The following is a 112,566-nucleotide window of genomic DNA, read 5'->3' as shown; positions in this document are numbered from 1 at the left end:
CGGCCACGCCTTACAGCGCATTGGACGAGGCGGCGTGGGAGCGCGTGCTGCATTTCGTGGCGACGGGCGGCTATGCGCTCGAGGCCTATGACCGCTTTCGCCGGATCGCGCGCGACGGCGGCGGGGTGTGGCGGCTGTCCCATCCCGAACATGCGGCCCGGCACCGGCTCAACGCCGGAATCATCGTCGATGCGGAAATGATCGAGGTGCGTTTCCGCAACGGGCGCTCCGTCGGCAAGGTGGAGGAGCGCTTTGCCGCGTCCCTCTCTCCGGGAGACAGCTTCGCCTTCGCCGGGATGAGCCTGGAGGTGGAGCGGGTGAAGGACATGGAACTCATCGTCCGCGCCTCGGCCAAATCGGCGATGATCCCGTCCTACACCGGGCTGCGCCTGCCGCTCACTACCCATCTGGCGGAGCGGGTTCGCGCCTTGCTGGTCGATCGCGCCGGCTGGGGCCGCTTTCCCGACGATGTGCGCGAATGGCTGGAGATGCAGGATTGGCGCAGCAGGCTGCCGGGACCGGGCGAGCTGCTGGTGGAGAGTTTCCCGCACGAGCGCCATGCCTACAGCGTCTATTACACGTTCGAAGGCTGGAACGCGAACCAGTCGCTGGGGATGCTGATAACCCGCCGGATGGAGGAGCGCGGGCTGGCGCCGCTGGGCTTCATCGCCAATGATTATGCCCTGGCCGTGTGGGGCCTGGCCGAGGTGCCCGATCCCAGGCCCTTGCTGTCGCCCGACATCCTGGCCCATGAATTCGTCGACTGGGTGCAGGATTCATACCTGCTGCGCCGGGCGTTTCGCGAGGTCGCCGTCATTTCGGGCCTGATCGAGCGCCAGCAGCTGGGCAAGCGCAAGAGCGGGAAGCAGGTCACTTTCTCGACCGACCTGATCTACGACGTGCTCCGCAAATATGAGCCGGACCATTTGCTGATCGAAGCGGCCTGGGCCGATGCCCGCGCCCGGATGACCGATGTCGCGCGGCTCGGCGATCTGCTTGATCGGTCGGTCGATCAGCTGGTCCATGTCCGGCTGGAGCGGGTCAGCCCGCTCGCCGTGCCGGTGCTGGTGACGATCGGGCGGGAAAGCCTGCCTGCGGGCGCGGCCGAGGACGAGCTGCTGTGGGAAGCGGAGAGCCTGGCCGCCGCGGCGATGCGCCCCGACCTTCTGCCGTGAGCGCCTGTCGAGCCGAAGACGGAGGGAAACGTGCGGAAGGCGGATACGAAAAGGGGCGGATCGCTCCGCCCCTTGTTCTTGCGCCGGACGATCCGGCGAAATGTGCCGAACCCGGCTTATTGAGCGTTCGCCGCCTTGCCGAAGGCCGCATATTGCTCGTTACCGACGAAGCCGAACTTCGTGACGTTGGAGCCTTTGATGATATTCATCACGCGGGCGGAAAGGTCGTAGCTGGCGTCCGCTTCCGGCTGGAACTGCAGCTCGGGTTCGACCGGGAGAGCCATCGAATCCTTCAGCAGGGTAACGAGCTGTCCGGTGTTCACCGCTTCGCCGTTCCACAGAACCTTGTTGTCGCTGGTGAGGACAACCTTGTTCTTCACCGTATCGATTACGGCACTGTTGGGTGGATTCTGGCCCGACGGAAGGTCGATATCGACCGAGTGGGTTGCGACTGGAATGGTGATGATGAACATGATGAGGAGCACGAGCATGACGTCGATCAACGGCGTCGTGTTCATTTCCATCATCGGCTCGCCATCGTCACTGCCGCCTGACATTGCCATGAGAAGTTACTCCTGAACTAGTTCTTCAAATCCAACCGCGATCAGCCGTTGGGATCGACAGGGTTGGAGATGAAGCCGACGGTGGGATAGCCCGCCGCCTGGACATTGTAGATCGCACCCGCGACACAGCGCCAGGGCGCATTCACGTCCCCACGGATATGCACCTGCGGAATCTTGTCCGGATCTTTCATGATCGCTTCGATTCCGCCCTCACGCTTCACGATCGTGTCGAGCCGCTTGAAGGCCTGATCGTAAAGCTCCTGCGAGGTGACTGGAGTGACATTGTTGAAATATACGCGGCACTGCCCGTAACGCGAGGATCCCTGGTAACCCGGATCGCCGGCGCTCAATCCCTGCGCGTCCGTGGTCGTCACCGTCAGGAGCAGGTTCTCGACCTTGTCCTGGGATTCCTTGGACGCCAGGATCGGGATCTGCAGCTTCTCGATGGTCTGGATCGCCACCGGAACGGCGATAAGGAAGATGATCAGAAGCACCAGCATCACGTCCACGAGGGGCGTGGTGTTGATTTCTGACATCGGCTTTTCCTCGCCGCCGCCGCCCATCGAAATGGCCATGATCGTTTATCCTATCCTAAACTTCACTCTGGCGGCGGGGTGGACCCGCATGCCGGTTCCCGCCCCGCCAGTCTCAAATGTGCCTCAGGCCTTCGGGGCGGCAGTCGGCGCCGCCGGGCGAGCCGGAGCGGCAGCCGTCTTGGCGGCCGGACCCGTCACGGCAGGCTTGACCGCACCCTTGGAGGTGATGTTGGCCAGCACCTCGGTCGAGAAGCCGTTCAGCTCCGCGGCGATGCGCTTGTTGCGGCTCTGCAGCCAGTTGTAGGCAAGCACGGCCGGAACGGCGACGAGCAGACCCAGCGCGGTCATGATGAGAGCTTCACCGACCGGACCGGCGACCTTGTCGATCGAGGCGGAGCCGGCCAGACCGATGTTGATCAGGGCGCGGTAGATGCCGACGACGGTGCCGAACAGACCGATGAACGGCGCGGTGGCGCCCACGGTGGCGAGGAACGGCAGGCCGCCGGCCAGCTTGGCGTTGATCGCCGCTTCCGAGCGGGCGAGCGAGCCATGCATCCAGTCGTGCGCCTCGAGGCTGTCGGTCATCTTGGTGTGCTGCTCTTCAGCGGCCAGGGCGTCGTCGACGATCTGGCGATAGGCAGTGTTCTTGCCGAGCTTGGCGGCGCCGTCCTTGACGGTGTTGGCGCGCCAGAAATTGTTGCGGACATCGCGGCCCTGGCCGATGATCTTCTGCTGTTCGATGAACTTCGTGATCAGGATGTAGAACGATCCGAAGGACATGATGCCGAGAATCACGACAGTAGCATAGGCGATGAAGCCGCCCTGTTCGAGAGCTTCCTTGAAGCCGAACTTGTTCTGCGGGGCCGCTTCGGCGGCGGCAGCAAGAATGTCGATAAGCATGCGGGTATTCCTCTCAAGAAGAAGATGGGTATTGGTTAACTGATGGCGAACCCGCCCGACCTCGGATCGGGCGGGACCGCGACGAACAGATTACTTACTTCGGTATCTGCCACCGGACGGCGTTGGAATAGGTGCCGGTCGTCGGCTCCCCATCCCCGTCGGTAGCCGGGTTAAACCGCGCGCGCCGGGTCACCAGCTTGCAGGTCGCATCGTCGAGATCGGCGTGGCCGCTCGATCCGGTAATGCTGCAGCCTGTCACCCGGCCATCCGGACCGACGCTGACCTGGAAGCGGGCAACGCCTTCCCGATCTTCGCGCAGGGCGCGGGAAGGATAGTCGTCAGGGGTGGCCCAGCTACCGGGGTTGCCCTTCGGGGTGGCCGATTTCGGCTGCACCCGCGGCGGCGGCGGAGCCGCTGGCGGCGGCGGGGCCAGCACGATCGGAGCCGGGGGCGGCGGCGTTACCGTTGTTACGATCTCGGGCGGTTTCGTATTAATGCTGATCGGCGGCGGCGGCGCAACCGGCGGCGGCGGAACGTTCTTCTGTTCCGGCGGCGGCGGCGGCGGTTCCTCCGGCTTCTTTTCCTCCTCGATGTCGATCGTGGTCACGCGCTTGGCCACCTGCTTCACCGCTTCGAAGGCGAGGCCGGTAACAAGGGCATAACCGAGCGCGACATGCACAAGGGCAACGATGATCAGCGCGATAATACGGTTACCGCTCATCTGTTGGTCAGCGTAAGCCATTCAGTCGCATCACTCCATACCAGTCCCGGAAAGAGGCCGGGACACGCCTAGGGCAGGTTAAGAAAGACCCGCCCAGTGCGCTAGCTTGAAATTTCAACCCGGCGGAAATGACCAAATGGCCAATCCGACCCCTGGCAGGGCGCATCCGGGACCTCCGGGCTTAATCGCCCGTTTTTTTGGGGTCTTTAACGGCGAAGACAAAACAGCGCAAACGCTTTATCGGTTAACGTGCAATTCAAGCTCTTCCATCCAGCTTAGGATTTGCATGGCTTTGCGCTATGCTGGCTCGCGTCATCGACAGACCATTTGAGGATCCTGATGAATTTTCGAGTATTTCCGCGCCACATGATCCTTCTGGGCGGTTCGCTGTCCATTCTGGCGTTGTGCGGCGCGGCCCCGGCGCGGGCGCAAACGCCACCCGCCGCCGCCGTCTCGCCGGCGCTCACCTACGCCGATCTGGTGGATCTGGCCGAGCCGGCGAGCCTGGTGATCAAGGCCAAGATTCGCAAGCAGGCGACGGTCGAGGCCGAACGGTCCCCCGGCCTACGGCAGGGGCATGTCCGCCTCTATATCGTGGCCAGGGTCGAGCAGCCGGTGCGCGGCGTTGTTGCGAGTGATTCGCTGCGCTATCTGGCAGATGTTCCGATTGGTCAGAACGGCAAGGTTCCGAAGCTGACCGGGAGCCAGGTCATTCTCCTCGCCCGTCCGGTTCCCGGCAGGCCCGAGGAAATCCAGCTTGTCGCCCCGGACGCGCAATTGCCGGCCAACGGGGAACTGGAAACCCGGCTGCGCTCCGTGCTTCAGGAACTTTCCGCGCCCGATCGTCCGCCAAGCGTGAGCGGGGTGAGGGACATCCTCTCCGTCCCGGGCAATCTCGCGGGCGAATCGGAAACCCAGCTGTTCCTGAGGACCAGCGATCAGGACGTGGCCCTGATTTCGGTAATTCGCCGGCCGGGCGGCGATCCCACCTGGGGCGTTTCATGGGGCGAGCTGGTGGACGGCGTGACCGGCCCGCCGGTGCGGGAGACGCTGGCATGGTATCGCCTCGCCTGCTTCCTGCCGCCCCGGCTGCCGGCAAGGGCCAATCTGGGCGCCGATCAGGCATCCCGCGCCCTGGCCGAAGAGGATTACCGCCTGGTCAGGCGCGAACTGGGCGACTGCGGGCGCAGCAGGCTTTCACAACCTTAAGCGCTGCTCCGGGGCATTGCGCTATGGCCTTTCGGGGTTTCATGGCTTAGTGCGCCGCCGCGAAAGGGGGCATGAATGGCCGAACCGCTTCGTATTGCGCTGGCTGGGCTTGGGACCGTCGGCGCGGGCGTCATCCGCTTGCTGGAAGTCAATCGCGAACTGATCACGCGCCGGGCGGGGCGGGAGATTCGCGTCGTGGCGGTCAGCGCCCGCGATCGCACCAAGGACCGGGGCGTCGATCTTTCCGGCTTTGCCTGGGAAGACGACATGACCCGCATGGCCGCGCGCGCGGATGTCGATGTCGTGGTCGAGCTTGTCGGCGGATCGGATGGCCCGGCCCTGACCCTCGCCCGCAATGCCATCCGCGAAGGCAAGGCGCTGGTCACGGCGAACAAGGCGATGATCGCGCATCATGGGCTGTCGCTGGCCCAGGCGGCCGAGGAGGCGAGCGTTCCCCTGAAATTCGAGGCGGCGGTCGCGGGCGGCATCCCGGTCATCAAGGGGCTGCGCGAAGGCGCGGCGGCCAATGTGATCGAGCGCATCTACGGCATTCTCAACGGCACCTGCAATTACATCCTCTCCACCATGGAGGATACCGGCCGCGATTTCGCCGATGTGCTCGCGGAAGCGCAGGGGCTGGGCTACGCCGAAGCCGATCCGACCTTCGATATCGAAGGGACGGATGCGGCGCACAAGCTGGCGATCCTGGCGGCGATCGCCTTCGGCACCAAGCTCGATTTCGCGCATGTCGACACCACCGGCATCTCGGCCCTGCGCGCCGCGGACATCGCCCAGGCGGAAACGCTGGGCTATGTCATCCGCCTGATCGGCATGGCCGAACCGGATATCTCCGGCGATGGAACCGGCCTGTTCCAGCGGGTCCAGCCCTATCTCGTGCCCGAAGGCCATCCCCTGGCGCATGTGGACGGCGCGACCAATGCGGTGGTGGCGGAAGGCAATTTCGCCGGGCGGCTGCTGTTCCAGGGCGCGGGCGCGGGCGACGGGCCAACCGCGAGCGCGGTGGTGGCGGACCTTATCGATATCGCCCGGCTGTGGGAAAGCGAGGGGGAGATCGATCCGCCCTTCTCCATGCCGGTGGCGGACCTCAAGGCCTTGGCCCCCGCCGAATCGGGCCATCGCAGCGGCCGCCGCTACATCCGCTTCGCGGTGACGGATCGTCCGGGCGTGCTGGCCGAGATCACCGCCGCCATGCGCGATGCCGGCGTTTCGATCGAAAGCATGATCCAGAAGGGGCGGCAGGAGGAAGGCGGCGAGGTGCTGGTCGCCATCGTCACCCATGACGGCCCGGAAAGCTGCGTGACGGAGGCGCTCCGCCTGCTGGAAAATTCGCCCAGCCTCACGGCTTCTCCACTGGTCATGCAATTGCTTGCAACATAAAGGTGTTACATCGCCCCTGGGTGACGAACACCCAGGGGGCATTCCACAGCCAGCCGGATTAGGAACCTATGCCGCAACAGAAAGCCACGCCCGCCAGCCACGTCCTCGATCGCGTTCTTGTCCTGGAAATGGTCCGCGTGACCGAAGCGGCCGCGATCGCCGCATCGAAGCTGATCGGGCGCGGGGACGAGAAGGCGGCCGACGCCGCCGCGGTCGAAGCGATGCGCCGGGCGTTCGACGGGCTTTATATCGACGGCACCGTGGTGATCGGCGAGGGTGAGCGCGACGAGGCGCCGATGCTCTACATCGGCGAGAAGGTGGGCGGGGCGCCCGACAAGGGGCCGAAGATCGATATCGCGCTCGATCCTCTGGAAGGCACCACCATCACCGCCAAGGCGGGGCCGAATGCCCTGGCCGTGCTCGCCGCCGCCGAGGAAGGATGCCTGCTCAACGCGCCCGACGTCTATATGGACAAGCTGGCGGTCGGGCCGGGCTATCCCGAGGGCGTGATCGATCTTGATCGCAGCGTGCGGGAGAATGTGGAGGCGGTGGCCGCGGCCAAGGGCGTCGCCGCCGACGAGATCATCGTCTGCGTGCTCGACCGGCCGCGCCATGCCGAGCTGATCGCGGAGTTGCGCGAGATCGGCTGCGGCATCCAGCTCATTCCCGATGGCGATGTGGCGGGCGTCATCGCCACCACCGATCCGGACACCACCATCGACATGTATATGGGATCGGGCGGCGCGCCCGAAGGCGTGCTGGCCGCGGCGGCGCTGCGCTGCGTGGGCGGCCAGTTCAACGGCCGCCTTCTGTTCCGCAACGAGGATGAGCGCGCCCGCGCCCGCAAATGGGGCATCGAGGATCTCAACCGCGTCTACAAGCTGGAAGACCTCGCCAAGGGCGACTGCATCTTCGCGGCGACCGGCGTGACCGACGGTTCGCTGCTGGAGGGCGTCAAGCGCCTGAAGGGCGGCAGGATGACGACGGAAAGCGTGGTCATGCGCGCCAGTTCGGGGACGGTCCGCTGGGTGCGCGGGGAACATCGCCTCGATTGACACAGCATTGACACGCCGAAGCGGATAAATTCACCCGCCCGGGGCGCCGCCGGTTGCAATCGGCTTCCGCTCGATTAGAGCCGGAAGCCCGATTCCGATCGGCATGGCATCATCAAAAGCACAAGAAGGGGCATCTGCGCGATGAAGATAATGGCCGGCAATTCCAACTTGCCGCTCGCACGGGCTATCGCCGGTTATCTCGAGCTTCCGCTGACGGACGCGAGCGTGCGCCGCTTCGCCGACGAGGAAATCTTCGTGGAGATTCACGAGAACGTTCGCGGCGAGGATGTGTTTCTGGTGCAGTCCACCAGCTTTCCGGCGAACGATCACCTGATGGAGCTGCTGATCGGGATCGATGCGCTCAAGCGCGCCTCGGCCAAGCGGATCACGGCGGTCGTTCCCTATTTCGGCTATGCCCGGCAGGACCGCAAGCCAGGCCCCCGCACGCCGATCTCGGCCAAGCTGGTTGCCAATCTGATAACCACGGCGGGGGCGGACCGGGTGCTGGCTGTCGATCTGCACGCGGGCCAGATCCAGGGCTTCTTCGATATTCCGACCGACAATCTCTATGCCGCCCCGGCGATGGCCGCCGACATTCAGGCGCGTTACGGCGGGCAGGCGCTGACCGTGGTTTCGCCCGACGTGGGCGGCGTGGTGCGCGCGCGCGCCCTTGCCAAGCGGCTCGACAATGCACCGCTCGCCATTGTCGACAAGCGGCGGGAGCGTCCCGGCGAATCCGAGGTGATGAACATCATCGGCGACGTGAAGGGGCGGCATTGCATCCTGATCGACGATATCGTCGATTCGGGCGGCACCCTGTGCAACGCGGCGCAGGCCCTGCTCGATTCCGGGGCCACCAGCGTCGTTGCCTATATCACGCATGGCGTGCTGTCGGGCGGGGCGGTGCAGAAGGTGAACAATTCGGCGCTCAAGGAACTGGTGATTACCGACACCATTCTCGCCACCGATGCCGCCAAGGACAGCAGCCGCATAAGAATCCTCTCGATCGCCACGCTGATCGGGGAAGCGATCCGCCGCATCGCTGACGAAAGCTCGGTTTCGAGCCTGTTCGATTGAGGGGTGGCCGGGGTTTGAAGCTCGATTCCGACATTGCCCTGGCCCAGCGCCTGGCCGACGCGGCCGGGGAAGCGATCCGGCCATGGTTCCGGCAGGGCCTGGATACCGAACGGAAAGGCGACGCCACGCCGGTCACCATCGCCGACCGCGCGGCGGAAGAGGCGATGCGCGGGATTCTGGCGGCCGAGCGGCCGGATGATGGCATCATCGGCGAGGAGTTCGGCAGCCGCAACGTGGGGGCGAGTCGCCAGTGGGTGCTCGATCCGATCGACGGGACGGCCGGTTTCCTGGCGGGCCGCCCGATCTTCGGCACGCTGATCGCGCTGGTGGTCGATGGCTGGCCGGTGCTGGGCGTGATCGACCAGCCCATCCTGCGGGAGCGCTGGCTGGGCGTGACCGGCAGGGCCACCACGCTCAACGGCCAGGCCGCGCGCTGCCGCCCTTGCCCCAGCCTCGCCGATGCCACGCTCGCCACCACCGGGCCGCATTATTTCGACGATCACGATGGCGGCCATTTCATGGCGCTGGCCGCCCGCACCGATCATCGCCGGATGGTGATGGGCGGCGACTGCTACAACTACGCCATGCTGGCCAGCGGGCAGATCGATCTGGTCTGCGAGGCGGGCCTCAAGCTGCATGACTGGGCCGCGCTGGTCCCGGTCGTGGAAGGGGCCGGCGGCACGATGTGCGACTGGAACGGGGAACCGCTCCACGCTGCCTCCGATGGCCATGTGCTGGCGCTGGGCGATCCGGCCCGGCTCGAGGATGTGGTGGAGGCGCTGGCCTGCGGCCACTGACCACCGCGCAGGCTGGCCCCCGAGTTAGCCTCCGAGTTAGCCGTTCTGTCAGCCGCCGAGCCGGTCGAAATCCTCGGTGCCGGGCTTGCCGTCGAGCGCGCCCATTAGGGCCTGCATGATCGCCTTGTCGACTGTCTGCCCCGCCGCTTTGCGCGCCTCGTCGTCGCGCCACAGTTCGAGGAAGCGGTACTCGTTCGGCGCGGCCTGGCCGCGCAGGGTCAGGGTGCCTTGCGAACCGTCGGCCTGCGCCAGCGCCCCGGCCAGATCGCGCAGCGCGCCTTCGAGCTGGCCTTCCAGGCCTTGCGCCGCGGTGAGGGTATATGTCCTTGCGATTCCCATCGGGTCATCCTTTCTGTTGTGGGACTGCCCTTGCGCCTGGTGCGCCGCTTGGCAAGATCGCAGTCATGGCCGGGCATATTTTCCTTTACGGCACGATGCTGCCGCAGCTGGCGAGGGGGTGCTCCGCTCGTCTGGCCGCTTCCCTGGGGGAAGGGCGCGCGGCTACGGTTCGCGGGCTGCTCTACGCCGTTGTCTCCCCGCTCGGTTCCTTTCCGGTCCTGTTCGGTGCCGATCAGGGTATCGTTGCCGGGCAGGTTTACGAGATTCCGGGTGCGGCCGGGTGGCTGGAGGAGCTGGACCGCTACGAGAACTACGACCCCGCGAACGAGGGCGCGTCCGACTATCTGCGCCGCGAGGTGACGGCGACCCTGGCGGATGGCTCGGGCATCGCCGCCCAGGCCTATCTCGGGCGGGCATCGGCGACAGATGGCCTGCTGCCGATCCGGCATGGGGATTTCACGCGCTTCCTGGCGGAAACGGGGTTGCGACCCTACGAGGCGTGAAGCCCTTGCCTTTCCGGCGCTCCCGGCCTAAAGGCGCGCCCTTCACAGACACGTGATTCACGGTTTCTCGTGATTTCGACGGCTGGCCTGGCTGAAAGGGCTGCCAGGGCTGGTCGGACGTGTCCCTGATCGAGGAGACCAAAATGCCCAAGCTCAAGACCAAGAGCGGTGTGAAGAAGCGCTTCAAGCTCACCGCGACCGGCAAGGTGAAGCACGGCGTGGCCGGCAAGCGCCACCGCCTGATCAGCCATAACGGCAAGTATATCCGCCAGAACCGCGGGACCGACGTGATCTCCGACGCCGATGCGAAGGTGATCAAGAAGTGGGCCCCTTACGGCCTCAACTGAGACAGGAGTACTAGCCAATGCCCCGTATCAAACGCGGCGTGACAACACGCGCCAAGCACAAGCGGCTTCTGGATCAGGCCAAGGGTTATCGCGGCCGCCGCAAGAATACCATCCGCGTCGCCCGTCAGGCGGTCGAAAAGGCCGGCCAGTATGCCTATCGCGACCGCAAGGTGAAGAAGCGCAGCTTCCGCGCGCTCTGGATCCAGCGGATCAACGCCGCCGTTCGCGCCGAAGGCCTGACCTATTCGCAGTTCATCCATGGCGCGAAGCTTGCCGGGATCGAGCTTGACCGGAAGGTGATGGCGGATCTGGCGATGAACGAAGGCGGCGCCTTCACCGCGATCATTGCCCAGGCGAAGAAGGCGTTGCCCGCCTGACAAGCCTGAAAATTGCGAATCACGGAAAGCGCGGGCCCTGGTGTCCGCGCTTTTCTTTTTGGAATGCCACGGTTTCGGTGCGATTACATACTTGAAGAATCGGGGGAAGGGCGTCTTTAGGCCATGTTGAATGGTCGCAGACGGAACCTGAGAACGAAGCCTTGCAGCCGTCGAAGGCGCGGGCCGGGGCAGGGCTTCCCTAGGGGGCGGGGTCGCAAGTGCCGAGAAAACACTGTGACATCGATGTTCGTTTCTTCAGGCCTCCCCCTGAATACGATGGCTTGTTCGCAAGCTTCTATCGGGCTGAGATCGAGGTTCGGGACGGTGGACGGGTGGTCGATCATCTTCTGCCGGAATGGGGCAACGTCCGCCTGTTTCGCGGAGATATGCCCGATGCCGAGCTGTCCAATGGCTCGCGCCTGAGCAAGGCGTCGTTCGTGTGCACCGGCCCAAGCTCCATTCCTACTCGCTTTGAACTGGGAACGACGCGGATCTGGGGGATCGGCCTGTTTCCCCTGGGCTGGGCCAAATTCATCGGCTCGTCGGCGAATGAAGTGGCCAATCTCGTGGTCGATGGTGAGGCCCATGCCGCCTTTGGCGATTTTTCCGCGCTGTTTCGCGACCTTCTCGAGAATGAGCCGGATGACGAGGCGGAATATGCCCGGATCATGGCGTTCCTGCGGGAGAAGAATGCGCGGGTCGTTCCCGACGAGGAGCGCATTCGCGCGGTCCAGCTCGCCCTGGTGGACCCGGCCATCAGCACGGTTGCGGAATTCGCGGATCGAGCGGGACTGGGGCAACGCACGCTGGAGCGGGTCTGCGGGCGCTATTTCGGCTTCCCGCCCAGGCTGTTGCTGCGGCGCCAGCGCTTCATCCGCAGCCTTGTCGGCTTCATGCTGGAACCTTCGACCAACTGGACCCGGTCGATCGATGGCCTGTATCACGATCAGGCGCATTTCGTGCGGGATTTCCGTTCCTTCATGGGCATGACGCCCAGCGAATATGCCGCGCTCGACCATCCGGTGCTCGGCGCCTTCATGCAGGAGCGGGCCCGGATCTGGGGCGCGGCCGCGCAGACCCTGGACAATCCCGGGCCGCAGGCATCCTCCGGGCTTGCTTCGCCGAAATAAAACGCTAGCGGCCTTAGCCCATGGAAAAGCCTGAACAGAAAAAGACCGAGGCACTTGCCGCGATCGCGGCTGCGGAAACGCTGGACGCTCTGGAAGCGCAGCGGGTTGCGGCATTGGGCAAGCAAGGCTGGATCAGCGCTCTGCTGAAGACCCTGGGCGCGATGAGCCCGGAGGAACGGCAGGCGCAAGGCCCGAAGATCCACTCCCTGCGCGAGGAGGTGCAATCCGCGCTGGCGGATCGCAAGGCCGCGCTGGAGCAGGCCGCACTCGATGCGAGGCTTGCGGCAGAAACGCTGGACCTGTCGCTTCCCGCGCCGGAAAGTCCGCGCGGTTCGGTGCATCCCATCGGCCAGGTCATGGACGAACTGGCGGAAATCTTCGCCGATCTGGGCTTTTCCGTGGCGACAGGCCCGGAAATCGAGGACGACTGGCACAATTTCACGGCGCTCAACATGCCGGAAAGCCACCCTGCCCGGGCGATGCACGACACGTTCTACTTCCCCGATACGGCACCCAACGGGGGCAGAATGCTGCTCAGGACGCACACAAGCCCGGTTCAGGTGCGCACGATGAAGGCCCATGGCGCGCCGGTGCGGATCATCGCGCCGGGCCGGGTCTATCGTTCCGACAGCGACGCCACCCACACCCCGATGTTCCATCAGGTGGAAGGGCTGGTGATCGACAAGGGCATTCACCTCGGCCATCTCAAATGGACGCTGGAGACTTTCCTCAAGGCCTTCTTCGAGCGCGAGGACATCGTGCTGCGGCTGCGCCCGTCCTACTTCCCGTTCACCGAGCCTTCGGTCGAGGTCGATGTCGGCTTCGCCATAGAGAACGGCAGGCGGGTGCTGGGCGGCAGCGGCGATGCGCCCGGCCATGGCTGGATGGAGCTGCTCGGCAGCGGCATGGTCAACCGGCGGGTGATCGAAATGAGCGGCCTCGATCCCGATGTCTGGCAGGGCTTCGCTTTCGGCGTCGGCGTCGACCGGCTGGCCATGCTCAAATACGGGATGGACGATCTGCGCGCCTTCTTCGACGGCGACGTGCGCTGGCTGCGGCATTACGGCTTTTCCGCCTTCGATCAGCCCACGATCTCGGGCGGGATCGGGGCCACCGGCGGGGGAGCACGCGCATGAAGTTCTCGCTCTCCTGGCTGAAGGATTATCTCGAAACCGACGCGGATGCCGCGCGCATTTCCGCGACGCTGAACGCGATCGGCATCGAGGTGGAAGGGATCGAGGACCCGGCGGAGAAACTTGCCGGGTTCCGCGTCGCAAAGGTGCTCACCGCGCAGCAGCATCCCGATGCGGACAAGCTGCGGGTGCTCACCGTCGATACGGGTGACGGGCAGCCGCTGCAGGTGGTGTGCGGCGCGCCCAATGCCCGCGCCGGGCTGGTCGGCGTGCTGGGTTTGGCAGGAGCCGTGGTTCCGGCGAATGGCATGGTCCTGCGCAAGAGCGCGATCCGCGGCGTCGAATCCAACGGCATGATGTGCTCCAGCCGCGAGCTGGAGCTGGGCGACGACCATGCCGGGATCATCGAATTGCCGGAAGACGCGCCCATCGGCACGGCCTTTGCCGACTATCGCGGGGCGGACCCGGTGTTCGACGTGGCGATCACGCCCAACCGCCCGGATTGCATGGGGGTTTACGGCATCGCGCGCGATCTGGCGGCGGCGGGCCTCGGCGCGCTCAAGCCGCTCGAGATCCAGCCGGTCGCGGGCAGCTTCCCTTGCCCGGCCGAGGTTCGCACCGATGATCCGGAAGGCTGCCCGGCCTTCTACAGCCGCGTGATTCGCGGCGTGAAGAACGGCCCTTCGCCGGAATGGATGCAGCAGCGGCTGCACAGCGCGGGCCAGCGTCCGATTTCCGCGCTGGTGGATATCACCAACTACCTGATGCTTGGCCTCGGCCGCCCGGCCCATGCCTATGACCTCGCCAGGCTGACCGGCGCGGTCGTGGCGCGCCGCGCCAGGGATGGCGAGCAGGTGCTGGCGCTCAACGAGAAGACCTACACGCTCGACAGCGGAATGACGGTGATCGCGGACGATGCCGGGGTGCATGACATCGCCGGGATCATGGGCGGGGAGCATTCCGGCGTTTCGGAAGACACCACCGACGTGCTGCTGGAGATCGCCTATTTCGATCCGGAGCGGATCGGGGCGACCGGGCGCAAGCTGGGGTTGACATCGGATGCGCGAGGCCGGTTCGAGCGTGGAGTGGACCCGGCCTTCCTCGAAGGCGGGCTGGACCTGCTGACCCGGCTGATCCTCGACATCTGCGGCGGCGAGGCTTCCGAGCCGGTGCGCGCCGGCCAGCCGCCGGTTGCGGCCAAGGCGGTTTCCTATGACCCCGCGCTGGCCGAGACGCTGGGCGGGGTGGCCATCCCGGAGGACGAGCAGCGGCGCATCCTGGCGGCGCTGGGCTTCCAGGCTGGTGCCGATTGGCAGGTTTCCGTGCCAAGCTGGCGGCCCGATGTCGATGGCGCGCCGGATATCGTCGAGGAAGTGGTCCGCATCCATGGGCTGGACCGGATCGAGAGCGTGCCCTTGCCGCGCGTCGACGGGGTGGCCCGGCCGACCGCGACGCCGGAGCAGAAGGTGGAGCGCCGCCTGCGCCGCGCCGCCGCCGCGCGCGGGCTGAACGAGGCCGTTACCTGGTCCTTCCTGCCCGAAGCGGACGCCCTGCATTTTTCGGAAGGGAACGGGGCGCTCTGGGTGCTCGAAAACCCGATCAGCGAGGATATGAAGGCCATGCGCCCCTCGCTGCTGCCGGGCCTGATCGCGGCGGCCAAGCGCAATCTCGATCGCGGCGCATCCTCGGTGCGGCTGTTCGAACTGGGCCGACGCTATCTGCGCGCGGACTCCGGCGCGAGCGACGAGCGGCTGACGCTGGGCGTGGTGCTGGCGGGCGAGAAGACCGCGCGGAGCTGGGCTTCTGGCAAGGCCGCGCCGTTCGATGCGTTCGACGCCAAGGCCGAGGCGCTGGCCCTGCTGGCGGAGGCTGGCGCGCCGGTCGAGAACCTGCAGGTGATGGGCGAGGCGGGGCCGCAATTCCACCCCGGCCAGTCGGCCACGCTGCGGCTGGGGCCGAAGAACGTGCTGGCCCGGTTGGGAGCGCTGCATCCCGCCACGCTGGCTGCGTTCGACGTGGACGGGCCGGTTGTCGCGGTGGAGCTGTTCCTCGATGCGATCCCGGCGAAGAAAGGTGGCGGGGCATTCGCCCGCGCGGCTTATGCCCCGCCGGCCCTGCAGGCCGTGCTGCGCGATTTCGCCTTCCTCGTCCCGCTGGACCTGCCCGCCGGGGATTTGCTGCGAGCGGTGCGCGGCGCGGACAAGGCCAATATCGTGGACGCGCGCATCTTCGACGATTTCCGGGGGCAGGGCGTGCCGGAAGGCAGGAAGTCGCTCGCCATCGAGATCACGCTCCAGCCCGGCGAGAAGAGCTATGCCGACGCCGACCTCAAGGCAATTGCCGACAAGGTGGTGGGCGCCGCCGCCAAGCTGGGCGCGGAGCTTCGCGGGTAGCTCGACAGCCTGCAAGGAAACGGTCATGCTCGGCTGGCAGGCCGGGGTGGCTGTTTCCTGACAGGGTTGCATGTCCGAAGATTTGATCGCGATAAGTTCCGGCGCGCTCACCGCGCGGATCAATCCGCTCGGGGCCGAGCTATGGTCCCTGACCGACGCGCGCGGGCGGGACTATATGACCGATGCGGACCCGGCCTTCTGGACCGGACACGCGCCGCTGCTGTTCCCCATCGTGGGCGCGTTGAAGGACGGGCGCTATCGACTGGACGGGGCGGAATATGCGCTGCCCAAGCACGGCTTCGCCCGGCATTCGCGCTTCGCGGTGCTGGAGGCCGCATGTGATCGGGCGGTGTTCCGCCTTGCGGACAGCGAGCAGACGCGCGCGGCCTATCCCTTCGCCTTCACGCTCGACATGGCCTTTTCGGTAGAAGGGCTGACCCTGCGAATGGCGGCCACGGTTTCCAATCCGGGCGAACGGGAACTGCCGTTCAGCTTCGGCTATCATCCGGCCTTCGCCTGGCCCCTGCCGGGCGGCGCGGCCAAGGCGGAGCACCGGATTCTGTTCGAGCAGGAGGAGCCGGGCCCGATCCGGCGAATTGATCCGCAATCCGGCTTGCTCCTGCCCGACGTGCTGCCGACGCCGGTGCGGGGCAGGGAACTGGCCCTCGATCCCGGCCTGTTCGACGCGGATGCGCTGATCTGGGACAGCCTGCGCAGCCGCGCGCTCGGCTTCGGCGGGGCGGATGGCGCCAGCCTCGGCATCGCCTTCCCGGACACGCCGATGCTGGGCATCTGGCAGAAGCCGGGCGCGAATTATCTGTGCATCGAGCCGTGGCAGGGCATCGCCGATCCGGACGGCTATGCGGGGGAGTTCCGCGACAAGTCGGGCGTGGTGCTGCTTCCCCCCGGCGAAACGCGCAGCTTCCGCATGGACGTGAGCGTGCAGCCGCGCTAACCGCGCGCGCCATGAGCAATGCCCCCAATTCCAACCGGCGCACGTTCGCCATCATCTCTCACCCCGACGCGGGCAAGACCACGCTGACCGAGAAGCTGCTGCTGCAAGGCGGCGCGATCCATCTCGCGGGCGAGGTCAAGGCGCGGGGCGCGGCGCGGCGGGCCCGGTCCGACTGGATGAAGATCGAGCAGCAGCGCGGCATTTCCGTCACCTCGTCGGTGATGACCTTCGAGCGAGACGGAGTAACCTTCAACCTGCTCGACACGCCAGGGCACGAGGATTTCTCCGAAGACACCTATCGCACGCTGACTGCCGTCGATTCCGCGATCATGGTGATCGACGCGGCCAAGGGCATCGAGCCGCAGACCCGCAAGCTGTTCGAGGTCTGCCGCCTGCGCTCCGTGCCGATCATCACTTTCGTCAACAAGGTGGACCGCGAGGGGCGCAGCGCCTTCGAGACGCTGGACGAAGTGGCGGACGCGCTGGCGCTGGACGTCAGCCCCCAAAGCTGGCCGGTGGGGATGGGCGGCACCTTCCAGGGCGTGCTCGATTTCGCGACCGGCGCGGTCAGCCGCCCGGAAGGGGACAGCAGGGAATTTCTCGGCAAGCGGGATGCATCGCCGGACTTGCCGGATGATGTCGCTGAGGAAGCGGAGCTGGCGCAGGGCGGCTATCCGGCCTTCGATCTGGAAGCCTATCGGCATGGCGACCTGACCCCGGTCTATTTCGGTTCCGCGCTCAAGAATTTCGGGGTCAGCGAACTGATCGACGCCATTGCCCGCTTCGCGCCGCCGCCCCGCCCGCAGCCGAGCGCGGAAGGCGAGATCAGCCCGGACCTTAACGAAGTGACCGGCTTCATCTTCAAGGTGCAGGCCAATATGGACCCGCAGCACCGCGACCGGATCGCCTTCATGCGGATGGTGTCGGGCACCTTCAAGCGCGGCATGAAGCTGACGCCCTCAGGCCTCGGCAAGCCGATCGCGGTGCATTCGCCCATCCTGTTCTTCGCGCAGGACCGCGAGATTGCCGATACGGCGCAAGCGGGCGACATCATCGGCATCCCCAATCACGGCACGCTGCGGGTGGGCGATACGCTGTCGGAGAAGAATCAGGTCCGCTTCACCGGCCTGCCCAATTTCGCGCCGGAAATCCTGCGCCGGGTGGTGCTGAAGGACCCGACCAAGACCAAGCAGCTGCGCAAGGCGCTGGACGATCTTTCGGAAGAGGGCGTGATCCAGGTGTTCTATCCGGAGATCGGCAGCCAGTGGATCGTGGGCGTGGTGGGCCAGCTCCAGCTCGAAGTGCTGATTTCCCGGCTGGAAGCGGAATACAAGGTGGAGGCGGTGCTGGAGCCGGCGCCATTCGACACCGCGCGCTGGATCAGGGGCGGCGAGGCTGCGATGAAGGATTTCGAGCAGTTCAATCGCGCCAACCTCGCCCGGGACCGGGATGGCGATCTGGTGTTCCTGGCGAAGTCGGCCTGGGATGTCGGCTATCAGCAGGAACGCAATCCGGACCTCAGCTTCGGCGCGACCAAGGAGCGATAGGGCGATCTCGAAGCAAGTGGCATCGCTTGCTGGCTTGGAAATCGCGGAAAACAAGCAGATCCGGAGGCTCGCTTCAGTCCACCCAGTCGCGCGGCAGGAAGCGGGCCGCCCACAGCATCATCGCGCCAGCCACCAGATAGAGCGAGAGCACGGCCAGCATCGCATAGCGCAGCGAATCCTCGCCATGCGTTTCCCGCATCAGGTCGCTCAGCCAGCCGAGCACCGGCGTGCCCAGGCCGAAGCCGATGGCGTTGGCAAAGAACAGCACGCAGGCCGCGGCGGTGGCCCGATGGCGGGATGGCGCGAGGTGCTGCGCGGCCGTTAGCGCGGGCACGCTCCACAGATAGGAAAGCGCCTGCGGCACCAGCAGCCAGAGAAATGCCGTGACGATATTGCCGGAAAGAATGCCGATCGCGAACAGCGGCACGCTGGCCCACATCGCCAGCCCGGGTATCCAGCCGTAGGCGGCGCGGTTCCTGCGGCCGAAGCGGTCGCCTAGATAGCCGCCCAGCCACATGCCCACGCCGCCGCCGAACAGCACCAGCGCGGCGTAGACCGCGCCGCGATGGTAGAGATCGAGGCCGAAGCTGCGGCCGAGCACGCTCGGCAGCCAGAAATTCAGGCCATAGGTGCACATGGAGCCGATCCCGGTCGCGAGGCAGATCAGCCAGAAGCTGGCCTTCCCGCCCAGAGCCGAGAAGGATTCCCGCAGCGGCAGGGGCTCGCTCCGCGCGGCGGGAGAGGCGGGCGCGTCGCGCACCAGCAGGCGGAACGGGATGGTCAGGATCAGGCCTGCCACGCCCATGGTCAGGAAGGCGAGCCGCCAGTCGACCGAGGATGCGATCCATGCGCCGAAGAAGGCGCCTGCGGCCGAGCCGAGCGGAATGCCCATCATATAGATGCCGGTCGCCCGGGCGCGCTGTTCGGGCGGAAAGCTGTCGCTGATAAGGGCATAGCTCGGGGCGACCCCACCCGCTTCCCCGATGCCGACCCCGACCCGCGCCAGGAACATATGCCAGAAATTGGCGGCAAAGCCGCACAGACCCGTGAACCCGCTCCACACCGCCAGGCTGACGGTGATGACCAGCGACCTGCCGCGCCGGTCCGCGACCAGCGCGAGGGGGACGCCCATGGTGGAATAGAGCAGGGCGAAGGCCAGCCCGCCCAGCAGGCCCATCTGCGTGTCGTTGAGCGAAAGGTCCGCCTTGACCGGCTCGGCCAGGATCGAAAGCAGCAGCCGGTCTATATAGCTGAAGATATAGACGACCAGCAGCATCGCCAGCACGACATGGGGGCTGCGCGTTCCCGGCGGCTGGGGGATCGCGCTGTCGCGCCCGGCTTCCTGATCCAAGCATTGTCTCCCGCGGGCGGACCCGGAAATCGGAGCAAGCCCATTAACTTTTGCGGCAAGTCGCCATTATATGATCAGCTATGCAACTGAAATTCGCCAGCTACAACATCCGCAAGGCGATCGGGCTGGACCGTCGCCGCGATCCGGAACGGATCCTCGCCGTCCTGCACGAACTCGGCGCCGATGTCGTCGCCCTGCAGGAGGCGGATCGCCGGTTCGGCCGCAGGATCAGCGCCTTGCCCCGGCAGCTGGTGGAGGAGCATCACTGGCAGGTGGTGCCTCTGGCCGCGCGGCCCGACAGCATGGGCTGGCACGGCAATGCCCTGCTGGTCCGCAAGGGCATCGGGATCGTGGATGCCGCCCCGATCGCGCTGCCCACGCTGGAGCCGCGCGGAGCGGTGCGCGCGGATCTGGAGGTTGGGGGCAGGCGCCTGCGGGTGGTCGGGATGCATCTGGATCTGTCCGGCCTGCGCCGGCGCGATCAGCTCCGCACCATTCTGGCCGATCTCGACGCTTGCGATGGAGCCCATCCCACGGTGATGCTCGGCGATCTCAATGAGTGGTCGCAGCGCGGGGGCTGTCTGCGCGAGCTGGACGGCGGGTGGCAGGTGCTGGCCCCGGGCAAGAGCTTCCCGAGCCGCCAGCCGGTCGCCCAGCTCGACCGGATCGTGGCCTCCCCGGAATGGCGCTGCCATGACACCGGCGTCCATCACAGCGCCCTGTCGGCCCGGGGATCGGATCATCTTCCCGTCTGGGCCAGCCTCGGCTGGAAAGGCTGAACCTGCTTGCCCAAAAATTGTGCACGTGCACAAAAATCGGGCGCTGAATCGGCACGCCTTGCCGCCGATAGGAAGTTAATCGAACGTTAAAGCCCTGAAAACCGCATTTGGCACGCCTCTTGCGAGATCGACCCCAGCCGGTGCTCCTCCGGCAGGCTAGCAGGGGTCAACGATGAAATTCATCATTGCCATCATCAAACCGTTCAAGCTCGACGAGGTGCGCGAAGCTCTCGGCGCCATCGGCGTGGCGGGCATGACAGTATCGGAAGTCAAGGGCTTCGGCCGCCAGAAGGGCCAGACCGAGATTTACCGCGGCGCGGAATATTCCACGAATATGCTGCCCAAGGTGAAGGTTGAGATCGCGGCATCCGACGCGGTCGCGCCGCAGGTCGTGGAAACGATCCAGCAAGTGGCCAGCACGGATTCGATCGGGGACGGGAAGATCTTCGTTCTCGAGCTGGCATCCGTCACTCGCATCCGCACCGGCGAAACCGGGGACACCGCGCTTTGAGCGGCGCGTTCGACACGAGGGGTAACACTATGATTCGCAAGACACTCTGCGGCGTCGGCGCCCTGGGCGCTTCGATGTTCGCCGCCAGCGCCGCCTGGGCGCAAGAAGCGGCGGAGGCCGTCGCCGAAGCCGCCGCGCCGGTCGCCGCGCCCGCGGCGGAGGCGGCCGCCGCCGTTCCCAATCCGGGCAACAACGCCTTCATGTTCACCGCGACCGTCATCGTCATGATGATGATCCTGCCGGGCCTTGCCTTGTTCTACGGCGGCCTGACCCGCTCCAAGAACATGCTTTCCACCATGACCCAGATCGGCTCGGTCGCCGCGCTGGCCATGATCATCTGGGTGACGTGGGGCTATTCCACCGCCTTCGGCCCCGAAGGCAATTCGTTCTTCGCCTGGGGCAACGCGTTCCTCTCGCAGGTCACGCCGGATACCACCGCCGCGACCTTCTCCGACGAAGTGATCAGCGAATACATCTTTATCGCCTTCCAGATGACCTTCTCCGCGATCACCGCCGCCCTGGTCCTGGGCGGCACGGCCGAACGCATGAAGTTCTCGGCCGCGCTGGTGTTCGCCGCCGTCTGGCTGACGATCGTCTACTATCCGCTCGCGCACATGGTGTGGGCCGGTGGCGGCCTGATCTTCGAATGGGGCGCGCTGGACTTCGCCGGCGGCACCGTGGTCCACATCAACGCCGGTGTCTCCGCCCTGGTCGCCGCAATCATGCTCGGCAAGCGCAAGGGCTATCCGACCGAGCCGATGCCGCCGCACTCGCTGACGCTCACCATGGTCGGCACCGGCCTGCTGTGGGTGGGCTGGTTCGGCTTCAACGCCGGTTCGGAACTCGAAGCCGACGGCATTGCCGGGCTGGCGGTGGTCAACACCTTCGTCGCCACTGCCTCGGCCGCGCTGTTCTGGATGCTGACCGAGCGCTTCATGGGCCACAAGCCTTCGGCTCTGGGTTTCTGCTCGGGTGTGATCGCCGGTCTGGTCGCCATCACGCCGGCCGCGGGCAACTCCGGTCCGTTCGGCGCGATCGTGCTCGGCGCGATTGCCTCGGTCATCGCCTACTTCGCGGTCGCCAAGATCAAGCCGGCCCTCGGCTACGACGAATCGCTCGATGCTTTCGGCATCCACGCGATTGGCGGCATCATCGGCGCCATCGGCACCGGCATCGTCTACTCGCCCGCCCTCGGTGGGCCTGGCGGGGACGACTTCGTGATGGGCGCTCAGGTCGTGATCCAGATCAAGGCCGTTCTGGTGGCGATCGTCTGGGCTGCCGTCGGCACCGCGATCGCGATGTTCATCGCCAAGCTGCTCACCGGGCTGCGGGTCTCCACCGAAGTCGAAGTCGAAGGCCTCGACCTCGGCGAGCATGGAGAGCGCGCCTACAACTGACAAGCCTTCTTCAGTTTGGCGGGGTCGAGTTCCTCCTCTCTCCTCCCTCGATCCCGCCTCACCTCGTTCCTCCTGCGAACGTAACCTATCAGGCCGGAGCCAGCCGCTCCGGCCTTTTTTTCTGTCTGACGGCGGGGAAGCTCAGGCGATGCCGGGCGCGCTCAGCTCTCCGATCCCGGCCCGCAGCATTTCGCTATGGCGGGCATTGTCGAAAGGCATCAGCGCGAGCGCGTGTTCTATCGTCCGCGAGTTCGCCAGTCCCGGATGCTCCCGTGCATTCGCCGCCATCTCCCGATTTCCCTTGGCGAGATGGCAATTCATCGAGATCAGGGCGGGCAGTGTATAGCGCGATTGCAGCGACAGCGAGTTGGCCGCATGGCGCAGCGCCTCGTCATATTCGCCCGCGATATAGGCGGAGGTGGCCATCTGCCCGTAGATCCAGAACAGTTCCGGATCGAACGGCGAAAGCGCCTCTGCGGTCTTGAGCATCGGCATCGCCCGTTCCGGCTCTCCGCAGAGCAGATGCACCGCGCCAAGATTGGCATAGGCTGCGGCGCAGGCGGGATTGCTGGCGATCGCCCGCTCGAACAGATGCATCGCGGTGGCGAAATTGCCGGACCATTTCTGCAGGACCCCCAGGACCAGCAGGGGGCGCGGGTCGCCATGGTTGCGCGCCAGCGCGATTTCGCCCAGGCGGCGCGCCTCGTTCATGGCGCCGTTGCGGCGTTTCCACCAATAGCAGCGCAGGGCATGGATCGCTCCGAATATGTCCAGCTCGGGGCGATCTTCGCTGGCTCTCAGCCCGATCAGCAGCTTGTCGGCAAGCCCGATGTCCGCTGCCGAGAAGATGCGGCGCAGCAAGGCGCGCAGGCACTGCAGGGAGTGGCCGAGGCTGGCCGGGTCGGCGCCCGCTTCCATTATCTGCCCGGAACCGGCGATCGCATTCTCCAGCGCATTGACCGTGCGGCCCACTCTCAGGTTGAGATCCTTCTGCTGCAGGGGGAAGGCCACCGCGCCGGATTCGCTCCATATGATAGTGCGAGGTGGTAGCTCGATGCAGCTCATCGAGAGAATCGGGGTGCTGGCGGGCAATAATGAAAGTGAAAGACAATAGCGCGCGCCCGCGGAGGCTCCCTCCAGCCCGGCGATGCCGCTGGGCGATGGCGGGGCGATCACCCGCAGCCAGCCCAGCCGCGCCAGCCCGGCATTCATCTCCTGGGCGAACAATTGCAGGATTCCCGCATCCTCGCGCCTCATGCCGGGGTCGAAATGAGCCGCAACCATGATCGAGGGCGGCTGCCATGCGTCCGCCGCCTGCACATCGCTGCGCGGAGCAGCGGGAAAGGCCGCCCTTGGCGCGGGCGCCGCGGGGGGGGAATCGCCCTCATCCTCGTCATCGGAAATATCCTCGCCCGCATCGTCCGCGGTGATCTGGCTACGGGCATCGCGCAGCCATTCCTCGAAATCCTCTTCCCCGGCAATATCCAGCCCTTCCAGGAAATCCTCGTCGCTGGAGCTGACGGCCTTCGGGTCGTCGCGCACGTCGATCCAGATCTGGTCCAGATTGATCCTGACGGAGCGGTGATCGCTGATAAGTGGCACACAAGGCAGGGTTTTTCGCATGTTCGACAATTCGCGCCGCAGACTGTTCTGGGCCTGCTTGGTATCGCGCGAACCCCATAATTTCTGCTGCAGCCAGGCGCGGGATCGGATGCCGTCATTCGACAGGGCGAGCAATCCGAGCACGGCGATTGCCTTCTTGGAAGTCATTTCGACGCGCTTGCCCTGCGCGTCGATCAATCGTGGATGGCCCAAAAGATAGAGCTTCGGGACCTCATCCGAAATCGACCCTGTTTTAACCACCCCTGCCGCCTCCCTGTTGCTTTGCAGCATGGAAATTTCCCTAGAATCTAGGCCCCTGCGTGTCCCTCACGTAACAGGGGAGAATTTAACCAAGTGCAATCTTTGCGGGCTTTTTTCACGCCAGCGCGACGCTCTTATCACGCAACCTTCACGCTATGGCAAGTAGGGAACGGGTCGCTTGACGACGGGCGAAGTGCGTCGTCGGTGCCAGTATTCAGAACACCTGCCGGCCGTGCCGGCATTTATGGGGGTTACCTACATGAGATTGAAAACAACCCTGACACTTGGCGTTGCAAGTGCTGCGGTGGCTGTCAGCTTTGCGCAATCGGCGCAGGCTGCTTGCACCACTGCTGGTACGGTCGTGACCTGTGCTGCTCCGGGCGACACTGTCACTAACGCTGAGACCGAGCTGTCCTCGATTTCGGGCGGTCCTGACTCGGCTGCAACGTTCATCAATCAGGCCGGGTCGGTATTGACCGGTGGTTCGACCACCCTTGACCTTAACCCCGATAGTGATCTGAATCTCGCATACGCGTTCACCAACGCCGGCGATATCGGCACTGCGGTGACTGGCGTGGATGTCAGCTACGTTGCTGTCGATGATACCGTTGGCAACACCTTCACCTTTGCTAACACTGGTCAGATTTTCGGCAACTTCACGGTTTCGAACATCACGGGTGCGATCGGCGCTACCAACAGCGGGCTGATCACTGGCCAGCTTACGCTTGGCAATTCCAATACCGAAGGTGCGGTGACCATCACCAACACCGGCTCGGTCAACGGTGGCATTGTTGCCCAGTCCAACACTGGCAATGCATCGGTCACGACATCGGGTGACTCGGGTGTCGACGGCGCCTGGGCGGAAGTCGAGGCTCTGACCAATGGCGGCACGACGACCACGACTGGCCCGACGACGGTGGGTACTGTAACGACCTATTCGACCTCCACCACGGCAACCGGCGGCACCGCTACCGTGGCTGTTGAGGAAGGCGCGACGGTTGGTGACGTTACCGCGAACGGCCTTGCCGGCGCGACGGTGACGATCGACGGCTCCGTGGGTGACGATGACGAGGCGCACGATGTAACTGCGATCTCGTCCGGTGAGGATTACGCCTTCGAGTCGACGGAAGACGATCAGTCCCCTGCTTCCTACACTTATGATGAGGCGGGCTCTTACACTGCGGTCGGTGGCGATGCTTCGATCACCGTTTCGGAAGACGCCACGGTTTGGGGTGATGCAAGGGCGGAAGCCGATGGCAATGCCTCTGTGCAGAACGATGGCCTGATCGCGGGTGATGTCGATATTTTCGCCGAAGCCAGCGATTATGAATGGACCTATGGTGAAGATGCCACCCAGACCGTTTCCGGGACTGTAACTACCAGCACTTGGGGTGAGGACTATACCTCTACCACCACCGATGTTGGTGGCCTCGCAACGCTGACCAACACCGGCACGATCGGCGAAGAGGATAACACTGTCACGATCGAGGTCGATGGTCATGGTGGCGCGGTTATCGAGAACTCCGGCACGATCTACGGCGACATAGAGGCTGATGGCGAAGGTTACGTCAGCACTTCCAACTGGTCCTATACGCAAACCACCGTGGAGGATTCGGGCACGCTTGTTTCGCCTGACTCATACTCTTGGAGTTACGAACAAGGTGGCAGCCAAACCGCCATTGCGGCCGATGCCACGCTGACCAACACTGCGGATGGTCAGATCTTCGGCGATATCGAAATCGATGCGTCGAACGATGTTACGCTGACCAATGATGGTTCGATTGTCGGTGGTATCGATCTCGATGCTTCTGCCGAGGATTATTCCTACAATCGGGGTGAAGACTACAGCATCGCCACCGCGGGCAGCGTTCAGACTGAAACCTGGGGTGAGGATTACACCTCCACCAACACCACCCATGGCGGTGAAGCTGTCCTCGAAAACACTGGTACGATCGGTGATGAGGACACCGATGTGGTTGTCGAGCTTTATGGTGCGTCTGGCGCAAGCGTCGTCAATTCCGGTGACATCTATGGCGATCTGGACAATGCCGATGCGGACGTCTCCATCCGTGCTGGCGGCGTCACGATTGGTGAAGATGGTTCCTGGACCGAGACCGTTGTTACGGATACCACTGGCCCGACCGTTGTTTCGGGTTCTTGGGGTGAAGACACTTCCGTAACGGTGACGAATGTTGCTGCCGATGCTTCGATCCTGAACGAGGCGGATGGTCAGATCTTCGGTGACATCGAACTTGATGCCAACGGCAATGTGATCGTTGACAATCAGGGTTATATCGCGGGTGACATCTCTGGCGATGCCACTGGCACCGATCTTTCGTTCAACTACTCGGTAGCCTCGTCCTACAGTGCAACTGGTGAAGACTATAGCGGCGCTTTTGGTGAGGACTACACCTCCGTTGGCGGTACCGTATCGTTCGACAACAGCGGCCTGATTGGTGAAACCGACGAGAGCCATGTTTCGATCGATCTGCATGGTGATGCCGGCGCGACGGTTCTCAACACCGGTCGCATCAATGGCAATATCGTTGCATCGGCTGGCGGAGAAGATTCCTCCTATGCTTCGGAGTTCACCTACAACGCCACGCTCAATAGCGGGGACGTCACCACATCGGAGGCCAGCAGTCAGACAGCGTACTCGGGTTCCACGATTGCTGCTGACGTCGATTTCGATAACGATGCGGGTGCCCTCATCGTTGGCGATGTCGAACTGCAAGCGACTGGCAACATCACGGTCGACAATCCTGGCGCGGTGACGGGCTACATCAAGTCCTACACCAATGGCGCAGATTATGCGACATCCTCGTCGTTCGGTGAAGACTTCACGCTAGACCTTGGTGATGATGATGCTACCCAGCAGCTGATTCAGACGAGTGGCTTCAGCAACGAATACACCACTACCGGTGGCGATATCACTGGCGTCTATTCGGGTAGCGTTGGTTCGGTGCAGTTTGCTCCGCAGAACGCCGATTATGGCGATATCGTGCAGGATGCGGATGGCAACTCCTCTGCGGAAGTGACCGGTCTGGTTCTCGGCAGCTTCACGGGTAATGCCGGGGGTTACAGCCAGGGTGAAGATTTCACCTCGACGCGGACCAACACTTATGAGGCGGACGACAGCATCCTCACGGGTGATTACGTCCAGTCCTATAGCTCGGAATACTCCACTACGCTTGCGGACAGCACTCTTGCGGTCAATGGCGGTTCCATTGGCACCCACTTGGGTGAAGATACTCCGGAAGGAGTGAGCTTGACGGCGACTGGCGATGCACAATTGCTTGTCGGCAATGGCGGTTTGATTGCGGGCGATGCCTACCTCTCCGCGGGCACTGGAACTGCGGCCTCGGCAAGCACGTTGGATCTGACCGATACGCAGGCCTACGACACCGATGGCGCTCTTGTGTCACGTGAAGTGGCTTGGGAGGGCACCAGCACCTCCAACGGTTCGGAAAGCTCTGCCGATATCCAGATTGGCAATGGCGATGTCGGTGGCAACATCAACGCCTATTCGGGCGCTGGCGGTACCACCTTCGCATTGACCAACCAGGGTGAAGTCGGGGGCGGAGTATTCCTCTATTCGACTGCTGGCTATGAGTATGAATCGACGTGGACTGGCCTCTACACCGAAGATGCTGATGGCAATACCGCCCTTACGAGCAGCAATGAATGGACATCCTCCGACGTAAGCGGAGATGTCACTGCGGTCGTAAACGGGGTTATCGGCAACGGCCTTGATGGCGCGCAGGCTTATGGCTCCGTGCAATGGGCCGGAGGCGGTGAAGATGGCTTGTATCTGGAAAGCAATGGCGGAACGGCCAGTGCTACCGTTACCGGCCAGGTTCGGGGAGACATTGTCGTTGAATCGTCCGGTGAAGATTTCAGCGGCTACAGCGAGTTGGAATATACCGATGTTGGCAGCCTCTCGATCTCGCCGAACAATGTCAATTGGTCGGGAACTCTCATCAGTGAAACGTATGGCGAAGACTCGACCTGGACTGGCGGCACCGCCAATCTGGTGATCGATGCCGCGAATGATGCGACGCCGGTCAACTTTGGCGACATCTATGTCTCTGGCGTGTCCGGTGCCACTGCCACCATTGCTGCGGGCAGCAAGGTCGTGCAGCAGTATGGCTCGGGTAACGGATATGGTGACGTCTACGTTGGCAGCCTGTATTGGAACTTTAGTGATGACTACACCGGTGACCCGGTTGCCGGCTCCTCGACCTATAACTGGACCTATACGGCTACCGGCGGCCCGGCCACGTTGATCAACGATGGCGTCATCGGCTACGATGGCGGCACGGATCACAGCGGCAACGGCGTCTTCGTTGAAGTCGAAAGCATCACCGACACGACTGCTACCCTCACCAACAATGGTGCGATCTATGGCAGCGCTCTGGTCAACTCGCTGGCTGTGAATGAAAGCGGCACGACCACCGTCGTGAATGCTGGAGACACCACGGAAGTGGTCACGACCGTGATCGACTACACTCCGGTGGGTGGCACTGCGGTGCTGACCAACAACGGCCTCATCACTGGTTCTGCCGGGGCTTGGGCTGAGAATGGCACCATAACGAACGATGGTGCCATTCGGGGTGGTGCTTACCTCGGCGCCTCCGTGGACAACTACGAAACCACCACGATCGACACCTTCATTCAGTTGGGTGAAGAGGTTGTGACTGCCGAGAACGAGCCGTTCCTGCAGACCTACACCCTCGATCAGAACGTTCTGCTTGGCGGTGGTATCTCGGTTGGCGGGGCCTTTGGTCAAATCGACGATAGCGTGCAGACCAGCACGATCGACGCTACGATCAATCTGAACGATGGCTCGATCACTACCGGTACGATCGTAGGCGAATTTGACGAAGAGACGGGTGAGCGCTTCACCCAGACCGACGTCAACCTCAACGGTGGCGGTTACCTGGGTCTGACCTACGGCGAATCCGAAGGTTACGACTTCTTCGGTGAAGACGTCGACAACCCGCTCTGGGAAGACTTCGCTGCCGCTGATCCGCAGGTTGCCTTCTATGGGGATCTCGATACCTATCAGGCTCCTGCCAGCGTCATCGGCGTGGAAAACCTCACCAAGACTGGTGCCGGCACTTTCTACATCTATGGCTCGGCATATCAGCCTGCCACGCTCACCAATGAGTTTGCTGACTATACCTTCGATGTCGGAACCTTCGGCATCCGCGAGGGTGAAATCCAGTTGGCGGTCGCTGGTGGCGAGGATGCGGTCTTCGGTATCCGTGGCAACCTGGAGAATGACGCTACCCTCGTTCTGGGTCGTCGCGTCACCGCTCCGGACGCTCTCTTCGCGAGCAATGTGGTCAACCAGGGTCTCGATGCCATCGCTGGCCTGAACATCTACCAGTTGGGTGATTTTACCCAGTCGGAAACCGGCACGCTGGTGGTTGGTCAGATCCCGTCACTGATGCGCTACTACAACCCGACCGTTGGCACGGGCTACACCACCAACGAGCCGCTCGGTGTGGCTGGTGCGCTGGTGTCGCTTGGCTACTTCACCACTCCTGAGAATGCTCTTGGCAATCTCTTCGGTGAAGATTCCTACGCCTTCCAGACCAGCTTCGTGACACTCGACGGCGATCTGTCGCTCGATGGCACGGTGGAACTGGTTGGCCCGGGCGGCGGCATCTATCTGGATGGCGCAACCCAGGACATCTTCAGCGTTTCGGGTGACGTGGTCCTCGGTGCCGAAGTCGAAGGGGCGAACAACAACTTCGTGACCTTCGGTCTTGGGCAGCGTGAGGAAGGTGATCGCACGATCGTGTATATCGGTGCCAATCGCGCCGGCTATGAGACCGTTGGTCTCAATGAGAACGCGATCGCTGCCGGTGCAGCTCTGACCAACTCGGTGCCTTACGTGGTCAATCTCGTGACCAACGACGGTCCGTACAACAGCGTCGAGCAGTTCGGTCTGATCCAGGATATGGCGACCATCATCGCCGGCTTCGACTCGGTGCTGACGCGGGCTCAGGTTTCGCAGGCTCTGAACGAACTGGCTTCGGGCAACTTCTACGGCTCGCTCTCGGCGATCCGTACGACCGATCCGTTCGTGGATGTGGTGAGCAACCGCCGCATTCCGGAAGGCGCCACGGGCTTCAACTTCTGGCTGCAGCCCTCGGGTGACTTCTACCGCCTCGATGCCGACTATGCTGACGGCAAGAGCGGTGCGGTTGACCTCGATGCGGACAATTACGGTGGTTCGGTTGGCTTCGGCGTCGCTACCGGAAATGGTGAGATCGGCCTTGGCTTCGGCTACGGTCACATCGATGCCAGCTCCGACAAGCAGCCGGTCAGCGCGGATGGCGACACTTGGATGGTGGGTCTCTATGCCCGCCAGGCCTTCGGTCCCCTCACCGTCGCAGCCGACCTGGTCCATGGTTGGACCAAGTGGGATGCGGAACGCGCCCTGCCGACGCTGGCTCGCAGCACGACGGCTGAGTTCGACAGTAAGGAACTGCGTGGCGACCTTCGCGTCGAATACGCAATCCCGATGGGTGAGAACTCCTTCATCGCGCCGTATGGCCAGGTCGAATTCCGTCACGTCAAGTTCGACGGGTTCACGGAAGAAGGTGCTGGTTCGGTCAGCCTGATCGTCGACAAGTTCAGTAAGACGCTCTTCACCCCGACCCTCGGTGTGAAGTTCGGCACCGGCTTCAACGCTGGTGGCACCTGGCTCCGTCCGGAAGCCACGCTGTCCTATAGCTTCGGCGATTATCAGACCGACCGTAACGTGGCTTATCTTGGCAACCCGGACGAGGTCTTCCGCCTCCAGGGTGTTGATCCGGATGGCTTCTTCACCGGTACGCTGGGTCTCTTCGCTGATATCGGCTCCAACTCCGGTGCCTTTATCCGCGGTAGCTACTCGACGGGTGGTGACGGTGACGTGCTTGGTCTGAAGGCCGGTGTCGTGATTGGCTTCGGTAGCGCTGCTGCTCCGGTAGCCGCTCCCCCGCCCCCGCCCCCGCCGCCACCTCCCCCGCCGCCGCCGCCGGCTCCTGAGGTTGCGTGCAACAAGGGTCCGTACATCGTGTTCTTCGACTGGGATCGCTCCGACATCACGCCGGAAGCCGCGACCATCCTCGACAGCGCGGTGACCGCCTATGGCAATTGCGATGTGGTTCCGATCATGCTGGCCGGCTACACCGACCGTTCGGGCTCCACGCAGTACAACCTCGGCCTCTCGGCACGGCGTAACTCGTCGGTCCGCGATTACCTGACCGCTCGTGGCATTCCGGGCGACCGGATCACCAGCGAGGCCTTCGGTGAGGCCAACCCGCGGGTTCCGACCGCCGACGGCGTGCGCGAACTGCAGAACCGCCGGGTCGAGATCACCTACGGTCCGGGTTCGGGCTTGTAAGTTCTCGCCATCAGGCACAAACTCGGAAAGGGGCCGGAGCGATCCGGCCCCTTTTTCTATGGCAGGCTATGCAGTGCTTGATGCTGCTGCCCTTCCCGGTGGAAGGGCGGATGGCTCTGGCGTCTGGAGATATCAAGAGAGGGTGGGCGCTCGTTTAGACAGGCCCCATGCTCTCAGAATATGCTGACGCCCTTCGGCCATCCATCTTCGTATGTAGATAGAGGATAGCTCGAACGTCCTGCTGCTGGGGGCGACACCCGCCAACGTGCGGAGATTGCGTTGCAAAAGATGCCAGGAGAGCGCAGCAGCCTCTTGGAGATTATGGGGGCTGAGGCTCCCCATCGGGCTGTCCGCACTCTTGATCGCTGGACATCGTTGATCCGCGTTTGTCAGCCAAATGCGGTCGAGAGGATTGGATTTTCGTCTGCTAACCTGAGCCATCAGGAAGATGGCGAGATCGTTCAGCTTGCCTGATGATAAACCTCATCGATTGTTGGGCCGTAGCAGGGGGCAATGGCAGCCGGCAGGTTCACCCAGGGGCAAGCGCCAAAGAGGGCTGGCAAGTTCCTTATGGTTTGAGGTGCGGCTTCACCCGGATTTCGAGGGTTCAATGCGGCTATGCTGCCGAGGGAGAACGAATTAGGCTCGTTCCGGTTCTGGTTCAGCCGGAACGAGCCTGCTTTGCGTGCGATTTATTGGCGCGGTGGTTAAGGTCAGAACCTATTAATGGCGTGAGCCATGCTGGCGATTGGGCTGGATGAGATCCGAGACAGAGCAGCAATCCCGCGTCTCAGCAGTCTGGCGAACCCACTCGCTTAGCGGATGCATCCAACGGACCTGGCCGGAAGGGCGCAGGGCCAGAAGAGAGAGCCGAGAATAGTTGACAACCGATCGCCGCCGCCCTGCGTTTTCTGGCTCAAGCCATAGCCATGCAACTTGCAAATCCCGACTCTGACTATCCGCTGTGAGGAATGCGCACTCCCGCTCGATAAGGCCCGGGAGGCCCGCAAGGAACAGGGACAAGAGTTGAAAAGCGGCGGCTGAGACAAAGTTAGGACCGGGCGAGGAAGGCTACAGCCTTCCGCTGCCGCACCCGGCCTCAGTTCCTGGAGTTGTGCGCTCCGATTTCCTGCGCCAGCGATCTTCCTGCATGCTCCCTGTGTCAGCAACTGCAGGATCGGGAAATCAGGACCGCTTGCATACCAGGATGCAGGATTAGACCTGCTTTACGAGGGAAATTAGCCGCGGCTTGCCAGCATATCGAGCATGGGCCGGATCGGGCCCAGGTTATAGCCTGCGTTGGCGGCAAGTTGGGCCAGCTCATCCGGCGCCCGGCCCGACTTGGCCTGCGCCAAAGCCCAGAGAAGGGTGGAGCGCGTACCGGAACGGCAATAAGCCAGGACGGGTCCCTGCGCCGCTTTCAATGCGGCGACCATCGCGTCCACTTGCGGCTCGCTGAACCCGGCATGGGTGATGGGAATGGCGCAATATTCCATTCCCGCCGCGCGGGCGGCCGATTCGATTTCGGCGCCGGGTGTCTGATCCCCGGATTCACCTTCCGGGCGATTGTTGATGATGAGGCTTATGCCAAGTTCATGAGCTGTGGCCACATCCGGGGTGTCAATTTGCGGGCTTGCGAAGATTCCATCTTCCAGACGTCGAAAATCACTCATGCTTCAGCATCCACTTGTTGTTTTGCCAGCTTCTGGGCGCGTCGGTTCCGCCCAAGCATGTTGAGCAGTTCGACAGCCACCGAGAATGCCATGGCTGTGTAGATATAGCCCTTGGGGACATGGAAGCCGAAGCCGTCCGCGATGAGGACGAGCCCGATCATGACCAGGAAGGCCAGGGCCAGCATCACCAGGGTAGGATTCTTCTCGACAAACCGGGAAAGCGGATCGGCGGCGATCAGCATTATCCCGACCGTGACCACGACCGCCGCGACCATGATCGGAACCTCATTCGTCATCCCGACGGCAGTCAGAATCGAATCGATCGAGAAAACCAGATCAAGCGCGATGATTTGCACGATCGCGGCAGAGAAGCCGATCTGCACGGCGCTTTTCTTGGGGTCCAGCAATTCGCCGCTTGGGGGTTCCGGGTCGATATTGTGGTGAATTTCCTTGGTCGCCTTCCAGAGCAGGAAGAAACCGCCGGCCAGCAGAATCAGATCCCGTCCGGAAAAGGCGGTCTCGAAAGAAGGCGTGCCATGCTCGTTCGGCGCGCCGGAAAGCCCGAGATCGAACAACGGGGTCTGGAGCGTGACGATCCAGCCGATCAGCATGAGCAGCCCGATTCTCATGATCAGCGCAAGGCTCAGACCCAGCCTGCGTGCGAACTGCTGCTGGTGCGGCGGCAATTTGTTTGAAAGGATCGCGATGAAAATAAGGTTGTCGATGCCGAGAACGATCTCAAGCACGATGAGTGTCAACAAGGCAGCCCATGCGGCAGGATCGGTTAGCAGCGCCAATATATCCATCCCGCGTTCTGTGCCCAAATCGGACAGGTCTGGCAAGCCGGGACATCACCGCAATGCTTGATAGAGCCTGCGGTCGCGGGATGAGTGAAAGTATTCGCGTGCGGGTTGATTCTACGCTATGCTGACAAATGGATGAACAGAGGGCCTTGCGGTCGATATGCTTGCATGCCCTCTGGAGCTTGGCGCGATTCGTCCGCGTTGCCAGGTGTGATGAATGGGCGAAACGAAGGTACGTTCGGCTTTATGGGTTTTGATAGAGGGCGTCGCGGTCGGGGGCGCGACAAGCGCGATGGGTTCGGTGAAGAAGGTTTCGATCCCTTTATTGGCGGCGATCAATTTGGTGGAAATGACCGATTCGGCGGGCCGAGCCGCTTTGACAACAATGACCGGTTCGGCGGCGGCGGACGCGGCGGCTTCGGCGGTGGTCCGCGCGGCCCGGGTGCTGGCGGCGGCGGTGGTTTTCGCGGCATGCCCGCGCAAGTCGTGGGAACCGGCAAGGGCGTGGTGAAGTTCTTCAACGCCCAGAAGGGCTTCGGCTTCATCCAGCGTGACGATGGCGGCAGCGACGTATTCGTCCATATCAGCTCGGTCGAGCGCGCTGGCCTGGAAGGGCTGGCGGAAGGCCAGGAACTCGAGTTCAATCTGGTGGATCGCGGCGGCAAGGTATCCGCCGCGGATCTTCAGGTCGTCGGTGATGTCATTCCCGTGGAGGCCGCGGCTCGTCCGGCTGCCCCGCAGCGCGAGCTGACCGGCGAGAAGGCCACCGGGACCGTCAAGTTCTTCAACGGCACCAAGGGATTTGGCTTCATCACCCGGGATGACGGCCAGCCGGATGCATTCGTGCATATCAGCGCGGTCGAGCGGTCCGGCCTTCAAGGGCTGAATGAAGGCGATCGTCTGGAATTCGATCTCGAAGTTGACCGACGCGGCAAATATTCCGCAGTCAATCTCGTGCCGATCAGCGGATAGCTTTCATTACGGTGCGAGGTCGGATTTGACCGGCAAGCCGCACCGCCATAGACAAGCGGAAAATGGCGGTCCTTGCCGGGGCCGCCATTTCTCTTTCCCGATACTGTCCGATAAAGACCGGGCATTATGTTTTTCGGAGCCCAGACATGTCCATCACTCCGTTGATGCCAGTATATCCGCGTTGCGATGTGCGGCCGGTGCGCGGCGAGAATTGCCACCTGATCAGCGAGGACGGCCGCCGTTTTCTGGATTTTGCGAGCGGCATCGCGGTGAATATCCTGGGTCATTCGCATCCGGGGCTGATTGGCGCGATCCAGCGGCAGGCGGCCACGCTGATGCATGTCTCCAATCTCTATGGCAGCCCGCAAGGGGAAGCGCTGGCGCAGAGGCTGGTCGATCTGACCTTTGCGGATACGGTGTTCTTCACCAATTCGGGGGCGGAAGCGGTGGAGGCGTCGATCAAGACCGCCCGCGCCTATCACCAGAACGGCGGCGATCCGGAACGGTATGAGCTGATTACCTTCAACAACGCCTTTCATGGGCGGACGCTGGCGACGATAAGCGCGTCCAATCAGGAAAAGATGCATCACGGCTTCCTGCCGCTCCTGCCCGGTTTCAAATATGTCGAATTCGACGATCTGGAAGGCGCGAAGGCGGCAATGAGCCGGCATACCGCGGGCTTCCTGGTCGAGCCGATCCAGGGCGAGGGCGGCATTCGCGTGGCCTCTCAGGCCTTTCTGCAGGGATTGCGCGACCTGGCTGACGAACATGACCTGATGCTTGTTTTCGACGAGGTGCAGACGGGCGTGGCGCGGACCGGCACCTTCTATGCCTATGAGCAGTTCGGGATCGAACCGGACATACTGGCGACGGCGAAGGGCATTGGCGGCGGCTTCCCGCTTGGGGCTTGCCTGGCGACGGAAAAGGCCGCGCGCGGGATGACGGCCGGCACCCATGGTTCGACCTATGGCGGCAATCCGCTGGCGATGGCGGCGGGCAATGCCGTGCTCGATGTGGTTGCGAATGATGAATTCCTGCTCGCGGTCCGCGAGAAGGGCGAGCGGATTCGCGCGGGGCTGGAGCAATTCATCGGCAATTATCCGGAACTGTTCGAGCTGGTGCGCGGGCGCGGGTTGATGCTGGGCCTGAAAATGCGCAGCGAGAGCCGCCCCTTCGTGGTGCATCTGCGGGACAATCATGGCTTGCTGACCGTTGCGGCGGGGGACAACACGGTGCGCGTCCTGCCGCCGCTGATTGTCGGCGATGCGGAGATCGATGAGTTCTTTGACCGGCTTTCCGCCGGGGCCGCCAGCTACAAGGCGGAGGAGGCAGCCTGATGCTTCGGCATTTCACCGATCTTGTCGATGCGGGTGGCGATGCCATCGCCGCGATCCTCAACGATGCGATGGACCGGAAGGCGGCGCGGACTACCTGGCCGAAAGGCCGGGCCGATGCCGATGCTCCGCTGCAGGGGCGGGTTCTTGCCATGATCTTCGAGAAGAGCTCGACACGGACCCGCGTTTCCTTCGACATGGCGATGCGCCAGCTTGGCGGCAGTGCATTGATCATGGAATCCGGTTCGACCCAGCTGGGGCGCGGTGAAACCATTGCCGACACGGCGCGCGTGCTGTCCCGCATGGTCGACGCGATCATGATCCGGACGGACGATCACGCGAAGATCGAGGAAATGGCCCGCCACGCCACGGTTCCCGTGATCAATGGGCTGTCCGACCAGTCGCATCCCTGTCAGATCGTGGCGGATCTGCTGACCGTCATCGAGCAGGGCAAGGCGCTTCCGGGCCTGGAAGTCGCCTGGCTGGGCGACGGCAACAATGTGCTGCACTCCATCCTGGAGGCCGCCGGGCTGATGAAGTTCAATGTGCGCGTTGCGGTTCCGGACGGATATGAGCCCGATGCGCGCTTCGTCGGATTTGCACGGGAAAACGGCAGCCGCGTCACGCTCACGCGGGATGCGCGGGAAGCGGTGGCAGGGGCGGATATCGTCGTCACCGATACCTGGGTATCGATGGGGCAGGCCCATGCGGAAGAGAAGATCCGGGCCATGCTGCCGTATCAGGTCAATGCGGGGCTGATGGCCGCCGCCAGGCCCGATGCCCGCTTCCTGCACTGCCTTCCCGCGCATATCGGCGAGGAAGTGACCGCGGAGGTGTTCGAGGGCCCGCAATCGGTGGTTTTCGACGAGGCCGAGAATCGGATCCATGCCCAGAAATCGGTCCTGCTCTGGTGCTTCGGGCTGATCTGACCCCGGGCTGCTGACGGCCGCTCCTTAATTTCGCCATGCTGCGGCCCCATATTGCGGGCGATGATTGAAATGCAGAACGAAACCTTCGGCGACCGGATCCTCAACTTCACCCTTCCGGCCCGGAATGCCCGGGGCCGGCTGATCCGGCTCGACGAGACGCTGGACACGATATTATCCGCGCATGCCTATCCCCCGGTCATTCGCGATCTGCTGACCGAAGCATTGGTCGTCACCGCGCTGATCGGCAGCCTCCTCAAGGAGGATGACAGCCAGCTGACGATGCAGGCCCAGACGCAGGACGGCGTGGTCAAGCTGCTGGCTTGCGATTTCCGCAACGGAGAGTTGCGGGGCTATGTGCAGCATGACGAAGATCGCCTGGCAGAGCTTGGGGCAGAACCTTCGCTCGGGGAGCTTTTTGGCCAGGGCTATCTTGCGGTGACTTTCGATCTCGCGGCCACAGGCGAACGGTATCAGGGGGTCGTGCCGCTTGAAGGGCATTCGCTCGCGCAGGTGTGCGAAAGCTATTTCGAGCGTTCGGAGCAGGTGCCGACGCTGATCCGCATCGCGATCACCTCGGGGATGGCCGCGGGCCTTCTGGTGCAGCACCTGCCGGACGGCGAGGAAGGGCGCGAGCGCCTGCATGTGCGCATGGACCATCCGGAGTGGGAGCATGTGGCGATCATGGCGGAAAGCCTTGGCGCGGACGAGTTGCTGGATGCGCGCCTTCCGCTGGAGGATCTGCTCTGGCGGCTGTTCCACGAGGAACCGGAGATCCGGGTCGCGCCCGGCTTATCCGTGAATCGCGGATGCAGATGCTCCGTCATTCATTTCGAAAATGTCCTGTCCCGATTCCCGGCGGAGGAGCGCAAGGAAATGCGGGACGAGAATGGAATAATCCTGGTCGATTGCGCGTTTTGCTCGCGGCAGTTCGCAATACAGGATTAGCGACTCGTCGCTTAAAAAGAACGCTTTATCGTAAGCGTGAGAATGTGCTATGATGCAATCAATGCGCTTTTTGATTGGGTTTTCGAAGATGTTTCAAACCGCACGGTCCGGCTTGCGCGTGGCAGCCCTGTTCCTTGCCGGCTTGTTCATGACCATTCTCGCGCCGGCCCAGGCCCAGGCGCCGCAATTGGCGATGCTCGACAAGCTTGATCGGGGCGATTGGGAAATTCGCTTTCGCCCGGACAATGAGCGCCAGCGGATATGCCTGCGCGACGGCAGGCCGCTGATTCAGCTGCGCCATCCTTCGCAGGCCTGCAGCCGCTTTGTGGTGGAAGACACGGCCAGCCGGGTGACGGTTCATTATACCTGCCGTGGCCACGGCTATGGGCGAACCCAGATCTGGCGCGAGAACGGCAGCCTGGCCCAGATCGAGAGCCAGGGGATCGTCGATGGCCGCCCCTTCCAGTTCTCGGCGGAAGCCCGGCGGGTTGGCGCCTGTTCTTGAAAGGAACAGGGCGAAGGTCTAGCGCCTTCGCATGAGCACCGAACATCCGACAGGAACGCGGCCCGCGGTGGTTCTGCTGTCCGGCGGGCTGGATTCGATGGTGTCGGCGGCGATCGCGGCCGAGCAGGGATTTTCCATCAACGCCCTCACCATCGATTACAACCAGCGCCACAAGCGGGAAATCGATGCCGCGCGGGCGATTGCGCGGCGGCTCGGGGCGCAGCGGCATGTGACTCTCTCGCTCGATCTGAGCAAGTTTGGCGGTTCCGCGCTGACGGATGACATAGATGTTCCAAAGGATGGGGTCGGCCCGGATATTCCGGTGACCTATGTTCCCGCGCGCAACCTCGTGTTCCTGTCGCTCACCCTTGCATGGGCGGAGGCGATCGGTGCGCAGGACATCTTCATCGGCGTCAATGCGCTGGATTATTCCGGCTATCCGGATTGCCGGCCGGAATTCATCGCCAGTTTCGCGGAAACAGCGCGGCTCGCCACCAAGGCCGGGGCGGAAGGTTCTCCCTTCACGATTCACGCGCCGCTGCAGTTCATGAGCAAGGCGGATATCGCCCGCGAAGCCCGGCGGCTCGATCTCGATCCGGGCTTGAGCTGGTCATGCTACGATCCGCAACCGGATGGGGCCGCCTGCGGCGCCTGCGACAGCTGCCGGTTGCGGCGGGCAGGCTTTCGCGATGCGGGGATCGAGGACCCCACCCGCTATGCCGTCGACCTGCCTGGGCTCTAGGGATTTCAAGCGGCCCGAACGGGCCGCTTCGGATCAGGGGCGCGCCAGAACGCCGCAGGCGATGCGGCCGCCGCTGTTCCCGGCGGGATCGGTCTTGTAGTCGTCCGGCCCCGCATGCACGACCACGGCGGTGCCGTCGCTGTCGAACAGGACATTCAGCAACTGCTCCTTGGTTGAATGCAGCGCGACGCTGATGCTCCCCTTCCCGGATTCGTCCGCCGTGATATTGGGAAGATCGCCCAGATGGCTGCCGGCTGGGTTCTCCGTGCCATGCTGCTTCCCTTCGGGATTGAGATGCCCGCCGGCGGAAGTGAATGCGGGTGCTTCGCATTGTCCGACCGTGTGCAGGTGAATGCCGTGCAAGCCGGGAGAGACGCCAGTCACATCGGCGATCAACCGCACTCCCTGCCCATCGCTCACCACGCGGGCCGTTCCGGCCGGTTGCCCATCGGCAAGTTTCAGTTCCGTGGATGCAAGCGTTTCCGTCGCAGGCTGGGGCACTGTCGAACAGGCGGCGAGTGCGACAAAGGCGGGGGCAAGGGCCAGCAAGGCATGACGCTGCATGATTTTCTCCATCGGGTGACTGCAATACAAGACGCGAGAAAGCGAACGGTTCCCTATGCCTTCGCGGCGTTCACCCGTCAAATTGACCCAGAATGCGAGCGGCCTGCATGGCGGCGATCAGCGCGTCGATCGCCGCTCGCGCTTCCGTGTCGATGGTGCTTCCACCACTCGGCGAAGCGGGCGCCGATGGGGCGAGCCAGGCCCCGGCGAAACGCATCTCCTGATCCGCCGAGCGGTTGAATATCCGCATCCCCTCGCGCGGCGTGACGAACAGCCACACGCCCGCCTGGCGGCATGCGATCCGCCCCTCCTGCCCGCTCCATTCGCCCGTGGCAGGGCTGGAAACCAGCCAGCATTCGCCATCCAGCGGTGTTGCGGGCGGTGTCGCCGCCTCCCCTTCAATGGCGCAATGGAGCAGCGCGTCGGTGAGCGCATGGGCCTCGTTGACTGCGTGCTCCTTCTGGGACTGGCCGGAAAACAGCAGCGGCAAGCCAAAGCGGGGGCTGGACGATGTGAAACTCAATGGATCTGTCATTGCGGATGTCCTTGTCTGGATCGGGTCAGGGCAGAGTGGTCAGCAGCAGCGGGTCGGACAGGGCATGGGTGCCGATCTGCCTCACCCAGACAGCCGCGCTGGGGTACGCGGCGGCAAGGCTGGCCCATTCATCGGCATCGAAAACGATCCGCGATGTGGCCGCTTCCCACTGGACATGAGGCATTTCGACAGGACCGAGGCCGACCAGATAGCGCTCGGCTTCCTCGATCAGCGGCGTTTCGACCTGATCGCGCCATGGCCATGCGCCCCGCGCGCGGCGTATCCAGCCGAGCACGACATCGCCTGCATCCGTGGTCCGCTTTCGGGGATGAACCGGGCAGAGCGGACGCAGGGACAGCCCCGGGTTGGCGATGGCGGATATGACCAGGGCATGATCGCCCGGACCCTGGGCAGTGATGACGGCTCCGGCCGCATCGCCGACAATGTCCGGATCGAGCCTGCGCAAGCTGTCATCCAGCAGCATGAAGGGCGTGCCGGCGGGATGGCCGTTCATTGCCGCGGCTTCCGTGCCTGCGCGCCCGCGCAACAGGCCTTGCAAGCGCCACTGGCCGCCGCCCAGGGCTGTCGCGGATGCGAATTGAAGGATTTCCCCGCCGATCAGCGCGCGATTCGAGCCCGCAGCAATGGCGGCGGCATCCACGCTGGAAAGCGCGAAATCGGGCGAAACCAGCGCGACCGTCACTTCACCCTCGCGCTCCAGCAGCATCGCGGCGGAGGGGGCGAGCGGGCCGGTGATTTCGCCCATGATGGTTCGCCTGCGGCCGCTGCCGCGCAGGGGAACAAGCGTGCCCATCCGATCGACATCAAGCCCCGTACCCGGCCATCCGCCGTTGGCGGAGGAAACGCCGGCAGCGATGATCGGCTGGTCGGGGGACCCGGTTCCGTCCCATGGCAATTCGGATATCATGAGCCGGGTCGGGCTGGCCTGAAGGTCCGCCGGCGGATCGATCCGGCCCGGGTCCGACAGGGCCTGATGTGCGCCGCCATGGGGCAGCCGCAGCAATTCGAGTTCCACGCCTTCGCTCCGCCATTCCCACGAAACGATCCGCCAAAGCCCGGCCAGCCCGGGTGCCTGCACGACCTGCCCGGGGGCGAGGGCGGGATCGAGTTCGGCAATACGCCAGGCGACGGTTTCGCTTGCCCAACCCGCGCGTTCGGCCGCCGCATCGGCAAGGCTGCGCGCATCGCCGGCGGCGAGGGCGCCGGGAAAGTCGAGAACCTGTTCCCGGCCCGGTCCGCTACGCCCGCCTGCGCGCTGCATCCCCGCCAGATAGTCGCGCACCGGATCATAATAGCGCAGCGCGCGGGGCCGATCGTGATCGGACAGCGTCCTGCGAAACAGCGTGCCGCCGAGCGGCCCGAAACTTCCATCCGCCGTTGCGCTTGCCGGTTCCGGCAGAAGCGGAGGGTCGGGCGGAATGCGTTCGGCCGGCCCGATCGTCAGTGCTTCGCCGCCGGCATCGCAGGCCAGGGGGTAGATCGAATCGATCAGGGCCAGGGTGCTGCCGAGAGAGCCGCTTTCCCAGCTGAAGCCGGCAAGGCCCGGAAGCGGCATGTCGATTGCGGCGGAATCGATGAGATCGGCCAGCATCGGCTCGAGTTCCGATGCCTCTCGATCGGCAAGAATCTCGACGCTGAGGGAAGGAATCCGGTTGCCGAAAGTGCTCAGATCGAGATCCTCGAACACCGCATAGGCCAGGCCACGATGGGCCGGAGCCTCGCTCCCCAGGGCGGAGGCGAGCAGCGGATCGACCGGCTGGTCGCCGTGGCCGGAATATATTCGCAACGTGCCGCTGGCCTTCAGGTCGCCTTCCGCGCCGCGCAGCAGGTTGCCGTCCGCCCATATCCGTCCGATGCCGGCTATGGGTGCGCTCGACAGCGCGATGGCGAAGGACACGCTGTAGCGGTAGGTGGTCACCGAACCGTTGCTTTCCTCATGCTCGATCAGATTGGTGGACCAGATGATCGAGCCGGGCGCGCGTATTCTGCCGTAATGGCGCGGGATCGCCGAACCGTAGCTCGAGCTGGAGATTCGCAGATCGTCGAGGCGCGGACCCTTGCGGCCTGGGCCGCCCAGCAGGGCCGTATCGACCTGTCGCCCGATCAGCCCGCCGGCCAGGCCGCCCAGGGGGCCGCCAAGCGCGGCGCCCAGCGTCGTGAAAACGAGAGTTGCCATGATGTCCTCAGGGAAAGGGGGTTATGCGCCAATGGCGAAGCACGGGCGCCACCAGCGGACCGGGGGTGACGACCACCCGCCGCAATCCGGCATGGGCATGGATGAAGCGTCCGGGGCCGGCCGCGATGGAAAGATGGAACTGGGCCGCGCCCGGCCTGGTCAGGATGATGTCTCCGGGCTGGATCGGTCCAACCGCTTCGGCAAGCCCGGCCTCGTCCGCGAAGCGCAGGAGGCTCGCGATGCTCCGATTGCGAAGCCCGTAGCAGGCCGGGACGCGGACCGGGCGGCCGATCGCCGCGAGCGCCGCAAGGCACAGTCCGACGCAATCCAGCCCGGTTTCCGGATCGCGCCCGTGCAGCCGGAATGGCGCACCCGCCAGAGCTTCGGCCGCCTTCGCCAGCGCTGTTCCATCGCCGCTCATTGCGGGGGGACGCCATAGCGCGCCAGCAGGTCGTTGCCGGGCAGGAACGGTTCGCCCTGGAAATTGGCGGCGTTGCCGAAGCGGGTGGCGCAAGTGGCGATTCTCCGGTCGCAGCCTTCGCTCAACCTCGCCCGCGTGCCGGCAGTCAGGCTCGGGTCGAGCATCCTGTCGAGCATGATGCCGGCCCCGTCCGCCGCCATCACCCGCATCGCGATCCCTGCCTGCGGCCCATCGATCCAGCGCAGTTCGCCATGGGCCAGCAGCTGCGGATCGGGTCCGCCGGCAAATTCCACGCGGTTGGCGGCGAAGTCGATAGCGGCGACCTGCGCCTCACGGGTGAAGCGCCGCGCGGACAAGGCGCAGCCCGGCCCGCAAAACCCGGCACGGCAGGTAGGGCTGGTGTAGGGCACCGGGTCCACCGCCAGCGCGGACTTGGCCGAAAGCAGTTCGGCGGTGAAGCGGACATCTTCCCGCGAGATCGCGCCAATCGTTCCGCGATAGAGGATCGCCCGCTCCAGACTGATCCAGTCCACGATACCGATGCGCATTGTGGCGCCGTCGAAGCGCCCTGCCGCGAGGTCGGCGGTGGAGATCGCATCGTGGGTCAAGGCGCCTTCCACTTCCGCGCTGTCGGGTTCGAGATCGGCAATTCGCCGGATCGCGGAGGGCACCATGCCCGGCGCGGCGCGGTGCCGGACGCCATCGAACCAGAGGTCGCGATCATGGGCAGTGAAGCCCAGCGTCACCCCATCGCGGCGGTGAATGCGCCAGAAGGCCGCGAGCGTTTCCAGCTGCTCGCGATAGAATATCCGGCTCATACCGCCTCGCGAATTTCGATCAGGGGAACGCTCGGTGCTTCGCCCGCGCGGAAATTGGCGCCGGCGATGTCCAGCCGGTCCTCGGCGAAACGCACCGGCACATCGAACAGGAAGCCCGCCCGGATCACCGCGCCCGTGGTCGGAGCGCTGGCGAAGACTACGCGCCCGCCCGGTTCGAGGGTCCATCCGCCGGCTTCCACCCCATCTACGCTGATGGACACGGTGCCGGGCTGCGGGCGCGTTATGCGGCGCAGCTGCGGGTCCGGCTCTTCGCCATAGCGCTTCACCAGCTGGAAGCTGGCGGTCGCCCCGTCCCCGATGCCGAGCAGCTGATCGGCGCCGGTCGGCGGGGCCGTGCCGCCATTCGAGCTGAAGTCGAACGGATCGGTCAGGCGGAAGCCGCGCGCCGCCCCGCGCCTTGCCCGGAAGAAGGCGATCAGCACGCCCAGTTCTTCCTCGGAGCGGATGCCCGGCCCGACATCGAAGCGGAGCCTGGCGTCGGCCCACAGGCTGCCGCGGCGCTCATGGCCGGAGGCGGTGACTGCGACGGAGGTGGAAAATTCCGGGCAGACCGAGGCATCGCGCCCCAACGCCAGCGGATAGGGCACATCGTCGAAGGCTTGCATATCGTTGTCCTGAGAATATGCGAGGCGGGTGTAGCCATCGCGATTGACCTGGGGCAGCGCCCAGACGAAGCGCTGGCTCAAGCCGCGCGTTTGTGCTTCGTCCAGCGCGGCGTCGATCTTCGGCCAGTAGCTTTCGGCATTGTCCGCCAGCAGCACGAAGCCGGAGAAATAATCCTGGTTTTCGACCGGATAGCCGAGGCGATCCTGCACCCATTGATAGGCTGCCCGCCGCTGCGCTTCCGCCCCGCCGGTCAGCCAGTCGTAATCCTCCAGCTGCAGCCGGTCGAAGGCAGGCCAGGCCCAGCCGGGCGGCAGGTTGGCCCGGCGCAGCTCGGGCATGGCGGGATCGAGGATCGTCGGCGTGAAGGCCAGCAGTAGCACTTCGGCCGGGCCGGTGGCGGCGGCACGGATCGTCGCGGTCAGATCCGCCGTCGATTGGGCGAGCAGCGCGCCCGCCGCATCAAGCAGGGCCAGCTGGGCTGCGTCCAGCGGGGCCCGCATATCGGCGATTTCGGGCGGCTCGCCTTCACTGCCCAAGGCCAGGCGCGCGGCCTCGTCATAAAGGCAGATCCGCCCATCGGCGAAGGTCCACCACCATGGCTCCCCGATCTGGAACAGCACCGGCAATCCGGCCTCCTCCAGCAGGGCGACGAAATGGGCGGCGACGGCCCGCAGCCAGCTCATCGCCTCCGTATGGGCGGGCGAAAGCAAGGTGGATGGCGGCACCCAGCCGGTCAGGGCGGGGGCACCATCCACCGCGCGCTGCCGCCAGCCATCGGGGCAATGGTCGGCGAACAGCTCGTAGGAAAGCGATGCGATCGGCTGGTAGCCTTGCCGCGCGCATTCCGCGAAATAGGCCTGGTGCCACTGGCGGCCCGGATTGCAGAGCGTGCCCGCCGGATCGGCCAGCATCGCGCCTTCTTCCGCAACCAGCCGGAAGAAATGGCTCATCCCCACGTAATGAACGATCCGCCCGCGATAGCCGAGGCCGCGAATATTGCGCAGTATCCGCTCGGGGGTCAGATTGTAGCTGTCGTCATAGGCCGTGGCGATCTGGATGCCATGCGGCGGCAGCATCACGTCGCCCGCCTCGAGCATGGGCCGGTCGCCCTCGCAGGCGATGTTGGTCAGTTCGAGCCAGCCGTCCGCGCGTGTCTCCAGCGGCGTATCGTCTTCCGGCACGAAGCCCGGCGGCGCGAGCGAGATGAACATCCGGTCGATGTCGGCCGGGTGGACCTCGGTCGCGGAGGGATCGTCGGAGGACCAGCCGGAAGTCAGCGCGGAGAAGGGGATGGCGATCTGCGCATCCTCGGGCGTGCCCTGCGCGTAGTTCCACAGCCGCACATACCAGCGCGTCTCGCCCCCCGTGGCATTGCGCCCTTCGATGGTAAGGGCGGGGCCGTTCGGCGCATCGAGCGGCAGGATGCCGGAGGAGGTCCAGCGAAAGCGCAGCGCGGTGCGCGAATAATCGCGGTCGGTGGCGTAGGCGAGCAGCGGATGGTCGAAGTTGTCCTCGCTTTCCCAGATCAGCCCGGCAAGGTCGCTCCTGCGGTGGAATTCCACATCCATCCGCAGCGCATCGGGGGCGGTCGTCACCACCGAAGCCATCATTGGGCGGGGGAAATTGACCGTCCAGAAGCGCGGGTCGAAGCGCTGTATCCACTCCGAATCCTGCCCGTCACGCCGGCGGGCGAGCCAGAATGCCATGTTCGTTTCCTTTGGAGTGAGGGGTGAAAGAAGGAAGACGAGGCGGGTTATCCCATCAACGCCTTGCGCACCGAGCTGGCCACTTGCCGGGCCGAACGTTGCAGGGCCACCGGAGCGGACGCGCCGCGCGGCGCGGCAAGCTGGATCGCCACCCGCACCTCGCGCGGCTGGCGCGCGTTCCCGCTCAGGCCATTCTCGACCTGTCCGGCGCTGGTCGGCACGAAGAGTTCCGGCCCGCGTTCGCCGACGAGATAGGGGCGTCCGGGCGAGACGGACCCGCCCATCGCCCGGCCCGGCAGGCCGAGGATCACGCCCAGCGTGCCGGAGAGCAGGCTGCCCAGGCCGAGTGCGCCATTGCCCGCTCCGGCCATGCCCACGCCGATCGAGCCCAGGCCAGCCTGTACCGCGCGGGCGGCGATCTCGTCCATGGTGCGCAGGGCGACGCGCTTGAGGTCGTCGAAACCCGTGCTGCTACGGCCGATGGCGGAAATCAGGCCGCGTTCCAGCACAGACCCGGCGCGGGAGAAGCCATCGAACAGCGTGGCATCCAGATTGGCCCGCATCGCCTGAATATCGCTGGCGAAGCCCTGGGTGCCGGCGCGAACCTCCACCAGCAGCGTGTCGACCGGATCATCCGTCATTCTCTTGCTCCAGCAGGGTTTGCAGTTCCGCCCGGCTCAGTGGGGTTGCGCCGTCCGCCGCGCAGGGGACGAGCGCTGCCGCCAGCTCGGCCGGGGTTGCGTTCCAGAAGTGGGCGGGCCGCCAGCCCAGCAGCTGTGCGGCGAAAGCGCAGAGACGCAGGGCGGCTGGCCCGAACGCCCGGTTCATTGCTGCCCGCGCAGGATCTCGCCGAGCAGCATGCGCAGCGGCGTGGCGGTGGCCGCGAGGCCCGCCTCCAGCACGGCCGCGCCCACCTGCTCGCGCGTGATGCCCTGCCTGTCCGCAAGGCAGTGCCAGAACAGCGCGGCGATCTCGGCAAGGCGAAGCTGCCCGGCTCCGGCGCGCTCGACCAGTGCGAACAGCGGGCCGAGTTCCTCTTCCGCGGCGACCAGCGCGGTGAAGCTGGGGCGCAGCAGGCGCGGCGCCCCGGCGATGGGCAATTGCGCTTCCCCGCGCAGGGGATTGGCAAAGCCGGTCATGCCGGCACCACCGGGCCGGAGCTTTCCAGCACCAGCGCATAATTGCGCTCGCCATTGAAATCCCCGGCATAGTCCAGCCGCTGGATCAGGAAGCGGCCATGCAGCTTCTCGCCATCCTCGAACGACAATTCGTAATCGTCCAGGGTTCCGGCCAGGGCGTTGGCGCGGATCGCTGTTTCGGCATCGCTGCCGAGGAAGATCCCGGCGGCATTGACAGTGACGGAGCGCGTGCCCGCGCCGGAGAGCAGCTCGCGCCAGCCGCCCGATCCCTTGTTGGTGACGACCACCGTGTCGCCATTGATGCTCATCTGCGTGGTGCGCAGGCCCGCGACGGTGCGGTAGGCGAGGGGTATCGCGCCATCCCCGATCTTGAGGAGGAAGGCGCTGCCTTTCTGGGCTGTCATGATCTGTCTCCTTGAAGTGGATCAGTCCGCAAGAACGCGGAAGCGGTATTCGAGCAGCACCGCGCGGGTGTTGTTGGCGCGCTGTTCGGCGCGGGCGCGCAGGAATTGCGCGGTGACGAGGGCAAACCCGGCCTGTGCGCGCGGCAGGCTGGCGATCCGTGCCTCGATCGCCCGGACGAGATCGGCGGCAGTGGCCGGATCGTTGCCCCGGCAATGGAGTTCCAGTGCGATCCGCACTTCCCGCCCGATACGGTCCTTGGCGCTCCAGTCGCTGCTGGCGCTCGCCGCTATGTTCAGCCACGGCGGATGGGCGCGCACCGGCGCTTCCTCGGTGGCGATATTGAGGTTGGGCGCCAGCGCCGGATCGGCGCGAAGCCAGGCCAGCAGCGCCGCGCGCAAGGGGATTTCCATGGTGGTCAGCCTTTCGTGAACAGGGGCCAGAGCAGGCGGGCCATGCGCCAGCGCAGAGGGTCGGCCCGCCGCGCCAGCAGGCGTTGTTCCGCATGGGCTTGCGCCAGCAGTGCGGCCTTGCGGGCAAGGCCGGCGGCGAAGGCGCTGCCGCCCGAACGCAGCCTGGCCGCGATCATCCCAGCCGCATCCGGCGCCAGGGCCGCCACAGCGCCGCCACGGCGGCGGGTGGAACGGCCTGCATGGCGTCGAGATCGCGCTGGCGATAATGATGGGCCGCCAGGCGGATCACCCCATGGCGGATGCCATCGGGCAACTCCGCCCAGCCGGGGGCCAGTCCGGCCACGAAGCGGACCGCGATCCGCCCCGCGCTGCCCTGGCGCAGCAGGCGCAGGCTCGCCCCGCCATCCGCGTCGAGATCGATTGCGTAATCCGGAGAAGGCAGGGCGAAGCGCGCGCCATCGGCGGGAATGCCTTCGACCTGGGTGACCGCCTGCACCGGCCTGGTCGAAAGCGACTGCCAGCCGCCGCAGGCGGGCAGCATTTCCTCACAGGCGGCTTCCAGGGGCATGCGGCCGGTGAAGGCCTCGCACAGCTCCAGCGCGGCGCGCAGCAAGGCTCGCAGCGGGTCATCGTCCTGTGCGGTGGTGATGGCGAGCCAGGCTTTCAGCTCGTCCAGCGCGGCATCCGGCAATGCGGCGGGAGTGATGATCGTCCGCTTCATCGCGGTTTCCTTTCTTTTTATTTGGCCTCATGCGCCGGCGTGGGCCAGATGGCCCGCGCGGGCACGTAAGGAAAAACTACTCCTCGATCTTCAGCAGCTTGATCGCGGCGCTATCCAGCACCTGCCCGCCCACGCGCCGGGTGGCGTAGAAATGGACGAAGGGCTTGTTGGTGAAGGGATCGCGCAGGATCGTGGTCGCGCTGCGTTCCGCGATCAGATAGCCGGCCTTGAAATTGCCGAAGGCGATGGGGAAGGCGCCCGCCGCGATATCGGGCATGTCCTCGGCTTCCACCACCGGATAGCCGAGCAGGCGGTCCGGCTGGCCTTCCACCAGCCCCGGCTGCCACAGGAAGGCGCCGTCCGCCGTCTTGAGCTTGCGCACCTCGGCCAGCGTGGCGGAGTTCATCACCCAGCTTGCGCCCTGGCGATGGCCGGCCTTCATGGTGTGGACCAGATCGATCAGGACGATTTCCATCATGGTGCCCAGCCCGGCCGTATCGCCGGAGCCGACATATTGCAGCGTGCCGAAAGCCCGCGCCGCGTCGCTCGCGGTCGAAACCGGCGCGGCGAGGAAGCCCTTGGGCCGGTTGACGCCCGATCCGTTGACGAAGGCCGCGCCTTCCGCCCGGGCGAATTCCATCGCGATCTCGCTGGCCAGCCAGCCTTCCAGATCGAAGGCGGCATCGTCCAGCATGGCCTGGCTCGCCGCCGGATTGGCGTAAAGCTCGCCGGTGGGCGGGGCGATCTCGGCGAATTTCGGTGCGTCCGTCTCCGGCCGTCCCGCCGTCTCGCTGACCCAGCCGCTGGCGGTGCCGCCCGTGGCGAGGAGCTTGCGGTAACCGGCGCTGCCGGTCTGCACCACTTGCGCGATCGAGCGGATCGGGCTGATCTCCTTCAATTCGCTGGCGATCAGCGCGTCGATTTCGCGCGGGACGGCATAGCCGCCATCGGCAAGGACGGTTGCATTCAGCGACTTGAACTCCGTCTCGCGGCCATGCCGCAGGTAATTGTCGACGAAGCTCTTGACCTCGATGTCGCTGCGCGCGCCGTCCAGCGCGGGGCGGGCGGCGGCGCGGCTGACCCGGTCGAGCCGGGCCTTCACCTCGTCCACGTCGGAGCGCAACAGCTTGATCGCGCCTTCGGCCGCATCCTGGCGCGCGACGATATCGAAGCTGGCGGCCAGCGCTTCGGTCTCATGTTCCATTTCCATATCCATGGGGCAGTTCACCTTTCTGCATAAAAAAGGCCGCCTTGATGGCGGCCGTCGGGAGAGTGGGATGTTTCGCGATGGGTATCAGGCGATCATATGCACCCGTGCTCCTTGCTGGAGCGGGTGGCTGACGAGGCTGATCTCGAACAGGTCTATGTCGTGCAGCAGGCGGCCCTTGCCGCTGCGTTCATATCGGCGGGCGCGATAGCCGAAGCTGAGGCCGCCGATCTCCCGGCTGCGGAGCGCCACGGCGGCCCGGGTTTGCGGGTCGTCCAGCCGGGCGATCACGCGCAGGCCGCGCCGGTCTTCCTCCACGCGCTCGATCCAGCCGATGCGCTGGCCGGGGCGATGCTGCCACAACAGCGGCAGCGGCTCGCCGCGCCCGGCCAGAGTGCGGCGGAACGCGCCAGGCCGGATCGTATCCCGCGCGCCATCCGCCACGTCGAACAGTGCGGCGTAGCCGGCGAGGCGCAGGGGGCCGGGTGAGAGAGGGGAGCTAAGGCCGTTCATCGCAGCAGCCCTCCGACCCCCAGCCGCATGGCGATGCCGACCAGCAGCAGGGCGAGGCAGCCGCGCACCGCCCAGTCCAGCGTTGCCTTCCAGGCGCTGGCCTTGGCGTCGCGCCAAGCCCGCAGCAGCACGCGCAGCTCGTCGATGTCCGCCCGCGCGCCTTCATCGGCCAGGCCGAGCCGGGCGAGCGCGCGATCCGCGCCCAGCTCGCCGGCTTCCGCGATCAGGGTCCGCAGGGCGGCAAGCTCGCCCCCTCCTTCGGCGGCCTGGGCGGCCAGCCGCGCCAGTGTTCCTTCCGTGCTCATCATGCGTCTCCTTGCGCGGGCTGGAGGCCCAGCATTTCCCGCTTTTCCGCGTCGCTCAGGAAATCGGCGGCGGAAAGCTGCGCCCACAAGCGCTCGCGATCCTCGGCGAGGGCGGGAATATGATCGAGGTCCACCGTCAGCCGCGCCTTGGGGAACCACGGGGCCAGCCCTTCGCACAGGGCGGAGAGGATCTTGCCCGCCAGCGGCAGCAGGGTGAGCCGCCACAGCGCGCGGTTGGCCTCGCGGTAATTGGCATAGGTCGAATCGCCCGGCAGGCCGAGCAGCATCGGCGGCACCCCGAAAGCCAGCGCGATATCGCGCGCCGCCGCAGCCTTCAGCCCGGCGAAATCCATGTCGGCCGGGGTCATCGACAGGCTCTGCCATTTCAGCCCGCCTTCCAGCAGCATCGGCCGCCCGGCATTGGCCTGCCCCGAGAAGGCGGTGGCGAGCTCCGCCTTCAGCCGCTCGAACTGATCGGCGGTCAGCCCGCCGCTCTCGCCCGGATCGAGCAGCAGCGCGCCGGAGGGCCGCGCGGCGTTCTCCAGCAAGGCCCGGTTCCACGCGGCGGCGGCATTGTGGATCGCCACCGCCTGTTCCGCCGCGGAAAGGCAGCCCGCGCCATAATGGTCGCAGGCGGGATGGAAGGTCCGGATGTGGATCAAATTGGGCCAGCCGCCGTCATCCTCCAGCGGGATCTGCACGGTGCGGTCCCCCGCCTTGTAGGCATAGGCTGCGGGCCAGCCCTGCGGATCGGGCACCACCGATACCCGTTCCGGGCGCAGGGCGAACAGCTCCAGCGGCTGCCCGGCGGCGTCCTTCAATATCTGCACATAGCCGTTGCCATGTAGCAGCACCTGCGCCGCCAGCGTTTCCAGCAGCGATTGCCCGGCGCTGGTGGCCGCGACCAGCGGCAGCAGCCGCTCGTCATCCGACAGCAGCGGGGCATTGCCCACCCCTTCGGCCACCAGCCGCACGGCGCGCTGCGCCACCGGGTTCTCGATATAGGCGCGGCCCACCGCGCGGCGATATTCGTAGGGCGGTGCCGGGCCCGCCCGCTCGAAGGCATAGGCCCAAGGGGATGTCACACTGCGGGCGAGCGGCATGCGGCCCGCGTCCCCGCCCTTGAAGGCGGCGGCGATGGTGGAGAGGAACGACATGGGAAGACCTTTCAGGAGGAGGGATTCGCCCTTCGACAGGTTCAGGGCGAGCGGAATCATGCACGGTGAAGGGGCCGGCTTCAGAATTGCCACACGCGCGGCACGGCCCGGGGTTTCAGCATCAGCTCGGTCAAGGCCCAGACCAGCGCATCGGCGCGGTCGGGGCTGCGCCCCGGCCCCTGATAGGTTCCGCCCGGCATCAGCCCGCACAGCTGGTCCTCCAGCGCGGGAAAGCCGCCCGCATGGCGCACTCGCCCGGCCTCATAGAGCGCGGCGACCGGCTCCGCCCGCGCGGCCTTGCCCCGGCTGGCATGGACGAGGCGGACCGGCAGGGCGTGATCGGCGGCGCGCAGCACGCTGGCCACCATTGCGCCGCCCTGGTTCGCTTCGGCGACCACGCGGTCGGCTTGCCAGTGCTCCGCCGCCGTGGCCACGGCCCGCGCCCAGCGTTCCGGGCTGGGGCGGGCGACGGAGCAATCCGCCAGCACCAACCCCAGGCCCGTGCCGGTGATCCCGGCCACCACGATGCCGCATTCGTCGCCCTGGGCCGAAGCGGGCGGGTCGACCCCCACCACGATCCGGACCGGCGGCTCGCCGGGCGTTGCCGCGCGGCACTGCTCCAGCAGGGCCCGGCTCCACAGCGCGCCTTCCACGTCTTCCAGCATCTCGCCGCCCAGCTCCTGCCGGGCAAAGACGCCGCTGCCGAACTGGCGATGCATGGCGCGGAGGAACCGGGCGGGCAGGTTGGCGGCATTGTCGTAGGTGGAGCCGCGCGTGATCGCGACTTCGCCGGTCTCCGCTTCCGCGATCAGCCGCTGCACCAGCGGCACGGCGCGGGGCGTGGTGGTGGCCACGATGCGGCCATCCTCCCCCGACCGCATCCCCAGCAGCAGATTGTCCCAGGTTCGCAGCGCCCTTCCGCCGCTGGCGTCCCACTTGCCGATCTCGTCGCACCAGCCATGGCTGTGCTGCGGCCCGCGCAGCCCTTCCGGCTCGGCCGCCGAATAGAGGAAGGCCCGCGCTCCGTTCGGCCAGGTGAGCCGCCGCAGCGAAGGCTCGAACAGCGGGCGGCAATGGGGTGGGGAGACCGCCAGGATGCCGCTCTCGCCTTCCACCATGATCGCTCGTGTTTCCGCCATCGACGCGCCGGCCAGGGCGATTCGCGCCTGCGGGGCCGCGCCGGCGACATGGCGCACCCATTCTGCCCCGGCGCGGGTCTTGCCGAAGCCGCGCCCGGCGCAGATCAGCCAGATGCGCCAGTCGCCCGGCGGGGGCAGCTGCTCGGGCCGGGCCCACAGCGGCCAGTGCCGGTCCAGCATGTGCTGCTCGGTCTCGCGCAGCTCGGCCAGGCAGGCATCGCGGCCGGCTTCCCCGATCGCCTTGAGCCAGCGCAGGTGATCCGGCTCAATCACGGCCGCCGCCCGCCGGCTTGCGGGCTTCCTTCCCGAACAGGGCGGCAACCGCCTGCTCCCGGGCCCGCCGGGCGGCGAACTTGGCGTTGATCGAGGCGAGGATGGAGCCTTCGTCGGCCGGCGCGTGGTCCGCCCGCTGCCTCGCCACGGTTTCCCGGTGCAGCACCAGCAGGCGGATCGCATTGGCGACGTCGAATTTCGGATCGTCCTTCGCCGTGCCGCTGCGCAGGCGATGGAGCGTTTCCATCTCCAGATTCTCGTAGCCTTCGAGCAGCGCCGCGCGCCACTGGCGGGCGAACTCCGGCTCGATCCGGCGCACGAGATAAGCGCGCGCCGGGTTGATGCCCGCCGCCTCAGCGGACCGGGTGACGTTGGAAGTATCCGCCAGGGTGTCGAGGAACAGGCGCCGCCAATGGCGGTCGAGCCTGTCCTTTTCCCCGGCCTTCTGTGCGGGATGCAGTTTGGTGCGCGCGGTCTGGCGCACGGCGCGGTTCGCCATGACGATGTTGTCCGTTGCTGGTCTGGTTGGAGCGGACGCAAGGCCCGAATCGCTTTATCGCGATGTTCCCTTTATGTGCCAGATCAGCGTTACGATGTCAAGGATAAATAACCAAATGGGTTATTTGCAACTCAGGCCACCGCTGGCGTGTCCCACGCCGCGCTGTCGAGATCGCGGGGCAGATCGCCCTCCTCGCGCTTGCGCGCCTCCGCCACGGCCAACCCGGCCATATAGGGCGCGGCGAGGAAGCGCAGGCCCGACAGCAGCAGTCCGCCCGCGGCCAGCGCGGCGAAGCCCGTGCCCAGCGCCGCATGGGCCGACAGGACGGCGGCGGATGCGGCTAGGCAAAGGCCCCCCAGCAGGGTTTCGGGCAGGGCCGCGCCGATGGCGGAGAGCAACCCCTCCCTGGCGCCGAACTTCGGGGTGCGCCGCCAGGCCAGCGGCTTGCTCGACAGGCCCGCGACGCCCGCCAGCAGGACGACGTAGGTGAGCGAGGCGCGCGCGATCTCGCCGCGCACCATCTCGCCGATCCGGCGGCAGCCGCTCAGGCGATAGCGATGCCAGGTGCGCACCAGCAGGGTCGCACCGGCCAGCGGCAGGATCGCCCAGGCCATGGCGGGCACCACCAGCGGGGCCATCGCATCGGTGGCGACGGCCATGGCGATTCCGCCCATCAGCAGCAGGCCGGACATCACCCCCGCCAGCGTCTGCAGCGGGGCGATGCAGCGCAGCACCTCCAGCAGCTTGGTCCAGCCCGGCATCGGCCGCGCCCAGGGCGAAGGCAGGAACAGCCGCCAGTGGCGCCGCAATTGCTGCACCGGCCCCGCCGTCCAGCGGAAGCGCTGCTTCTTGTAATCCTCGAAACTGTCCGGGATCAGGCCGCGCCCGAAGGTTTCGCGCAGGTAGATCCCGCTGAAGCCGGCGGCGCGCAGGCGCACCGACACTTCGGAATCCTCGGTCAGGCACCATTCCGCCCAGCCGCCCACCGCGCGCAGCACCCGCGCCCGCAACAGGCACATGGTGCCGATGGTGAAGGCCCCGCCATATTCGCTGACCCCCGGCATATCGACCTTGTTGTTGGGCATGTATTCCCAATAGCTGCCGGTCAGATAGGCATTGCCCGCATAATCGCGGTAATCATGCGGGGTCTGGACATAGCCTACCCGGGTATCGTCGAAGAAGGGCACCAGCCGCGACAGGAAATCCGGCTCCGAATAATAGTCGGCGTCGACCACCGCGACGATCTCGGTTGCCGGGTCCATCCGCTCCAGGCAGAAATTGAGCGCGCCCGCCTTCGCCCCCGGCAGCGGGGATATGTGGAAGAAGCGGAAGATTGCCTTGCCCGCCGCCGCGTTCAACCGGCGGCAATGCTCCTCCAGCGGGCGCCACAGCGCTTCGTCCCTGGTGTTGTTGTCGCAGACGAGAACCTCGAAATTGCCGTAATCCAGCGCGGCCAGCCGGTTCATGGTTTCCTTCACCACTTCGGGCGGCTCGGCATAGCAGGGCAGGTGGATGGATACCCGATAGGGCCGCATCGGCCCGTGATCGGATCGGGCGGAAACGGGAAGCTGCCACCATTCATGGGTCAGCATCGCTTCGCGCGCGATCCGCTCGACCCGCCCCAGCAAGGCGAGGCCCAGCCCGGCCGTGATGCCGCACAGCGCCAGCACTTCCCCGGCATAGGGCAATGCCGCCTCGTGGATGAACAGGCAGGTCCAGAACCAGCCGACCAGCAGGGCCACGAATTCGATGGTCAGCCAGGCCGCGCCCGGCGCGGTCAGCCGCCACGCCAGCCGGCGGATCAGCAGTATGGCCGACAGGACGAACAGGAAAGGCGGCAGCACGGCGGCGATGCCGCCCGCCAGCAGCGCCGAAAGCCCCAGCCCTACTGCCGATACCGCGGCAAGCTCGATCGTTTCTTCCGCATCGGGCCGCTGTTTCCAAGCCCCGGGAAGAATGCGGGAAAAGAAGGGGCGGGCCGCCCACAGGGCGATCAGCAGCGCCATCACGGCGCAATGGACGAGCCACGGATCGAAATCCGCGCGGGCGGGAAACGGCACGTGCCAAACCTCGCAATTGAAATCGGGCAGCCGCGCGACCGGAATCCTTATTGCCTTTGCGCCAACCCGATAAAGCTTCGGCCTGAATGGGTATGGTTACCGCCGGAGCAACGGCCGGTGCGACGAATCGCCCTGTTTTTGCCGCCGAATTGCATTGGGCATCGACAATTTCGGACCTTTCGCCGCCGACCTCGCGCAAGCGCTTGCCGGGCGGAATCGGCTCCCCTAAGCGTAGTGTGCAACCGCGAAGGAGTATCGGACGGCCATGCTGCGCAGCCTCTATGACTGGACCATGGCCAAGGCGGCTCATCCTCACGCGGTCTGGTGGCTGGCCATGTTCAGCTTCGTAGAGGCGAGCTTCTTCCCGATTCCGCCGCATCCGCTGCTGGGGCTGATGTGCCTGGCCGAGCCGAAGAAGGCGGTGAAGTTCGCGGCAATCGCCACCTTCGCCTCGGTGCTGGGCGGGCTGCTGGGCTACGCCATCGGCTGGGGGCTGTACGATACGGTGGGAACCCAGCTTCTCGGCTGGTTGGGAATGACCGAAAGTTTCCCGGTGGCGGCCTGCTATCTGCGCGAATACGGCGCGGAGATCATCATGATAAAGGGGGCCACGCCGATCCCCTTCAAGCTGCTGACGATCACCGCCGGCTTCATCCACATGGCGCTGGTGCCCTTCATCCTGGCCAGCATCGTCTCGCGCTCGATCAGTTTCATGATCGTGGGCGTGCTGTTCCGCCTGTTCGGCGCTTCGATCAAGCGCTTCATCGACGAATATCTGGGAACCGCCACCGCGATCTTCCTGGCGCTGGTGGTGGGCGGATTCCTGGCCATCACCCTGCTGGGCGGCGGGGGCGAGCAGACCCGCGAACGCTGCGCCGTGGCGGCGGCTGCGTCGGCCGGCTAGAGTGATTTCGAAGCAAGTGGAAACACTTGCTGGCTCGGAAATCACGGCAACAGGCTAAGAGTGATTTCGAAGCAAGTGGAACACTGGCTGACTCGGAAATCACGGCAACAGGCTAAGAGTGATTTCGAAGCAAGTGGAACACTGGCTGACTCGGAAATCACGGCAACAGGCTAAGAGTGATTTCGAAGCAAGTGGAACACTGGCTGACTCGGAAATCACGGAAAAACAGGGAAAATCCTGTCTTCCGCCGGATCAGCCGCTCCCGCCGCGCCCGTAGCGGGACACGATGTGATCGAACACCGAAGGGTGGAGCGGGACCAGGAATTCCAACCCCACGTTCAGCCCTTCCTTCCAGCGCACGACGGATTCGATCGGCCCGACATCGCCGAGCCGGATGGTGAGCAGCTTGCCGCTTTCGAGCACCGAGAAATTCTGGTGCAGGCGGCAGCCCGATGGCGAAAGATCGTAGACCTGCACGATATGGGCGCGGCCCGTGCCCGAGCGGTAGCGGCTCAGGATCTCGACCGGAATTCGCTCTTCGCGTCTGGCGCTCATCGCTTCAGGGTTATATCCCGTGGCTCGGGCACGGCAACGCCGCGCCGGGTTTCTCCACGACTCTCGAGGGGGCGTAAGGTTCCGATTCGCCGGCGGCCAGGATTCTGGGCGGCAAAACAGGCACTTGACGAAGCATGGCGCATTGCATGATATTGCCCGCCGAACCTGTTTCGTAGCGGGGGCCATGGCAAGCCGGGATTTCGCGAGACAATTGGAAGGGTACGGTCTTTCGACCGTCGCGATCCATTATTACCTGCCCGACCATCCCAGCCTCATCCAGCAGTTCGTGATGCAGCAATATGACATCGCGCCGCGCTTTCCCGAGCTTGATCGGTTTCTGGATTACTGGCGGCGCGAGATCGAGGCCGCGCTCCATTCCGTCAGCGTGGTTCACAAGCATCTGATCGGCCCGGCGGAATGGCGGGCGGTGGACGGGATCATCACCATCAACTGACGGATGCCTGGTGTGCGGGCCTCTGGTCAGCCGTCGAACGATGCGATGTCCAGCGTGATGTCCGCGTTCAGCAGCTTGGAGATCGGGCAATTGGCCTTGGCGTCGGCCGCGATCTCCTCGAATTTGGCGCGGTCGATGCCCGGCACCCGGGCGCTCAGCGACAGGTCGGAGCGAGTGACGGTGAAGCCGTCGCCGTCCTTTTCAAGGGATACCTTGGCGGTGGTTTCCAGCGTTCCGTCCGCGAAGCCCGCGCGGGCGAGGGCGAAGGACAGGGCCATGGTGAAGCAGCTGGCGTGGGCGGCCGCGATCAGTTCCTCGGGATTGGTGCCGGGCGCGGATTCGAAACGGGTGTTGAAGCCGTAGGGCTGGTCCTTCAACGCGCCCGAGCCGGTGGAAATATGGCCCTTGCCATCCTTGCCGAGGCCTTCGTATCGCGCGCTGCCGTGGTTGACGATCGCCATTGTGCTGCCCTCCTGCATTGCCTGCCGGAAAGACGAGCGAGAGGGCCCGAAGGTTCCCGGGCGGGGGTGGACATTCCCATGCAAGTTCCGGCCCGGGTCGGCGGAACCGACCGCAAGGCCGACCGGCCGCCCGCAGCGCCGCCAGGATTCCTGGAGCGGCGCGAGGATAGCTGAACGGCCTTCAGGCCCGCTCAGATTATCCCGACCGCCTTGCCGGCCCGCTCGAACATGCCGAGGATGGTGCCGACCTGCTGCTCGGTGTGCTCGGCGCAGAGCGAGCAGCGCAGCAGGGTCATGTTGGCCGGGGTTGCCGGCGGGCGGGCGAGATTGACGTAGAGCCCTTCCTTCAGCAGCGCTTCCCACATCGCCGCGCCGCGCTCCAGGTCCGGCATGATTACCGCGATGATCGCGCTTTGCGGCTCTTCCGTGCCGAGCTGGAAACCAAGCGATTTCAGGCCGCCGTGCAGGGTGCGGGAATTTTCCCACAGATGCGCGCGCTTGTTCGATCCGGCCATCAGCTTGCGGATGCTGGTGGCGGCGGTGGCGACCACGCTCGGCGGCAGGCTGGCGGTGAAGACATAGGGGCGGCAGACCAGCCGCATGATCTCGAACTTGGGGTGGTTGGAGACGCAGAAGCCGCCCACCGTGCCGACGCTCTTGGAAAAGGTGCCGATCACGAAATCGACCTGATCCAGCACGCCCTGTTCTTCCGCCACGCCGCGCCCGTTCGGCCCGATGAAGCCCATCGAATGCGCTTCGTCCACCAGCACCATCGCGCCATTGGCCTTGGCGACCGCGATCATCTTCTTGAGCGGGGCGACATCGCCCAGCATCGAATAGACGCCTTCCAGCACCACCAGCTTGCCCGCGCCTGCCGGGATGCGCCTGAGGCGCTTTTCCATCGCCTCGATGTCATTGTGCCTGAACGGCACGACCTGCGCATTGCCGAGCGAGCAGCCGTCCCAGATGCTGGCATGGCTGTCGATGTCGAGGACGATGTAATCGTCCTTTCCGGCGATGGTGCTGATGATTCCGAGGTTGGCCTGATAGCCGGTGGAGAACACCATGGCATGGTCCATGGCGTAGAATTGCTTCAGTGCTTCCTCGCACTCCTTATGGCCCTGATAGGTGCCGTTGAGGACGCGGCTGCCGGTGGTGCCGGAACCGTAATTGTCGAGCGCATCCTTGCCGGCCGCGATCACATCGGGATCGAAGGTCATCCCCATGTAATTGTAGGTGCCCAGCAGGATCGTGCGCCGGCCGTTGCAGATCGCCTCGGTGGGGGAGAGCACCTTTTCCATCACCAGGCTGAACGGATCTTCCACCCCGCTGGCGAGCAGGGTTTCGCGCTGCTGAATCAGCGGATCGAACTTCGAAAAGAGATCGGTCATCGTGCCGTTCAGCTCTGCAGCTTGACTACTGCATCCACCAGCTGGCCGTAGGTTTCGATCTCGGCCTGCTGGTTCATGCTGATGATGATGTCGAACTCGTCCTCGATGGCGGCGACGAAATCCATCACCGTCAGGCTGTCGAATTCGAGATCGCCGGCGAAGGTCGTCTCATCCGAAATGGCGATGCCCTTCTTGTTGAAGGGCTCGATCAGGCCGCGGATGCGGGCGTCGGTTTGGGCACGGTCCATGGTGGAGGCTCCTAGCTCATCGCGCCGGAAAGCGGCAGCCGGTTTTCGGCCTAGACGATGCGATGCAAGAAATCAGGCGATTGCGGCGCAAAAGCGGCGTGGAGCCGAAATTGTCAAGCGGCTGCTTCGCGCGAATCCCGGTCGATGAGGTTTCTCACGGCCGCCATGAACGGCCCGATCGACACCGGCTTGGCCAGATAGCCCTGCGCGCCGACTTCGCGAATCCGCTCCTCGTCGCCCTTGCCGGCATAGGCGGTGACCGCCAGAACCGGCGTGTTGCGCAGGTTCGCGTCGCGCTTGAGCCTGGCGATCAGGTCCAGACCCGACACATTGGGAAGCTGAATGTCCATGATGACGAGATTGGGCACGAAAGCCCTGGCCCGGTCTATCGCCATTTCCCCGTCGGCGACGGGCTCGACGGAAAAACCGTTCGCCGCGAGCACGTCGCAGAACAGTTTCCGGTTGAGATCGTTGTCCTCGACAACGAGGATACGTTTCATCATCTTGCCCCCGGTCGCTTCTACCCCCCAAAGGCAGAACAGTCGCGACTCGTTCATACGTCGCTCGAAAGGTGGTGACAAATAATTTACCAATCGAAAAATTCGGTTAACGATGCCGAAACGCTGGCCTTGTCGGTTCTGGGCTGGGTGCTGGAGGATGGGCGGCGGGCCGAACGCCTGCTGGCGTTGACCGGCCTGACCCCCGATGCCCTGCGTGCCGGGCTTGGAGATTCGTCCATGCTGGGCGCCGTTCTGGAATTCGTGGCGGGCCATGAGCCGGACCTTCTGGCCGCTGCCGGCGATCTCGGCCTTTCACCCCAATCCATCGTCGATGCGAGCGGGAGGCTGGCGCGATGAGCGGTTCGAAACGCCCGCTGGTGGTGACCGATTGCGACGAAGTGCTGCTGCATATGCTGGTGCATTTCCGTGAGTGGCTGGACGAGGCGCATGAGGTGGATTTTCATCTGGAAGGCCACGATTTCGCCAATGCCATGCGCCGCCGGGGCAGCGGCCAGCCGATCCCGCATGACGAGATGTGGGCCTTGCTGGAAGGGTTCTTCGATACCGAGATGCACCGGCAGACTCCCATTTCGGGGGCGATCGAAGCGATTCACACGCTGGCCGAGGAAGCGGATGTGGTGGTGCTGACCAATATCGCCGATCATCGCCGGGAAGCGCGCACGCGCCAGCTGGCCGACCGGGGCCTCGACATCCGGGTCTTCACCAACCAGGGTCCGAAGGGGCCGGCGCTCAAGGCGATCCTCGAGGAATATAGCCCGAGCCGCGCCTTCTTCATCGACGATCTGGCGCAGCATCATGCCTCGGCGGCGGATATGGTCCCCGGGATCGTCCGCTTGCATCTGGTGGGAGAGCCTACCGTCGCGCCGCATATTCCCTGCGCGCACGAACAAGGTTATGCGCATGCCCGGATCGACCAATGGGACCTCGCGCTGTCCTGGCTGCGCGAACGGCTGAAAGAGGAGAATTCATGAGCATCGAAGCAAGACTGGCCGAACTGGGCATCACTCTTCCGGAGCCGGCGGCCCCGCTGGCGGCCTATGTGCCCGTGGTGGTCCATGGCGGGCTCGCGCATGTTTCCGGCCAGCTCCCGTCGATCGGCGGCCAGCCCGTCACCGGGCGGCTCGGGGTCGACATCTCGGTCGACGATGCGGCCGCTGCGGCCCGCGCCTGCGGATTGATGATCCTGGCGCAGCTCAAGGCCAAAATCGGCTCGCTCGACAATGTCGTCCAGGTCGTGAAGCTGGGCGGCTTCGTCAATTCGAGCTTCGATTTCACCGAGCAGCCCAAGGTGGTGAACGGCGCTTCGCAGCTGATGGTGGATGTGTTCGGCGATGCCGGCAAGCATGCCCGCAGCGCGGTGGGCGTCGCCAACCTGCCCATGGGGGTCGCGGTGGAGGTGGATGCGATCTTCGCTGTCAACGGTGGTTGAAGCCCCTGGCGAAGCGGATTCCGGTTCCACGCTGCCCGTGTCGCGGGCGGCACGGCTGACCGGGCGGGTCTATGCCCATCGCGGGTTGCACGGCACGGGCCTGCCGGAAAATTCTCTCGCGGCCTTCGCGGCGGCCATGGATCGCGGTCTGGGCATCGAATGCGATGTCCAGCGTAGTTCCGATGGCTATGCGATGGTATTCCATGACTGGGATCTCGACCGCCTGACCGCCGAGCATGGCCCGGTCGCGGACCGCAATGCGGCGGAACTCGGCCGGATCGCGCTGGCCGGGAATGGCGAGCCGATCCCCACCTTGCGCCAGGTGCTGGATCTGGTGGCCGGGCGGGTTCCCCTGCTGATCGAGATCAAGTCCCGGCGCGACCGGCGCACCGCGCCGCTGTGCCTGGCCGTGCGGCGCGAGCTGGAAGGCTATCGCGGCGACCATGCGGTGATGAGCTTCGATCCCCGTGTCTCGCGCTGGTTCGCGACTCATTCCCCGCATACGCTGCGCGGGCTGGTGGTGACCGAGGAGAATGGCAAGACCTTGCTGGGGCGCATCCGCCGCCGCCTTGCATTCCACCATGCCCGTCCCGATTTCCTGGCCTATGACATACGCGATCTTCCCAGCCGGTTTGCCGCCGCGCGCCGCCGCCGGGGCCTGCCCGTGCTGACCTGGACGGTCCGCAGCGCGGATCATCGCCAGCGGGCGGCGCAGCACGCCGACGCGCCGATCGCGGAGGGAGCGGGCCTGGAGTGAGCGACCAGGACCCCCTGACCGCTGCGGTTTACGGGTCGGTCGGGGCGCTGCCCGCCGACGAATGGGACGCGCTGGCCGGAGACGACAATCCGTTCGTGAGCCATGCCTTTCTGTCCGCACTGGAGGATTCCGGCAGCGTCGGCCCCGGCACGGGCTGGGCACCCGCGCCGATCGCGATAGCGGACGGGGCGGGGCGCCTTGCCGCGGCGCTGCCGTCCTACCTCAAGTCGCACAGCCAGGGCGAATATGTCTTCGATCATTCCTGGGCCGATGCCTGGCACCGGGCCGGCGGGCGTTATTATCCCAAGCTGCAGATCGCCGCGCCGTTCACCCCGGCGACCGGACCCCGGTTGCTGCTGGGCGATGCGGGGCTGGCGGAACCGCTGCTGCGGGCGGCGCAGGGCCTGTGCGCGGAGCATGGCTTTTCCTCCGCCCATGCCACCTTCATCGAACCGGCCCAGCTGCCCTTCTTCGAGGACGCCGGCTGGCTCATCCGCAATGACATCCAGTTCCACTGGGAAAACCGGGACTATGCGGATTTCGACGCCTTTCTCGCCGCGCTTTCCTCGCGCAAGCGCAAGGCCGTCCGCAAGGAGCGGGCCGAAGCGCAGGCGGGGCTGGAGATACGGCATCTCACGGGCGATGAGATAGAACCGGAGCATTGGGATGCGTTCTGGGTCTTCTATCAGGATACGGGCGCCCGAAAATGGGGCAGCCCCTATCTGACGCGCGAGGCGTTCACCCTGCTGGGAGAGCGGATGGGCGACCGGGTTCTGCTGATCCTCGCCTATGATGAAGGCAGGCCGATTGCCGGCGCTCTCAACCTGATCGGGAAAAGCGCGCTCTACGGGCGCTATTGGGGCTGCACCGTGCACAAGCCCTTCCTGCATTTCGAGCTGTGCTATTATCAGGCGATCGATGCGGCGATCAGGCTGGGCCTGCGGCGGGTGGAAGCCGGGGCGCAGGGCGGGCACAAGCTGGCCCGGGGCTATGAGCCGGTGCGGACCTGGTCTGCGCACTGGATCGCCGATGCCGGATTTCGCGAGGCGGTGGCCGATTTCCTCGCGCGCGAAAGGCGCGGCGTGGCTGAGGAGCAGATGTTCCTGGGCGAGCGGACACCCTTCCGCAAGGACTAGCAAGGACGACTTGGGGCAGCATGGTCCGCCGTGGCGGTGCTGCTGCCCTCAGGCGGCCTTGTGGCAGGTTGCCGCGATCCATTCCCGGGCGCGGCGCTGGGCTTCCGCGATTTCGCGCGCCGTCATCTCTTCGGAGATGTCGGAGCGGCAGAGCGCGGCTTCCTCATGCCCCTGCGTGGCCGCGAGATTGAACCATTTATGCGCCTCGATGAGATCGATTCCGGCGCCATGGCTGCCCGTGGAGAAGGCAAATCCGAGATCGTAGTAAGCGGAAATATCCCCGGCCGCGGCGGCGGCAAGGCAATTGGCGACCAGCAGGTCGGTATGGTTTTCACCTGTCGGCGCCGTATCGGCAGTCTGATTGATCCAGGCCATTTGCATGATCTGATCCCCCGTTGCGGGAAGCACCTTGCCTCCTTCGAGCGGGACATTCGCCAATCATGGTCAACAAATGGTTAACGGATCATCCCGCGTCGCGGTTCGGCCCAGCTTAATCCACACTGATTTAGAGTCACTCGCAATTGGGCCTTGTGCCGGGTTTGACGCACTCCTATAGGCCCGGCCAGCCGTGCCGGTTGTGCCACCGGAAAACCGGGGTTCCGCAGGTAAAGTGCCGGTTTGGGTATGGTCTGGGTGCGGAGTTTGGGTAGCGACGGTTATGAGCGACGAAATCGATATCCTCGCCAAGGCAAAGCATGCGATCACGGATGATTACGTGCCCGCCGAGAACGAGGAATACATGAATGAGGCGCAGCTGGATTATTTCCGGCGCCTGCTTCTCGAATGGAAGAAATCCATCCTCTCCGCTTCGGCCGGCACGTTGCAGTCGCTGCAGGATGGCCCGATCCGCGAGCCTGACCTCAACGACCGCGCTTCGAGCGAGACGGACTGGGGGATCGAGCTTCGCACGCGGGACCGCCAGCGCAAGCTGATCGCCAAGATCGATTCGGCGCTGCGGCGGATCGAGGATGGCGAATATGGTTATTGCGAAGTCACCGGCGATCCCATCGGCATCAGGCGGCTTATCGCCCGGCCGATCGCGACCATGACGGTGGAAGCGCAGGAAGCCCACGAACGCCGCGAAAAGGTGTCCCGCGACGATTGACAAGCGATTGTCCGGCAATGGTTAATCGCACCGCGGCGATTAAGGGTTTCTTTGCGATTTGCTGTTTAATTCGGGCACGAGGAGCGTAAAAGCTTGCTCGCCGAGAAACGCCAACAACCGGTCGCAAAGCCATGACCAGCCTCGAAACCCGCAATATCCCGCGCGACAGCCTCTTCCTGATGGCACAATTGCGCCTTGAGGGGCAGGACGCTTCCTATCAGGTGAAGGTGCGCAATCTTTCCGCCGGCGGGATGATGGCAGACGGGGAGGTCCGCGTCGTGCGCGGCATGATGGTGTCGGTCGAGCTGAGGAATATCGGCTGGGTGGAAGGATCGGTCGCCTGGATACAGGACAACCGCTTCGGAATCGCCTTCCGGGAAGAAATCGACGCGAAAAAGGTCCGGGCGATGCCGCAGGCCGGCAATGAGCATTCCGCGCCGCGCTACACCCGCAATTATCCGGATTCGGCGCCGGGCAAGGTCCGCAAGATCTGAAGTCGTCGGCGCTGGCGGGCGCCCTGCGCGCCGCTGAAGCGGATTGGGCCTCGGCCGCCTGAAAAGCGACGCTCCCGGATTCCTGTTTTTCGGCGATTTCCAAGGCGCCGGATTTCCATCCGGCTCGAAATCGCTCTAAGCAGGCGCACATGATTTTCCGCTTGCGCTTCCTTGTCCCGGCTGTGCTCGCCGCCTTGCTGCTGGCGGGTTGCGGCGCGGACCGGGAAGGGGTGATCGACCTCGCGGTAATCGGCGATCGGGACAGCCTTCTGCAGAAGGGAACACGGCTTTCCCCCGATGCCCAGCTGCTGCGTTCCGCGACGGTGGACGGGCTGGTCAGGCTGGATGCGAATGGCGATGTGACCCCGGCGCTGGCGGAACGCTGGATCGTGACCGATGATGGGCGCAGCTACATCTTCCGCTTGCGCAACGGCACCTGGCCCGACGGCGCGGAACTGAGCAGCGAAAGCGTGGAGGATGCCTTCAGGCGCACCTTGCGCAGCCTGAAAGGCACATCTCTGGCGCTGGACCTGTCGCGCATATCGGAAATCCGCGCGATGGCCGGGCGGGTGGTGGAGATCCGCCTCACCAGCCCGATGCCCAATTTCCTGCAGCTGCTGGCGCAGCCGGAACTGGGCCTGTTCCACAAGGGAGCCGGCCAGGGCCTGATGCGGCTGGAGGACGACGATGAGCTTGTCCTTCATCCCCTGCCTCCGCAGGCACGCGGCGAAGCGGAAGATCCGTCCTGGCCGAAACGCAGCCGGGAACTGAGGCTGCGCGCGGTTTCGGCATCGCAGGCGATCCTGCTGTTCGACGAAGGGAAGGTCGATCTGGTGCTGGGCGGGCAGATCGAAACCTTGCCGCTGGTGGACACCGGCCCGCTTTCGCGCGGAACCGTCCGGCTGGACCGGGTGATCGGGCTGTTCGGCCTGCAGGTGCTCAACCCGAAGGGCGTGCTGGCGGAACCCTCGATGCGGGAAGCCGTGGCGATGGCGATCGATCGGCCCGCCGTTATCGCGCCGTTCAACGTGGGCGGCTGGGATGCGACGACGCGGTTCGTTTCCCCGGGGCTGGATGACGATCTCGGCACGATCGGGGAGCGCTGGGAGAGCCTGCCGGTGGAGGACCGGCAGAGGGAAGCGGCTCGCCGAGTCGCGGCCTGGAGCGCCGCGAATGGCGCCGCGCCTGCGCGCCTGTCGGTGTTCCTGCCGGAGGGGCCGGGGTCCGACATCGTATTGACGGTCCTGCGCGGGGATCTCGCGAAGGCGGGCTTCGTTCTCGATCGCGCGGCGACGGAACGGCAGGCGGATTTGATCTGGGTGGATCGCGTCGCGCGCTATGCCGCCGCGGAATGGTTCCTCAACCAGTTCAATTGCTCCCTGCGCCGCGGGGCCTGCTCGCCGGAAGCGGATGCAAGGGTGGAGGAGGCGAGAGCGGCGCCGGATGCGGCCTCGGCCGCCGCCTTGCTGGCGGAAGCGGAAGCGGAGCTGACCGCTGCGAATGTCTATATTCCGATCGGCGTGCCGTTGCGCTGGTCTCTGGTCCGCAGCGACATCACCGGCTTTGCCGCCAACCGCTGGGGCTTTCATCCCTTGCCGCCGCTGGCGGTGCTTCCCAAATAACAGTGGGCCAAATAACAGTGGGCCAAATAGCATCGGCCGGTGGTAAAGGGCGTGTGCAGGAGACGACGATGGTGAAGCAAGGACCGGTTCGCCCGATGCCGATGGGCATGCAGATGCCATTGGGCACGGACCCTGCCTCGGTCAGGCAACGGGTGGAGGTGCTGGAGAAACTGCTCGAGCGCAGCCTTGTCGTGCCGGGCCTCAACCGCCCGCTGGGCCTCGATGCGATCGTCGGGCTGGTTCCGGTGGTGGGCGATCTGGTGACCGCGGCGATGGGCGCCTATCTCGTCTGGGAAGCGCGCAATCTCGGCCTGCCGAAATGGAAGCTGTGGCGCATGGCGGGCAATATCGCGTTCGACACGGCCCTCGGCTCCGTGCCTTTCGCGGGCGATGTATTCGACTTCCTGTTCCGTTCGAACAGCCGCAATCTCCGGATCATCAAGCGCCATCTCGACAAGCACCACCCGGCGAGCCGCGTGATCGACGGCTGAGGCGGGCTGGACCTCGGCTATGCTTCCAGTTCGATGTCCCAGTAAAGCCAGTCCCGCCAGGATTCATGCAGGTAATTGGGCGGGAAGCTCTTGCCGTGCTGCTGCAATTGCCAGCTGGTCGGTCTGATCGGCTGCACCGTCGGGATCATATGCGCTTGCTTGGGGGTGCGGCCGCCCTTCTTCATGTTGCAGGGCGCGCAGGCGGTGAGGATGTTTTCCCAGGTGGTCTTGCCGCCCAGCCTGCGCGGAACCACATGGTCGAAGGTGAGATGATGCGGGCTGCCGCAATATTGGCATGAGAACCGGTCGCGCAGGAACACGTTGAAGCGCGTGAATGCCGGAAATTCGCTGGGCCGGACATATTGCCTCAAGGCGATGACCGAGGGGATCTTCATGTCCAGCGAGGGCGAATGCACTTCCCGCTCGTAGCTGGAGACGACATCCACCCGTTCGAGGAACATGGCCTTGATGGCGGTCTGCCAAGGCCACAGGCTCAGCGGATAATAGGAAAGAGGAGTGTAATCGGCATTGAGGACCAGCGCCGGGCAGCTTTCCAGCCGCCGGTTCGGGTCGTCGTCCGCGTTGCGAAAACGCGTAGCTTGATCAATCAGTTCGGCTTTGAACACCAGCGTGCCCTCCCTGATGTCTGCAGGGGAGCATTTGCTTAGAAATGCGTCAAGCCTGTTACGAATTGGCAATCCACAGGAAACTTGCCGAGACCCGGACTGCCGGTAGAACAAGCGGCCAGATCATGATCCGCACTCGCTTCGCCCCCAGCCCGAACGGCTCGCTGCATCTCGGCCATGCCTATGCGGCGATTGTCGCGCATGATCTGGCCCGGGAAGCGGGCGGCGATTTCCTGCTCCGCATCGAGGACATCGACGGCGCGCGCAGCCGCCCTGAACTGGCCGGGGAGTTCCGGGCGGACCTGGCCTGGCTAGGCCTTGCCTGGGATGGCGAGGTGCTCCAGTCGGCGCGGCTTGGCCGCTATGCCGAGGCAGGCGAGCGGCTCAAGGAGATGGGGCTGCTCTATCCCTGCCGCTGCACCCGGGCGGAGATCGCGCAGGCCGCGCGCGAGATCGGGCCGGATGGCCCGGTCTATCCGGGCACCTGCCGGAACAGGGCCGTCGAGATCGGCGGCGGCGTGTCGTGGCGGCTGGATGTGGGCAAGGCGCTGGAACGGACCGGCCCCCTGTCCTGGGAAGACCGGATCGCCGGAATGCAGCAGGCGCGTCCGCAGATTTTCGGAGATGTCGTCCTGCTCCGGAAGGATGCCCCGGCCAGCTACCACCTTGCCGCCACGCTGGACGATGCGGCCGATGGCATCACGCTGGTGACGCGCGGCGCAGACCTGTTCGCGGCGACGCATATCCATCGCCTGCTGCAGGCCCTGCTCGATCTGCCGGTGCCGGCCTGGCACCATCACCCGCTGCTGCTGGACGAAGACGGCAGGAAGCTGGCGAAGCGGCGCAACGCGCCTTCGCTCGCGGATCGCCGCGCGTCGGGAGAGGACGGGTGGGCGCTGGCGGCCTCGCTGCGCGGCGGCAACTTCCCCGCTGGCATTTCGCTTTCCGGCATCCTACATAGGGCGCCATGAACACATTGCTCGTCATCCTCGTGATCGGCCTTACGATCATGGTCGTGGTTTCGCTGGTGCGCGGGATCATAGCTTTTCTGCAGAGCACCAAGCTCGATCTCGAGAGCAGCGGCGATCACGCCACGGAAATGCAGCTGCGCCAGAACAAGATGATGTTCGCCCGCATCAAGTATCAGGCGCTGGCCGTGCTGGTCGTGGCGGTGCTGCTCGCGATCAACAATTGAGCCTGACCGCAAGCGCGTGGTAAAGCTCAACAAGATCTATACGCGCACCGGCGATGACGGCACGACCGGCCTCGTCGACGGTTCACGCTGCCCGAAACACGCGGCCCGGATGGAAGCGATCGGCGCGGTGGACGAGGCGAACAGCGCGCTGGGTCTTGCCTCCACGGCGCTGGCGGGCAACGCGCATGGCGCGGCGATCGCCCGCATCCAGAACGACCTGTTCGATCTTGGCGCGGACCTTGCCACGCCCGGCCAGGATTTCGCGCCGTCCGAAATGGTGCTGCGGATCGTTCCAGCCCAGGTCGAATGGCTGGAGCAGGCGATAGACCGATTGAACGAGGATCTGCAGCCCCTGACCAGCTTCATCCTGCCGGGCGGCAGCGAGGCGGCGGCGCGGGTGCATGTCGCCCGGGCCTCGGTGCGGCGGGCCGAGCGCAAGGTCGTCGCCCTGATTGCCGATGAACCGGCCAATCCGGCGGCGCTGGCCTATATCAACCGGCTGTCCGATTATCTGTTCGTGCTGGCCCGCGTCCTCAACGACAATGGCGCGGCCGATGTCCGCTGGGTTCCCGGCGCCAATCGCTAAACCGGCGCTGGCCAGCCTTGTGTGCAGGCGCTAACAAGCGGTCTTTCCCTCATTTTGGAAAGGAACGGGTCGATGCGCAAGGTCGGGGTGATCGGAGCGGGGCTGATGGGCACGGGCATCGCCCAGACGGTGGCCCAGGCGGGAATGGACGTCGTCCTGGCCGATATCGACGTTGCGATTGCCGACAAGGCCAGGGCGCGGATCGCCGGAATGCTGGAAAAGCTGGTCGAAAAGGGCAAGCTCGGCGCGGATGATGCGGACGCCGCCGTGGGCCGCATCGCCACGGCGGGCGATTATTCCGGCATGGCCGATGCCCAGCTGATTATCGAGGCGGCGACCGAGCGCGAGGACATCAAGCGCCAAATCTTCGCCTCGGTCGGCGAAGTGCTGGGCGCGGACGCGATCCTGGCCAGCAACACCAGCTCGATCCCGATCACCCGCATGGCAGCCGCCAGCCCGGACCCCGCGCGGTTCATCGGCATCCACTTCTTCAATCCCGTGCCGGTGATGAAGCTGGTGGAGGTCATTCCCGGCCTTGCCACCAGCCCCGGCACGGTGGAGCGGGTCCGCGCCTTCGCGGAGAAAATCGGCAAGACGGTGGTTCATGCCGGGGACGAGCCGGCCTTCGTCGTCAATCGCATCCTGTGCCCCATGCTGAACGAGGCGATCTTCGTGCTGGGGCAGGGGACGGGCAGCGTGCTGGACATCGACCAGGGCTGCAAGCTGGGCCTCAATCATCCGATGGGGCCGCTGGAACTGTCCGATTTCGTGGGCCTGGACACCTTGCTGGAGATCATGAAGGTGCTGCACGAAACCACTGGCGAGGACAAGTATCGCCCGGCCCCGCTGCTGCGCAAATATGTCGAAGCGGGCTGGACGGGCCGCAAGTCGGGGCGCGGCTTCTACGATTATTCGGGGGAGAAGCCGGTTCCCACCCGCTGAGCGCGCGTCAGCTCAATCGATCTGGTCGCCATAGGTGACGACGGCGCCGTCGCCGGATTCGTCCATGGCTTCGCCGTCGGAATCCGCGTCCCCGCCCTCGTCGCCGGAACTGTCCATGCCGTCGCCGTCGTCGATCAGCTCCTCGTCCGGCACGAATTCCACCGGCTGGGCTTCGGGCTGCGGGCTTTCTTCCAGCACCACCGGCACCGGATCGCTGGGCTTCTCCAGATCTTCCCGCTGCTCGCGCAGGCCATCGGCCATGCCGGTCAGCACATCGCCCTGGCCGCCCTCGCCCGTGAAGATCGCCACTGAAAGCAGCGTCATGCCGGCGAAAATCGCGGCGAACCAGCGGTTCTTGAACAGGATCTGCGACATGCCCTCGCCATAGGGGAAAGCGGTTAACTTTCCGTGGCCGCCGCCTCGTTTTTCAATGCATAGAGCAGGTCCAGCGCCTCGCGCGGGGAGAGCGCATCGATGTCGAGCGCCTGCAGCTTTTCCCGCAGGCCGTCGCGCTGTTCCGCCACCGCTTCCGCCGCTGCGGCGAACAGCGGCAGATCGCCCAGCCCGGCCGCCAGCCCGCCGGTTTCGGCGCGGCCCTTCTCGAGCCGGTCGAGCACGGATTTGGCGCGCGCGACCACTTCCTTCGGCACCCCGGCCAGCCGCGCCACGGCCAGGCCATAGCTGCGGTCCGCCGGGCCTTCCGCCACTTCGTGCAGCAGCACGAGATCGCCTTTCCATTCGCGCGCGCGGACATGGTGCAGCGACAGCGCCTCGCAGCTTTCGGCCAGGCGGGAAAGCTCGTGATAATGGGTGGCGAACAGGCAGCGGCAGCGGTTGCGTTCATGCACCGCTTCCACCACCGCCCAGGCCAGCGCCAGCCCGTCATAGGTGGAGGTGCCGCGCCCGACCTCGTCGAGGATGACGAAGCTGCGCTCCGTCGCCTGGGTGAGAATGGCCGCGGTTTCCACCATTTCCACCATGAAGGTGGAGCGGCCCCGGGCGAGATTGTCGGACGCGCCGACGCGGCTGAACAGGCGGTCCACAAGGCCCACAACCGCCCTTGAGGCGGGCACGAAGGCCCCGGACTGCGCCAGCAGCACGATCAGCGCGTTCTGGCGCAGGAAGGTGGACTTGCCGCCCATGTTCGGCCCGCCGATCAGCCACAGCCGGTCTTGCGAGGCCAGGGTGCAGTCATTGGCGACGAAGCGGGCGCCGCCGGCCGCCAGCGCGGTTTCCACCACCGGATGGCGGCCGCCTTCGATTTCGAGGCAGCATTCTTCGGCGATCTCGGGGCGGCACCAGCCCCCTTCCGCCGCCCGCTCCGCCAGCCCGGCGGCGACGTCGATCCGGGCGAGCGCGGCGGCGGTGGCGGCGATGGCGTGGCTGGCGGCGATGGTGGCCGCGACCAGCTCCTCGAAATGGGCCTCCTCGGCGGCGAGCGCATGGCCGCCTGCCTCCGCGATGCGGCTGGCCTCCTCATGCAGCGAGAGCGAGTTGAAGCGCACCGCGCCGGCCATGGTCTGCCGGTGGGTAAAGCCGCTGTCCGGCGCCATCAGCGCGTCGCCATGCCGGGCGGGGACCTCGATGAAATAGCCGAGCACGCCATTGTGCCTGATCTTCAGCGTGGCGATGCCGGTTTCCTCGCGATAGCGCGCCTCCAGCGCGGCGATGGCCCGGCGCGCATTGCCCGACACCTTGCGCAATTCGTCCAGCGCGGCGTCATAGCCTTCCGCGATGAAGCCGCCCTGGCCGCGCTCGGTGGGCGGGGAGGGCACCAGCGCCCGGCCCAGCAGGTCGACCAGCGCGCCATGCCCTTCCAGCGCGGGCAGCAGTTCTTCGAGCAGGGCGGGGCGATCGGGCCTGCCCTGCACCTGCTCGCGGACCTGCCGCGCTTCGGCCAGGCCGTCGCGGATCTGGCCCAGGTCGCGGGGGGAGCCGCGCCCGGCCACCACCCGGCCCAGCGCGCGGCCGAGATCGGGCAGGCCGCGCAGCGCCGCGCGCAGGTCGCCGCGCAGCAGCGGATCGTCATGCAGCCAGCCGACCAGCTCCAGCCGTCGCCTGATCGCATCGGCGTCGGTCAGCGGCGCGCCGAGGTCCTCCGCCAGCTGGCGCGCGCCCGCGCCGGTCACGCAGCGGTCCACCGCCGCGATCAGGCTGCCTTGCCGCGCGCCCTGCTGGGAAACGAGTATCTCCAGGCTGGCGCGCGTGGCCTCGTCCATGGCGAGGCGTTCGTCCCCGCTGCTGGCGACCGGGGGCAGCAGCAGCGGCAGCTTGCCGCGCCCGGCATGGTCGAGATAGGCGATCAGCCCGCCCGCCGCCGCCAGCATGGCGCGGCTGAACTGGCCGAACCCGTCCAGCGTGGCGACGCCGTGGACCGTCTTCAACCGCCTTTCCCCGTCATCGCTGGAAAAATCGGCATGGGGCCGGGGCACCGCGGCGGCGGGCCGGTCCGCCCAGGCTTCGGGCGCCACGATCTCGCTGGCGCCGAGCCGGGCGAGCGCGGCCCCCAGCCGGTCGGGTGGGCATTCCTCCAGCTCCATCCGCCCGGTCGAGATGTCGCAGGCGGCGATGCCGACGATCCCGCGCAGGTCGCACACCGCCACCAGCAGGTTGGCGCGGCGCGGCTCGAGCAGCGCTTCCTCGGTCAGCGTCCCGGCCGTGACGAAACGCACGATGTCGCGGCTCACCAGTGCTTTCGATCCGCCCCGCTTCTTCGCTTCCTCCGGCGTTTCGACCTGCTCGGCCACGGCGACCCGGCAGCCCGCCTTGATCAGCCGGGCGAGATAGTTTTCCGCCGCATGGACCGGCACGCCGCACATCGGCACGGGCTGCCCGTCATGCTCCCCCCGCGTGGTCAGCGCGATGTCCAGCACGCCTGCGGCCTTGCGCGCATCCTCGAAGAACAATTCGAAGAAATCGCCCATGCGATAGAACAGCAGGCAATCGCCCGCCTGTTCCTTCAGCGCGAAATATTGCGCCATCATCGGGGTCGCACCGCCTGCCATGCGAGCGGGTTAGCGGGTCAGTGGGCGATTCGGAAAGCGTGGCCTCTACGCTTTCCCCCGATCAAACCGTTGCGGGCGCGCCCGCCAGCGCCTAGTGGCCGATTGAATCAAGGAGAATCCGCTTGGCTGAAGACAACAAGCTTCGCTTCACCGAACGTGAGGCGCTGTTTTACCACGAGACGATCCGCCCCGGGAAGATCGAGATCATCGCGTCCAAGCCGATGGCGACGCAGCGCGATCTCAGCCTGGCCTATTCCCCCGGCGTCGCCGCGCCGGTGGAGGCGATTGCCGCCGATCCGTCCAAGGCGGCGATCTACACCGCCCGGGCCAATCTGGTCGCCGTGATCTCCAACGGCACCGCGATCCTCGGCATGGGCAATCTCGGCGCGCTCGCCTCCAAGCCGGTGATGGAAGGCAAGGCGGTGCTGTTCAAGCGCTTCGCCGATGTGGATTCGATCGACATCGAGCTGGATACGGAGGACCCGGACGCCTTCGTCAATGCCGTGGCGCTGATGGAGCCGAGCTTCGGCGGCATCAATCTGGAAGACATCAAGGCCCCGGAATGCTTCATCATCGAGCAGGCCCTGCGCGAGCGGATGAAGATCCCGGTGATGCATGACGACCAGCACGGCACCGCGATTATCGCCGCCGCCGGCCTGATCAATGCCTGCCACCTCACCGGCCGCAAGCTGGGCGATGTCAAGGTGGTGGTGAACGGGGCCGGCGCGTCCGCCATCGCCTGCACCTCGCTGATCAAGTCGATGGGCGTGCGCCACGAAAACGTGACGATGTGCGACAGCAAGGGTGTGATCTATATCGGCCGCGACAATGTGGACCAGTTCAAGTCTGCCCATGCGATCGCCACCGACGCCCGGACTTTGAGCGACGCCATCGCCGGGGCGGACGTGTTCCTCGGCCTGTCGATCAAGGGCGCGCTGACCGCGGAGATGGTGAAGAAGATGGCGCCCAAGCCGATCATCTTCGCCATGGCCAATCCCGATCCGGAAATCACCCCGCCCGAAGCGAAGAAGGTGCGGCCCGACGCCATCGTCGCCACGGGCCGGTCGGATTATCCGAACCAGGTCAACAATGTGCTCGGCTTCCCCTTCATCTTTCGCGGCGCGCTGGACGTGCAGGCGACCGCGATCAACGAGGAAATGAAGATTGCGGCGGCCGAAGCGATCGCCGCCCTGGCGCGCGAGCGCGTGCCTGAGGAAGTGGCCGCCGCCTATGGCCGCAACCATCATTTCGGCACGGAATACATCATTCCCGCGCCGTTCGATCCGCGCCTGATCGAGCGGATTTCGTCCGCAGTGGCCAAGGCCGCGATGGATTCCGGCGTCGCCCAGAAGCCGATCGAGGATTTCGACGCTTACCGCACCGCGCTCAAGGCCCGGCTCAACCCGACCACCAGCGTGCTGACCCAGGTGTTCGAGGATCTGAAGAAGAACCCCAAGCGCGTGGTCTTCGCCGAGGGGGAGGACGAGGTCGTCCTGCGCGCCGCGATCCAGTATCGCGATTTCGGATATGGCAACCCGATCCTGGTCGGCCGCACCCAGGCCGTCCTGGACAAGCTGGTGGAACTGGGGGTCGACGATCCCGACAGCTATGAGATCCAGAATTCGGCGGATTCCATCCATGTGCCGGAAATGGTGCAATATCTGTATCAGCGGCTGCAGCGGCGCGGTTTCATGGAGCGCGACGTGCGCCGCATGGTCAATCAGGACCGCAATGTCTTCGCCTCGCTCCTGCTGGCGCTGGGCCATGGCGATGCGATGATCTCCGGCCTGACCCGCCCCTTCGCCCAGACGATGAAGGAAGTGCAACTGGTGCTCGATCCGAAGCCCGGTCACCTGCCCTTCGGCATCCATCTGATGATCGGCAAGGATTACACGGTGTTCCTGGCCGACACCACGATCAACGAACGGCCGACCGCCGAGGAACTGGCCCATATCGCCAAGGAGACGGCGGCGGTGGCGCGGCGGCTGGGGCATGAGCCGCGCGTGGCCTTCCTCAGCTTCTCGACCTTCGGCAATCCGTCGGGCAAGTGGCTGGAAAGCATCCGCGATGCGGTCCATATCCTCGACGCGGAAAATCCCGGCTTCGAATATGAAGGCGAGATGGCCCCGGATGCCGCGCTCAATCCCAAGGTAATGGCGAATTATCCGTTCAGCCGCCTGTCGCAGCCGGCCAATGTGCTCATCATGCCGGGCCTGCAATCGGCCAATGTTTCAGCCAAGCTGCTGCGCGAGCTGGGCGGCAACGCCACCATCGGCCCGATGCTGATCGGCATGGAAAAGCCGGTGCAGATCGCGCCTATGACCTCCATCGCGCCCGATGTGCTGCAATTGGCGGTGCTGGCGGCGGCGGGCGTGGTGGGCTGACCGTGTTCACGTTCCGGCACGTTCCGGTTCGACCGGAACGGGCCTGGGACTTACCTGTTTTCCGTGATTTCCGCTTCGGCAAGCGATCCCGCTTGCTTCGCAATGGCTCCAGCCGCAACTCGGCGGGACGGCGCGATCAGTTGATCGCTCTCGATACGCCATAGGCGCTCGTCACCGTCAGCACGATGCCCACCAGGATCAGCATCTGCTTGGCGGGCAGGTGCTTCGCGGCCCAGGCGCCCAGCGGGGCCGCCAATATGCCGCCGATCAGCAGGCCCAGCGTCGCGCCGGCGAGGTCGGCTATGCCCAGATGATAGATGAAGGTGGCCGAGATGGTCACCGTCAGGAAGAATTCCACGGAATTGACCGTGCCCACGACCTTGCGCGGGTCGGCGCCCTGGATCAGCAGGTTGGACGTGACCACCGGCCCCCAGCCGCCGCCGCCCGCCGCATCCAGGAAGCCGCCGAAAAGGCCCAGCGGGGCGATCAGCTTGGCTTCCTTGATCTTGGGCGGATAGAACAGCCCGCGCCAGAGGATGTAGAGGCCGATCGCGCAGAGATAGGCCAGCACGAAGGGCTTCACCACGGCGGCGTCGAGCGAGCTGAGCACATAGGCGCCCAGCAGGCCGCCGATCACCCCGGGAATGAGCAGGCGGAAGAACAGCCGCTTGTCGATATTGCCATGCAGCAGGTGGCTGATACCCGATGTCGCGGTGGTGAAGCATTCCACCATATGCACGCGCTGCGAGGCCACCGCCGGCGGCAGGCCCATCACCCCCACCATCATGGTGCTGGAAATCACGCCGAAGGCCATGCCCAGCGCGCCGTCGACCAATTGCGCGGCGAAGCCTATGGCAATGAAAGGAAGGAGGGCGCTCAGTTCGAAGGCTTCGAAATGCAAGGGCATGGTCCTTTGACGGATCGATCAGGGTTAGCGACTGCCCGCGTTTCACGAATGCGGGAAGCAAATTTTTCAGAGATGCCGTGTAGTGCAGGTTTCTCGTTGCCGATCAAGAGGGCGGCTCCGGGCGGTTGCTACTGCTCGCGGCCGCGCTGCACCACGGCGGCCCGGCGTTGCTCCAGATCGCCGTGCGAAACCGTTCCGTTGAATTTCCACGCGACCTGCCGTTCCATTTCCAGCGCCTCGCCGAACGGCATGGCGAAGCCCCGGTCGATCAGGGCCTTGTATTCGCGCAGGAAAGAAGGGTCGGCGCCGGCCATGTCGCGGGCGATGTCGCGCGCGCGGGCCATCAGGCGGTCGGGGTCGACGACCTCGCTGACGATGCCCCAGTCCAGCGCCGTTTCGGCATCGAGGAAATTGCCGGTGAGCGACATCTGCTTGGCGCGATGGACCCCGATCATCCGCGGCAGCCTTTGCGACAGGCCCCATCCCGGCAGCAGACCGATCCGCGCATGGGTGTCGGCGAAGCGGGCATTGGCGGAGCCGATCAGCATGTCGCAGCCCAGCGCGACTTCCAGCCCGCCGGTGATCGCCACGCCATTTATCGCGCCGAGCACGGGCTTGCGGCAGGCCTCGAGCGCGCGGACCGGATCGTATTGCTGGATCGCCTTGAGCGCATCGGGGTTCGACCCCAGCTCCTTGAGGTCGACGCCCGCCGAGAAGGCCCGCTCGCCCGCGCCGGTGAGGACCAGCACGCTGACGGAATCGTCCCGGTCGGCCGCCTCGATGGTTTCCGTCAGCGCGATGCACAGCTCCGAGGACAAGGCGTTGAGCGCTTCCGGCCGGTTCAACGTCACTATCGCGACCGCGCCATCCCGTTCGACCTTCAACACGCTCATCGGCTTTCCTCCCCCTGGAAGCTCCCGGTCTGCCCTATTTGCGGCGATAGCGGAAGTACCAGACCTCATGGCCCTGCTGCCGGGCCTTGGCTTCGTAGCGGGTTTCGCACCAGCCGCCGGGCCGCCTGAGGAAGCTGGCGGGGCTGTCGGCCAGCCATTCGAAGGTGTCGCGGTGCCGCCGCATCACCATCAGCGCATGGCGCAGATAGACGGGATGGTCGGTGCCGAAGCGGAATTCCCCGCCCGGCTTCAGCTTGGCCGCGAACATCGCCACCGGCCCGTCGTTCATCATCCGCCGCTTGGCGTGACGGGCCTTGGGCCAGGGGTCCGGGTGCAGCAGATAGAGGAACGACAGGGTGCCGTCCGGCACGCGGGAGAGCACCTCCAGCGCGTCGCCCATATGCAGCCGGACATTGGCCAAGCCCATGTCGCGGATATGGCCGAGCGCGCCGACCACGCCGTTGAGGAACGGCTCGCAGCCCACGAAGCCGTGGTCGGGCAGCAGGTCGGCCCGGTAGGCGAGATGCTCGCCCGCGCCGAAGCCGATTTCGAAATGGAGCGGGGCCGGCTGGCTGAACAGCCGCTCGGCGGTGATCGGCCCGTCATCAGGCACGCTGATCTGCGGCAGCAGGCGATCGGCCAGATCCTGCTGGCCCTTGCGCAGTTTCTTGCCCTTGGCCCGGCCGTAGAGCCGGTTGAGGGTGGTGGGATCGCCGGGTTTGTGCGCCGTCATGGGCGCAGCGCTTAGGCGGGTTTTAGCCGGGCCTCAAGCGCGCCGCGCCTTAGGGCGCGAAACCAGGGGACCGGACGGCCCCTGGCATAGTGAATGCAAACTACGCCGCTTCGGCGGTATCGTCGGAATCGCGCAGCACATAGCCGCGGCCCCATACGGTTTCGATGTAGTTCTCGCCATCGCAGGCCAGCGCCAGCTTCTTGCGCAGCTTGCAGATGAACACGTCGATGATCTTGAGTTCCGGCTCGTCCATCCCGCCATAGAGGTGGTTGAGGAACATTTCCTTGGTGAGCGTGGTGCCCTTGCGGAGCGAAAGCAGCTCCAGCATCGCATATTCCTTGCCGGTGAGATGGACGCGGGCGCCATCGACTTCCACCGTCTTGGCGTCCAGGTTCACCGCCAGCTTGCCAGTGCGGATGACGGACTGGGAATGGCCCTTGGAACGGCGCACGACCGCATGGATGCGGGCGACCAGCTCTTCCCGGTGGAACGGCTTGGTCACGTAATCGTCCGCCCCGAAGCCGAAGCTGCGGATCTTGGAATCCATTTCCGAGATGCCCGACAGAATCAGCACCGGCGTCTGCACCTTGGCGACGCGCAGCTTCTTGAGCACGTCATAGCCGTGCATGTCCGGCAGGTTCAGGTCGAGCAGGATGATGTCGTAATCATAGAGCTTGCCGAGATCGAGGCCTTCCTCGCCCAGGTCGGTCGAGTAGACGTTGAAACCTTCGGTCGTGAGCATCAGCTCGATCGCCTTAGCTGTCGTCGGCTCGTCTTCGATCAACAGAACACGCATGGATACAGCCCCCGTTTTTTGCCCCGATTCCCCACTCGGTAACCCGATAGAAATGGATATTGACCTGTATTAACCATTCAAGGTGTGAATGAAAAAGGTTAATTTTCTGTAACCGCCAAATAAGCCGCCCGATTGCGCCACCGCGGCAGGTGGCCAGCGCTGGCGCATCATGCTTCTGGTTTCCGTGATTTCCGAGTCAGCAAGTGATTTCACTTGCTTCGAAATCACTTTAGCGGATCGCCGCGAGCGCCTTCTGCCGCCGCCGCTGCACCGAGCTGCCGATGCCGATCGCCTCGCGATATTTGGCGACGGTCCGCCGGGCGAGGTCGAAGCCCTTTTCCTTCAGCAGATCGACCAGCGTGTCGTCGGACAGGATCGCGGATGGGTCCTCCGCGTCCACCAGCGCCCGGATCTGGGCCTTCACCGCTTCGGCGGACACCGCGCCGCCGCCATCCGAGGAAGCGACGCCGGAGGTGAAGAAATATTTCAGCTCGAACGTGCCGCGCGCGCAGTTCAGATATTTGTTGGCGGTCACCCGGCTCACGGTCGATTCATGCATTTCGATGGCTTCGGCCACTTCGCGCAGCGTGAGCGGCTTGAGCGCGGAGACGCCGTGGCGGAAAAAGCCTTCCTGCTGCTTCACGATTTCCCGCGCCACCTTCAGGATCGTCTTCTGGCGCTGGTCGAGCGCCCGCAGCAGCCAGTTGGCGTCGGCCAGCTTCTCGTTCAGCCATGCGCGCGAGGACTTGTCCTCGCACGATCCGCGCAGCTCCAGATAATAGCTGCGATTGACGCACAGCCGGGGCAGGGTGGCGGGGTTGATCGCGATGTCCCAGCCCCCGCCGGCGGCCTGCACCAGTATATCGGGCACGACCGGCGCCCCCGCCGTCTCCTTGCCGAAGCGCAGGCCGGGCTTGGGATCGTAGCCGCGCAGCTCCGCCAGCATGTCGGCGAAATCCTCGTCATCGACATTGCAGATCCGGCGCAGCTGCTTGAGATTGCCCTTGGCGATCAGGTCGAGATTGTCGATCAGGCTCGCCATGCAGGGGTCGTAGCGATCCGCTTCCCTGGCTTGCAGGGCCAGGCATTCCGCGAGATTGCGGGCGCCCACCCCGGTCGGGTCGAGGGACTGGACCGCAGCCAGCGCCGCCTCGACCATGGCCAGCGGCGCATCGAGTTCCCCCGCCACATGGCGCAGGTCGGCGGTGAGATAGCCGGTGTCGTCGAGCAGGCCGATCAGGTAGCGGGCAATGAAGGCAATGTCTTCGTCGGCCGCGACCGCGCCGATCTGGTTGAGCAGGTGCTCGGTCAGGGTGAGCGGCCCCTGCCCGCGCTCCTCTATCGAGAAACCTTCTCCATTCGCTTCGGAACGCTGCTCCGCGCCGAGGCGAAGATCCGCGACAAGTCCCGTATCGGCATCGCCATGCAGCGCGGAAAATTCGACATCCAGCGGCGGCTCCGCGTCGTTCGGCCCGGTTTCCAGCAAGCGGTCGACCCCCGTTTCCACCGCATCGACAGGCGCATCCGCCGCTTCCCGGTCGGCCGACAGGTCGCTGTCCGGAAGTTCGGGGACCGCTCCCTCCGCCTCGCCCAGTTCGAGCAGCGGATTGGCTTCCAGCGCTTCGCTTACGAAGGCCTCGATCTCCAGGTTGGAGAGCGCCAGCAGCTTGATCGCCTGCTGGAGCTGTGGCGTCATCACCAGCGACTGGCTTTGCCGCAGGTCGAGGCGCGGCCCGAAATTCATGGGAGCTTGCCCGGTTCCGGGCGAACGCATGGCCCGGCGAAACAGGGGTGGGGCGGTCTGGTGCCGGGCGCCGGGCTCGACGAGGTCGAGGCCGGACTAACGCCATTCATAAGGTGAAGCTTTCACCGAGATAGAGCCGGCGCACATTCTCGTCCGCGACCAGTTCCTGCGGGCTGCCCGCGAACAGCACCTGGCCGCCGTAGATGATGCAGGCGCGATCCACGATGTCGAGCGTTTCGCGCACATTGTGGTCCGTGATGAGCACGCCGATACCGCGCTCCTTCAGGTCGATCACGAGGTGGCGGATATCGGCGATCGAAAGCGGGTCGATCCCGGCGAAGGGTTCGTCCAGCAGCATGATGGAAGGCTTCGCCGCCAGCGCGCGGGCGATCTCGCAGCGCCGCCGCTCGCCGCCGGAGAGGGCCATGGCGGGGCTGACGCGCAGCCGCGCAAGCCCGAATTCGTCCAGCAGCCGCTCAAGCTCCGACCGGCGGACATCCTCTTCCGGCTCCACCATTTCGAGCACGCTGGCGATGTTCTGTTCCACCGTCATGCCCCGGAAGATCGAGGTTTCCTGCGGCAGATAGCCGAGGCCGAGGATCGCGCGGCGATACATCGGCAGGTTGGTGACATCGACCCCGTCCATCAGGATGCGGCCGCTGTCCGGCCGCACGAGGCCCATGATCGAATAGAAGCAGGTGGTCTTGCCCGCGCCGTTGGGGCCGAGCAGGCCCAGCACCTCGCCCTTGGCCACCGACAGCGAGATGTCGGTGAGCACGGCGCGCTTGTCGTAGCTCTTGGCGATGGAGATGACCTCCAGCCCGCCCTGGGGGACGGGGGGAGCTGCCTTGGAAAGCGTTTCCGCCGGATCGAGGCGGTTGGGATCGTCAAGGACATTCATCGGCATTGCCTTAGCACTTGTCCGCGAACAAAAAACCCCCGAGCGATACAAATTGGCAGGATTCATGCATGGCCGGGTGGAAATGCGGCGGAACAATGAAACGAAAAAGGCACGGCCGGGTTGAATATGACGATTCGCGGTGGAATAGTCCGATCCGCAAAACGGAGAGAATGCATGGGAAAGGCGCTGCCGCGCATCAGACCTGCCAATTGCCGGAAAGCGCCGCCGCCCGACTGGCGCCCTGACTGGCGCAAGGCGATGAGCGACAATATAGCCCGGGCGCTGCTGGTTTACGCCGTCCTGCAGATTTTCCTCACCATGTCGACCGCCAGCGCCGGGGGCAGTACGCTGTTGCCCTATCTGACCCTGGGCTTGCTGGTGGCGGGCGTGATCCCCGCCTCGCGCATCATGGAGCGCCGCTGGGAACGGCTCACCGATCAGGAAGCCGCCGATCCCGGCCGCGCCCGGGCGTTCCGGCGCGACCGATGGCTGGTGTGGCTGGTCGCCCTGGGGCTGCCCTTCGTGGTGGTGGGCCTGTATCGGGCGGTGCTGCTGCTTGGCTGATACGTCTTCGGCCTTGGCATCCGGCGCGCAAGGGGGCTAGGGCGGGGGGTTGCCGATGATTTTTTCCGTAAGGAGCATCCCCGATGTTTGACCTGGCCCGGGCGCAGGAGCGCTGCGGTGCATTGATCGATTGCGCGCGCTGGTTCGGCGCGGATGGCGCCGACGCCATTGCGATCGGGAGCGCATCCGAAAGCGTCCAGGTCCGGCTCGGCAAGCTGGAGGATGTGGAACGCTCCGAGAGCGAGCAGGTCGGCCTGCGGGTGTTCGTGGGGCAGCGCTCGGCCTCGATCCAGGCCACCGACCTCAGCGATGGCGCGCTGGGCGAGCTGGCGGAACGGGCGGTGGCGATGGCCAGGGCCGCGCCGGAGGACCCCTTCGCCGGGCTGGCGGACGAAGCCCTGCTGATGCGGGGCCAGCAGCTCAATCTCGATCTGTGCGATGCGGGCGAGCCGCGCCCCGAGCAATTGCGCGCGCTTGCCGAGGAAGCGGAAGACGCCGCCCGCGCGGTTGCGGGGGTGACGAACAGCGAAGGCGGCAGCGCCAGCTTCGGCCGTTCGCTGGTGGCGCTGGCGACCAGCCATGGCTTTTCCGGCGCTTACGAAGGCAGCAGCCACGGCTTGAGCGCCAGCGTGGTCGCGGGCAATGGCGGCAATATGCAGCGCGACTATGCCTGGCGGCAGACGCGCCATGCCGCCGACCTGCCGTCGGGCGCCGAGATCGGCCGGCTGGCGGGCGAAAGGGCGGTGGCCCGGCTCGATCCGGGCCGGCTGGCCAGCGGGACGATGCCGGTGGTGTTCGATCCGCGCGTGGGCGGCAGCCTGATCGGCCATCTGATTTCCGCCATGGCGGGCCCGGCGATCGCCCGGCGCTCGAGCTTCCTGCTGGAACGGCTGGATGAAGTGCTGTTCGATCCTGCGATCCGTATCGTCGATCAGCCGCATCTGCTGCGCGGGCTGCGGTCCCGGCCCTTCGACGGCGAGGGCCTGCTCACCGCGCCGCGCGATCTGGTGGCGGACGGAAGGATCACCGGCTGGCTGGCCGAATCGGCATCCGCCCGGCAGCTCGGCATTGCCCCGACCGGCCATGCTTCGCGCGGGAGCAGCGGAGCGCCCGGCGTTTCCGCGAGCAATGTGCATATGGAGCCGGGGGCGGCTTCACGGGACGAACTGATCGCCGACATTGCCGATGGCGTGCTGGTGACCGAACTGATCGGGCACGGCGTGAACGGCGTGACCGGGGATTACAGCCGGGGCGCGTCCGGCTTTCGCATCGTCAACGGCGAAATCGCCGGGCCGGTCGCGGAATTTACCGTGGCGGGCAATCTGGTCGACATGTTCCGGGCGCTGACCCCGGCCAGCGACCTGGAATGGCATCAGTCGATCAATGTGCCGACGCTGCGGGTGGACGGGATGACGGTCGCGGGCGATTGACGCCTGCCGTCGCTTCCGAATCGTCTTTCCCGGCAATGCCGCCGGGGCGGCAGGCTCAGGCGGATTTTCTGGCGCGTTCGATCGCTTCGATCACCACCTGGCGCGCTTCGCTCGCCCCGCCCCAGGTGCCGATGCGGACCCATTTTTCCGCTTCGAGATCCTTGTAGTGGGTGAAGAAGTGCTCGATCTGCTTGAACAGGATTTCGGGCAGGTCGTCCTTCTCTTCCACGTCGGTGTAATAGGGGAAGGTGGAATCGACCGGCACGCAGACCAGCTTCTCGTCGCCGCCGTGCTCGTCCTCGAGGTTCAGCACCGCGATCGGGCGGGCGCGCACGACGCAGCCCGGAACGAAGGGCGAGCGTGCGACCACCAGCGCGTCGAGCGGGTCCCCGTCGGGCGAAAGCGTGTGCGGCACGAAGCCGTAATTGGCGGGATAGCGCATCGGCGTGTGCAGGATGCGATCGACGAACAGCGCGCCGGACGCCTTGTCGAATTCATATTTCACGGGTTCGCCGCCAACCGGCACTTCGATGACGACATTGAGGCTTTCGGGCGGGTTGTCGCCGGCGGGGATCAGATCGATACGCATGGGGCGGGCCTCTAGCGTCCGGCGCGGCGCGCGCCAAGCGCAAATTGCTGCGTTGCAAAAAAGTCGCCGGCCATTGCGGATTTCCGGTCCACGGCCTAATCGCGCGCGATCATGGGCACACAAACACCCCAAGCCATCCGTGGCACGCAGGATATCTTCGGCGCCGAGGCCGAGGCCTTCGCTTTCGTGGTCGAAACCTTCGAGCGGGTGCGCAAGCTCTACCGCTTCCGCCGGGTCGAAATGCCGGTGTTCGAAAAGACCGCGGTGTTCTCGCGCTCGCTCGGCGAGACGACCGATGTGGTGTCCAAGGAAATGTATTCCTTCGAGGATCGCGGCGGCGAATCGCTCACCCTCAGGCCGGAGTTCACGGCGGGGATCGCGCGGGCCTATCTGACGGACGGCTGGCAGCAGCATGTGCCGCTGAAGGTCGCCACCCATGGGCCGCTGTTCCGCTATGAGCGCCCGCAGAAGGGCCGCTACCGCCAGTTCCACCAGATCGACGCGGAGATCATCGGTGCGGGCGAGCCGCAGGCCGATGTCGAGCTGCTGGTGATGGCCGACCAGCTCTTGAAGGAGCTGGGCGTCGCGGACGGCGTGACCCTGCAGCTCAACACGCTGGGCGACGCGGAGAGCCGGGAAGCCTGGCGGCTGGCGCTGATCGAATATTTCCGCGCGCACAAGGCCGATTTGTCCGAAGACAGCCAGGACCGGCTGGAACGCAATCCACTGCGCATCCTCGATTCCAAGGACCCGCGCGACAGGCCGTTCACGGCGGAAGCGCCGAAGATCGACGATTACCTGAACCAGGAAGCGCAGGATTTCTTCGGCAAGGTCACGGCCGGGCTGGATGCGGCGGGCGTGGCCTGGACCCGCGCGCCGGCGCTGGTGCGCGGGCTGGATTATTACCGCCATACCGCCTTCGAATTCGTGACCGACCGGCTCGGCGCGCAAGGCACGGTGCTGGGCGGCGGGCGCTATGACGGGCTGATCGAGACGCTGGGCGGGCCGCATACTCCGGCGGTCGGCTGGGCGGCCGGGATCGAGCGGCTGGCGATGCTGGTCGAAGGTGCCGGTGAGGGTGCCCCGACAGTCGTTGTTGTTGCCGAGAACACGGAACGCGAGATTGACGCACTGGAAGTTGTCGTTCGCCTGCGCCGGGCCGGCATCAGTGCCGAAATCTTCGCAACGGGCAGCCCGCGCAAACGGTATGATCGGGCACGAAAGCTCAATTCCGATTTCCTGTTTTCGCTGGATTTTCGCGATGGGGTTCCTGTGAACACTGCGAAGCCTCTGGCTGGCAAAGTAGCAACGGGCGAAATTCAAGCCATCTTTGATTCCATCAAGTAACCATCGTGTTTAGCCCAGACTCCTCTACCCCATCGTCATCCCCGCGGAAGCGGGGAGCCAGTTGCGTTCCTGGTTGCTGGGTTCCCGCTTTCGCGGGAATGACGAGCGTGTGGGCCTGAGCGCATGACCATCCCAGACGAGCGCCTTGTCCAGATCGCCGCGCGCTTTGCCGAGATCGAGGCGCGGCTCGCCTCCGGCACGCTGGAAGGCGACGCCTTCGTCGCCGCCAGCCGCGATTATGCGGAGCTGGAGCCGGTCGCGAAGATCGCCGAGGACGTGCGCACCATGCGCGGCGAGCTGGCCGGGCTGGAGGCGCTGGACGATAGCGATCCGGAGATGAAGGCGCTGGCCGAGGAAGAGATCGGAAGGCTGAAATCGGCGCTGCCCGAGGCCGAGCGCAAGCTGGCCGTGGCGATGCTGCCGCGCGATTCCGCCGATGCCCGCCCGGCCATGCTGGAAATCCGCGCCGGGACCGGCGGGGACGAGGCCGCGCTGTTCGCCGCGGACCTGTTCCGCATGTATGAGCGCTACGCCGCCGAGCAGGGCTGGCGGGTCGAGACGATCAGCGTGAACGCTTCCGACATCGGCGGCTTCAAGGAAGTGGTCGCCAATGTCGCGGGGCAGGGCGTGTTCGCCAGGCTCAAGTTCGAAAGCGGGGTGCATCGCGTGCAGCGCGTGCCCGTCACCGAAAGCGGCGGGCGCATCCATACCTCCGCCGCGACCGTCGCAGTTCTGCCCGAGCCGGACGAGGTCGATGTCCAGATCGACGACAAGGATCTCAAGATCGACATCTATCGGGCCTCGGGCGCGGGCGGGCAGCATGTCAACACCACGGATTCGGCCGTGCGCATCACCCATCTGCCCACCGGGATCGTGGTCACGCAGCAGGACGAGCGCAGCCAGCACAAGAACCGGGCCAAGGCGATGCAGGTGCTGCGCGCCCGGCTGTATGATCTCAAGCGCGAGCAGGCGCATGGCGCCGAGGCCGAGGCGCGCCGCGCGATGGTGGGTTCCGGCGACCGTTCCGAACGAATCCGCACCTATAATTTCCCGCAAGGGCGCGTGACCGACCACCGGATCAACCTGACCCTGCATCGCCTGCCCGAGATTCTGGAAGGGCCGGGGCTGGGCGAACTGATCGACGCGCTGATCGCGGAAGACGAAGCCAAGCGGCTGGCCGCGCTGGGCGCATGACAGCGCGGGCAGGGCCGAAGCAGACCGTCACCCAGGCCCTGCGTGAGGCGGCCGGGAGCCTCGCCCCCACCAGCGATACCGCACGGCTGGATGCCGAATTGCTGATGGCCCATGCCCTGGGCGTTTCCCGTTCGGACCTGCTGCTGCGCCATGGCGGCGATCCGGTTCCGGAAGATTTTGCCCCCTTGCTGGCGCGCCGCCTGAATCACGAGCCGGTCGCCTATATTCTCGGCCGTCAGGAATTTTACGGGCGCACATTCCGGGTCGGGCCGGAGGTGCTGATCCCCCGCGCCGACAGCGAATCGGTGATTGCCGCCGCGCTGGAAGCCATGCCGCAGCCGCGCCGGGTGCTGGATTGCGGCACGGGATCGGGGGCCCTGCTGCTCACGCTGCTGGCGGAATGCGGGGAAGCGGAGGGAATCGGGATCGACCGTTCTTCCGGCGCGGTGGCGCTTGCGCGGGAAAATGCGGATGCGCTGGGCCTTTCCGGCCGGGCGCGGCTGATCGAGCGGGACTGGACCCGGCCCGGCTGGGCCTCCGATCTCGGCCCATTCGACCTGATCCTGGCCAATCCGCCCTATGTGGAGAGCGGGGCGCGGCTTGCGCCGTCGGTCCATCTGCATGAGCCGGCGGGGGCGCTGTTCGCGGGGCCTGAGGGGCTGGATGACTATCGCATCCTGATTCCGCAACTGCCCGCGCTGCTCGAGCCTTGCGGCTGCGCGGTCCTGGAAATCGGGGCGAGCCAGAGCGCCGCCGTGGCGGCCATGGCGGCGGATGCGGGGTTTTCCGTGGAGATGAGACGGGACCTTGGCGCGCGCCCTCGCGCACTTTTGCTGCGATTTGGTCTTGGCAAAGCGGTTATTGATCACTAGTTAGGGACGTGACCGATGGATGGATGATTTTCCCCTCCGGTTGGTCAAGATCCAACATTTGCACATCCTTGCGTGGGCGGGGGCCTTCGCTAAATCTGCAGATGAAGGGCCCATGACTGGGCTACTGGCCATGGCGCGGGAATGTGCGATCGAAAGGGTTGGTTCCCTGCCGGTCTCGATTGAGGATAGAATTTCCCTTGAACAACAATCGTAACAATCGCCGCAGGGGTCGCGGCAATAATCGTTCGCAGGGCGGCAACCAAGTCAACCGGATCGACAGCCGCGCGCGGGGCAATGCACCCCAGTTGCTGGAAAAATACAGGAAGCTGGCACATGACGCCTCGCTCAACGGGGATCGTGTGCAGGCGGAGTATTATCTCCAGTTCGCCGATCACTATTTCCGGGTGATTGCCGATGGCCGTGCCCGGCAGGAAGAGCAGCGCGCGCGCCGCGAGGAAGAACGCTTTCAGCCGGGCGATTCGCAGTCCGACGAATATGACGACGACGGCAGCTATGACAGCCCGCCGCCGCGTGGGCGCGGGCGCGCTGAACCGCGCGAAACCGGGCCTGCCGTCGAGGATGCGGAAGATGTCGAGCAGGCTGAGGACGGCGTGCCGGGCGTATCCTATGAACCGGCCGACAATCCCTTCATTCGCCGCAATACGCGCACCCGGACCAATACCCGGCGCCGTCAGCCGGCCGAAGAGGCTGCGGAGGAAGGGGAATCCGGCGACCAGCCGACCCTTGCGCTCGATCCTTCGTCCCTGCCGCCCCCTATCGGCGCAAGCGATAGCGAAGCCGAGGAAAAGCCGGCGCCGCGCAAGCGTGCGCCCCGCCGTCCCCGGGCCGCGCCGGTCGAGAATGATGGCGAACCGCTGGAAAAGGCCGGCTGATCGCGGGCTTGCTTGCGGATCGTTCCGTTTCCGCGAATAGGACAGTCATTCGGCAGGCCGGAAAGCCCGCTTGCCTGGCGGCGGCCTTGCGGCCAAATGCAGGGCGATGAACAGGGCGGCTTCCGTATTCGCATGGCTTGAGACGCATCCGCGCTGGAGCGCGCTGGGGCTTGGCGCCCTGGCCGCGCTCGGCTTTCGCCCGCTGGCGCTATGGCCGCTCACGCTGCTTGCGATGGCGGGCCTGCTCGCCCTGACGATGCGCACCGAACGCCGCCGTGACGCGGCGCTGCTCGGCTGGCTGTTCGGCCTTGCCCATTTCACGCTCGGCAACAACTGGATCGCCACGGCCTTTACCTATCAGGCCGAAATGCCCGCGCTGCTGGGCTGGGCGGCGGTTCCTCTCCTCTCGCTCTATCTTGCGGTCTACCCCGCGTTCGCCGCCCTTGCCGCGCGAATGATCGCCGGGAACAGGCTGGGCTGGCCGGCCGTGCTGGCTTTCGCCGGGTGCTGGATCGTCAGCGAATGGCTGCGCGGCTGGGTGTTCACCGGCTATCCGTGGAATCCGCTGGGCGCGGTCCTGCTGGGCGGGTTCCATTCCCAGGGCGTTGCCGCGCTGCTGCCGTGGCTGGGAACCTACGCCTTGTCGGGACTGGCGGTTCTGTTGCCGGGGGCCGGTCTTCTGCTGGCGCTGGGCCGCCGCATGGTGCCGCTCGGCGCCCTTGTGGCGCTGCTCGTCGCTGCCATGCATTCGCCCGCGGGCAAGGGGCGCGAAGGCCATTTGCCGGTCACGCTGGTCCAGCCGGACTTCCGGCAGGAAGAGCTGAACGATCCGCGTTTCTTCGAAGCCCAGTTCGCCACGATCGCGCGGCTGAGCCTGCCGCTGGAGCCGGCAGGGCATCGCCTGGTGGTCTGGCCGGAATCCGGCCTGCCCGACTATTTGCAGGACGGTTATCCGCAGCGCTATTACGACCAGATGACGGCGGGCGGCGATCCGGCGTTCGCGCGGGCCAGGGTCGGCCGGGTTATCGGCACGGGCGGCCTGTTGCTGACCGGCACGGTGGATCTGGAAATCGCCGGGGGCAAGGCGGTGGGCGCCTATAATGCGGTCACCGCGCTCGATCATGCGGGCGGGATTCGCGGCAGCTATGCCAAGGCGCACCTCGTTCCCTATGGCGAATATCTTGCGCTGCGCTGGCTGCTGGAGCCGCTCGGCGCGAGCAGGCTGGTTGCCGGAGCCTTCGATTTCATTCCGGGGCCAGGCCCGCGCACGCTGGACCTGGGGCAGTGGGGCAAGGTGGGTCCGCAGATCTGCTATGAGATCATCTTTTCCGGCCACGTCGTCGATCGCGCCCATCGGCCGGATTATATCTACAATCCATCGAATGACGGCTGGTTCGGCAGTTGGGGGCCGCCGCAGCATCTCGCCCAGGCGCGGATGCGGGCGATCGAGGAAGGGCTGCCGGTGCTGCGCGCGACCACGACCGGCATCAGCGCGATCATCGATGCGCGCGGGATAGTGCGGCATCATGCCCCGATGCGCGAGGCGCGGCGGATCGACGCGACGGTGCCGCCAGCCGCCGCGCCGACCCCCTTTTCGAGACTGGGAAATCTCCTTCCGCTGGCATGGGCCGCGTTGCTTATCTCTACCGCGCTGGTTGCCACGCTTCGAGCGCGCCGCTAGAGCGCCCAGACATATCAGCGTAACCCTTGCCAAGGAGCCGCAGTTCGATGCGTGCCAATTATCTGTTTACGTCGGAGAGTGTTTCTGAGGGTCATCCGGACAAGGTCGCGGACCAGATTTCGGATGCGATCGTCGATCTGTTCCTGTCGAAGGACCCCGAAGCCCGCATTGCCTGCGAGACCCTGACGACGACCCAGCTGGTCGTCCTGGCCGGGGAAATCCGCTGCAAGGGCGTGTATGAGGATGGGGCATGGGCGCCCGGCGCGCAGGAAGAGATCGAAGCCGCCGTTCGCCAAACGGTGAAGCGGATCGGTTACGAGCAGGACGGCTTCCACTGGGAAACGCTGCGCTTCGAGAACAATCTGCATGGCCAGTCGGCCCATATCGCCCAGGGCGTGGACGCCAACGGCAACAAGGACGAAGGCGCGGGCGACCAGGGCATCATGTTCGGCTTCGCCTGCGACGAAACGCCGGATCTCATGCCGGCCACGCTGGATTACAGCCACAAGATCCTGCAGCGCATGGCGGCTGACCGCCATTCCGGCGCGGCTCCCTTCCTGGAGCCGGATGCCAAGAGCCAGGTGACCCTGCGTTTTCAGGACGGCAAGCCGGCGGCGGCGACCGCCATCGTCGTCTCCACCCAGCACGCCCCCGGCTATGACGATGGCGACAACGAAGCCGTATTGAAATCCTACGTGAAGCAGGTGGTGGCCGATGTCCTTCCGGCCGGGCTGCTTTCGGATGAGACGGTCTATCACATCAACCCTACCGGCAGCTTCGAGATCGGCGGCCCGGATGGCGACGCCGGCCTGACCGGGCGCAAGATCATCGTCGATACCTATGGCGGCGCGGCCCCGCATGGCGGCGGCGCGTTCTCGGGCAAGGACCCGACCAAGGTGGACCGTTCGGCCGCCTATGTCGCGCGCTATCTGGCGAAGAATGTGGTTGCGGCCGGCCTCGCCACGCGCTGCACCATCCAGCTCAGCTATGCGATCGGGGTGTCGCGCCCGCTTTCGCTCTATGTGGACACGCACGGCACCGGCACGGCCGGCGATGAGGCTCTGGAGGCCGCGATCGCCGTGGTGGCGGAGGAGAAGCTGGGCGGGCTTACCCCGCGCGGCATCCGCCTGGGGCTGGGCCTGAACCGGCCGATCTATTCCAGCACGGCCGCCTATGGGCACTTCGGCCGCAAGGCCGAGGGCGATTTGTTCCCTTGGGAAAAGATCGACCTGATCGACGCGATCAAGTCCGCGCTGTCCCGCTGATCTTCCGATTATCGTTGGCTTGGGCTGGAGGCGCCGTCTCCGGCCCATTTGTGCTGCACTGCAAAATCAAACTTGGTTGCATTGCAACAGGGCTGGGCGGTAATTTCCACAGATGTCAGCAGGATTTGTAATTTTTCATTGGATTTTCAATGAACAACAGATTAATTGCAAAATTTGCAACTAACCATGTGTTTTTCGCACTTGCGGAATCAGGTCGGATGAATCATAAAGAACCTGCCTTTCAGGCATCCTCTCCCAAAACTTCCACGGCCCGGTCGGCAACGACCGGGCCTTTTTTTATCCGCGCTAGGTCCTGACCCTGGATAGCGCGTGAATCCGTTCCGCGTGACCCTGCCGCGTTCTGCTTTAACGCTTTTTCCATCACCGCGCGTTTGCAATACGCCCGAAGCGTTCCTAGCTTGGCGGACGGAACGACGCCCGAAATCGAGGGAGCTGGCGAATGGCGGATGCAGAAGCGGCAACATTGAGCAAGGATACGGTCCGCCTGCAGGTCGCCGCAGCCCGGCAGGAAGAAAGCGGCCAGGGCATTGCCCGCATGCCCAAGACGGCCTTTGCCGCGCTGGGCATCGCCGAAGGCGATGTGGTGGAGATCACGGGCAAGCGGGCCACCGCCGCGATCGCCTTTCCCGCCTATGCCGAGGATCAGAGCCTGGACGTGGTCCGGCTGGATGGCCTCCAGCGCGGCAATGCGCAGACCGGCTCGGGCGACCATGTCCTGATCCGCAAGGCCGAATCGCGCCCCGCCACCCGCGTGGTCTTCGCGCCGGCCCAGCGCGAGATGCGGCTGCAAGGGCCCCCAAATGCGCTGAAGCGCAACTTCTTCCGCAAGCCGCTTGTCGCGGGCGATCTGGTGGCGACCACCGGCCAGCAGCCCGTCACGGACATGCCCCCTGGCGTGCAGCGCTTCTTCAATTCGCCCGCCTATGCCCTGACCCAGATCCGGCTGCAGGTGATCGCCACCACGCCCAAGGGCATCGTCCATATCGACGAGGATACGGAAGTCGAGCTGCGCACCGAGTTCGAGGAACCGCGCGACGGCCGCGGCCTGGTCAATTACGACGATGTCGGCGGGATGGGTGAGACGATCCGCCAGTTGCGCGAGATGGTCGAGCTGCCGCTGCGCTATCCCGAACTGTTCACCCGGCTCGGCGTCGATCCGCCCAAGGGCGTGCTGCTGCATGGCCCGCCGGGCACCGGCAAGACCCGGCTGGCGCAGGCCGTCGCCAATGAAAGCGACGCGGAGTTCTTCACCATCAACGGCCCCGAGATCATGGGGTCGGGCTATGGCGAAAGCGAGAAGCGCCTGCGTGAAGTGTTCGAGCAGGCTTCCCGCGCCGCGCCGTCCATCATTTTCATCGACGAGATCGATTCGATCGCGCCCAAGCGCACCCAGGTGCCGGGCGAGGCGGAGAAGCGGCTGGTCGCCCAGCTGCTGACCCTGATGGACGGGCTGGAAAGCCGCGCCAATCTGGTGGTCATCGCGGCCACCAACCGCCCGGACGCCATCGACGAGGCCTTGCGCCGCCCCGGCCGCTTCGACCGCGAGATCGTGATCGGCGTGCCGGACGAGAATGGCCGGCGCGAGATTCTGGCGATCCACACCCGGGGCATGCCCCTGGGCGAGGGCGTCGATTTGAAGGAACTGGCCCGCACCACCCACGGTTTCGTGGGGGCGGACATTGCCGCGCTCGCGCGCGAGGCCGCGATAGAGGCGGTGCGGCGCTTCATGCCCAAGCTCGATCTGGAAGCGCAGACGGTTCCGCCCGAAGTGCTGGAGGAGCTTTGCGTCACGCGCGAGGATTTCCTCGCGGCGCTCAAGCGGGTGCAGCCCAGCGCCATGCGCGAGGTGATGGTGCAGGTGCCGGATATCGGCTGGTCCGATATCGGCGGCCTGGCCGACGCCCAGACCAAGCTCAAGGAAGGCGTCGAGCTGCCGCTGCGCAATCCGGAAGCGTTCCGCAGGCTGGGCATCCGCGCCGCCAAGGGCTTCCTGCTCTATGGCCCGCCGGGCACCGGCAAGACCTTGCTGGCCAAGGCGGTCGCGAAGGAAGCGGAAGCCAATTTCATCTCGATCAAAAGCTCCGACCTGCTCAGCAAGTGGTATGGCGAAAGCGAACAGCAGATTTCCCGTCTGTTCGCGCGCGCGCGCCAGGTGGCCCCATGCGTGGTGTTCATCGACGAGATCGACAGCCTCGTCCCCGCGCGCGGCTCGGGCACGGCCGAGCCGCAGGTCACGGCGCGGGTGGTCAACACCATCCTGGCCGAAATGGACGGGCTGGAGGAACTCCAGTCGGTCGTGCTGATCGGCGCGACCAACCGGCCCGCACTGGTGGACCCCGCGCTGCTGAGGCCGGGCCGCTTCGACGAGCTGGTCTATGTCGGAACGCCGGACAAGGAAGGGCGCGAGCATATCCTGAAGATCCACACCAGGGCCATGCCGCTGGCGGGCGATGTCGATCTTGCGGGAATCTCGGATCGGACCGAGCGCTATACCGGCGCGGATCTGGAAGATGTGGTGCGCCGCGCGGGCCTCAACGCCATCAGGCGGGCGGGCGAGGCGGTGGACCAGGTCACGGCGGCCGATTTCAGCGAGGCTCTCGAGGATTCGCGGGCAACGGTGACCGCCGAAATGGAAGCCGAATATGCGAAGATGAAGGGCGAGTTGAAGAAGCGTGCCGCCGAGGTCAATCCGATCGGCTTCATCGCGCCCGGCATGGTGGAACCGACACGGGAAAAGAAGCACGGCTGATCCGTTTCGCGCAGGGCCGGGGCATTCCCGGCCCTGTGTGTGGACCCTGAGCCAGCTCGGTGCCGGCCTTGTATCGGGAAGCCGGTGCGTCTGGCGCCCTTGCCAGTCACTCCTTCAAGGGAAATGCGATCCGCACCCTCGCGCCTTCGGTTTCGAAGCGGCGTTCGATCGAGCCTTGCAATTGCCGCGCCGCGCTGGCCATCAGCAGGCTGCCGAAGCCTTCCTTGCCGGCCGGCTTGCACGGCTCGGAGCAGGTTTCGACCCATTCGAGCACGAGTTCCGCTCCATCGACTTCGTGGCGCCAGCGCACATCCACGGCGCCCGCGTGGTTCCAGGCGCCATATTTGACGGCGTTGGTGGTCAGTTCATGCAGGACAAGGCCGAGCGGCGTGACCTTGGATGAAGGGAGAATCGTGTCCGGCCCTTCGATCACGCAGTCTCCTTCCTCGCTGCGATAGGGCGCCACCGTCATTTCCACGAGGGTGGCAAGATCCGCCACCGGACGATTGGGCACGCCTTGCGTCACTTCCTGGGCCGTCAGCAAGGCCTGGACCCGCTGGGCGATGCGGTCGGTCACATCCTTTGCCTCCGGCTCGTGGCGCGCGCTCATCCGGATGATGGCGAGGATCATCGCGAACAGGTTCTTGACGCGATGGTTCAATTCGCGCGCCAGCAGGTCGGCCCGGTCATGCGCTTCCCGCAACGCCTTTGCATTCGCCTCCGCCGCCTCGGCCCGCGCCGCGCGGCCGGTCTGCCAGAGTCCGAGCGCAAGCGCGGCCAGCATCAGCACGGTCAGAAAGCTGAGCAGGGGCAGGAGGCGCGCTTCCGCCGCGGCGGTATGGGCCACGGCCCGGTCCAGAATCCCCTGTTCGATCACTTCCATTTCCCGCAGCGAGCGCCGCAGGCGATTCATCACTTCCTGGCCTTCGTCGGTGAGGAGCTTGCGCTGGGCCGCGACCAGCTCTCCCCGCTCGATCATCCCGACCGATTCTTCCATTTCGGCGAACTTCGTCTCGGCGAGGCGCTGGATCTCCGAGAACAGCGCTTGCTGCCGGGGCGTCGCCCCGTCGTTCAGCAGCGCGCGGAGGCGGCGCAGCGCGGGTTGGTATTGTTCGCGGCCGACGCGATAGGGGTCCAGATAGCGGCGGTCGAGAGTGATGAAATATCCGCGCTGGCCGGTTTCGGCATTGACCGCGGCCCGGCTTACGTTCCGCAGTTCGAGCAGGATTTCGCTGGTCTTGCGGACCTGCACCCGCGCGGCGCGCTCCATCTCGACCGTTTCGAACACCAGGAGCAGGGCGCCGATCAGGGACATGCCGATCAGCGCGAACAGCGCCAATGCGGATTTGCCGGGCATGGCGGGCCATTTGCGCAAGGGCGCGATGCCCGCATGTCCCGCATCCTTTTCGGCCAGTGCAGGGTCAGGCATGGGGCAGCGGCATCACGGCAGGAGAGAGAGTGTCATTCAATCGGCGATCCTCGGGGGCAAGAACCCATTGAGCCAATCGGCCCGGGCGGTTCGTGGGCGGGAGAAAGGCAGGGAAAACCGCGCGGTGCGGCTCTTCCCCAGGCAAGCGGTTCCTAGTGCGCTGCATCCCAGCTGCGTCCTGTCCCGATTTCCACGCCCAGCGGCACGCTCAGCTCCATAGCCGGACCGGCGGCCTGCGCCATCACTTGTGCGATGATCGGAGAGGCCGCGGCTACGTCGCTCTCGGGCAGCTCGAACACCAGCTCGTCATGCACTTGCAGCAGCATCCGCACATGTCCGAGGCCGGCAAGCTCGAGCGCGGGCATCATGCGGGCCATCGCTCGCTTGATGATGTCGGCGCTGGTTCCCTGGATCGGCGCATTGATCGCCGCCCGTTCGCTGCCCTGGCGTTCCGCCTGGTTCTTCGAGTTGATCCGGGGGAACCACGTCTTGCGGCCGAACAGGGTTTCCGAATAGCCCCGTTCCCGCACATTCTCGAGCGTGGCCACGATATAGCGCTGGATGCCGGGAAATCTCTCGAAATAGCGGTCGATCATGGCCTGCGCCTCGTCCGGCTCGACTTTCAGGCGCGTGGCCAGGCCCCAGCGGCTGATGCCGTAGAGGATGGCGAAATTGATGGTCTTGGCGCGGGCCCTTGTATCCCGGTCGACATGGCCGAACATTTCCTCCGCGGTGCGGGCATGAATATCCTGACCCGCCGCGAAGGCTTCCTTCAGGGTCGGCACGTCCGCGATATGCGCGGCGAGGCGCAGTTCGATCTGGCTGTAGTCCGCGGCCAGCAGGACATTGCCCGGCTCGGGAACGAAGGCCTCGCGGATCTGGCGCCCGATCGCGGTGCGGATCGGGATATTCTGCAGGTTGGGGTCGGTGGAGGAAAGCCGCCCGGTTTGCGCGCCGACCAGGCTGTAGCTGGTGTGGACCCGGCCCGTATCGGGGTTGATCGCGGCCTGCAGCGCATCGGTGTAGGTCGATTTGAGCTTGGCTAGCTGGCGCCAGTCCAGCACCTTGGTGGCGACCTCGGCCCCTTGCGCGGCCAGCTTTTCGAGCACGGCCTGATCGGTCGAATACTGGCCGCTCTTGCCCTTGCGCGCGCCCTTGTAGCCCATCTTCTCGAACAGGATGTCGCCCAGCTGCTTGGGGCTGCCGATGGTGAACTCCTGCCCGCAGCATTCGTATATTTCGCGCTCCAGTTCCCGGATGGCCTGCTCGAATTCGGATGAAAGCCGGGCCAGCCGCTCGCGGTCCACCCTGATTCCATGGCGTTCCATCGCGGCGACGACGGGGATGAGAGGGCGGTCGATCCGCTCGTACACGCGCGTGCCGCCCTCGACCGCCAGGCGCGGCCTGAGGTGGCGATGCAGCCGCCAGGTGACATCGGCGTCCTCGGCGGCATATTCGGTCGCGCGGTCGAGCGGGACCTGGCCGAACGGGATCGCCTTCTTGCCGGTCCCGCAGATGTCCTTGAAGGTCAGGGTGGTGTGCCCGAGATGGCGTTCGGATAATTCGTCCATGCCGTGCCCGCCGCCGATCCCCTGCTCCGCCCGCCCGGCATCCAGCGCGAAGCTGACGATCATGGTGTCGTCCACCGGGGCCAGGGCGATCCCGTGGCGGGCAAAGACATTGATGTCGTATTTGATGTTCTGTCCGACCTTGAGGACCCTATCGGATTCCAGCAGCGGCTTGAGCATCGCCAGCGCCGTCTCCAGCGGCACCTGTTCCGGGCGTTCCGACAGCAGATCGTGGCCGCCATGCCCGAGCGGGATGTAGCAGGCGTCGTTCGGCCCCAGAGCCAGGCTTGCCCCTGCCAGCTCGGCCCGCATCGCATCCAGCGAACTTGTCTCGGTATCCACCGCCACCGTCCGGGCCGCGAAGGCGCGTTCGATCCACCGCGCCAGGGCTTGCTCGCTCTGCACGCATTCGTAGCTTTTGCGGTCCACGGCCGGCATGGCGAGCGGCGCCGGCTTGCCCGGCTCCGCCAGGGGCGCCGCCGCTCCGTTCACAGGCTTGGGCGGATGAAGCTCGGTCGCTTTGCCCGGAGCGCCGGAGCCGTTGTCGAGCCTGCGCAGCAGGCTGGTGAAGCCGTGCGCTTCGAGGAAGGCGGCAAGCGGTTCCCGGGGGATTTCGCCCAATGCGAAATCCTCCAGCGCGATCGGCAATGCGCAATCCTGCTTCAGCTCGACCAGCACGCGGCTCAGGCGCGCCATTTCCGCTTCCTCGATCAGCCTCTCGCGCATCTTGGAAGGTTTCATGTCCTGCGCGGCGGCCAGCGCGCTTTCCAGATCGCCATAATCCTGGATCAGCTTGGTCGCGGTCTTCGGGCCAATGCCCCGGATGCCGGGAATATTATCGACCGAATCGCCCATCAGGGCGAGCACGTCGCCGACCTTTTCGGGCGGCACGCCGAATTTCTCGACGACTTCGGGAATGCCGATCCGCTGATTCTTCATCGTGTCCAGCATGTCGATCGTGCCGCCGCCCTCCACATGCTGGCCGACGAGCTGCATCAGATCCTTGTCGGACGACACGATGGTCACGTCCCAGCCCTGGCGGATGGCCTCGCGGGCGTAGGAAGCGATCAGATCGTCGGCTTCCAGATCGTCTTCCTCGATGCAGGCCAGGCTGAAGGCGCGGGTGGCATCGCGAATCAGCGGGAATTGCGGGACCAGATCCTCCGGCGGCGGGGGGCGATTGGCCTTGTACTGGTCGTACAGGGCATTGCGGAAGGAGGTGGAGCCCTTGTCCAGAATCACCGCGAGATGGCTGGGTCCGTCCGCCTGATGCAGGTCCGCCGCCAGTTTCCACAACATCGTGGTGTATCCGTAGACCGCGCCCACCGGCGTTCCTTGCGGATTGGTGAGGGGGGGCAGACGGTGATAGGCGCGGAAGATATATGCCGACCCGTCGACAAGATAGAGATGCTGCTTTTCGGCCATGGTGCTCTCGTAGCAGCGCGGGGTCGGGAAATCAGCCGATTTAATCGCTTGCCCGCCCCGCCCGGCGATCGTCACGATTTGGTCGCATTCTTCTGGAAAGGAGAACCCGGGTTTCGGAATCCGGGGGCGTATCGGTCTGTGCAGGCCGTAAAAGCCTGTGCAGCGAACACCCTTGCATCGCGTTCGATTGGCGATTATCTGTGCGCCCGAAGTCTGCATGCAGTAGCAGGCTTTGCGTACGGCGGCTTGCCGTGCGTAGTCCACTCGCTGTTAAGGATTACTATTCATGCGCAAGATCGTTCTCGCTGCTGCCGCTGCCGGCGCTGCCCTGACTCTCGCTGCCTGCTCGGAAAAGACCGAAGAAGCAGCTCAGGAAACCGCTGACTCCGCGCTGGCCGACGCCGACGCCGCTGCTTCTGAAGCTGCCGACGCCGCCGCCACCGCCACCGACGCTGCAACCGACGCCGCCGCTGCCGCTACCGACGCTGCTGCTGCCGCCACCGACGCTGCTGCCGCTGCCGCTACCGACGCTGCCAGTGCCGCCGCGAGCCCGGCTGCTGCTGAGTGATCGTCTGATCAACTTGCAAACGGAAGGGGCGCGGCCTGGGGGCCGCGCCCTTTTTGTTTGAGGATCGGGCGGATTGCAAAGGCGGGAGCAGTTCCGCGCCTTGCCCGGCTGTCCGATCATGCCTTCCTGAATCCGGGCGAGTATCCGCCCCGGCGGGCCGAACGGCCGTTCGCGGATCAGGACGAATGCTGAACGGGGCACGGCAAGCCAAGGTGCCGCATCCCGGCGCTTGCAGGCAATCCATCAGCTTTTCATTGGCGCCGGTTCAGCCAGCCGCGCTGGAGCATGGCTCGCCTCGCGAGTGATTTCGAGGCAGGCGGAAGCACTTGCTGACCCGGAAATCGCGGAAAACAGGTATTCCAGCCTCGTTCCGGTTCGACCGGAACCAGTGCCGGGCGTCAGTAGCGCGCGTTGACCCAGTTCTTGGTCGATCCGCCTTCCGCCGCATAGCTATCGTAAAGCGCGCGGGCGATCTGGGCGATGCGCTCTTCCCGCGCCGGGCGCGAGCCCTGGCCGGTCACATAGATGGCAATCGCCACGGGCCGTCCGTCCGGCATCTGGATGATGCCGATATCGCTCGACGTATTGTTCAGCGACCCGGTCTTGTGGGCGACATAGGCGCCCGCCGGGAGCAGGGCGGGAATGCGGCGCTTGCCGGTGCGGCAGCGCTCCATCGCCCCGATGATGACCCGGCGGCTTTCCGCGGAAAGCCAGCGCCCCTGATGTATCCCGGCCAGCAGTGTGATCATCGCCTGCGGCGTGGCGCTGTCGCGCTGGTCGATATAGGTCGCGGGGTCGAACTCCCCATCGTCGCGCACCAGCGTCGCGATGTCGCGGCTCAACTGGAAATTGTCGATCCCGGCATTGCGGACCCAGCGGTTCACGGCATCCGGCCCGCCGACGGCGGCGAGCAGGGCGTCCGTGGCCGGGTTGCTGCTGCGCGTGATCATCAGCTCGATCAATTCATGCGCAGGCAGCATGGTGCCTGCATTGACCGGCGCGATCTTGCTGCTGAAAGGCCTGGATGCGACCGGGACCATCAGCGGGAAGCGGTCGCTCAGCGACCATTTTCCCTTGTCCACCCCTTCCAGGAAGGTCGCCGCGATGGCGATCTTGCTGGTGCTGGCCATGGGAAAGCGCTGGTCGCCGAGAATGGAGAATTCGCGCCCGGTCGAAAGGTCGAGCGCGGCCACGCCGATCCGGCCCCTGTCCCCATTGGCGGTGAGCGCGAGCCGCCTTTCGGCGGCATCCGAATAGATCGAGCTGTAACTGCGCGGCGCGCGCAGCTCGGTGCCGAGAGTATTGTCGAATGCGGCTTCGAAATCGTCGCGTGCCGCGGCCTGCGCCGATGCAAGCACGGTTGCACCCAGCGCAAGCGTTGCGAAAAAGCGCCTGAAGCGGTTTGCTGCCCGGAATTTCATTGGCTTACCCTACCCGTCCCAAGGTTATCGTAGACTTAACAGTGCTCTTACGATGAAGGCAATCTATGCTGCGATGAACGGAAGGAGGTTGGGCGACGAAAGGCCCCTCACGTGCGATCTGGCGAGTCGCGCCGCCGGTTTTTTGTGCGGTTTCGCACATAAGTGCATGGAAACCGGGCGAAAGAAAGCCGGGCCGAAGCAGAAAGGCGGGGGCTGGGCGGGCCTCGGCCCATGAACGAAAAGGGCCGGGGAATTTCCCCGGCCCTTCCCTTGCAGCTGGAAGCAGGCGGCGGGCTTAGAAGCCCATTCCGCCCATGCCACCCATGTCCGGCATCGGCGGAGCGGCGGGCTTGTCCTCGGCCCTTTCGCTGATCGCCGCTTCGGTGGTGATCAGCAGGCCGGCGACGGAAGCCGCGTCCTGCAGCGCGGTGCGCACGACCTTGGTCGGGTCGATCACGCCGGCGGCCGCCAGGTTCTCATAGACGTCGGTCGAGGCATTGAAGCCCAGGCTGTCGTCATTGCCGTCGATCAGCTTGCCGGCGACGACGGCGCCGTCATGGCCCGCGTTCTCGGCGATCTGGCGGACCGGAGCCTGCAGCGCGCGGCGAACGATGTCGATGCCGCGGGTCTGGTCGTCATTGACGCCCTTGACGCCCTCGAGCGCCTTGGTCGCATAGAGCAGGGCAGTGCCGCCGCCGGGGACGATGCCTTCCTCAACCGCGGCGCGGGTCGCATGCAGCGCGTCGTCGACGCGGTCCTTGCGCTCCTTCACCTCGATTTCGGTGGCGCCGCCGACCTTGATCACGGCCACGCCGCCAGCCAGCTTGGCCAGGCGTTCCTGCAGCTTCTCGCGGTCGTAGTCGCTGGTGGTGGTTTCGATCTGGGCGCGGATCTGCTCGACCCGGGCCTTGATGTCTTCCGCATTGCCGGCGCCGTCGACGATGGTGGTGTTGTCCTTGTCGATGGTCACCTTCTTGGCTTCGCCGAGCATGGTGACGGTCACGTTCTCGAGCTTGATGCCGAGATCCTCGGAGATCATCTCGCCGGCGGTCAGCGTGGCGATATCGCCCAGCATGGCCTTGCGGCGATCGCCGAAGCCCGGAGCCTTCACCGCCGCGACCTTGAGGCCGCCGCGCAGCTTGTTGACCACCAGAGTGGCCAGCGCCTCGCCTTCGATGTCCTCGGCGATGATCAGCAGCGGACGGCCGCTCTGGACCACCGCTTCGAGGATCGGAAGCATCGACTGCAGGTTCGACAGCTTCTTCTCGTGGATGAGAATATACGGATTCTCGAGTTCCACGGTCATCTTGTCGGGGTTGGTGACGAAATAGGGGCTGAGGTAGCCGCGGTCGAACTGCATGCCTTCAACGACATCCAGCTCGAATTCGAGGCCCTTGGCTTCCTCGACGGTGATGACGCCTTCCTTGCCGACCTTTTCCATGGCTTCGGCGATCTTCTCGCCGACTTCCTTGTCGCCATTGGCGGAAATGATGCCGACCTGGGCGATCTCGTTGGAACCGGCAACCGCCTTCGAGCGGTTCTGCAGATCCGCGACGACCTTGGTGACGGCGAGGTCGATGCCGCGCTTGAGGTCCATCGGGTTCATGCCGGCGGCGACCGACTTCATGCCTTCGCGCACGATCGCCTGGGCCAGAACGGTGGCGGTGGTGGTGCCGTCGCCGGCCGTGTCGTTCGCCTTGGAGGCGACTTCACGGATCATCTGGGCGCCCATGTTCTCGAACTTGTCCTTCAGTTCGATTTCCTTGGCGACGGTGACGCCGTCCTTGGTGATGCGGGGAGCGCCGAAGCTCTTGTCGATCACGACATTGCGGCCCTTGGGGCCGAGCGTGACCTTGACGGCATTGGCCAGCGTATCCACGCCGGACAGAATGCGTTCGCGTGCGTCACGCGAAAATTTCACGTCCTTGGCAGCCATTGAAACTATTCCTCTCTAGAGTTCGTGACGGGATGAAAGCGAGGTCGGGCGATCAGGAGATCACGCCGAGCAGATCGCCTTCCTTCATGATCAGCAGGTCTTCGCCATCGACCTTGACCTCGGTGCCGGACCATTTGCCGAACAGCACGCGATCACCGGCCTTGACGTCGAGCGGAGTAACCTTGCCGTCTTCAGCGCGGGCGCCCGAACCGACGGCGACGATTTCGCCCTCGCTCGGCTTTTCCTTGGCGCTGTCGGGGATGATGATGCCGCCAGCCGTCTTTTCTTCGGCTTCAAGGCGGCGGACCAGCACGCGATCGTGCAGCGGACGGAATGCCATGGTATCTATGACCTCTTCCAAATGAGTGGATTCTCGCGTTGGCACTCCCGGGTCGAGAGTGCCAGCGGCGCGCATATGGTATCCTGGGTTCAGGCCGTCAAGCGCTGGCAATGAAGTTTTTTCATGGCAGTTTCGCGACCAGGCCCAATGCGTCGCGCCGGTGCCAGCGCCTTAGCAGAAGCACGGCGACCACCGCCAGCCCCACCGCGAAGCCGATCCAGATGCCCGACCCCCGCAGCGGCGTGGCGAAACCGAGCCACAGCGCCGTGCCCATCCCCGGCAGCCAGTAGCCGAAGATGGCGATCGCCATCGGAACCCTGGTGTCCTGCAAGCCGCGCAATGCGCCGGCCGCCACCGCCTGGGTCCCGTCGAACAGCTGGAACAGCGCGGCGATCGCCATATATTGCACGGCCAGCCCCACCAGCACGGCATTGGCGGGCGCATCGACATCGACATAGGCCGAGATGACGAGGCGCGGGGCGAACAGCAGCACGCTGGCGGTGAACATCATGAACGCCACGCAGATCAGCACGGCGGCCCAGCCCGCGTGGCCGACCGCCCGCCGGTCGCCCGCGCCGAAATGATAGCCCACCCGGATGGTCGCGGCCTGCCCGATCCCGAACGGGACCTGGAAGGCGAGCGCGGCGATCTGCAGGGCGATGGTGTGGCCGGCCAGTTCGGCTTCCCCGATCCAGCCCATCAGGAAGGCGGCGCTGCTGAACAGCCCCGCTTCGGCCAGGATGGTGCCGGCGATGGGCAGGCCGATGATCGTGATTTCCTTGAGCCGGGCCGTTTCCGGCCGCCACCAGCGGCCGAACAGATAATAGCGCCGCAGCCGGCGATGGGCGGCGATCGCCGCCACATAGGCCAGCAGCATCGTCACCGACGTCACCACGCTGGCCAGGGCCGAGCCCTTGAGGCCCAGGGCCGGCGCGCCCAGCGCGCCGAACACGAACATCCAGTTGGCCAGCGCGTTGACCCCGATCGCGGCGGCGGTGATCAGGGTCGCGAAGCCCGGCTTGCCCAGCGTGGCGACGAAGGTGCGTAGGACGCTGGCCAGGATCATCGGGATCATCGCCCACATCAGGATTCCCAGGAACTCCCCGGCCCGGGCCGATATGACCGGATTCTGGCCGGCCGCCAGCAGGATCGCCTCGCCGAAGCCGCAGATCGCCATGCCGACCAGCCCGCAGGCCACCGCCAGCCACATCGCCATCCGCATGCTGCGGCGGATTTCGCGCACGGCATGGCGGCCCTTGCCCAGTTCCGCCGCGATCAGGGGCGCCACCGCGCCGGTCAGCCCGGAAAAGCACCACATCAGCAGCCCGAACAGCGCGATGGAAAGGCTGGACGCGGCCAGCGCCTCCTGCCCCAGCCGGGCGACGAAGATCACGTCGACGGCGTGGACCGCCATCTGCAGCAGGTTGGCGGCGGCCAGCGGCGCGGCCAGCCGCAAGGTCGCGCCAAGCTCGGTTCGGAACAGGGAAGGGAGGCGTGCCATCAACATGAGGCGCGCCGGATAGGCGAGGGCAGGGCCAGGACAAAGGGAATACTTGCGCGGGTTTTGCCGGCTGATAGAAGCCCGCGCAAATCCCGGGAGGAAACATGATCATGCGCAAGCCTGCCAAAGCCGCGTCGCTGTTCGCATTCGCCGCCATGCTCGCCGCCTGCAGCGGCCGGAATGCCGAAGATCAGGAGGTCGCCCAGGCCACCGAACCGGCCGCCGCGGCAACCGATGTGACGGCGGGCGAGGCCGCGGCTGGCGATCCGGCCGCGCCCGCCGCTGCGCCCACGCCGGAGCAGGCGAAGCCCGCATCTTCCGCCGCCGCCGCGACGGCGCCCCAGGCCGCCGCAACCCCGCCCGCCGCCTTTTTCCAATGCCGCAGCTGCCATGCGACCGAACCGGGCAAGAATCTGATCGGCCCCTCGCTGGCGGGCATTTTCGGGACAAAGGCGGGCGAGGTCGCGGGCTACAGTTTCAGCACGGCGATGAAGGATTCCGGGCTGACCTGGGACGAGGCGACGCTGGACAGCTTCCTCAAATCCCCGCGCGAGGTCATTCCCGGCACCAAGATGGCCTATCCCGGATTGAAGGACGATACCAAGCGGGCGGAAGTGGTCGCCTATATCAAGGCGCTGAAATAGGCTTCACTCCACTACCTGCGTCAACCGGCCTGCCCCGCCGCCCCTCCCAGCCCTTCGTCATTCCAGCGAAAGCTGGAATCGCTGTGGGCAACGCACCACCCAACTGCCTGAGATGCCAGCTTGCCCCAAAGGGCAGTTTATCCTGAGCGGCTGGCTTGGCCAGCCAGCCGAAGGGCTGGCATGACGCAGTGGGCGTTCCACCTTTCCTACACGGCTGAAATCTGGCTTATCCTGATGGATGACGCACAGAGCATCCCGCAGCTTCGCCCGTCGCCTTTGCCCTTATCCCGGCTTCAGACGAAGAACGGACAGATGAGGATTCGTGGTGGTGGAGAAGCGCTCCAGCGAAAGGTCACACTGGATGAGCGCTGGTTCCACGCCCGGCCGCGGCCATTTATCGCGGAATACGACCCGCGCCGGGCCGAAATGCAAATGCACATTTCCGGCGTTCTGCGTCAACCGGCCGGGGAGCATCCATCTCCTCTTTCGTCATCCCCGTGCAAACGGGGATCTAGCTACAACCTTGCCCTGGATTCCCGCTTTCGCGGAAATGACGAGAAACAGTATGACGGCCGCGCAAGGAAAAAGGGCGGCGCCTCGCGGCACCGCCCTTTCCCTGTATTCTCGAAGAGAGAAGCGGGATTACTTCAGCTCGACGGTGCCGCCGGCTTCCTCGATCTTCTTCTTGATCTCTTCGGCTTCCGCCTTGTTGATGCCTTCCTTCAGCGCCTTGGGAGCGCTTTCGACCAGCGTCTTGGCTTCGGTCAGGCCCAGGCCGGTGATGGCGCGGACTTCCTTGATCACCTGGATCTTCTTGCCGCCGTCGCCCGTCAGGATGACGTCGAATTCGGTCTTTTCCTCGGCAGCGGCGCCAGCGTCGCCACCGCCTGCGGCGGGGGCGGCCACGGCCACGGCGGCAGCGGCGGAAACGCCCCATGCCTCTTCCAGGGCCTTGGCGAGTTCAGCCGCCTCGAGGACGGTCAGCTGGGACAGATCTTCAACAAGCTTGGCGATATCGGCCATGATGTTTCACTCCAATTAGATGACTGGACCGGGCGTGCGGACCATTCCGGCGCCCGGGTAATTCGCTGGAAAAACCGCTTATGCCGCTTCCTTGGCGCCATAGGCACCGAAGACGCGGGCCAGCTTCGCGGCCGGGGCGTTGGCCAGCTGCGCGACCTTGGTGGCCGGCGCATTGACAAGACCCACGAGCTTTGCGCGCAGCTCGTCGAGCGAGGGCATGGAGGCGAGGGCCTTCACACCGGCTTCGTCGAGAAGCTGCGTCCCCATTGCGCCGCCGACGATTTCGATCCTGTCGTTCGTCTTGGCGAAGTCCACCGCGGCTTTGGCGGCGGCAACCGGGTCCACCGAAGTGGCCAGCGCCGTCGGGCCGGTCAGAAGGTCTTGCAGGCCTTCGTACTGGGTGTCCTTGAGGGCAAGCTTGGCAAGACGGTTCTTCGCAACCTTGTAGGACGCGCCGGCTTCCCGCATCTTCGTGCGCAGGGCGGTGGACTGGGCCACCGACATGCCGAGATTGCGGGTGATGACCACCACGCCGACCTCGTTGAAAGTTGCGTTCAGCGATGCGACCGACTCAGCTTTTTGCGAACGATCCATGCCTTACTCCTTCACTATGGCCATGCGCGCGATCTGCCCGCAGGGCCGGCTACGTTTTGTCCGCGCGAAGCCGAGGCTCCGAACGGGCGAGTCCGCGCAACAGGGGAAGGAGATGCGCCGATAGCGCGATGACGGCTGCCCGCAAGGGCCGCCGCGTGAAACTCTTTTCCCCGTCTAGGCCGGAAATTAAGAGAGCCAGATTGCTCTCACCGACTGTCTCGGACGGATGAATGGCGGGAAATCCTGCCATCCGGGGCGGGCCATTGGTCCAATTCCCTCCGAAAGTCAATCTTTCGGTCGGGCTTCCCATGCGGCGGAGCGGTTTGACAGGAGCCGGCCGCGATCCTATATGCCGCTTCCAATTGCTCGTTCGCTTCGAGCAAGGCGGCCCGGCGCGGGGGCATGCCACGGAAGGAAGCGGCGGGTTTTCCATAGGCGCGACGCAAGCTGCAGGTTGCGGTTCCCGTGAGGAATTGCGTGCCCTGCGGCCTTTTCGCGTTCCGTGGAAGCGTGCTCCCGCGCGGCATGATCTGCATCGCCCGGCGCCCGCGCCGGCGAATCACTTATAAAGAAGGCGAAATCATCCATGGCCACCCCAAAGACCTCGGCGGCGAAAGCTCCGGTTCAGCGCGGCGGTGCGAAGAAGCGCATCCGCAAGATCTTCGGCGACATCCACGAAGTGGTGCAGATGCCGAACCTGATCGAGGTCCAGCGGGAAAGCTATGAGCAGTTCCTGCGCTCGAACCCGGAAACCGGCTACGTTTCCGGCCTGGAGAAGACGCTGCGCTCGGTCTTCCCGATCCGCGACTTCGCCGGCACGGCCGAGCTGGATTTCGTCCATTACGAACTTGAAGACCCGAAATACGACACCACCGAATGCCGCCAGCGCGGCATCACCTATGCGGCGCCGATGAAGGTGACGCTGCGCCTGATCGTGTTCGAGGTCGACAGCGAGACGGAAACCCGCTCCGTGCTCGATATCAAGGAGCAGGACGTCTACATGGGCGACATGCCGCTCATGACCGAGAACGGCACCTTCATCATCAACGGCACGGAACGCGTGATCGTCAGCCAGATGCACCGTTCGCCGGGCGTGCTGTTCGACCACGACCGGGGCAAGACCCACTCCTCCGGCAAGTATCTCTTCGCCGCGCGCGTGATCCCCTATCGCGGTTCCTGGCTCGATTTCGAATTTGACGCGAAGGACATCGTCAACGTCCGGATCGACCGCAAGCGCAAGCTGCCGGTCACCGCGCTGCTCTATTCGTTGGGCCTCGATAGCGAGCAGATCCTCCATTATTTCTACAAGACCGTCACCTGGGAGCGCGCCTCCGGCGGCCAGGGCACCGGCTGGAAGCTGCCGTTCTCGGCGGAGCAATGGCGCGGCCAGAAGCCGGCCTTCGACATCGTCGATGCCAAGTCGGGCGAGGTGATCTTCCCGGCCGGGCAGAAGATCAGCCCGCGCGCCGCCAACAAGGCCGCGAAGGACGGGCTGGAAGAGCTGCTGATCCCGACCGACGAGATCTTCGCCCACTATGCCGCCAACGACATGATCGATGAAACCACCGGCCGCATCTATATCGAGGCGGGCGACGAGGTTTCTCCCGAGAATCTCGAAGTGCTCGACAAGGCGGGGATCGACCGGATCGAGCTGCTGGACATCGACCATGTCACCACCGGCCCGTGGATTCGCAACACGCTGAAGGTCGACAAGGCCGAGAACCGCGACGAGGGCCTTGAGGCGATCTACAAGGTGATGCGCCCCGGCGAGCCGCCGACGAAGGAAACCGCCGAAGCGCTGTTCGAGGGCCTGTTCTTCGATCCGGACCGCTACGACCTTTCCGCCGTGGGCCGCGTGAAGCTGAACATGCGTCTCGGCCTGGATGCCGAGGACACCGTCACCGTGCTGCGCGCCGAGGACATCCTGGCCGTGGTCAAGGAGCTGGTGGACCTTAAGGACGGCAAGGGCGAGGTCGACGACATCGACAATCTCGGCAACCGCCGCGTCCGCTCGGTGGGCGAGCTGCTGGAGAACCAGTATCGCGTCGGCCTGCTGCGCATGGAACGCGCGGTAAAGGAGCGGATGTCCTCGGTCGACGTCTCCACCGTCATGCCGAACGACCTCATCAACGCCAAGCCGGCGGTGGCCGCGGTGCGCGAATTCTTCGGCTCCTCACAGCTGTCGCAGTTCATGGACCAGACCAACCCGCTGTCGGAAGTCACCCACAAGCGCCGCGTCTCGGCGCTCGGGCCGGGCGGCCTCACCCGCGAGCGCGCGGGCTTCGAGGTGCGCGACGTTCACCCGACCCACTATGGCCGCATCTGCCCGATCGAAACGCCGGAAGGCCCGAACATCGGCCTCATCAACTCGCTGGCCTCGTTCAGCCGGGTCAACAAATACGGCTTCATCGAAACCCCCTATCGGCGGGTCATCGACGGCAAGGTGACGGGCGAGGTCGTCTATCTCTCCGCCATGGAGGAGAGCAAGCACACCGTCGCGCAGGCATCCGCCGAAACCAACTCCGACGGCAGCTTTGTCGAGGAACTGGTTTCCGCGCGTGAAGCGGGCGAATTCGTGATGGTCCCGCGCGAGCAGGTGACGCTGATGGACGTCAGCCCCAAGCAGCTCGTCTCGGTGGCCGCCTCGCTCATCCCGTTCCTGGAGAACGACGACGCCAACCGCGCGCTGATGGGCTCCAACATGCAGCGCCAGGCCGTGCCGCTGGTGAAGGCGGAAGCGCCCTTCGTCGGCACCGGCATGGAAGAAACCGTGGCGCGCGATTCCGGCGCGGCGATCGCCGCGCTGCGGGGCGGCATCGTCGATCAGGTCGACGCGACCCGCATCGTGATCCGCGCCGCCGGCGATATCGAGCCGGGCAAGTCGGGCGTGGACATCTACACGCTGCAGAAGTTCCAGCGCTCCAACCAGAACACCTGCATCAACCAGCGCCCGCTGGTGAAGGTGGGCGACGTGATCGAGGAAGGCGATATCATCGCCGACGGTCCCAGCACCGAGCTGGGCGAGCTGGCGCTGGGCCGCAACAGCCTCGTCGCCTTCATGCCCTGGAACGGCTACAACTACGAAGACTCCATCCTCATCAGCGAACGCATCGTGAAGGATGACGTGTTCACCTCGATCCACATCGAGGAGTTCGAGGTGATGGCCCGCGACACCAAGCTCGGGCCGGAAGACATCACCCGCGACATCCCGAACGTCGGCGAGGAGGCGCTGCGCAACCTCGACGAGGCGGGCATCGTCTATATCGGCGCGGAAGTGCATCCGGGCGACATCCTGGTCGGCAAGATCACGCCGAAGGGCGAAAGCCCGATGACGCCGGAAGAGAAGCTGCTGCGCGCGATCTTCGGCGAGAAGGCCAGCGACGTGCGTGACACTTCGCTCCGCCTGCCGCCGGGCGTTGCCGGCACGGTGGTGGAAGTGCGCGTGTTCAACCGCCACGGCATCGAGATCGACGACCGCACCCGCGCCATCCAGAACGAGGAGATCGAACGCCTCAAGAAGGATGCCGAGGACGAGCGCGCGATCCTCAACCGCGCGACCTACAACCGCCTGCGCGACATGCTCGTCGGCCAGACCGCTTCGGCGGCGCCGAAGGGCATCAAGAAGGGCGTGGAGATCACCGAGGACGTGCTGGCCGAAGCCGAGCGCCACGAGTGGTTCAAGTTCGCCGTCGCCGACGACAACATGCAGGCCCAGCTCGAAGCGGTGAAGGCCCAGTATGACGAAGCGGTGAGGGGCATCAACGAGAAGTTCGAGGATCGCCGCGAGAAGCTGGAGCGGGGCGACGAGCTGGCTCCGGGCGTGCTCAAGATGGTGAAGGTCTTCGTCGCGGTGAAGCGCAAGCTGCAGCCGGGCGACAAGATGGCCGGCCGCCACGGCAACAAGGGCGTCATCAGCCGCATCCTGCCGCAGGAGGACATGCCTTTCCTGGAAGACGGCACCCCGGTCGATCTCGTGCTCAATCCGCTGGGCGTGCCTTCGCGCATGAACGTCGGCCAGATCTTCGAAACCCACCTCGGCTGGGCCGCGCGCGGCCTCGGCCTGCAGGTGACCCAGGCTCTCGAGGAATGGCGCGCCAACAATCCCGATCCCGAAGCGGCGGCCCCGCCGTCCGCGGTGGTGGACCGCCTCAAGGACATCTACGGCGAGAACTACCACGCCGAGATCGAGGCGCGCAGCACGGGTGAGATCGTCGAGCTGGCGCAGAACCTGCGCAATGGCGTGCCGATGGGCACGCCGGTGTTCGATGGCGCCAAGGAATCCGATGTCACCGCCATGCTGGAAAAGGCCGGCCTCGATTCGTCGGGCCAGGTCACGCTGTATGACGGGCGCACCGGCGACGCTTTCGACCGCAAGGTCACCGTCGGCTACATCTACATGCTGAAGCTGCACCACCTGGTCGACGACAAGATCCACGCCCGTTCGATCGGCCCCTACAGCCTCGTCACCCAGCAGCCGCTGGGCGGCAAGGCGCAGTTCGGCGGCCAGCGCTTCGGGGAAATGGAGGTCTGGGCGCTGCAGGCCTATGGCGCCGCCTATACTCTCCAGGAAATGCTGACGGTGAAGTCCGACGACGTGGTCGGCCGCACCAAGGTCTATGAAGCGATCGTCAAGGGCGACGACACCTTCGAGGCCGGCATTCCGGAAAGCTTCAACGTGCTCGTCAAGGAAATGCGCAGCCTCGGCCTCAATGTCGAGCTGTCCTCGCTGACCGACGAGGACGACGACGATTTCGCGGAAGCGGCGGAGTGAACTTACGAGCCCTGCCTCCCGCGGGCAGGGCTTGTTCGCTCGCCACCAGAATTTGACCCTTCAGAGGGACTGAAAAATGAACGACCTGACGAAATTCACCAACCAGCTCGCCAAGCCCGAGACCTTCGACCAGATCCAGATCGGGATCGCCAGCCCGGAACGCATCCGCAGCTGGTCCTTCGGCGAGATCAAGAAGCCGGAGACGATCAACTACCGCACCTTCAAGCCGGAGCGCGACGGGTTGTTCTGCGCCCGCATCTTCGGCCCGGTGAAGGATTACGAGTGCCTGTGCGGCAAGTACAAGCGCATGAAGTACAAGGGCGTCGTCTGTGAGAAGTGCGGCGTCGAAGTCACCGTTACCAAGGTGCGCCGCGAGCGCATGGGCCATATCGAGCTGGCCGCGC

106 protein-coding genes (2 of these 106 only partly in view) are annotated in these 112,566 nt (G+C 65.4%); 53 read left to right on the top strand and 53 right to left on the bottom strand.

What is annotated here, in order from left to right:
* Positions 1 to 1,175 carry the 3' portion of a ligase-associated DNA damage response DEXH box helicase gene (locus tag U8326_RS12455; protein ID WP_324740648.1) on the top strand. Its footprint begins 1,267 nt before the window's first position, so only the last 1,175 of its 2,442 coding nucleotides appear in the window; its start codon lies off the left edge, out of view; it ends in the stop codon at positions 1,173 to 1,175.
* A 116-nt stretch (positions 1,176 to 1,291) separates the two neighbouring features.
* On the opposite strand, the gene U8326_RS12450 is transcribed toward U8326_RS12455, so the two are convergent.
* The 4 genes from U8326_RS12450 to U8326_RS12435 form a co-directional block, all read right to left on the bottom strand.
* The gene (locus U8326_RS12450) at positions 1,292 to 1,738 is read right to left on the bottom strand and encodes a biopolymer transporter ExbD (protein WP_324740647.1); all 447 of its coding nucleotides are present in this window, start codon (positions 1,736 to 1,738) and stop codon (positions 1,292 to 1,294) included.
* A gap of 41 nt (positions 1,739 to 1,779) precedes the next feature.
* Positions 1,780 to 2,313, bottom strand: coding sequence for a biopolymer transporter ExbD (locus U8326_RS12445; protein WP_324740645.1), 534 nt, complete (start codon positions 2,311 to 2,313; stop codon positions 1,780 to 1,782).
* An 84-nt stretch (positions 2,314 to 2,397) separates the two neighbouring features.
* Positions 2,398 to 3,174, bottom strand: a complete 777-nt coding sequence (locus U8326_RS12440) for a MotA/TolQ/ExbB proton channel family protein (protein WP_324740644.1) — start codon at positions 3,172 to 3,174, stop codon at positions 2,398 to 2,400.
* 94 nt (positions 3,175 to 3,268) lie between these two features.
* Positions 3,269 to 3,916, bottom strand: coding sequence for an energy transducer TonB (locus U8326_RS12435; protein WP_324740642.1), 648 nt, complete (start codon positions 3,914 to 3,916; stop codon positions 3,269 to 3,271).
* Positions 3,917 to 4,234: 318 nt separating this feature from the next.
* Between U8326_RS12435 and U8326_RS12430 the strand changes: the two genes are divergently transcribed.
* The 5 genes from U8326_RS12430 (at position 4,235) to hisN (ending at position 9,431) form a co-directional block, all read left to right on the top strand.
* Positions 4,235 to 5,104: a hypothetical protein gene (locus U8326_RS12430; RefSeq protein ID WP_324740640.1), complete on the top strand. Its 870-nt coding sequence runs from the start codon at positions 4,235 to 4,237 to the stop codon at positions 5,102 to 5,104.
* Positions 5,105 to 5,179: 75 nt separating this feature from the next.
* A complete protein-coding gene (locus U8326_RS12425) occupies positions 5,180 to 6,502 on the top strand; it encodes a homoserine dehydrogenase (protein ID WP_324740639.1) in 1,323 nt (440 codons plus the stop codon).
* Positions 6,503 to 6,570: 68 nt separating this feature from the next.
* Entirely contained in the window at positions 6,571 to 7,557 is a 987-nt protein-coding gene (glpX, locus tag U8326_RS12420; protein ID WP_324740638.1) for a class II fructose-bisphosphatase, read from the top strand.
* Positions 7,558 to 7,698: 141 nt separating this feature from the next.
* Positions 7,699 to 8,634, top strand: a complete 936-nt coding sequence (locus U8326_RS12415; protein WP_324740637.1) for a ribose-phosphate pyrophosphokinase — start codon at positions 7,699 to 7,701, stop codon at positions 8,632 to 8,634.
* Between the two features lie 14 nt (positions 8,635 to 8,648).
* Entirely contained in the window at positions 8,649 to 9,431 is a 783-nt protein-coding gene (gene hisN / locus U8326_RS12410) for a histidinol-phosphatase (protein ID WP_324740635.1), read from the top strand.
* A gap of 48 nt (positions 9,432 to 9,479) precedes the next feature.
* Here the strand turns inward: hisN and U8326_RS12405 are convergent, their stop codons facing one another.
* Positions 9,480 to 9,770, bottom strand: coding sequence for a putative quinol monooxygenase (locus U8326_RS12405; RefSeq protein WP_324740633.1), 291 nt, complete (start codon positions 9,768 to 9,770; stop codon positions 9,480 to 9,482).
* Between the two features lie 65 nt (positions 9,771 to 9,835).
* On the opposite strand from U8326_RS12405, the gene U8326_RS12400 reads away from it, so the two are divergent.
* The 8 genes from U8326_RS12400 to U8326_RS12365 all read left to right on the top strand — a co-directional run bounded on the left by U8326_RS12400 (position 9,836) and on the right by U8326_RS12365 (position 18,155).
* Positions 9,836 to 10,273, top strand: a complete 438-nt coding sequence (locus U8326_RS12400) for a gamma-glutamylcyclotransferase family protein (protein ID WP_324740632.1) — start codon at positions 9,836 to 9,838, stop codon at positions 10,271 to 10,273.
* Positions 10,274 to 10,416: 143 nt separating this feature from the next.
* Entirely contained in the window at positions 10,417 to 10,620 is a 204-nt protein-coding gene (gene rpmI, locus U8326_RS12395) for a 50S ribosomal protein L35 (RefSeq protein ID WP_054531242.1), read from the top strand.
* 17 nt (positions 10,621 to 10,637) lie between these two features.
* A complete protein-coding gene (gene rplT, locus U8326_RS12390; protein ID WP_324740630.1) occupies positions 10,638 to 10,997 on the top strand; it encodes a 50S ribosomal protein L20 in 360 nt (119 codons plus the stop codon).
* A 281-nt stretch (positions 10,998 to 11,278) separates the two neighbouring features.
* The gene (locus tag U8326_RS12385) at positions 11,279 to 12,127 is read left to right on the top strand and encodes a helix-turn-helix domain-containing protein (RefSeq protein WP_324740629.1); all 849 of its coding nucleotides are present in this window, start codon (positions 11,279 to 11,281) and stop codon (positions 12,125 to 12,127) included.
* Positions 12,128 to 12,147: 20 nt separating this feature from the next.
* A complete protein-coding gene (gene pheS, locus U8326_RS12380; protein ID WP_324740628.1) occupies positions 12,148 to 13,263 on the top strand; it encodes a phenylalanine--tRNA ligase subunit alpha in 1,116 nt (371 codons plus the stop codon).
* On the top strand, positions 13,260 to 15,653 hold the full coding sequence (pheT, locus tag U8326_RS12375) for a phenylalanine--tRNA ligase subunit beta (RefSeq protein ID WP_324740627.1): 2,394 nt from the start codon (positions 13,260 to 13,262) through the stop codon (positions 15,651 to 15,653). The genes pheS and pheT overlap by 4 nt, the downstream gene beginning before the upstream one ends.
* A gap of 70 nt (positions 15,654 to 15,723) precedes the next feature.
* Entirely contained in the window at positions 15,724 to 16,608 is an 885-nt protein-coding gene (locus tag U8326_RS12370) for an aldose 1-epimerase family protein (protein ID WP_324740626.1), read from the top strand.
* 11 nt (positions 16,609 to 16,619) lie between these two features.
* The gene (locus U8326_RS12365) at positions 16,620 to 18,155 is read left to right on the top strand and encodes a peptide chain release factor 3 (protein ID WP_324740625.1); all 1,536 of its coding nucleotides are present in this window, start codon (positions 16,620 to 16,622) and stop codon (positions 18,153 to 18,155) included.
* A gap of 73 nt (positions 18,156 to 18,228) precedes the next feature.
* Here U8326_RS12365 and U8326_RS12360 read toward each other — a convergent pair whose 3' ends face one another.
* The gene (locus U8326_RS12360; protein WP_324740624.1) at positions 18,229 to 19,506 is read right to left on the bottom strand and encodes an MFS transporter; all 1,278 of its coding nucleotides are present in this window, start codon (positions 19,504 to 19,506) and stop codon (positions 18,229 to 18,231) included.
* An 80-nt stretch (positions 19,507 to 19,586) separates the two neighbouring features.
* On the opposite strand from U8326_RS12360, the gene U8326_RS12355 reads away from it, so the two are divergent.
* The 3 genes from U8326_RS12355 to U8326_RS12345 all read left to right on the top strand — a co-directional run bounded on the left by U8326_RS12355 (position 19,587) and on the right by U8326_RS12345 (position 22,193).
* Positions 19,587 to 20,285 (top strand): endonuclease/exonuclease/phosphatase family protein, encoded by a 699-nt coding sequence (locus U8326_RS12355; RefSeq protein WP_324740623.1) that lies wholly within the window; start codon positions 19,587 to 19,589, stop codon positions 20,283 to 20,285.
* A gap of 172 nt (positions 20,286 to 20,457) precedes the next feature.
* A complete protein-coding gene (locus U8326_RS12350; protein WP_324740622.1) occupies positions 20,458 to 20,796 on the top strand; it encodes a P-II family nitrogen regulator in 339 nt (112 codons plus the stop codon).
* 29 nt (positions 20,797 to 20,825) lie between these two features.
* Positions 20,826 to 22,193 carry an ammonium transporter gene (locus U8326_RS12345; protein ID WP_324743606.1) on the top strand — a complete coding sequence of 456 codons (1,368 nt, stop codon included), beginning with the start codon at positions 20,826 to 20,828 and terminating at the stop codon, positions 22,191 to 22,193.
* Between the two features lie 141 nt (positions 22,194 to 22,334).
* Here U8326_RS12345 and U8326_RS12340 read toward each other — a convergent pair whose 3' ends face one another.
* Complete coding sequence (locus tag U8326_RS12340; RefSeq protein WP_324740621.1) at positions 22,335 to 24,086, bottom strand: tetratricopeptide repeat protein; 1,752 nt, start codon at positions 24,084 to 24,086, stop codon at positions 22,335 to 22,337.
* Between the two features lie 148 nt (positions 24,087 to 24,234).
* Here U8326_RS12340 and U8326_RS12335 point away from each other — a divergent pair, with 148 nt between their 5' ends.
* On the top strand, positions 24,235 to 31,458 hold the full coding sequence (locus U8326_RS12335) for an OmpA family protein (RefSeq protein WP_324743678.1): 7,224 nt from the start codon (positions 24,235 to 24,237) through the stop codon (positions 31,456 to 31,458).
* 1,238 nt (positions 31,459 to 32,696) lie between these two features.
* Here U8326_RS12335 and U8326_RS12330 read toward each other — a convergent pair.
* The gene (locus tag U8326_RS12330; RefSeq protein WP_324740620.1) at positions 32,697 to 33,131 is read right to left on the bottom strand and encodes a TIGR01244 family sulfur transferase; all 435 of its coding nucleotides are present in this window, start codon (positions 33,129 to 33,131) and stop codon (positions 32,697 to 32,699) included.
* Positions 33,128 to 33,937, bottom strand: a complete 810-nt coding sequence (locus U8326_RS12325; RefSeq protein ID WP_324740619.1) for a TerC family protein — start codon at positions 33,935 to 33,937, stop codon at positions 33,128 to 33,130. The genes U8326_RS12330 and U8326_RS12325 overlap by 4 nt, the downstream gene beginning before the upstream one ends.
* A gap of 243 nt (positions 33,938 to 34,180) precedes the next feature.
* Here U8326_RS12325 and U8326_RS12320 point away from each other — a divergent pair, with 243 nt between their 5' ends.
* From U8326_RS12320 to queC, 6 genes are all read left to right on the top strand, one after another.
* Positions 34,181 to 34,906: a cold-shock protein gene (locus tag U8326_RS12320; protein ID WP_324743605.1), complete on the top strand. Its 726-nt coding sequence runs from the start codon at positions 34,181 to 34,183 to the stop codon at positions 34,904 to 34,906.
* A gap of 146 nt (positions 34,907 to 35,052) precedes the next feature.
* Complete coding sequence (locus tag U8326_RS12315) at positions 35,053 to 36,243, top strand: aspartate aminotransferase family protein (RefSeq protein ID WP_324740617.1); 1,191 nt, start codon at positions 35,053 to 35,055, stop codon at positions 36,241 to 36,243.
* Positions 36,243 to 37,169 carry an ornithine carbamoyltransferase gene (gene argF, locus U8326_RS12310; protein WP_324740615.1) on the top strand — a complete coding sequence of 309 codons (927 nt, stop codon included), beginning with the start codon at positions 36,243 to 36,245 and terminating at the stop codon, positions 37,167 to 37,169. Before U8326_RS12315 ends, argF begins: the two co-directional genes overlap by 1 nt.
* Before the next feature lie 69 nt (positions 37,170 to 37,238).
* Positions 37,239 to 38,114: an Hsp33 family molecular chaperone HslO gene (locus tag U8326_RS12305; protein ID WP_416385483.1), complete on the top strand. Its 876-nt coding sequence runs from the start codon at positions 37,239 to 37,241 to the stop codon at positions 38,112 to 38,114.
* 118 nt (positions 38,115 to 38,232) lie between these two features.
* On the top strand, positions 38,233 to 38,619 hold the full coding sequence (locus U8326_RS12300) for a hypothetical protein (protein ID WP_324740613.1): 387 nt from the start codon (positions 38,233 to 38,235) through the stop codon (positions 38,617 to 38,619).
* A 31-nt stretch (positions 38,620 to 38,650) separates the two neighbouring features.
* A complete protein-coding gene (gene queC, locus U8326_RS12295) occupies positions 38,651 to 39,361 on the top strand; it encodes a 7-cyano-7-deazaguanine synthase QueC (protein ID WP_324740612.1) in 711 nt (236 codons plus the stop codon).
* A gap of 33 nt (positions 39,362 to 39,394) precedes the next feature.
* Here the strand turns inward: queC and U8326_RS12290 are convergent, their stop codons facing one another.
* From U8326_RS12290 to U8326_RS12195, 20 genes are all read right to left on the bottom strand, one after another.
* Positions 39,395 to 39,925 (bottom strand): superoxide dismutase family protein, encoded by a 531-nt coding sequence (locus tag U8326_RS12290; protein WP_324740611.1) that lies wholly within the window; start codon positions 39,923 to 39,925, stop codon positions 39,395 to 39,397.
* Between the two features lie 70 nt (positions 39,926 to 39,995).
* Positions 39,996 to 40,460 carry a DUF2793 domain-containing protein gene (locus U8326_RS12285; RefSeq protein ID WP_324740609.1) on the bottom strand — a complete coding sequence of 155 codons (465 nt, stop codon included), beginning with the start codon at positions 40,458 to 40,460 and terminating at the stop codon, positions 39,996 to 39,998.
* Between the two features lie 25 nt (positions 40,461 to 40,485).
* Positions 40,486 to 42,657 (bottom strand): phage tail protein, encoded by a 2,172-nt coding sequence (locus U8326_RS12280; RefSeq protein WP_324740607.1) that lies wholly within the window; start codon positions 42,655 to 42,657, stop codon positions 40,486 to 40,488.
* 7 nt (positions 42,658 to 42,664) lie between these two features.
* Positions 42,665 to 43,078 (bottom strand): NlpC/P60 family protein, encoded by a 414-nt coding sequence (locus U8326_RS12275; RefSeq protein ID WP_324740606.1) that lies wholly within the window; start codon positions 43,076 to 43,078, stop codon positions 42,665 to 42,667.
* Positions 43,075 to 43,896, bottom strand: coding sequence for a DUF2163 domain-containing protein (locus U8326_RS12270; RefSeq protein ID WP_324740605.1), 822 nt, complete (start codon positions 43,894 to 43,896; stop codon positions 43,075 to 43,077). The genes U8326_RS12275 and U8326_RS12270 overlap by 4 nt, the downstream gene beginning before the upstream one ends.
* A complete protein-coding gene (locus U8326_RS12265) occupies positions 43,893 to 46,229 on the bottom strand; it encodes a DUF2460 domain-containing protein (RefSeq protein ID WP_324740604.1) in 2,337 nt (778 codons plus the stop codon). Before U8326_RS12265 ends, U8326_RS12270 begins: the two co-directional genes overlap by 4 nt.
* Positions 46,230 to 46,276: 47 nt before the next feature.
* Complete coding sequence (locus U8326_RS12260; protein ID WP_324740603.1) at positions 46,277 to 46,870, bottom strand: tail tape measure protein; 594 nt, start codon at positions 46,868 to 46,870, stop codon at positions 46,277 to 46,279.
* A complete protein-coding gene (locus tag U8326_RS12255) occupies positions 46,860 to 47,057 on the bottom strand; it encodes a phage tail assembly chaperone (RefSeq protein ID WP_324740602.1) in 198 nt (65 codons plus the stop codon). The genes U8326_RS12260 and U8326_RS12255 overlap by 11 nt, the downstream gene beginning before the upstream one ends.
* On the bottom strand, positions 47,054 to 47,368 hold the full coding sequence (locus tag U8326_RS12250; protein WP_324740600.1) for a gene transfer agent family protein: 315 nt from the start codon (positions 47,366 to 47,368) through the stop codon (positions 47,054 to 47,056). Before U8326_RS12250 ends, U8326_RS12255 begins: the two co-directional genes overlap by 4 nt.
* Complete coding sequence (locus tag U8326_RS12245) at positions 47,365 to 47,772, bottom strand: phage tail protein (RefSeq protein WP_324740599.1); 408 nt, start codon at positions 47,770 to 47,772, stop codon at positions 47,365 to 47,367. Before U8326_RS12245 ends, U8326_RS12250 begins: the two co-directional genes overlap by 4 nt.
* Positions 47,773 to 47,793: 21 nt before the next feature.
* Positions 47,794 to 48,183 carry a DUF3168 domain-containing protein gene (locus tag U8326_RS12240; RefSeq protein ID WP_324740598.1) on the bottom strand — a complete coding sequence of 130 codons (390 nt, stop codon included), beginning with the start codon at positions 48,181 to 48,183 and terminating at the stop codon, positions 47,794 to 47,796.
* A gap of 5 nt (positions 48,184 to 48,188) precedes the next feature.
* Positions 48,189 to 48,359, bottom strand: a complete 171-nt coding sequence (locus U8326_RS12235; protein ID WP_324740597.1) for a hypothetical protein — start codon at positions 48,357 to 48,359, stop codon at positions 48,189 to 48,191.
* The gene (locus U8326_RS12230) at positions 48,356 to 48,904 is read right to left on the bottom strand and encodes a head-tail connector protein (RefSeq protein WP_324740596.1); all 549 of its coding nucleotides are present in this window, start codon (positions 48,902 to 48,904) and stop codon (positions 48,356 to 48,358) included. The genes U8326_RS12235 and U8326_RS12230 overlap by 4 nt, the downstream gene beginning before the upstream one ends.
* Before the next feature lie 76 nt (positions 48,905 to 48,980).
* A complete protein-coding gene (locus U8326_RS12225) occupies positions 48,981 to 50,108 on the bottom strand; it encodes a phage major capsid protein (protein ID WP_324740595.1) in 1,128 nt (375 codons plus the stop codon).
* A gap of 90 nt (positions 50,109 to 50,198) precedes the next feature.
* Positions 50,199 to 50,624 (bottom strand): HK97 family phage prohead protease, encoded by a 426-nt coding sequence (locus U8326_RS12220; protein ID WP_324740593.1) that lies wholly within the window; start codon positions 50,622 to 50,624, stop codon positions 50,199 to 50,201.
* Positions 50,621 to 50,929, bottom strand: coding sequence for a DUF6127 family protein (locus U8326_RS12215; protein WP_324743604.1), 309 nt, complete (start codon positions 50,927 to 50,929; stop codon positions 50,621 to 50,623). The genes U8326_RS12220 and U8326_RS12215 overlap by 4 nt, the downstream gene beginning before the upstream one ends.
* A complete protein-coding gene (locus tag U8326_RS12210; RefSeq protein WP_324743602.1) occupies positions 50,929 to 52,086 on the bottom strand; it encodes a phage portal protein in 1,158 nt (385 codons plus the stop codon). Before U8326_RS12210 ends, U8326_RS12215 begins: the two co-directional genes overlap by 1 nt.
* 80 nt (positions 52,087 to 52,166) lie before the next feature.
* Positions 52,167 to 53,498, bottom strand: a complete 1,332-nt coding sequence (locus U8326_RS12205; RefSeq protein WP_416385482.1) for a DNA-packaging protein — start codon at positions 53,496 to 53,498, stop codon at positions 52,167 to 52,169.
* The gene (locus U8326_RS12200) at positions 53,491 to 53,997 is read right to left on the bottom strand and encodes a hypothetical protein (protein WP_324740592.1); all 507 of its coding nucleotides are present in this window, start codon (positions 53,995 to 53,997) and stop codon (positions 53,491 to 53,493) included. Before U8326_RS12200 ends, U8326_RS12205 begins: the two co-directional genes overlap by 8 nt.
* 131 nt (positions 53,998 to 54,128) lie before the next feature.
* Positions 54,129 to 56,057 (bottom strand): glycosyltransferase, encoded by a 1,929-nt coding sequence (locus tag U8326_RS12195; protein ID WP_324740591.1) that lies wholly within the window; start codon positions 56,055 to 56,057, stop codon positions 54,129 to 54,131.
* 265 nt (positions 56,058 to 56,322) lie between these two features.
* Here U8326_RS12195 and U8326_RS12190 point away from each other — a divergent pair, with 265 nt between their 5' ends.
* Positions 56,323 to 56,961, top strand: a complete 639-nt coding sequence (locus tag U8326_RS12190) for a YqaA family protein (RefSeq protein WP_324740590.1) — start codon at positions 56,323 to 56,325, stop codon at positions 56,959 to 56,961.
* A gap of 252 nt (positions 56,962 to 57,213) precedes the next feature.
* Here U8326_RS12190 and U8326_RS12185 read toward each other — a convergent pair whose 3' ends face one another.
* A complete protein-coding gene (locus U8326_RS12185) occupies positions 57,214 to 57,516 on the bottom strand; it encodes a PilZ domain-containing protein (protein ID WP_324740589.1) in 303 nt (100 codons plus the stop codon).
* A 184-nt stretch (positions 57,517 to 57,700) separates the two neighbouring features.
* Between U8326_RS12185 and U8326_RS12180 the strand changes: the two genes are divergently transcribed.
* Positions 57,701 to 57,970 carry an usg protein gene (locus tag U8326_RS12180; protein WP_324740588.1) on the top strand — a complete coding sequence of 90 codons (270 nt, stop codon included), beginning with the start codon at positions 57,701 to 57,703 and terminating at the stop codon, positions 57,968 to 57,970.
* A 26-nt stretch (positions 57,971 to 57,996) separates the two neighbouring features.
* Here the strand turns inward: U8326_RS12180 and U8326_RS12175 are convergent, their stop codons facing one another.
* From U8326_RS12175 to U8326_RS12160, 4 genes are all read right to left on the bottom strand, one after another.
* Positions 57,997 to 58,431, bottom strand: a complete 435-nt coding sequence (locus U8326_RS12175; protein ID WP_324740587.1) for an OsmC family protein — start codon at positions 58,429 to 58,431, stop codon at positions 57,997 to 57,999.
* 191 nt (positions 58,432 to 58,622) lie between these two features.
* The gene (gene spt / locus U8326_RS12170; RefSeq protein ID WP_324740586.1) at positions 58,623 to 59,822 is read right to left on the bottom strand and encodes a serine palmitoyltransferase; all 1,200 of its coding nucleotides are present in this window, start codon (positions 59,820 to 59,822) and stop codon (positions 58,623 to 58,625) included.
* Between the two features lie 8 nt (positions 59,823 to 59,830).
* Positions 59,831 to 60,070 (bottom strand): acyl carrier protein, encoded by a 240-nt coding sequence (locus tag U8326_RS12165; protein WP_324740585.1) that lies wholly within the window; start codon positions 60,068 to 60,070, stop codon positions 59,831 to 59,833.
* Between the two features lie 113 nt (positions 60,071 to 60,183).
* Positions 60,184 to 60,573, bottom strand: coding sequence for a response regulator (locus tag U8326_RS12160; protein ID WP_324743600.1), 390 nt, complete (start codon positions 60,571 to 60,573; stop codon positions 60,184 to 60,186).
* A gap of 126 nt (positions 60,574 to 60,699) precedes the next feature.
* Here U8326_RS12160 and U8326_RS12155 point away from each other — a divergent pair, with 126 nt between their 5' ends.
* From U8326_RS12155 to U8326_RS12135, 5 genes are read left to right on the top strand one after another with little or no spacing between them, the layout of a single operon-like run.
* Complete coding sequence (locus U8326_RS12155) at positions 60,700 to 60,927, top strand: DUF3572 family protein (RefSeq protein WP_416385481.1); 228 nt, start codon at positions 60,700 to 60,702, stop codon at positions 60,925 to 60,927.
* Entirely contained in the window at positions 60,924 to 61,562 is a 639-nt protein-coding gene (locus U8326_RS12150) for an HAD family hydrolase (RefSeq protein ID WP_324740584.1), read from the top strand. Before U8326_RS12155 ends, U8326_RS12150 begins: the two co-directional genes overlap by 4 nt.
* A complete protein-coding gene (locus tag U8326_RS12145; protein WP_324740583.1) occupies positions 61,559 to 62,020 on the top strand; it encodes a RidA family protein in 462 nt (153 codons plus the stop codon). The genes U8326_RS12150 and U8326_RS12145 overlap by 4 nt, the downstream gene beginning before the upstream one ends.
* Positions 62,013 to 62,777 carry a glycerophosphodiester phosphodiesterase family protein gene (locus U8326_RS12140; RefSeq protein ID WP_416385480.1) on the top strand — a complete coding sequence of 255 codons (765 nt, stop codon included), beginning with the start codon at positions 62,013 to 62,015 and terminating at the stop codon, positions 62,775 to 62,777. The genes U8326_RS12145 and U8326_RS12140 overlap by 8 nt, the downstream gene beginning before the upstream one ends.
* Complete coding sequence (locus U8326_RS12135; RefSeq protein ID WP_324740582.1) at positions 62,774 to 63,913, top strand: GNAT family N-acetyltransferase; 1,140 nt, start codon at positions 62,774 to 62,776, stop codon at positions 63,911 to 63,913. The genes U8326_RS12140 and U8326_RS12135 overlap by 4 nt, the downstream gene beginning before the upstream one ends.
* A 48-nt stretch (positions 63,914 to 63,961) precedes the next feature.
* On the opposite strand, the gene U8326_RS12130 is transcribed toward U8326_RS12135, so the two are convergent.
* The gene (locus U8326_RS12130) at positions 63,962 to 64,294 is read right to left on the bottom strand and encodes a hypothetical protein (protein WP_416385479.1); all 333 of its coding nucleotides are present in this window, start codon (positions 64,292 to 64,294) and stop codon (positions 63,962 to 63,964) included.
* Positions 64,295 to 64,571: 277 nt separating this feature from the next.
* Here U8326_RS12130 and dksA point away from each other — a divergent pair, with 277 nt between their 5' ends.
* From dksA to U8326_RS12110, 4 genes are all read left to right on the top strand, one after another.
* A complete protein-coding gene (gene dksA, locus U8326_RS12125; RefSeq protein ID WP_324740581.1) occupies positions 64,572 to 65,018 on the top strand; it encodes an RNA polymerase-binding protein DksA in 447 nt (148 codons plus the stop codon).
* A gap of 131 nt (positions 65,019 to 65,149) precedes the next feature.
* Positions 65,150 to 65,512, top strand: a complete 363-nt coding sequence (locus U8326_RS12120; protein WP_324740580.1) for a PilZ domain-containing protein — start codon at positions 65,150 to 65,152, stop codon at positions 65,510 to 65,512.
* Between the two features lie 149 nt (positions 65,513 to 65,661).
* On the top strand, positions 65,662 to 67,134 hold the full coding sequence (locus tag U8326_RS12115; protein ID WP_324740579.1) for an ABC transporter substrate-binding protein: 1,473 nt from the start codon (positions 65,662 to 65,664) through the stop codon (positions 67,132 to 67,134).
* Between the two features lie 68 nt (positions 67,135 to 67,202).
* Positions 67,203 to 67,625: a DUF4112 domain-containing protein gene (locus U8326_RS12110; protein ID WP_324740577.1), complete on the top strand. Its 423-nt coding sequence runs from the start codon at positions 67,203 to 67,205 to the stop codon at positions 67,623 to 67,625.
* Between the two features lie 17 nt (positions 67,626 to 67,642).
* On the opposite strand, the gene U8326_RS12105 is transcribed toward U8326_RS12110, so the two are convergent.
* The gene (locus U8326_RS12105; protein WP_324743595.1) at positions 67,643 to 68,233 is read right to left on the bottom strand and encodes an HNH endonuclease; all 591 of its coding nucleotides are present in this window, start codon (positions 68,231 to 68,233) and stop codon (positions 67,643 to 67,645) included.
* 143 nt (positions 68,234 to 68,376) lie between these two features.
* Here U8326_RS12105 and gluQRS point away from each other — a divergent pair, with 143 nt between their 5' ends.
* The 4 genes from gluQRS (at position 68,377) to U8326_RS12085 (ending at position 70,974) form a co-directional block, all read left to right on the top strand.
* The gene (gluQRS, locus tag U8326_RS12100) at positions 68,377 to 69,222 is read left to right on the top strand and encodes a tRNA glutamyl-Q(34) synthetase GluQRS (protein ID WP_324740576.1); all 846 of its coding nucleotides are present in this window, start codon (positions 68,377 to 68,379) and stop codon (positions 69,220 to 69,222) included.
* Positions 69,219 to 69,446, top strand: a complete 228-nt coding sequence (locus U8326_RS12095; protein ID WP_324740575.1) for a hypothetical protein — start codon at positions 69,219 to 69,221, stop codon at positions 69,444 to 69,446. The genes gluQRS and U8326_RS12095 overlap by 4 nt, the downstream gene beginning before the upstream one ends.
* Positions 69,447 to 69,462: 16 nt before the next feature.
* On the top strand, positions 69,463 to 70,032 hold the full coding sequence (locus tag U8326_RS12090) for a cob(I)yrinic acid a,c-diamide adenosyltransferase (protein ID WP_324740574.1): 570 nt from the start codon (positions 69,463 to 69,465) through the stop codon (positions 70,030 to 70,032).
* A 72-nt stretch (positions 70,033 to 70,104) separates the two neighbouring features.
* Positions 70,105 to 70,974, top strand: coding sequence for a 3-hydroxybutyryl-CoA dehydrogenase (locus tag U8326_RS12085; protein ID WP_324740573.1), 870 nt, complete (start codon positions 70,105 to 70,107; stop codon positions 70,972 to 70,974).
* A gap of 12 nt (positions 70,975 to 70,986) precedes the next feature.
* On the opposite strand, the gene U8326_RS12080 is transcribed toward U8326_RS12085, so the two are convergent.
* Positions 70,987 to 71,349 carry a hypothetical protein gene (locus U8326_RS12080; protein ID WP_324740572.1) on the bottom strand — a complete coding sequence of 121 codons (363 nt, stop codon included), beginning with the start codon at positions 71,347 to 71,349 and terminating at the stop codon, positions 70,987 to 70,989.
* A 23-nt stretch (positions 71,350 to 71,372) separates the two neighbouring features.
* Positions 71,373 to 73,979 carry a DNA mismatch repair protein MutS gene (gene mutS / locus U8326_RS12075; protein WP_324740571.1) on the bottom strand — a complete coding sequence of 869 codons (2,607 nt, stop codon included), beginning with the start codon at positions 73,977 to 73,979 and terminating at the stop codon, positions 71,373 to 71,375.
* Between the two features lie 122 nt (positions 73,980 to 74,101).
* Between mutS and U8326_RS12070 the strand changes: the two genes are divergently transcribed.
* Positions 74,102 to 76,363: an NADP-dependent malic enzyme gene (locus U8326_RS12070; protein ID WP_324740570.1), complete on the top strand. Its 2,262-nt coding sequence runs from the start codon at positions 74,102 to 74,104 to the stop codon at positions 76,361 to 76,363.
* A gap of 136 nt (positions 76,364 to 76,499) precedes the next feature.
* On the opposite strand, the gene U8326_RS12065 is transcribed toward U8326_RS12070, so the two are convergent.
* From U8326_RS12065 to lptB, 6 genes are all read right to left on the bottom strand, one after another.
* On the bottom strand, positions 76,500 to 77,270 hold the full coding sequence (locus U8326_RS12065; protein WP_416385478.1) for a sulfite exporter TauE/SafE family protein: 771 nt from the start codon (positions 77,268 to 77,270) through the stop codon (positions 76,500 to 76,502).
* A gap of 128 nt (positions 77,271 to 77,398) precedes the next feature.
* Entirely contained in the window at positions 77,399 to 78,163 is a 765-nt protein-coding gene (locus tag U8326_RS12060) for an enoyl-CoA hydratase (protein ID WP_324740568.1), read from the bottom strand.
* A 34-nt stretch (positions 78,164 to 78,197) separates the two neighbouring features.
* Complete coding sequence (gene trmB, locus U8326_RS12055; protein WP_324740566.1) at positions 78,198 to 78,896, bottom strand: tRNA (guanine(46)-N(7))-methyltransferase TrmB; 699 nt, start codon at positions 78,894 to 78,896, stop codon at positions 78,198 to 78,200.
* Positions 78,897 to 78,996: 100 nt separating this feature from the next.
* Complete coding sequence (gene ctrA, locus U8326_RS12050) at positions 78,997 to 79,692, bottom strand: response regulator transcription factor CtrA (RefSeq protein ID WP_324740565.1); 696 nt, start codon at positions 79,690 to 79,692, stop codon at positions 78,997 to 78,999.
* A 229-nt stretch (positions 79,693 to 79,921) separates the two neighbouring features.
* Entirely contained in the window at positions 79,922 to 81,436 is a 1,515-nt protein-coding gene (gene rpoN / locus U8326_RS12045) for an RNA polymerase factor sigma-54 (protein ID WP_324740564.1), read from the bottom strand.
* Between the two features lie 106 nt (positions 81,437 to 81,542).
* Complete coding sequence (gene lptB / locus U8326_RS12040) at positions 81,543 to 82,337, bottom strand: LPS export ABC transporter ATP-binding protein (RefSeq protein ID WP_324740563.1); 795 nt, start codon at positions 82,335 to 82,337, stop codon at positions 81,543 to 81,545.
* A gap of 174 nt (positions 82,338 to 82,511) precedes the next feature.
* Between lptB and U8326_RS12035 the strand changes: the two genes are divergently transcribed.
* A complete protein-coding gene (locus U8326_RS12035) occupies positions 82,512 to 82,901 on the top strand; it encodes a hypothetical protein (protein WP_324740562.1) in 390 nt (129 codons plus the stop codon).
* Between the two features lie 83 nt (positions 82,902 to 82,984).
* Positions 82,985 to 84,331, top strand: coding sequence for a TldD/PmbA family protein (locus U8326_RS12030; protein WP_324740561.1), 1,347 nt, complete (start codon positions 82,985 to 82,987; stop codon positions 84,329 to 84,331).
* A gap of 55 nt (positions 84,332 to 84,386) precedes the next feature.
* On the opposite strand, the gene ppa is transcribed toward U8326_RS12030, so the two are convergent.
* Positions 84,387 to 84,920, bottom strand: coding sequence for an inorganic diphosphatase (gene ppa, locus U8326_RS12025; protein WP_324740560.1), 534 nt, complete (start codon positions 84,918 to 84,920; stop codon positions 84,387 to 84,389).
* A gap of 111 nt (positions 84,921 to 85,031) precedes the next feature.
* Here ppa and hisS point away from each other — a divergent pair, with 111 nt between their 5' ends.
* The 7 genes from hisS to U8326_RS11990 all read left to right on the top strand — a co-directional run bounded on the left by hisS (position 85,032) and on the right by U8326_RS11990 (position 94,942).
* Complete coding sequence (hisS, locus tag U8326_RS12020) at positions 85,032 to 86,267, top strand: histidine--tRNA ligase (protein ID WP_324740559.1); 1,236 nt, start codon at positions 85,032 to 85,034, stop codon at positions 86,265 to 86,267.
* A gap of 123 nt (positions 86,268 to 86,390) precedes the next feature.
* The gene (prfA, locus tag U8326_RS12015) at positions 86,391 to 87,461 is read left to right on the top strand and encodes a peptide chain release factor 1 (RefSeq protein WP_324740558.1); all 1,071 of its coding nucleotides are present in this window, start codon (positions 86,391 to 86,393) and stop codon (positions 87,459 to 87,461) included.
* Positions 87,458 to 88,333 (top strand): peptide chain release factor N(5)-glutamine methyltransferase, encoded by an 876-nt coding sequence (gene prmC / locus U8326_RS12010; RefSeq protein WP_324740557.1) that lies wholly within the window; start codon positions 87,458 to 87,460, stop codon positions 88,331 to 88,333. The genes prfA and prmC overlap by 4 nt, the downstream gene beginning before the upstream one ends.
* Before the next feature lie 197 nt (positions 88,334 to 88,530).
* Complete coding sequence (locus tag U8326_RS12005) at positions 88,531 to 89,226, top strand: DUF4167 domain-containing protein (protein WP_324740556.1); 696 nt, start codon at positions 88,531 to 88,533, stop codon at positions 89,224 to 89,226.
* A gap of 106 nt (positions 89,227 to 89,332) precedes the next feature.
* Positions 89,333 to 90,907 (top strand): apolipoprotein N-acyltransferase, encoded by a 1,575-nt coding sequence (gene lnt, locus U8326_RS12000; RefSeq protein WP_324740555.1) that lies wholly within the window; start codon positions 89,333 to 89,335, stop codon positions 90,905 to 90,907.
* Positions 90,908 to 90,954: 47 nt separating this feature from the next.
* Positions 90,955 to 92,172, top strand: coding sequence for a methionine adenosyltransferase (gene metK, locus U8326_RS11995; protein WP_324740554.1), 1,218 nt, complete (start codon positions 90,955 to 90,957; stop codon positions 92,170 to 92,172).
* 460 nt (positions 92,173 to 92,632) lie between these two features.
* Positions 92,633 to 94,942 carry a CDC48 family AAA ATPase gene (locus U8326_RS11990; RefSeq protein WP_324740553.1) on the top strand — a complete coding sequence of 770 codons (2,310 nt, stop codon included), beginning with the start codon at positions 92,633 to 92,635 and terminating at the stop codon, positions 94,940 to 94,942.
* Positions 94,943 to 95,048: 106 nt separating this feature from the next.
* Here the strand turns inward: U8326_RS11990 and U8326_RS11985 are convergent, their stop codons facing one another.
* Positions 95,049 to 96,371 (bottom strand): CHASE3 domain-containing protein, encoded by a 1,323-nt coding sequence (locus tag U8326_RS11985; protein ID WP_324740552.1) that lies wholly within the window; start codon positions 96,369 to 96,371, stop codon positions 95,049 to 95,051.
* A 152-nt stretch (positions 96,372 to 96,523) separates the two neighbouring features.
* Positions 96,524 to 99,364: a DNA polymerase I gene (polA, locus tag U8326_RS11980; RefSeq protein WP_324743594.1), complete on the bottom strand. Its 2,841-nt coding sequence runs from the start codon at positions 99,362 to 99,364 to the stop codon at positions 96,524 to 96,526.
* A 286-nt stretch (positions 99,365 to 99,650) separates the two neighbouring features.
* Between polA and U8326_RS11975 the strand changes: the two genes are divergently transcribed.
* Positions 99,651 to 99,932 carry a hypothetical protein gene (locus U8326_RS11975; protein ID WP_324740551.1) on the top strand — a complete coding sequence of 94 codons (282 nt, stop codon included), beginning with the start codon at positions 99,651 to 99,653 and terminating at the stop codon, positions 99,930 to 99,932.
* 398 nt (positions 99,933 to 100,330) lie between these two features.
* On the opposite strand, the gene U8326_RS11970 is transcribed toward U8326_RS11975, so the two are convergent.
* The 4 genes from U8326_RS11970 to U8326_RS11955 form a co-directional block, all read right to left on the bottom strand.
* Entirely contained in the window at positions 100,331 to 101,353 is a 1,023-nt protein-coding gene (locus tag U8326_RS11970) for a serine hydrolase (RefSeq protein ID WP_324740550.1), read from the bottom strand.
* A gap of 295 nt (positions 101,354 to 101,648) precedes the next feature.
* The gene (gene groL, locus U8326_RS11965) at positions 101,649 to 103,289 is read right to left on the bottom strand and encodes a chaperonin GroEL (RefSeq protein ID WP_324740549.1); all 1,641 of its coding nucleotides are present in this window, start codon (positions 103,287 to 103,289) and stop codon (positions 101,649 to 101,651) included.
* Between the two features lie 52 nt (positions 103,290 to 103,341).
* On the bottom strand, positions 103,342 to 103,629 hold the full coding sequence (gene groES, locus U8326_RS11960; protein WP_324740548.1) for a co-chaperone GroES: 288 nt from the start codon (positions 103,627 to 103,629) through the stop codon (positions 103,342 to 103,344).
* 121 nt (positions 103,630 to 103,750) lie between these two features.
* Positions 103,751 to 105,130 carry an MATE family efflux transporter gene (locus U8326_RS11955; protein ID WP_324740547.1) on the bottom strand — a complete coding sequence of 460 codons (1,380 nt, stop codon included), beginning with the start codon at positions 105,128 to 105,130 and terminating at the stop codon, positions 103,751 to 103,753.
* 110 nt (positions 105,131 to 105,240) lie between these two features.
* On the opposite strand from U8326_RS11955, the gene U8326_RS11950 reads away from it, so the two are divergent.
* The gene (locus U8326_RS11950; protein WP_324740546.1) at positions 105,241 to 105,774 is read left to right on the top strand and encodes a c-type cytochrome; all 534 of its coding nucleotides are present in this window, start codon (positions 105,241 to 105,243) and stop codon (positions 105,772 to 105,774) included.
* Between the two features lie 642 nt (positions 105,775 to 106,416).
* Here U8326_RS11950 and rplL read toward each other — a convergent pair.
* Together rplL and rplJ are read right to left on the bottom strand one after the other, a co-directional pair.
* A complete protein-coding gene (gene rplL, locus U8326_RS11945; RefSeq protein WP_324740545.1) occupies positions 106,417 to 106,797 on the bottom strand; it encodes a 50S ribosomal protein L7/L12 in 381 nt (126 codons plus the stop codon).
* A 78-nt stretch (positions 106,798 to 106,875) separates the two neighbouring features.
* On the bottom strand, positions 106,876 to 107,391 hold the full coding sequence (rplJ, locus tag U8326_RS11940; RefSeq protein WP_324740544.1) for a 50S ribosomal protein L10: 516 nt from the start codon (positions 107,389 to 107,391) through the stop codon (positions 106,876 to 106,878).
* A gap of 586 nt (positions 107,392 to 107,977) precedes the next feature.
* Here rplJ and rpoB point away from each other — a divergent pair.
* Together rpoB and rpoC are read left to right on the top strand one after the other, a co-directional pair.
* The gene (gene rpoB, locus U8326_RS11935; protein WP_324740543.1) at positions 107,978 to 112,162 is read left to right on the top strand and encodes a DNA-directed RNA polymerase subunit beta; all 4,185 of its coding nucleotides are present in this window, start codon (positions 107,978 to 107,980) and stop codon (positions 112,160 to 112,162) included.
* Positions 112,163 to 112,238: 76 nt separating this feature from the next.
* Positions 112,239 to 112,566: the start of a DNA-directed RNA polymerase subunit beta' gene (gene rpoC, locus U8326_RS11930; protein WP_324740542.1), read on the top strand. It continues 3,956 nt past the right edge of the window; the window shows 328 of its 4,284 coding nt (coding positions 1-328); it begins with the start codon at positions 112,239 to 112,241; its stop codon lies beyond the right edge, outside the window.

The sequence above is a fragment of the Tsuneonella sp. CC-YZS046 genome (assembly GCF_035581365.1).
GTDB lineage: Bacteria > Pseudomonadota > Alphaproteobacteria > Sphingomonadales > Sphingomonadaceae > JAWKXU01.
This window is presented reverse-complemented; position numbering and strand designations above follow the sequence as displayed.

What these genes read in the sequence shown, in the direction of transcription:
- U8326_RS12225 (WP_324740595.1), bottom strand. Translation starts at nt 50,108, where the DNA reads ATGGAACATGAGACCGAAGCGCTGGCCGCCAGCTTCGATATCGTCGCG.
- metK (WP_324740554.1), top strand. Translation starts at nt 90,955, where the DNA reads ATGCGTGCCAATTATCTGTTTACGTCGGAGAGTGTTTCTGAGGGTCAT.
- U8326_RS12345 (WP_324743606.1), top strand. Translation starts at nt 20,826, where the DNA reads ATGATTCGCAAGACACTCTGCGGCGTCGGCGCCCTGGGCGCTTCGATG.
- ppa (WP_324740560.1), bottom strand. Translation starts at nt 84,920, where the DNA reads ATGCGTATCGATCTGATCCCCGCCGGCGACAACCCGCCCGAAAGCCTC.
- U8326_RS12210 (WP_324743602.1), bottom strand. Translation starts at nt 52,086, where the DNA reads ATGTCGTTCCTCTCCACCATCGCCGCCGCCTTCAAGGGCGGGGACGCG.
- U8326_RS12150 (WP_324740584.1), top strand. Translation starts at nt 60,924, where the DNA reads ATGAGCGGTTCGAAACGCCCGCTGGTGGTGACCGATTGCGACGAAGTG.
- U8326_RS12285 (WP_324740609.1), bottom strand. Translation starts at nt 40,460, where the DNA reads ATGACAGATCCATTGAGTTTCACATCGTCCAGCCCCCGCTTTGGCTTG.
- U8326_RS12370 (WP_324740626.1), top strand. Translation starts at nt 15,724, where the DNA reads ATGTCCGAAGATTTGATCGCGATAAGTTCCGGCGCGCTCACCGCGCGG.
- U8326_RS12095 (WP_324740575.1), top strand. Translation starts at nt 69,219, where the DNA reads ATGAACACATTGCTCGTCATCCTCGTGATCGGCCTTACGATCATGGTC.
- U8326_RS11990 (WP_324740553.1), top strand. Translation starts at nt 92,633, where the DNA reads ATGGCGGATGCAGAAGCGGCAACATTGAGCAAGGATACGGTCCGCCTG.
- U8326_RS12270 (WP_324740605.1), bottom strand. Translation starts at nt 43,896, where the DNA reads ATGAGCCGGATATTCTATCGCGAGCAGCTGGAAACGCTCGCGGCCTTC.
- U8326_RS12120 (WP_324740580.1), top strand. Translation starts at nt 65,150, where the DNA reads ATGACCAGCCTCGAAACCCGCAATATCCCGCGCGACAGCCTCTTCCTG.
- groL (WP_324740549.1), bottom strand. Translation starts at nt 103,289, where the DNA reads ATGGCTGCCAAGGACGTGAAATTTTCGCGTGACGCACGCGAACGCATT.
- U8326_RS12065 (WP_416385478.1), bottom strand. Translation starts at nt 77,270, where the DNA reads ATGCCCTTGCATTTCGAAGCCTTCGAACTGAGCGCCCTCCTTCCTTTC.
- U8326_RS12355 (WP_324740623.1), top strand. Translation starts at nt 19,587, where the DNA reads ATGCAACTGAAATTCGCCAGCTACAACATCCGCAAGGCGATCGGGCTG.
- U8326_RS12330 (WP_324740620.1), bottom strand. Translation starts at nt 33,131, where the DNA reads ATGAGTGATTTTCGACGTCTGGAAGATGGAATCTTCGCAAGCCCGCAA.
- ctrA (WP_324740565.1), bottom strand. Translation starts at nt 79,692, where the DNA reads ATGCGTGTTCTGTTGATCGAAGACGAGCCGACGACAGCTAAGGCGATC.
- U8326_RS12235 (WP_324740597.1), bottom strand. Translation starts at nt 48,359, where the DNA reads ATGATCGCGGCCAGGCTGCGTTCGGGCGGCAGCGCCTTCGCCGCCGGC.
- U8326_RS11970 (WP_324740550.1), bottom strand. Translation starts at nt 101,353, where the DNA reads ATGAAATTCCGGGCAGCAAACCGCTTCAGGCGCTTTTTCGCAACGCTT.
- U8326_RS12115 (WP_324740579.1), top strand. Translation starts at nt 65,662, where the DNA reads ATGATTTTCCGCTTGCGCTTCCTTGTCCCGGCTGTGCTCGCCGCCTTG.
- U8326_RS12400 (WP_324740632.1), top strand. Translation starts at nt 9,836, where the DNA reads ATGGCCGGGCATATTTTCCTTTACGGCACGATGCTGCCGCAGCTGGCG.
- U8326_RS12350 (WP_324740622.1), top strand. Translation starts at nt 20,458, where the DNA reads ATGAAATTCATCATTGCCATCATCAAACCGTTCAAGCTCGACGAGGTG.
- U8326_RS12325 (WP_324740619.1), bottom strand. Translation starts at nt 33,937, where the DNA reads ATGGATATATTGGCGCTGCTAACCGATCCTGCCGCATGGGCTGCCTTG.
- U8326_RS12430 (WP_324740640.1), top strand. Translation starts at nt 4,235, where the DNA reads ATGAATTTTCGAGTATTTCCGCGCCACATGATCCTTCTGGGCGGTTCG.
- polA (WP_324743594.1), bottom strand. Translation starts at nt 99,364, where the DNA reads ATGGCCGAAAAGCAGCATCTCTATCTTGTCGACGGGTCGGCATATATC.
- U8326_RS12165 (WP_324740585.1), bottom strand. Translation starts at nt 60,070, where the DNA reads ATGGACCGTGCCCAAACCGACGCCCGCATCCGCGGCCTGATCGAGCCC.
- gluQRS (WP_324740576.1), top strand. Translation starts at nt 68,377, where the DNA reads ATGATCCGCACTCGCTTCGCCCCCAGCCCGAACGGCTCGCTGCATCTC.
- lnt (WP_324740555.1), top strand. Translation starts at nt 89,333, where the DNA reads ATGAACAGGGCGGCTTCCGTATTCGCATGGCTTGAGACGCATCCGCGC.
- U8326_RS12060 (WP_324740568.1), bottom strand. Translation starts at nt 78,163, where the DNA reads ATGAGCGTGTTGAAGGTCGAACGGGATGGCGCGGTCGCGATAGTGACG.
- hisS (WP_324740559.1), top strand. Translation starts at nt 85,032, where the DNA reads ATGGGCACACAAACACCCCAAGCCATCCGTGGCACGCAGGATATCTTC.
- U8326_RS12080 (WP_324740572.1), bottom strand. Translation starts at nt 71,349, where the DNA reads ATGTCGCAGATCCTGTTCAAGAACCGCTGGTTCGCCGCGATTTTCGCC.
- U8326_RS12255 (WP_324740602.1), bottom strand. Translation starts at nt 47,057, where the DNA reads ATGAACCGGGCGTTCGGGCCAGCCGCCCTGCGTCTCTGCGCTTTCGCC.
- U8326_RS11950 (WP_324740546.1), top strand. Translation starts at nt 105,241, where the DNA reads ATGCGCAAGCCTGCCAAAGCCGCGTCGCTGTTCGCATTCGCCGCCATG.
- rpoB (WP_324740543.1), top strand. Translation starts at nt 107,978, where the DNA reads ATGGCCACCCCAAAGACCTCGGCGGCGAAAGCTCCGGTTCAGCGCGGC.
- U8326_RS12275 (WP_324740606.1), bottom strand. Translation starts at nt 43,078, where the DNA reads ATGAGCGGCGATGGAACAGCGCTGGCGAAGGCGGCCGAAGCTCTGGCG.
- U8326_RS12280 (WP_324740607.1), bottom strand. Translation starts at nt 42,657, where the DNA reads ATGGCAACTCTCGTTTTCACGACGCTGGGCGCCGCGCTTGGCGGCCCC.
- queC (WP_324740612.1), top strand. Translation starts at nt 38,651, where the DNA reads ATGAGCACCGAACATCCGACAGGAACGCGGCCCGCGGTGGTTCTGCTG.
- U8326_RS12450 (WP_324740647.1), bottom strand. Translation starts at nt 1,738, where the DNA reads ATGGCAATGTCAGGCGGCAGTGACGATGGCGAGCCGATGATGGAAATG.
- U8326_RS12240 (WP_324740598.1), bottom strand. Translation starts at nt 48,183, where the DNA reads ATGGAAATCCCCTTGCGCGCGGCGCTGCTGGCCTGGCTTCGCGCCGAT.
- U8326_RS12190 (WP_324740590.1), top strand. Translation starts at nt 56,323, where the DNA reads ATGCTGCGCAGCCTCTATGACTGGACCATGGCCAAGGCGGCTCATCCT.
- U8326_RS12435 (WP_324740642.1), bottom strand. Translation starts at nt 3,916, where the DNA reads ATGGCTTACGCTGACCAACAGATGAGCGGTAACCGTATTATCGCGCTG.
- U8326_RS12110 (WP_324740577.1), top strand. Translation starts at nt 67,203, where the DNA reads ATGGTGAAGCAAGGACCGGTTCGCCCGATGCCGATGGGCATGCAGATG.
- U8326_RS11955 (WP_324740547.1), bottom strand. Translation starts at nt 105,130, where the DNA reads ATGGCACGCCTCCCTTCCCTGTTCCGAACCGAGCTTGGCGCGACCTTG.
- spt (WP_324740586.1), bottom strand. Translation starts at nt 59,822, where the DNA reads ATGACCGATCTCTTTTCGAAGTTCGATCCGCTGATTCAGCAGCGCGAA.
- trmB (WP_324740566.1), bottom strand. Translation starts at nt 78,896, where the DNA reads ATGACGGCGCACAAACCCGGCGATCCCACCACCCTCAACCGGCTCTAC.
- rpoN (WP_324740564.1), bottom strand. Translation starts at nt 81,436, where the DNA reads ATGAATTTCGGGCCGCGCCTCGACCTGCGGCAAAGCCAGTCGCTGGTG.
- U8326_RS12160 (WP_324743600.1), bottom strand. Translation starts at nt 60,573, where the DNA reads ATGATGAAACGTATCCTCGTTGTCGAGGACAACGATCTCAACCGGAAA.
- U8326_RS12200 (WP_324740592.1), bottom strand. Translation starts at nt 53,997, where the DNA reads ATGGCGAACCGCGCCGTGCGCCAGACCGCGCGCACCAAACTGCATCCC.
- U8326_RS12445 (WP_324740645.1), bottom strand. Translation starts at nt 2,313, where the DNA reads ATGGCCATTTCGATGGGCGGCGGCGGCGAGGAAAAGCCGATGTCAGAA.
- lptB (WP_324740563.1), bottom strand. Translation starts at nt 82,337, where the DNA reads ATGAATGTCCTTGACGATCCCAACCGCCTCGATCCGGCGGAAACGCTT.
- prmC (WP_324740557.1), top strand. Translation starts at nt 87,458, where the DNA reads ATGACAGCGCGGGCAGGGCCGAAGCAGACCGTCACCCAGGCCCTGCGT.
- U8326_RS12340 (WP_324740621.1), bottom strand. Translation starts at nt 24,086, where the DNA reads ATGCTGCAAAGCAACAGGGAGGCGGCAGGGGTGGTTAAAACAGGGTCG.
- dksA (WP_324740581.1), top strand. Translation starts at nt 64,572, where the DNA reads ATGAGCGACGAAATCGATATCCTCGCCAAGGCAAAGCATGCGATCACG.
- U8326_RS12130 (WP_416385479.1), bottom strand. Translation starts at nt 64,294, where the DNA reads ATGCAAATGGCCTGGATCAATCAGACTGCCGATACGGCGCCGACAGGT.
- argF (WP_324740615.1), top strand. Translation starts at nt 36,243, where the DNA reads ATGCTTCGGCATTTCACCGATCTTGTCGATGCGGGTGGCGATGCCATC.
- U8326_RS12365 (WP_324740625.1), top strand. Translation starts at nt 16,620, where the DNA reads ATGAGCAATGCCCCCAATTCCAACCGGCGCACGTTCGCCATCATCTCT.
- glpX (WP_324740638.1), top strand. Translation starts at nt 6,571, where the DNA reads ATGCCGCAACAGAAAGCCACGCCCGCCAGCCACGTCCTCGATCGCGTT.
- rplT (WP_324740630.1), top strand. Translation starts at nt 10,638, where the DNA reads ATGCCCCGTATCAAACGCGGCGTGACAACACGCGCCAAGCACAAGCGG.
- U8326_RS12250 (WP_324740600.1), bottom strand. Translation starts at nt 47,368, where the DNA reads ATGACCGGCTTTGCCAATCCCCTGCGCGGGGAAGCGCAATTGCCCATC.
- U8326_RS12320 (WP_324743605.1), top strand. Translation starts at nt 34,181, where the DNA reads ATGGGTTTTGATAGAGGGCGTCGCGGTCGGGGGCGCGACAAGCGCGAT.
- U8326_RS12035 (WP_324740562.1), top strand. Translation starts at nt 82,512, where the DNA reads ATGGGAAAGGCGCTGCCGCGCATCAGACCTGCCAATTGCCGGAAAGCG.
- U8326_RS12265 (WP_324740604.1), bottom strand. Translation starts at nt 46,229, where the DNA reads ATGGCATTCTGGCTCGCCCGCCGGCGTGACGGGCAGGATTCGGAGTGG.
- U8326_RS11985 (WP_324740552.1), bottom strand. Translation starts at nt 96,371, where the DNA reads ATGCCTGACCCTGCACTGGCCGAAAAGGATGCGGGACATGCGGGCATC.
- U8326_RS12405 (WP_324740633.1), bottom strand. Translation starts at nt 9,770, where the DNA reads ATGGGAATCGCAAGGACATATACCCTCACCGCGGCGCAAGGCCTGGAA.
- U8326_RS12215 (WP_324743604.1), bottom strand. Translation starts at nt 50,929, where the DNA reads ATGAGCACGGAAGGAACACTGGCGCGGCTGGCCGCCCAGGCCGCCGAA.
- U8326_RS12440 (WP_324740644.1), bottom strand. Translation starts at nt 3,174, where the DNA reads ATGCTTATCGACATTCTTGCTGCCGCCGCCGAAGCGGCCCCGCAGAAC.
- U8326_RS12220 (WP_324740593.1), bottom strand. Translation starts at nt 50,624, where the DNA reads ATGAACGGCCTTAGCTCCCCTCTCTCACCCGGCCCCCTGCGCCTCGCC.
- U8326_RS12185 (WP_324740589.1), bottom strand. Translation starts at nt 57,516, where the DNA reads ATGAGCGCCAGACGCGAAGAGCGAATTCCGGTCGAGATCCTGAGCCGC.
- U8326_RS12415 (WP_324740637.1), top strand. Translation starts at nt 7,699, where the DNA reads ATGAAGATAATGGCCGGCAATTCCAACTTGCCGCTCGCACGGGCTATC.
- U8326_RS12175 (WP_324740587.1), bottom strand. Translation starts at nt 58,431, where the DNA reads ATGGCGATCGTCAACCACGGCAGCGCGCGATACGAAGGCCTCGGCAAG.
- groES (WP_324740548.1), bottom strand. Translation starts at nt 103,629, where the DNA reads ATGGCATTCCGTCCGCTGCACGATCGCGTGCTGGTCCGCCGCCTTGAA.
- U8326_RS12180 (WP_324740588.1), top strand. Translation starts at nt 57,701, where the DNA reads ATGGCAAGCCGGGATTTCGCGAGACAATTGGAAGGGTACGGTCTTTCG.
- rplJ (WP_324740544.1), bottom strand. Translation starts at nt 107,391, where the DNA reads ATGGATCGTTCGCAAAAAGCTGAGTCGGTCGCATCGCTGAACGCAACT.
- U8326_RS12145 (WP_324740583.1), top strand. Translation starts at nt 61,559, where the DNA reads ATGAGCATCGAAGCAAGACTGGCCGAACTGGGCATCACTCTTCCGGAG.
- U8326_RS12425 (WP_324740639.1), top strand. Translation starts at nt 5,180, where the DNA reads ATGGCCGAACCGCTTCGTATTGCGCTGGCTGGGCTTGGGACCGTCGGC.
- pheT (WP_324740627.1), top strand. Translation starts at nt 13,260, where the DNA reads ATGAAGTTCTCGCTCTCCTGGCTGAAGGATTATCTCGAAACCGACGCG.
- rplL (WP_324740545.1), bottom strand. Translation starts at nt 106,797, where the DNA reads ATGGCCGATATCGCCAAGCTTGTTGAAGATCTGTCCCAGCTGACCGTC.
- U8326_RS12230 (WP_324740596.1), bottom strand. Translation starts at nt 48,904, where the DNA reads ATGAAGCGGACGATCATCACTCCCGCCGCATTGCCGGATGCCGCGCTG.
- rpmI (WP_054531242.1), top strand. Translation starts at nt 10,417, where the DNA reads ATGCCCAAGCTCAAGACCAAGAGCGGTGTGAAGAAGCGCTTCAAGCTC.
- U8326_RS12245 (WP_324740599.1), bottom strand. Translation starts at nt 47,772, where the DNA reads ATGACAGCCCAGAAAGGCAGCGCCTTCCTCCTCAAGATCGGGGATGGC.
- U8326_RS12290 (WP_324740611.1), bottom strand. Translation starts at nt 39,925, where the DNA reads ATGCAGCGTCATGCCTTGCTGGCCCTTGCCCCCGCCTTTGTCGCACTC.
- U8326_RS12030 (WP_324740561.1), top strand. Translation starts at nt 82,985, where the DNA reads ATGTTTGACCTGGCCCGGGCGCAGGAGCGCTGCGGTGCATTGATCGAT.
- U8326_RS11975 (WP_324740551.1), top strand. Translation starts at nt 99,651, where the DNA reads ATGCGCAAGATCGTTCTCGCTGCTGCCGCTGCCGGCGCTGCCCTGACT.
- pheS (WP_324740628.1), top strand. Translation starts at nt 12,148, where the DNA reads ATGGAAAAGCCTGAACAGAAAAAGACCGAGGCACTTGCCGCGATCGCG.
- prfA (WP_324740558.1), top strand. Translation starts at nt 86,391, where the DNA reads ATGACCATCCCAGACGAGCGCCTTGTCCAGATCGCCGCGCGCTTTGCC.
- U8326_RS12260 (WP_324740603.1), bottom strand. Translation starts at nt 46,870, where the DNA reads ATGACGGATGATCCGGTCGACACGCTGCTGGTGGAGGTTCGCGCCGGC.
- U8326_RS12305 (WP_416385483.1), top strand. Translation starts at nt 37,239, where the DNA reads ATGCAGAACGAAACCTTCGGCGACCGGATCCTCAACTTCACCCTTCCG.
- U8326_RS12085 (WP_324740573.1), top strand. Translation starts at nt 70,105, where the DNA reads ATGCGCAAGGTCGGGGTGATCGGAGCGGGGCTGATGGGCACGGGCATC.
- mutS (WP_324740571.1), bottom strand. Translation starts at nt 73,979, where the DNA reads ATGGCAGGCGGTGCGACCCCGATGATGGCGCAATATTTCGCGCTGAAG.
- U8326_RS12315 (WP_324740617.1), top strand. Translation starts at nt 35,053, where the DNA reads ATGTCCATCACTCCGTTGATGCCAGTATATCCGCGTTGCGATGTGCGG.